The organism is Shewanella holmiensis (assembly GCF_025370255.1).
In the GTDB taxonomy this organism is placed as follows: domain Bacteria; phylum Pseudomonadota; class Gammaproteobacteria; order Enterobacterales; family Shewanellaceae; genus Shewanella; species Shewanella holmiensis.
Window position 1 is genome coordinate 57672 of sequence record NZ_JAMTCD010000007.1, and the last position, 115343, is coordinate 173014.

Below are 115343 nucleotides of genomic sequence, written 5' to 3' on the forward strand. Positions count from 1 at the left end.
TTCCACCGGGTGCCAAATAAGCACATCCAGGCTTTAATACATCACCGTTAACAGCTTCTTTGACACTGATTTTACACAAACTGTCTAAGCGAGCAGCAAAAGCTGGCGTAAATGCCGCAGGCATATGCTGGATCAGCAAGATAGGATGAGGGTAATTATCAGGAAACTGTGTTAATACTTTTTGTAACGCAACCGGACCGCCAGTGGATGTTCCAATTAGCAATAGCTTATAAGATTTGCCGCTAGCTCTAGTGGGTGCTGACGATTGTTGAATTCCCACATTAACTGATGCAGATACATGTCTGTCAGTGCTTTCTGTCAAACTTTTTCTGGACGTTAAAGGTCTCGACAAACTAGAGGGCTGAGCTTGTGAACCAAAATTTGAACTAACTGAAGTCGATGTTCTAGCTGTCGAAGATGGCGTACTTGAACTCATTCTGGAGATAGGACGATAGACTCTTCTTCGTCCTAACGCCTTAATACGTTGTTGCAATAAACTTATTGCTTCATCTTTGTTTGTCGCAATATCTTCAAATCGTTTTGGTAAAAAATCTAAAGCGCCCGCTTCAAGGGCGTCTAATGTAGATTTGGCACCATCATGAGTTAATGATGAAAACATCAAAATAGGGATAGGATTGCTTGCCATAATAGCACGCACAGCACTAATCCCATCCATTACAGGCATTTCGATGTCCATTGTAATAACTTGCGGGTTTAATGTAGCGGCCATTTTGACAGCTTCTTCGCCATTGACGGCAACACCAACAACTTCGAGTTCAGGATCTTGATTAACAATTTCACTGACTCGACGTCGAAAAAAGCTTGAATCGTCAACAACTAATACTTTTATAGCCATTTCATTCCTTAAATAATGGAACTTTAATTCTTATTTTTGGCGTAATGTTTTAATAAACCAGGAACATCTAGAATCAGTGCAATACCACCATCAGAAGTAATGGTCGCTCCCGCCATACCAGGTGTTCCTTGTAGCATACTTCCTAGAGGTTTAATCACCACCTCTTCTTGTCCAATTAACGCATCAACCACAAATCCTATTTGCGTTGTGCCTAACTGCACGATAACGACATGCCCATGCTTTTTATCACCGTGCTTAAACTTGGTTTTATTACGGTGTAACCAATGCTCTAAATAGAATAATGGCACCGCTTTATTACGGACAATGACAGTTAATTGACCATCTACAATATTTGTTTTGGTTAAATCAAGATGGAAAATCTCATTCACACTAGAAAGAGGTAACGCAAACACTTGCTTAGACACATCCACCATCAATGTTGGCATGATCGCTAATGTCAGCGGCACTTTAATCTCTAAGACTGTGCCTTTACCTTTCATTGAATCAATATGAACGGTGCCGTTGAGTTGGGTAATACGGGTTTTAACCACATCCATTCCCACACCACGACCTGAAATGTCAGAGATCTCAACTTTCGTTGAAAAACCAGGAGCAAAAATAAGATTGTAAGCTTCAGTATCTGACATTCTCGCGGCGGCATCTTCGTCAAGCACACCACGTGATATTGCAATTTCTTTCAGTTTTTGCGGATCCATACCCGCGCCATCATCCTCAATTTTAAGCAGGATGTGATCACCTTCTTGGCTCGCTGATAGTGTAATAGTACCGGTTCGGGACTTACCATTTGCTTCACGAGTGATTGGCATTTCGATGCCGTGATCAACCGAGTTGCGCACTAAATGGACTAACGGGTCGGCTAATGCCTCTACTAAATTCTTATCAAGATCGGTTTCTTCACCAATCATGACTAAATCAATTTCTTTATTTAATGTACGCGCTAAATCACGAACAACCCTTGGGAAACGTCCAAAGACTTTCTTAATTGGCTGCATACGGGTTTTCATCACAGCGCCTTGTAGGTCTGCCGTGACTAAGTCTAAGTTAGCTAATGCCTTAGACATTTCCTCATCTTCACGGGTAATACCAAGACTGACTAGGCGATTTCGCACTAATACTAACTCACCAACCATATTCATGATTTGATCAAGTCTTGCCGTATCGACCCGGACAGTCGTCTCACCTTGAGGCACAGAAGATGCCGCTTTGGCAGGCGCTTTATCCTTAGCGATAACCTCAGCCGGCTTCGCGACTGGAGCAGGAGCAGATGCTTTGGGTTGAGGTGGCGCTACCGATTTAGCTTGTGGTGTAGGAACGACCTTTTCGGCAGCTGGCGATTTAACGGTCGCAGCAGGAGTTACTGCCTCAACAGATTTAGTTGGCGCCGTCCCTTTACCATGTAATTCATCAAGTAGCTTTTCAAATTCATCATCTGTGATGTCATCTGAATCAACTAATTGTGCAGGGGAGTCAACAATAGCTGCAGGAGAGAGTTTAACTGCTTCCGCTTCCGCTTTAAATTTACCTGAGCCATGAAGTTCATCAAGTAAAGCTTCAAACTCATCATCGGATATTTCATCGGCACCAATAGCTACGGGTTCCGATGTTACAGGAGCTGGACTTGGTGTTGATGGAGTGGTAGTCGTTGGACTTTTGCCTTGGCCATGAAGTGCATCTAATAAAGCTTCGAATTCTGAATCGTTAATTTCATCAATACTGTTATCGCTAACAACATCTTCAATGTATTCAACTTGATGAGAGACTTCTTCGACAAGTTCTTCAATGATTTCTTCAGCGGGCTCTTCAGCAGCGCCATTTAACTCAGAAGGCAAAGGTGCACCAGAACTTAATAGCTTTAATTTATCAAGCAATGCTGGCTCAACAGGGTCTTGTTGTTCCCCTTGTTGTGTTTGCGCAAACATAGTGTTGATCGCATCAACGGCTTGTAAAATTATATCCATCAATTCAGAATTAACACCGCGCTTGCCCGTTCGGAGCAAATCGAAGGTATTTTCAGCTTCATGACAGACATCTACCATTGGCGTTAAACTTAAAAAACCTGCCCCGCCTTTTACCGTGTGGAAACCTCGGAAAATTGCGTTTAACAAATCACTGTCATCAGGATTATTTTCAAGTGCGACTAACTGCTCTTGTAGAAGCTCTAAAATCTCGCCAGCTTCTATTAAAAAGTCCTGGAGTATCTCTTCATCAACATCAAATGACATTCAATTGACTCCTAATTAGAAACCCAGACTTGATAGCAAATCATCAACTTCATCTTGACCAGCTACCACGTCATCACGCAACTCGGCGTGCATAATTGGGCCCTCTGCCTCTATTTTATTATCTTTTTCAACAGGTTCCGAGTGAGGTTTGTAATCACCAAATACCGTTAACATTGAGACAAGATTATTTTCAACTTCACGAACTAAGTCGATGACTCTACGGATCATTTGTCCGGTTAAGTCTTGGAAATCTTGTGCCATCAGTATTTCATTCAGTAATTGCCGCAAACGGTTTGAATCATGCTCACTGTGTAACATAAATTGTTGAACATCATGGCACAGGGTTTTGAACTCACCCAATTCTATGTCACGACGCATCAATTTATCCCACATAGGAGTAACTGACTGTATGTTGCTAATTATTGTATCGGCCAAAGGTAGACATTCTTCAACTGCATCCATAGTTTTATTTGCAGCTTGTTCTGTCATATCAATAACGTAGTTTAATCGCTCTTTCGCATCTGGAATTTCGGTGTTCGCTAATTCAGATAAACGATTATCTAATTGGAAGTCTTGAAGAGCACTATGAAGTTGGCGGGTTAACTTCCCCACCTCTTCAAATAATTCACGCTGTAATGGTGTAGCTAGCTCTCTAACAACTTCATCAGCTTGGTCTTGCTCCCCCGCTTTAAGCAGTTCGACAAGTTGCTGTGCCTGTTCGAGAGTAATTAATCCCGAGATTGTTGGCTGCATAACTTATCCTTTGCTTAAGCGAGACGTTCGAAGATTTTGTCTAACTTCTCTTTAAGAGTAGCCGCTGTAAATGGTTTTACGACATAACCATTCACACCTGCTTGAGCGGCAGCAATAATCTGCTCACGCTTCGCTTCGGCGGTTACCATTAATACGGGTAAATGTTTTAACGAGTCGTCAGCACGGATAGCCTTAAGCAAGTCAATCCCTTGCATACCAGGCATGTTCCAGTCTGTTACGACGAAATCAAAATCGCCTTTTTGTAACATAGGTAGGGCTGTTGAGCCGTCATCTGCTTCTTGGGTATTATTGAACCCCAAGTCTCGCAACAAGTTCTTGATGATACGTCTCATTGTTGAAAAGTCGTCAACAATAAGAATCTTCATATTCTTGTCCAAGGTTTCCTCCGGTGAGCTGATACTCTAGTGCTCAAATTAATAATTATTGTTGTTGTGTCCAATGCTTGAGCTTGCCTTTTAATCTTAGCATCGCCTGACTTAATATCTGGCTAACCCTAGATTCGCTTACTTCAAGAATTGCACCAATTTCTTTTAAGTTTAACGCTTCGTCATAATACAGCGAAAGTACTAATGCATCTCTTTCTGGTAAGGTTTTAATTGCTTCCACCAGTGCCGACTTAAATTGCGTTTCGGCTAATGCGTCAAAATTTTCATCCGGTGTTTCATCTTCTGTGACAAGCACATCTTGCGAAACACCCAAATCTTCTATGCCTATGATTTTCCCAACAGAAACATCATTTAAAATATGATGGTACTCATTGAGCGACATATCAAGTTTTTCTGCAATTTCTGTGTCACGAGCATCACGCCCGAGTGATTGTTCTAACTCATCAATCACCTGAGCAACACGGCGGTTATTGCGATGAACAGAACGAGGAACCCAGTCCCCACGCCGAATTTCATCAATCATGGCACCGCGAATTCTAATACCTGCAAAGGTTTCAAACTTAGCGCCTTTACTACCATCGAATTTTGATGATGCTTCAAGTAAGCCAATCATACCAGACTGTAACAAGTCATCTAACTGAACAGAAGCAGGTAATCTTGCCAACATGTGGTGTGCAATTCTTTTTACCAGCGGTGCATACTGTTCAACAACGGATGTTTTATTATCGAACTGAGTATACGCAGCGGCTTTATTCACTCACTCTATCCTCTTGTTTTTCTTTACGCTGAACTAAACGTTCAACAAAAAACTCTAAATGACCACCTGGTTGCTGTGGTACAGGCCAACTCATTATTTTATTTGCTAAACCATGGTATGCAATGGCTGCAGGTGACTTAGGATAAGCCTCAACAACTAATTTTTGCTTACGAACTGACTTACGTAGGTTCTCATCAAATGGCACTGTTGCAACAAGTTCTAAGGCAACATCTAAAAATCTATCTGTAACCTTACTCAGTTTAGCAAACAATTCCATTCCTTCACGTAAACTACGCACCATATTCGCCACAATTTTAAAATGGAAAACACCGTGCTCACGGCTTAATATTTTAATCAGCGCGTAAGCATCAGTAATAGACGTTGGCTCATCACACACCACAATCAATACGTCTTGAGATGCCCGTGAGAAACTCAGAACCATATCAGAGATACCAGCTGCTGTATCGACAATTAAAATATCGAATTGAGTACGCATCTCACTGAATGCTCTAATTAATCCAGCATGCTGTGCTTGAGTTAACTCTACCATTGCTTGAGTGCCAGATGTTGCAGGCACAATACCGACCCCTTTGGGACCACGTACAATAATATCGTCTAATTCGGCATCGCCAGATAAAACATGAGATAAGTTTTTCTCGGCACGAATGCCAAGCATCACATCGACATTAGCTAAACCAAGATCCGCATCTAGTACTAAAACACGTTTCCCTTTTTCAGCTAAGGCAACGGCAGTGTTAATTGACACACTGGTTTTCCCTACCCCACCTTTACCACCGGATACGGCAATTACTTTAACTTTTTCGTTATTTGGTTGATTCATCATACGTAAACCACTTGCTTGATCACGGGTCATATTCTTACTCGAATGCATAAGCCATTTCATTAGACCATGCGGTTGTGTCTTGAGACGTTTGTTGTTCGGTTTCGTTCAGTGCGGCCAAAGCTTGCTTAGCCAGCGCTAAGGTATCTGCTACTTTCATGTCCTCAGGAACACGTTGGCCATCAGTCACATAGCTTAATGGTAACTCATTTTGGATAAGAACGCTCAATGCTCCTGCAATTGATACCGATTCATCCAATTTAGTTAATATCGCACCGGCTAAAGGAATACGCTTAAAGTGATTAACCGCATCTTGTAACACTCTACGCTGTCCGGTGGCTGACATCACCAAATAACTGCGAATAGGGATCCTACTGTTTGCTGTCAAATTATCAAGTTGTTGATAAAGACGCATGTCACGTTGTCCCATTCCAGCGGTATCTATCAAAACCAATTTACGATTTCTAAATTGATATAAAATTTGTTCTAGTTCTGCAAGATCATGTGCTTGCTTTACCGGACATCCCATTATTTTGCCATAAGTTGCCAATTGCTCAAAGGCGCCAATGCGATAATGGTCAGTTGTAATCAATGCAACTTGATCTGCGCCGTGATGCGCAGCAAAACGCGCTGCAATTTTAGCCAATGACGTTGTTTTACCAACACCTGTTGGCCCAACGAAAGCAACGACACCGCCACGTTTAACAATATCATCACCCTGATTATCTAATAAATTAGCTAAACTTTGGGGTAATGATCTCACTAATTCAGCGGGGTTATAATGCTGACTAAGCGATGAAAGTCTTGCTGCGACAGGTGCTGAAAATTCAGCTGCAAGCAACTTACTTTCAAGCATAGCACCCACAGGATCTTTACGCTTTTTTTGATCATTCATTAATGAAGAAACTTGATGGGTCAGTAAGTTACGTAATGATGCCATTTCTTCACGTAGCGCCTCTACTTCAGCTGAATTAACTTTATTATTTTTAACTGGTTTATCAAATGCAGCTTGTTGGTATTGAGGCTTCGCAGGCTTTGACTCCGCCGTAGCGCCCTGTAATTGACGAGCCCATTCTGGTAGTTCAGGGTCAATTTGTTTAGAAGGAGCCTGTTGACTCAAACGACTTTGCTGCTTTTCTAATAACGCTTGCAAAGAATCAGCCACTGGTGGAGGGCTTACTTTAGTTTGGGCTTTTATAGCTGGCTTTGTTGCCAGTGAAACTTTATCTTCACGTAAATCCATATAACCAGATGACGGCGCTTTCATGGCGACATTCGCTTTAGGTTCATCGTAATCAACGGCAGCAACAATCTCAATTCCACCGGCTACTTTTTTGTTAGACATAATCACAGCGTCAGAGCCAAGGGTTTCTTTTACTTGCGCTAATGCTGCACGCATATCTTTGGCAAAAAATCGTTTAATTTTCACTACGCACCTCTTTTATCTGACGTTATCACTATTGGCCGACGGCTGAAACAATGCGTATCTGTTTCTCATCTGGGATTTCTTGATATGAAATCACCCGTAAATTTGGAATAGTGTATTTAACAAATCTTGACAGGGTGGAACGTAGCATACCTGATGTCAATAAAATGGCTGGTTGACCGACCATTTCTTGCTTCTGTGAAGCATCTAACAATGACTGCTGCATACGTTCTGCGAGGCCTGGTTCAATATTTGGACCTTCGCCTCCTGTCGCCTGCATAGACTTATGCAACATCTGTTCCAACTCTGGCGCCAAAGTAATGACTGGGATCTCTAATTCTGGACCTGATATTTCTTGGACTATCATGCGTTTTAACGCGATACGGACTGCAGCGGTCAACACTTCGGTATCATTGCTCTTAGTGCCGTACTCTAATAATGTTTGCACAATAGTGCGTAAATCCCTTACTGACACACCTTCATTCAGTAGATTTTGCATAACCTTGACCACATTACCTAATGACATAATGTCTGGGATAAAGCCATCAACTAGTTTAGGTGATTGCTTGGCTAACATATCCATTAGCTGCTGGACTTCTTCGTATCCTAATAGCTTGGCCGCATTATTACTCAAAAGTTGGCTAATATGCGTTGCTACCACTGTTGCGGTGTCAACCACCGTATAGCCTAGCGTTTGTGCATGCTCGCGCTGCTCAGGTGCAATCCAGACGGCTTCCAAACCAAATGCGGGGTCGGTTGTTTCAATACCATCTAATTTGCCGTAAACCTGTCCAGGATTAATGGCGAGCTCGCAGTCGTGTCTCACCTCGGCTTCGCCTACCACGACACCCATCAACTGAATTCGGTATGAATTAGGTGAAAGGTCTAGATTGTCACGAATATGTACCGCTGGCACTAAAAATCCAAGTTCCTGGGATAATTTTTTACGTACACCTTTAATTCTGCTTAACAATTCACCACCTTGACCTTTATCAACCAAGGGGATCAGTCTATAGCCGACTTCTAACCCGATAGTATCAACGTGGCGCACATCATCCCAGCTCAGTTCTTTAGGCTCTTTATCTTTAACATCAACCGGACCTTTCTTCACTAACTCTAATGCCTGTGCTTTCTTATCTTTAATTCGCTTATGCACAAAATAGGCTGCGCCAGCTGTAATTGCAGCAAAACTTAAAAAAGCAACGTGAGGCATACCAGGTACAATACCCATCACAAATAACAAACCGGCTGCGATAGATAATGACTTTGGATTGTCAAACATTTGGCTCATCATCATCTGGCCCATATCACCAGACTCATTTTGACGAGTAACCATTAAGGCCGCTGCAATGGAGAGTAATAAGCCTGGTATTTGTGCCACCAAGCCATCACCAATTGTCAGTAAGGTATAAATTTCAACCGCACTTGAAAAATCAAGCCCATGTTGAACCATACCTATCATAAAGCCGCCTAGTATGTTGATAACTAGAATCATAATACCCGCGACTGCATCACCTTTTACAAACTTTGACGCACCGTCCATCGCCCCATAGAAGTCCGCTTCACGCGTCACTTCCTCTCGGCGAACTCTTGCTTGTTCTTGATTTAAAATACCCGCGTTCAAATCGGCATCAATGGCCATTTGTTTACCTGGCATAGCATCTAACGTGAAACGCGCGCTGACTTCTGATATCCGTCCTGCACCTTTGGTTACTACTGCAAAGTTAATAATAATTAGAATTAAAAACACCACTAAACCAACGGCATAATTGCCACCAATTACCACTGAACCAAACGCTTCAATCACTTTACCTGCAGCGTCTGCGCCATTGTGTCCTTCAAGTAATACCACACGGGTCGAGGCCACGTTTAAGGCTAATCTTAATAAGGTTGCAACAAGTAATACGGTTGGGAATGCAGCAAAATCGAGGGGTCTGTCGGTATAAATCGCCACTAAAAGAACCACTAACGCGAGGGCAATATTAAATGAAAACAAGATGTCCAATAAGAATGGCGGAATAGGTAAAACGACCATTCCGAGAGCAGCCAACACTAATAACGGCGTACCTATGCCCTTAAAAGTGGATAGTCTAATTTGTTTGAATTGCCCTAAAGCTGCTTTTGCATCCATTAACGAAGGCCTTTTACTGATGAGTTTTTGACACGTTCAAACAGTAAAAGCAAGAACTAAGCCAATCCGTATAACATCAGAAAGTATTAGTGTTTTAAATCATCTGGAATAGGTTGTTTTAGCGGCACAGGAGTTGGCCGACGCCCCTTACCTTTTTGATATTGTTTTAATTGAAATACATAGGCTAGCACTTGAGCGACTGCCGTAAATAAGCCCTCTGGTACTTGCTGATCTACTTTAGTTGTGTGATATATCGCTCGCGCTAATGGCGGAGCTGAAACAATGGCAACATCATGTTCACGGGCTATCTCACGAATTTTAAACGCAACATCATCAACACCTTTAGCAATCAAAAATGGCGCAGATGAACGGCTAACATCATATTTCACCGCTACGGCATAATGCTCAGGGTTTACCACAATAACATCTGCATTAGGAACTTCGGCCATCATTCTTCGCTGAGCGATTTCACGCTGCATTTGCCTTACTCGACCTTTGATTTCCGGCTGACCTTCTGAGTCTTTATATTCATCTTTAATTTCTTGTTTGGTCATTTTGAGCTGTTTGTTGTGATTCCAAATTTGAAAAGGCACATCAATCACAACAATTAACAACATAGAAGAACACAATACAATAAACATCCATACCAGCAAATCTAATGCATGGTAGACATTACCGGGAAGATGATCGCTTGAAAGGGTTAAAATATCGTAAAAATAGATATCTAGTAATAAATAAGCTGCCACTGCAACCACAGAAAACTTGGCAATACCTTTGGTTAATTCAACCAAAGCTTGAGTACCAAACATGCGCTTAAAGCCATTCATAGGGTTCATTTTACTGCCTTTAGGCATGAAGGCTTTGACTGAAAAAGACATGCCTCCGAGCACAATATTACCTAAAAATGACACCAAGGCTAATAAGGCAATAAAGCTAAATAATGACCACGCAAGCTCATTACCAACAACTCCCCACACTCGATACATAGAGTTAGTATCAAAGATTTGAGCCCGTTCCATGGTAAAAATTTGTTTCATCATATTGTATAAACTTGTGGCAATCGCCGGTCCTGTTATGGCAAAACCAACCGATGCAGCAAGCAATACAGCAGCAGTGCCTAACTCTTTAGAGCGAGCAACCTGACCTTTTTCACGCGCCTGTTCAAGGCGCTTACTGGTAGGCTGCTCTGTGCGTTCTTGACCACTATCAGCTTCTGACATTTACAGCATCCTTAAAAAGTCACATCACCATCAATTTGACATTGCAGTTGTAAAATATCACACATCAATAATTGCGCAGCCAACCACACCTCATCAAAGTGAGCCATAATTGGCCCCAAAGTTAACCATAGAATCAACAAGCCACTGACCATAGTGACAGGAAAACCAATAGAGAAAATATTTAATTGGGGTGATGCCCGAGTCATTACGCCAAAAGACAAGTTAATTAATAACAAAGCCACGATGGCTGAAATTGACATGGTGAGTGCTGCGCCAAACATATAACCGCCCCACTCAGCCAGACTTCTATAAGTGGATATATTAATGCCTTGGTTTGAAACGGGAATAGTTTCAAAACTGGCCACCATCATACGAAACATCAATAAATGCCCATCCACAGCCAAAAAAATTAATGTTGCAAGTAACAAGAATGTATTACTGACAACTGGCGTCTGTTCACCCGAGCCGGGATCAACCATAGACGCAAAACCTAAACTGGTTTGCATACCAATAATTTGACCAGTTAACACAAACGTTTGCATCATCATCAAACTGACAAAGCCCATGGCAGTGCCTATCAAAATTTGCTGTAAGGTAATAAATACTGAGCTCAGTGCAAATAATTCAACGTTTTCAACAGGAGGAAGCACGGGTACGATTGCAAAAGTAAAAGCGACGGACAGCATTAATCTAACACGTGATGGAGTGGTATTCGCGCCGAAAACCGTCATGGTCATTAACATCGCAGAAATACGAAAAAGCGGCCATAGGTACATGGCAATTGTCTGACTGATTTCATCAAACAAAATGTCCATTAACTTAACCTATCACTACGGGAATAAGATTAACCATTTCCAGAAAGAAATCGACCATTGTTTGTATTAGCCAGTGCCCTAAAAACATCAGCGCAAACAAGGTAACTAATAATCGAGGTAAAAAGCTTAAGGTTTGTTCGTTAATAGAGGTGGCAGCTTGGAACACAGCGACCACTAAACCAATCGCTAAGCCAGGTAAAATGATGGCCGATACAATCAATACAATAATCGACAGCGCTTCTCGAAAAATATCAATTAAGGACTCAGGAGACATATCCCCTCCTATATCCCAAAGCTATTGGCTAAGGTTCCCATAACTAAACTCCAACCATCAACCAATACAAATAGCATTATCTTAAAGGGCAATGACACAATCATTGGCGATAGCATCATCATACCCATTGCCATCAAAATACTCGCTACCACCAAATCTAACACCAAAAATGGCACGAACAACATGAAACCAATTTGAAATGCGGTTTTTAATTCACTGGTAATAAAGGCGGGAATAATGACGCTCATTGGCGCTTGTTCAGGCGATTTAATGTCTTTATAGCCTGATATTTCGATGAAAGTTGTTAAGTCTGTGGTTCTAACCTGAGATAACATAAACGCTTTTATCGGCTCTTTACCCACATCATAGGCTTGATTTAACGTCATCGACTCATTCATGTACGGTTCAACCGCTTCAGCATAAATTTTATCAAACACGGGCGCCATGATAAAAAAAGTCATGAACATACTGATGCCAATCAATACCTGATTCGATGGCGTTTGTTGTAGCCCCAATGCCTGACGAAGAATAGATAACACCACAATAATTCGGGTAAAAGACGTCAACATAATGACCATTGCAGGAATAAAACTCATTGCCGTCATTAACAGCAAAATCTGCATTGTCACTGAGTATTCGGTAGCACCATCGGCACCGGTTGTGACCGTTAATGCAGGTAAAATCCCATCTTGAGCCGCCGCACCTGAAGACCAAATAAAGGCTGCGGCAATAAAGCCCCAGAATAGACCTTGCAACCCTTTACTCATGATGTCTTTCCTTAGCTTGTTGTAAATTCTTCGCAAATGAGTGGTTTGATTCTTCAATCGGTTGAGCTAATTTATCGAGTAGATTTATTTGATGTGGCGTCACGCCTAGGAGGTATTGTTGTTGATTAATTTCAACTACCATCAACTTTTCTTTTTGTCCAACTTGCGTCATTGCAATCGTTTTAATTACTGCATTTTGACTCGGAACAAGATTAAGCCTTTTGACTATGTAGGCGAGTAAAAAGATTAACGCGATAACAACGATTAATCCACCTAACATGTTGGCGAATGTAGACACATAACTTGTGCTATTACTGCCAGACGAAACAACTTGTGAAGCCGTTGTTTCTTCAATAGCGACTGCTGCGTTAGATAAAAGAACCGTAAGATATGACACAATTAATCCTTGAACCAGACACCACTAAATGTTTTAGCAACAATCTGAGGCATAAAACAGTTTAGTGGTTGTCGTTAAATACAGATCAATAAAGCAACAAACTGATCTTATTTGAGTTTCTTAATCCGCTCTGTTTGGCTAATGACATCTGTGAGTCGAATACCAAACTTATCATTGACGACAACCACTTCACCATGGGCAATCAAAGTACCATTGACCATCACATCCAATGGTTCACCTGCGACGCGGTCTAATTCAACTACCGAACCTTGGTTAAGTTGCAACAAATTGCGGATGCTAATAAAACTGCGCCCGACTTCCATTGAAATCGTCACTGGAATATCAAGAATAGAATCTAATTTTGCCGCATCTTCTTTCGAAATAGGCTTAGAATCATCAACTAATTCATCAAGTTCAACTTGCTGAGCCTCTTCAATAGCTTGCTCTGCCATGGCTGCGGCCCAATCATCACCAGTATCTTCAGTACTCATCACTTCACCTTATAAATCTGAAATATCACGCGACTTACCTTTGCGTGTTACCAATTGTAATTCTGACTTAACCGTTTCTGGTCGTGGTATTTTTTCACTAATTTTAAGCGCTAAATTATCGCGAGATTTCCCCAGTTTACAACGGTATGTTGGTAAATCTTCAATGCGCATCATAATGTGTTCAGGCAATTCAATAGGGATAATATCACCCGCTTTAAAATCCATTACATCGCGAAGCTTTAACTCATGTTCAATAATATTAGCGTCAAAGCCGACTTGCACATCCATGATTTCATCTCGTAAAGCCTGAGACCAACGCATATCTGTATCTTGTTTATCACTTTGTACGCCCGCATCCAGCAGCTCACGGATAGGTTCTATCATGGAATAAGGTAAGGTGATGTGAAAATCACCGCCACCACCATCGACCTCAATATGGAAAGAGTTAATCACAACCACTTCCGTAGGACTGACGATGTTAGCCATCGCGGGGTTAACTTCTGAATCCAAATATTCAAACTCGACATCCATTACCGGAGCCCAAGCATCTTTATAATCTTCAAAAATAATTTTTAATAATAACTGAACAATGCGGCGTTCTGTTGGGGTGAATTCTCGACCTTCAATTTTGGCATGGAAACGACCATCACCGCCAAAAAAGTTGTCCACTAGTATAAACACCAATCGAGCTTCCATGGTAATTAGCGCGGTGCCTTTTAATGGACTAAAACGCACCATATTTAAGCTAGTAGGCACGAAAAGTGTGTGTACGTACTCGCCAAACTTTAACATTTGAACGCCATTAATTGACACTTCAGCGGCACGACGCATCATATTGAACATACTGATCCGCAAATGACGCGCAAAACGCTCATTAACAATTTCCAACGTTGGCATACGGCCACGGACGATCCGGTCTTGAGATGAAAAGTCATACGACCTCGCATCATTTCCACCGTCATCTATGTCGTCTTCATCAACATCATCAACTCCATGAAGAAGCGCATCAATTTCGTCTTGGCTTAATAAATCACTCACATCATCACCTTAACTATCCAGTCAGGATTACTGCATTACAAAACCGGTAAACAACACTTTTTCAACCACGGTTTTACCGGTTACGGATTGTAATGTGTTTTGCACACTCAACAGGGCTAATTGCCGCATTTCATCTTTGCCCGCTTGCGTGCTTAATTTCTGCACATCGGCACCACTAAATGTGGTTAATAAAGCATCTTCTATTAATGGGATGTGTTTTTTGACCATTGTTTCATCATCCGTTCCACGAACCATTAACTGTACTTTAATTTCAACTAAACGTGCTCGGTCAACCCCAGGCAAATTGAACAAAAAAGGCCTTGGCATTCCAACATAATTAGCTTCAAGTCCTGAAGTCTTAGACTCCATTTGTTCCGAAGAACCTGCAGCAGAGTCACTGGAATCAGCTGCGACAGTTTGGTCGTCAGAACCGAGAAAAAACCATGCTCCAACACCTATAAGGATTGCGACAACAATGCCAATACCGCCAAAAAGAATTAATTTATTTCCCTTTTTAGGTTCCGCATTTGTTTCATTAAGTTCTAATTCTTCAGCCATTACACTTCCTAACACGCTTGAGCGACATAACAGAGGTTAATTATATTTAGTATTAACCGAATACATAATAATATCTCTATAGGTTACCGACTTAAGCGTAATAATCTATACCTGATTGCAAACTCTCTGAATGATTTTGAAACATTGTATGCTCTAATGCTGAATTTTCATCCAAATCATGTTGTTGGCTTGTGCCTTGAGATGATTCTTGTGATTGGCCATCACGCCCCCCACCACCTTGAGAAACCTGACTATCCGCAAGTTGTAATCCCTCTTGAGCTAACATTTCCCTTAAGCGCGGAATAGCCTGCTCAATTAAATCTCTGGTTTGAGTTTGAGCAACATGGAACTGCACTTGTGTTTGATCACCATGAACCTGAATCTTGACCATTAAATGGCCTAGCTCAGGAGGATCTAAACGTATCTCAGCCTGCTGGATGCCATTGCTCACCATGGTAATTAATTGCTGTTTCATTACGGGAGAAAAACGCTGGATCATCTCCTGCATTTGCACTTGAGACTCGCCATGTTGTTTTAATGCTAATTGAAACTGAGGGACATCACTTTTATGAATGGGAGTAAAGCTACTTTGATTTTGCAAAGCCTTTGTATCAACACTTTCTTCAACGGTAGATAAACCATCAAAGATTAGGGCTTTATCAAGTGTTGCTGAAGTAGCACCTGCAGCTACAGCATTAGGTTTAATAAGCTCAACCGAAAGTTGAGTTTTATTACTGGCATCTAATGAAGGAGTCGCGCCATTGCCCGATAAATCAGTTTCTGTACCTAAAATATTCGCCTTATCGCCACTTGTAGATGCGGCGATGGCTGATTGACTTTGTTTTGCAAACTTGTCAGCCGACTCTTTGCTGACATCTTTTACTGTAGTAAACCCTGTGGTTACCTGAGCAACTTGGATTGCTTTGTCTGCATCAACCAAGTCCACATCAACCAAATCAAGAATAGAATCATCAAGCACAGGAGACTGTAAGTTAAAGTCATCGACTATTTTAGCTAAATCATCATGTGATAACGAAGCGAGCTCTGCTTCTGTTAACGATGCAAACGTCTTAAGCTGTTCCATTTGAGAAGCTGGTAAAGAAGTTAAATAAGCAGCATTTAACTCTTCCGGTAAAGGGGCATGAATTGTTTCGACAAATAATTCATCAGTTATCATTTCACTGCCTGATATAGCCTCTACCGCTTGAGTATCTTCGGCAAATGCCTCATCGAATATAGGTAAAATTGTTGAGTCAAAGACGCTTTCATCTAACATCACCTGGTCTTCATTCGATGCAATATCGTCATGCGGCAAAATTTTTCCGTCTGTTTTTACCTTGTCAAATGACAGCGCCATATCAAGCTGAGCAAAAATGAGAGCAACATCTCCTTCATCAATAGGCTCTGACAAGTCGACTTCAGTACTCATGATGCCTGATAACTCTGATGTTTTTTTAGTATCAGCTAAATCGGCATTTTTAAATGATGATGTTTGGTTAGCTTGATTAAAGACAGAAAGGAATGACTGATTATCAGACACTTGCATTGTATCTTTTACTTGCGAGGACTTATTTGTACCGTTACCCGCTAAAAGGATATTGCTCATCTGTTGCATATTATATGCTCCGCAAACTCAACCTAAAGAATAAATTAATCATCATTTCCATATAAGTTTTTTTAGAATAAAAACACAATAAACTAAAATGAAAAACGTCACTTCACTGACGATTAATTTTAATATAACGAGTATGAAGCAAAATGGATGCCAATTATTTTTTGAGAATTAAACCGTTATTTGTCTCGGCGTTGGCGAATATATTGTTGCATGGCAAATTCATCCGACATTTTTTGTTCGCGTCTGGATTCTGCAATTTGAGCTTTTTGAGCTTTTTGCGTGAGTAACATCTCAATGGCTTTGCGTTTTTGCTGTTTCTCCAACCAATGAGTTTGACGGTATCCTACTTGTTGCTCTGCATCTTGAACTGCAGCCACCTGCTGAATAATGGCGTTATCGACTTGCTTAATAAATTGATGGAATTGATGATATTGATTGGCACTTAGGCTTTGACCTTGTTGTCCTTTCATTTGTTTCATGTAATCAAGGCGGTAATTATTTAAAGCATCTAATTGGCCTTGTCTTTTTTGTTTTTCAAACTGAGCAGATTTAAGCTGCATTGCAGCTTGCTCTTCTGCTTCTGTCGCTAATTTAAGGACGATGATTAACGGATCACTTGCCATGTTTTTTCCTAAAGACCGTTATGCAATGAAAGGATTAATTCTGACATTGGCCCGCTATTTGGCTCATCATAAGGGCACTATTTTCAAAACTAATGGCATCTTTAAAGCCTTGACGTAAAAACGCATTCATCGCAGGCTGTAATCTAATAGCGTTATCTATTCGAGGATCACTACCTTGTGAATAGGCTCCAATGGAAATCAAATCACGATTTTGTTGATATAAAGAATACATTTGTTTTACACGGCGCATTGCTTCTAAATGTTCAGCACTGATAACCATAGGTGCCACACGACTAATAGATTGCTCAATATCGATAGCAGGATAATGGCCTGAATCAGCCAGGCGACGAGATAACACAATATGACCGTCTAAAATGGCGCGTGATGCGTCAGCAATAGGATCCTGTTGATCATCACCTTCAGTTAATACGGTGTAAAATGCGGTAATTGAACCTTGTCCAGGACCACCGTTACCAGCTCGCTCAACTAATCTAGGTAATTTAGCGAATACCGAAGGAGGATAGCCTTTAGTCGCTGGCGGCTCTCCAATCGCCAAGGCGACTTCACGCTGCGCCTGAGCATAACGGGTTAAGCTATCCATCAATAGTAGGACGTTGTAGCCTAAGTCTCGAAAATATTCTGCTATTCGGGTAGATGTTTCACATGCTCTAAGACGCATCAGTGGTGAAGTATCAGCAGGAGCCGCTACAACCACAGAACGTGCACGTCCCTCTTCACCTAAAATCTCTTCAATAAACTCTTTTACCTCGCGACCACGTTCGCCCACTAGACCAACAACAATTACATCGGCATTAGAGCCGCGGGTCATCATTCCTAACAGCACACTTTTACCGACACCAGAACCTGCAAATAACCCCATGCGCTGACCTTTACCCACGGTTAACATCGCATTAATCGCACGAACGCCAACATCTAAAGGTTCGGTTATCGCGCGGCGAGAAAGTGGATTGATATAAGGAGGGTGGCGAGACGCTTGCTCATTGGTTGTTAACGGACCAAGTCCATCTAAGGGTTGACCACTGCCATCTAACACACGGCCTAATAGGCTAAATCCAACACTTAAACCGGATTGCTCACCCAAAGGCTGTACACGGGCTCCAGGTAAGACTCCGCGCAGTTCTTCAACTGGCATCAAATAGAGTAATTTATCATCAAAACCCACCACTTCTGCAATCAATTCACCTACCATGGTTTCTATCGAGCACAAACTACCAACGGGGGCTCTGCATCCTGTAGCTTCTAATGTTAAGCCAACAACACGCACCAATTGACCACTGGCAATGGGCCTAAGTGGCACAACACTTTGGTGATGAACTTTTAGTTTATTCAGTAATTGATGTTGACGGTTTATCATCGACTTCACCTTGATCAACTGCATCCACTGCATTATCGCTATTGAGCATAGAACGCTCGTCCGAGATTGGATTTAGGGGGGCGCTCTTCGTTTGAAGATTTACTTCTGGCTGCAAAGCTGGCATATCACTTTGGGAGTGAGCAACGCTCTCTTCTTTCCCCGAATTCACATCACTATCTTGCTCATCAGTGTTAGGTGTTTTAGTGAGTGCATTGGCTAAGTCATCTACAGTTTTTGAGCGATAAACACTATCATCTTGTTTTGCTAGATTAACTTGATGGCTAAGTTGCAGCGACTGCGCATCCAAATGAGTAAAAATTTGCTCAATCCGTTGTGCTAAGGTTAAATTGACCGTGGAACGCAAGCTTTCAATAAACACGTCACCTTGGGATAAACTCGGATCGCTTTCTAATACCCAATCATTTTGAGTTAATTGAGATTGGCCATATAAGGTTGTCACTAAATTGACATCTTCAGGGTGCAACCTCACTTTTACACGTTGCTCTTTTATAGGTAAAGCATCAACGCCTTGACGAATAGTTGCGGCAATATGCTCTGGGTGCATTTTTAATTCTTGCTGCACAACAGCTTTAGCAAGTGAGAGTGTCATAGCCAGTAATTCGGCTTCTACTTCGGCATCTAACACAGCTAAAGGCTGTTCAAATTGGTTTATTAATTGAGTAAATTGAGCGATTAATTGCTCTGCCTTAATTGTGCCGGCTTCATGCCCTTGTATTTCCCCCTGAGCAAAACCTTCTTCATGTCCCTGGGCTAAACCTTCTAATCGACCTTGTTCTAACCCTTGTTGAAAACCATCTAGCTTACCTTGTTCAAAACCTTCTCGTTCAGCATCGGCTCTGATCTCTTCAATCTGCGCCATTGTGGGCATTTTTACCGCCTGCTCTACCGCAGGTGTTGATGATTGATAGGCGCCAGCTTTTTTACCGTACAAATTTGAAGGCTTATCGGCATTATCAAGCGTCACATCCGGCAATTGCCAATGGCTGAACTCATGTTCATCCTCAACATTTAACACTTTTTTGGATATTTTTGAGTCTGTCATAGTTAAACCAATTTTAAATGCCTATGTAATGATACTTTTACTGCGGTTAAAGGAACTCTTCTCCACCACCGCCGCCAAGCATGATTTCACCACTATCGGATAATCGTCTGGCAATCGATAAAATTTCTTTTTGTGCCACTTCCACTTCACTAATACGAATCGGCCCCATTGCTTCAAGATCGTCACGCAATAATTCAGCTGCACGTTTGGACATGTTACCTAAAATTTTCTCTTTTAAGGCTTCATCGGCACCTTTTAGTGCTTTCATTAATATGTCTTGCTGAACCTCACGTAAAAGCGCTTGAATACCTCGGTCGTCGACATCAATGAGATTTTCGAATACGAACATCATATCCTGGATCTGCTGGGCCATTTCTTCGTCAGACTCACGCATGGTTTCCATAATCTGACTTTCTACCCCTGTATCAAGGTAGTTCATAATGTTGGCTGCAGCTTTTAAGCCACCCATTTTGGCTGCCTGTGCACCGCCCTGACCAGCAAATTGTTTCTCCATGATATCGTTTAATTCTTGTAATGCCGCAGGCTGCACTTCTTCAAGGTTTGCAATTCGCATCATTAAATCAAGTCGGGTATTTTCAGGGAATTGGCTAAAAATCTCTGCGGCTTGATCCGGTTCTAAATAAGATAAAACAATGGTTTGAATTTGTGGATGCTCATTTTGAATAATGGTGGCAACTTGGCGTGCATCCATCCATTTCAATGAGTCAAGACCTTTGGCACCACTGCCCATAATAATTTGTTCAATCAAATTACCCGCTTTATCTTCGCCCAGTGCCGCGGTTAATGCTTTTCGCACAAACTCTTCACTGTTAAAGCCTATTGAGGAAAACTTTTGAATGTCATCTAAAAAAAGCTTGTGCACGCCAATCACTTTCTCTTGACCAAAATCTTGCATTGCCGCCATAGACATACCAACTTTTTGCACTTGTTTAGGTTCAAGGTGCTTTAAAATTGACGCGGCATCGGCTTCGCTCAAACTCAGCAACAGAATAGCCGTTTTTTCAATCCCAGATAAAGACTCAGGATCAAAGGCGCCTTTTTCAGCTTTTTCTACTTTGTCTACTTTTTCATTAGCCATTGTCTTGTAACCAGTTTTTAACTACTTGAGTGGATAATTCAGGTTCATTTGCAACAAGTGCACGAATCGCCTTAATCATATCATCATCTTTATGTAAGTTAGGGATAAGAATTGAACCGTCATCAGCATAACTGTATTCGGCTTCTTTACTGTTGAGCATTCCCAAGGTATCCGCAGCATATTGATCTTCAATCTCTGCGAGCTCATGCCCTAGACGCACATCTTCAGGCATATTAACACCATCAGGATTAATAAGGCGTTTAAGCATTGGACGTACAACCGTTAATATCAGTACCAAGACAACTAAGGCTCCTAGCACTAACTTGATAGCTCGCCAAAACCAAGGTTGTTCCCACATATCAGGTTCAGGTAATTCTTCCATCAACTGATCCATGAAGGGTACGGTAACAACCTCTAATGCATCACCACGTTGGCTACTAAAACCAACCGCGCCTTCTAATAAACGTCGAATGTTTGTCAGTTCTTGTTCCGTACGTGGTACTCGCGTAACAACACCGTCTTCACCTGCGGGGCCTGGTTTAAAATCTAGTGCAACAGAAACACTGACTCTACGCACTTGACCAACCTGCTGACGCGTATGGCTAATGGTTGTGTCATGATCAAAGTTACGAGTGGCTTCGCGATGAGTATCAGAAGATTTCGTGGTTTCAGATGCGCCACCAGCTTCCATCGGTATGTCTGCATCCATTGGAGGTTGATTAGTAAGTGCGCCAGGAATACCGCCTGTACTGCCACCCGAAGAGTTACTTTCAATGGTCATTTCACTTCTTAGTGCAGGTAAATCTGGGTCAAAACGTTTTGATGTTTGTTCTACGGCAGTAAAGTCCATATTCACATCAACTTGCGAGGTATAATTTTCAGGGCCAAGAATAGGCATTAAAATTGAGTCAATTTTTTTACGGTATTCAGCTTCTTTTTGTTGCACTATTTCTAATTCACGGCGCGCACGAGCTGATGCGCCATCTTGACTGCCTGAATTTAATAAACGTCCATTTGAGTCTGTCACTGTTACGCGTGCAGGCTCTAACCCTTGAACTGCGGAACCAACGATATCAACAATAGCATCAATTTCTTCTTGTCCTAAACCGCCTCGACGTAAGCTTACAACCACGGTAGCACTTGGCTTTGATGCATTTCGAGCAAACACATTTTCTTTTGGTAGCGCCAGAATAACTTTAGCGCGGCTAATACTTTTTAACTCTTCAATCGTGCGGGCAAGATTTAATTCTTGGCTATGTTTTAAGCGCGCTTGTTCCATGCGTTGGCTAACGCCAAAGCCGCTGTCTTTACTTAAGTAATCATCATTTTGGGTACTGCTTTCGATACCCGCTCTGCTAAGCAACAATTTCACATCTTGATACTGATCTTCTGGAACCTTAACGACATCAACATTGATTTCGTATTTGATTTTGTTTTTATCTAAAACGTCCAAAACTTGGATCATTTCAGAGGTTTCCATCTTACCCAGTGGACGGTATTCAGGTTCCTGCGCCCACATCATGATAATAACAGCTAGCGCTAAACACACCGCCAACGCCAAGATCATGGTCACCTGACGCATCATATCTGCACCGCCCATATTGCTCAGCAAGCCAGATTTATTCTCTTGCTGAATGCCGCCATCAAGTGCCGCATCTGAACCTACCATTATGTCTGTGCTCACAATATGCCCCTACTATTATTCTTTTTCATCAGCGAACCGGTGTTTGCCACCCGTTAAACCGGCATGCTCATAATTTCTTTATAAGCTTCAACCAGTTTATTTCTCACTTGAACGGTTGCTTCAAATGCCACGCCCGATTTTTCTCGGGCAATGACCGTATCAGACAAGGTCACGGTTGAATCGCCCATGTCTAAACGAGTCGCTAAATTTGATGATGTTTGCTGCAAGCCACTAACATGCCCCACAGCTTGTGAGAGCAGTTGGCCAAAATCAGCACCGCTGGTGTTATTAATTTGCTGAGTTAAATTAGGACGAATGATCGAGTCCATACTCGAAGCATTAGATGGTGTAATCGCGCCACGAAGCGACTGCATTTCTTGAAGTAATGGATTGGCGTTAATCTGCATGCTGTACTCCCATTCGTCGATTATTTGACGATAACTAGATCTGTTAATAGGGATAAAGCAAGTTGAGTGCCAATATGAAGAATAAAGCAAAAAAGCTACCTTTTACGTGTAGCTTTGTTGATAAAACAATAGAGTTGCGGATTAATCGAACAGTTTTGATGCTTATGCAGGTAACTGGATCCCCGCATCACGCATTTTAGCCATTTTGTAGCGAAGTGTTCTGGCACTGATGCCTAATTTTTCTGCGACAAGTTTTCGACTACCATTACATTGATTAAGCGTTTCAAGAATAATGACATGTTCTTGTGCTTGTAATTCACCGCCTAGCCCTTCATTTTCCGTGGTTTTTTCAGTATGTTGAGCATCTAGATGCATACTGACATCAGCAGAATCGATAATGATATCTTGTTCACAAATCTCACCTCCAGCATGTAAAATTAAGGCGCGTTGAATGACATTATCAAGTTCCCGCACATTTCCTGGCCAGCGATGCGCCAGCAACCGACGCGTCGCTACCTCACCTAATGAAGGAACAGGTTTGATATTAAATGCCTTGGCATGTTTCACTAACAGGTGTCTGGCCAAGGGTAAAATATCAGCTGGCCGTTGATTTAGCGCTGGCCAAGTAAGCGGAAACACATTAATACGATAATATAAATCTTCCCTAAATTCACCAGTACTGGCAATGGCTTTTAAGTCTCTGTTCGAAGTAGCTAAGACTCTAACATCAAGTTTTATGGTTTTACGACCACCTAAACGTTCCACTTCTCGCTCTTGCAACACTCGAAGTAACTTAGCTTGCAAACCTAATTCCATTTCCGAAATTTCATCAAGCAATAGTGTCCCACCCTGAGCTTGCTCAAATTTGCCAGGACAAGCTTGGTATGCTCCGGTAAACGCGCCTTTTTCATAACCGAATAAAGTAGCTTCGAGCATGTTTTCAGGAATTGCGGCACAATTAATCGCAATAAACGGTTCATCTTTACGGCTACTATGCTGATGAATATATCGTGCTAGCACTTCTTTACCTGAGCCACTCGGCCCCATGATCATGACTGAAGCATCTGAGTTTGCAACTCGCTGGGCTAATGCCAATAATGCTAAGCTTTTCTCATCAGCCACTACAGGTTGATCGGTATTTTGTTTTTGTGGCAAGTATCTTGATACTTGATTTAATAATACTTCTGGTGCAAAAGGTTTCGCTAAATAATCTACGGCACCTAATTTTATAGCACTCACGGCACTGTCGATGGTTGCATAGGCTGTCATGAGCAATAACGGTAACTTCGGCTGAGCCTGCTGTAAATAATTTAATAAACCTATGCCGCCAATCCCTTCCATTTGCACATCACTGATCACCAAATCAAAATGATTCGCCTTTAGGGCGATTATCGCTTCTTCAGCACTGCCGACATCAACACATTCATAATGGGCTAACAGTAAGGTATCGAGTAATGCTTCACGTAAATCAGCATCATCTTCAACTAACAGCAATTTTGCTTCAGACATGATTAATCTCCTGAGCGTTAGCCTCTGCATCAACCACTTTTGACATAGGAAAACTTAACCTCACCTGGCAACCCATTTGTGGCTTACAGGATAATTGAATTTTACCGCCATGATTGCGTACAACAGACTGCACAACAGCCAACCCTAAACCTGTACCCTGCGCTTTTGTGGTAAAAAACGGCTCTAGTACCTGTTGCTGGGTTTTAGGGTCAAGGCCTTTACCATTATCGATAACATCTAAAATAACCTGTTCATCATCTTCAAATGCACAAATTTTTATTTTTGTCGCACCAGCTTCGAGGCTGTTCATCACTAAATTATTTACCGCTGAACTCAGTGCATCACCATTTGCTATTAGGCTTGCGTCGGTTAAACACTCTTGAAAAATTTCACACGATTTTCGCTGAGCAATCACTTCACAATTAGCCATTACCACATCGATGATTTGCGCGATTGCAACATTATCAGCTTTCGCATCTTGACGACCTTTGGCCATCAGCAGCATATCGTTGACCTGACGTTCAAGCTCATTAAGACGATCAACCAATTTTGTTTGAAAACGCGTTTTCGAAGGTTCTGCAAGTTTAGGGTTACCTAAATTTGAAGCATAAAGTAATGCCGCTGATAACGGTGTGCGAATTTGATGTGCCAGTGTTGCCACCATTTTACCCAGCGCAGATAAACGCTGTAGATGCGATAAATTTTTCTGGAGTAAGCGGGTTTCTGTTAAATCGGTTAGCACAATTAACTGACCAGGTTCAGGAGTCAATGGCGAGATGGCTAACTTAACTCTGCGGCCATTTTTTAATGACACTTCATGCCCATCATCGTCCTGAGGAGAAAATGCCCGGTTTATGATTTCAAACCAGCGTAGCCCTTGTAAAGGTCGACCAAGTAATTCTGCCGCCATTGGATTAGCTAACGTCACGACACCATCGCCATTAATAATCACCACCCCAGAAGGGAGCGCTTGAAGAATATGCGCCATTTGATTTGACATATTCGCGGCCTCTTGCACTTTGGCAAACTGACCGTAAGTCAATTTACTGTCATGTGGAAACTCAGGAGCGCTATTGACTCGCATTGAGGACACAGCAGAAGATTCCAGCGAAAACATGTTTTGCTGAAAATCTGTTTGATTTTGCTGAGTTATGGCGTGTGCGTTTAGCATAACGACTCCGTCAAAAGAATTACATTTAACGGGTTACTGCATTAAGTGTGCCAAAAAAATAAAGCATATCGAGTCGATATGCTTTAGAAAGTATTATAGGCTAGTTTGAAATAGGCGCTGTTAAATTTTTATTCTTTACTCATGCCATATTTACGCATTTTTTCAACCAAGGTAGTACGACGAATGCCCAGCATTTCAGCGGCTCTTGCTACTACATTGTCTTGCAATTCTAACGCTTGCCTGATCATATCAATTTCTAACTCAGCCAATAAATCTTTAAGATTTACCCCCTCAGGAGGAATCTCTGTCGGAAAGCGAGTTTCGGGAATATCAATCGGCTCATCATCATTAAAAATTGATGCCAAAGCATCCCTTTCTAATTGTTCTTCACTAATTTCGACACAATATTCAGGCACATCTATATGGCGATACTTTTGCGGTAAATCATTTACATCAACTAATCCGCCTGGATACAAAATAGTAAGACGCTCAACTAAATTCGATAATTCACGCACATTACCAGACCAAGCGTGTTCTTTAAGCGATTCGATTGCACGCTGCGTAAACCTTACTTTACCTCGGCCTTCGTTAAATACTCTACTGACCAACTCTTGTAACAGTAGAGGTACGTCGTCACGACGCTCACATAATGCCGGCATTTCGATAGGAAAAACATTCAAACGATAGTACAAATCTTCACGAAACTCATTTTCAGAAATCATGGTTTCTAAATCACGATGGGTAGCGGCAACAACACGCACATCGGTTTGAATGGTTTTACTACCACCCACACGCTCAAATACGCGTTCCTGAAGCACACGCAGCAATTTAACTTGCATTTGCAATGGCATATCACCTATTTCATCCAGAAATAGCGTACCGCCTTCGGCTAATTCAAAGCGACCTTTACGGGAAGATATCGCCCCAGTGAAAGAGCCTTTTTCGTGACCAAACAGCTCACTTTCAAGTAACTCTGGCGGAATAGCGCCACAGTTAACAGGTATAAATGGGCCATCACGGCGCTCAGAAATATAATGAATATTGCGCGCAACCACTTCTTTACCCGTACCAGATTGCCCAAGTACCAGCACTGTCGCATCAGAACTTGCTACTTGGCTGATCAAATGGCGAACATTCGCTATTCCTTGGCTTCGGCCAACAAGACTTCTAAATAACTTAGTTTGATTACCACTGGTAGGAACTTGCTCTTTCTTGGCTAGGCCAAAAACCTGGCAAAAATGTAATAGCTCAGTAAGTTGGGGATAATTGAAAGGTTCTTCGATAACACCCAAAATGTTTGATGTCTCGACCTGAGCATTACCTAACAGCAGCAAAGGTTGCCATGGTGCGATAGTTGCGATGTTTTTGATGCTTTCGGTCACCATACCATCAGATACAAGCACAATGGCACGGTATCGAGACTCTTCAATTAATGGTATTAAGGCGTCAACAGAAACAATGTCACATTGTTCACCTAAGAATTCAAAAATGCAGCACAGGCGTGTTACACGCTCAGAAACGGTACCGACAATTAAGATTCGTTGTTCAATTTGCATCATTTAGGGGCCAAAAGCTTGTTTATAGGTACATATTCCGCTGGAGTTATTAAGATTCTAAGGATTAATCAAAGAATTAAATCATCACATTTGTGATGACTCGTTATATAAAGTCAGCCAAATAAATCACTTTATCAATTTCACGATTACAACTTATCAGTATAAAGATATTTGCGAAGAGTAATATTGTATTAACCAACTTCAAGAAGCAAGTAGAACCATGGTCAAATTAATACTCGCGCTAATTTTAGAGTATAATCGCTTATTTTGCATGCAACTATCACATTTTTATCTAAAATTTCTCACCAGCATCATAATCTCAGATTTTTATAACGTTAGCTAGTTTCATGCTCCGTATGAGTGCATTTTGCTATTACAAACAAGAAACAGATAGAAGCGACTTGAAAATACACATTAATATAAAAGCAGAAAGCGCTAATTAGTGTTGACTAATTAGCGCTTTAACATCAAAAACTTAAAGCGGCTAGCTTGCTTCTGAGGTCATGTGATGCTTATCTTGTGGAATGGCATCCCACCCTTCTTTAATCGTTTTCAAAATAGCTGTGACATCATCAACAGCTTGAACATCGTTATTGATATTAGCTTCGGATAGTCTTACCAACATAAAGTCATATAAACGACTTAAGTTGACTGAAATTTCACCACCTTCATCCATATTTAAACTGTTATTTAAACCATTAATCAAACCAATTGACTTTCCAATTAAAATGCCTTTTTTCTCAAGGTCACTATGCTCAATAGCATAACGACATTGAGCCAAGCGCTCAAGCGTGCCTGCAAACATCATCTGAATAATTTTATGCGGAGAAGCCACTGCTATTTCACTCTCAAGTGAAACTTTTCTGTAAGACTTTAAAGATCCTCTCATAATTACCTACCTGTTTGAATCTACATACTCATACATATTAATTTTTTTCTTAGTAGAGCGCCTAAGACTTAACAACTCTTTACGATTATTCATAATTTTTGCAGATATCAAACTAAATCGATTGGTTAATTCAATTTGCTCACTGATTTCATCACGTAAATTAGTATCAAATGGCAAGCTAGCCAAACGATCAACGTAAACTTGACGCTCTATGACTGCTAATTGCAATAAATGAACCAACTCATCCGTATTTTCATTTTCAGCAGGTATTTTCTCTAAATTTGACAATAATTCAGTTATTCTATCGTTAATCAACTTCAGTTCATCGAACAAAATAACATCCTCTATTCAGCGTAAAATGAATTCTAAACTCAAAAATCTTCAAGAACTAATCTAACGATTAGTTCTTAGATACGGCCCCAGGTAAGGAGTTAAGGCGGTCAACGAGACCGGCACTTTGTTGATTTAATTGAGCGACCACAAGATCCATTGCATTAAACTGCTTTAATAACCTTGATTCTAATTGCGCCATTTTAAGGCTAAATGACTCACGCTGAAGCGTCAGCCTTTTGGTTTCTTCAGTATAAGAGTTTTTCCGATTATCAATCACACCGCCAGTTTTAACATAGTTATTGGCCAGTTCATCGAACCTATTCGCCAAACCAGTACTGGGTGTTGAAAACAAACCTTCAATTGATGACATATTATTGGCAATACTTTCATCAAGTTTAGCTTCATCAATATTCAATTTACCGTAGCGGTCAGTCGATAAACCTATATCGTAAAGCGCCACATTACTGCCATCAACCGAGACCCTTTCACTGACCATGTTTCTTAATTGCGACTCAAGAGAACGTATCATCGAGTCCCCTTGTAACGCAGCAGCCGTTTTCTTATCTGCATCATAAGAGGATAATTTTTCAATGGACGTCAGTAGTGAATTATAGGTTTCAACAAAGCTTTTTAAATTTTCTTTTACCGCTTCATTGTCTTGTTCAACCGTAAGAGTCGAAGTTGAATTTAAATCCGCTTTTGTAAGGTCTAATGTGATTCCGGCAATCGCATCTGTGACAGAATTACTTTGAGACGTTAGTTTTTGGCCATCAACTTCGATAATTGAGTTTTTTGCATCAACTAAGGTATTTAAATTGGTACCATTGAACATATCATTCAAACCAGTACCTGCTATGTCGTTTGCAACAACAGAAATTTGATTATCTAAACCTGTTTTAGCTGAACTAAACACAATTTGACTACCAGCATCGCTTTTAACCACGGTAGCAACAACACCAGAGTTATCTGATGCACTATTAACTTTTGCAGCTATAGCATATAAATCATCTGCGGGATCTACTCCAACAGAGAAGTTTTCACCGTTGATCGAAAAATCTAAACTTCCCTCCCCTACAGCGGCTTTAGGATCAGTAACATGTGCCCCTCCCACCTTGTGAGCTTGGGCAAGCTGCTCGACCTTAATTGAGTAAGAGCCTGACTGAGCAAGACTTGATGCTTTGGCTGTAAAGTATGGGCTATCACCCGTTGAAACCTTACGTTGGCTAAGTAACTCGCCTGACTGCAACTTTTTTGCAGCATCTTGGAAATTTGACAGCGCACTTTTTAAGGTTCCGATAGCGGAAACTTTTGCGTTAATTCTATCTTCGGTTCTGTTGAATATCGCTTCTTTTGGGAGTTTCTCAGCATCAACAAGTACCTTAACAATAGTCGAAATATCTAAGCCTGAGCCTATTCCTGTCGCTGTTAATGCCATACAACCTCCAAAGCTTAATTCAACAAAATTACATATTTAATAAGCGTAAACTTTACACTTCAATTTTCATTAAAATTCCAGAGACTTCGCTTAACTTCTCCGCAAGTTGAAGAGCTTCCTCACTTGGAATTTGACGAATAATATCACCAGAGTCAATATCTTGCACTTTAATCACTTGTTTTCCTGACTCTTCATCAACAGAAAACTTCAATCCTTTTTGCATCATAGCAACCATATCCGTTAACTCTTTAGCGACAATATCTAAAGATTCATTTTTATTTTGGTTTGCAGTTGCAGTTTCATCTGACAATTTTACCGCTTGAATTGGTGAAACTCGGTCTAATTCTACTTGGCTAGTATTTATCGCTTTAGTATTTAAAGGAACACTATTTAAATCAGATTTTGTCGTTTCAGCTCTGGCAATAAAACTTGCACTATTGCTTGTTTGAATTTCCATGATCCACCTCAACTTACATCGTTCTTGCAGCCAGTCCATTGTTTAAACAGATATATCTATGAGACAACAAAGGGAGAAACGCAAGCGAATCTCCCTATTAATACTGACAGACTTATCTTATATTATAGTAAAGATAACGCGACTTGCGGTAACTGATTAGCCTGAGCTAACATCGCAGAACCCGTTTGCTGAAGTACCTGGTTCTTTGTCATCGCTGATGTTTCTTTGGCGAAATCGACATCTACAATACGAGATTTAGCATCTGCAACGTTTGCTTGAGTATTGGCACTGTTGCTGATGTTATGGCTTAGACGGTTTTGAATCGCACCTAAGTCCGCACGTTGAGTGTCGATATTCTTAATCGCAGCGTCGATTTTACCTAGCGCAGCGTTACGGCCAGTTGATGTAGCAACTGAAAGTGAACCAACAGATAATGTACCCGCATCAGTTTTCTTCACTTTAATCGTGACATCTTCACCTTCCTGATGTCCAACCTGGAATTTAGAACCCGCAGAGAAAGTACCAGTCATTAGTTTGGTATTACCAAACGCTGTAGTTGAGCCGATAGCGGTAATTTCTAATGCTAATTGATCCATCTCAGCTTTTAACGCACCTAAATCGTCAGTACTGTTTGCACCGTTTTCAGCTTGGATTGCTAAGTCACGCATACGTTGCAGCATGTTAGTTTGTTCTTGCATTGCGCCTTCAGCAATCTGTGCAATTGAAATTGCATCGTTTGCATTTCGCATACCGACCTCTAAACCACGAACCTGAGAGTTTAATCGGTTAGAAATAGCCAGACCTGCCGCATCGTCTTTTGCGCTGTTAATACGCAAACCACTTGACAAACGTTCCATAGAAGTCGCAAGTGCACCAGAAGATGAATTCAAATTTTTCTGTGCTTTTAATGATGTAACATTAGTGTTTACTGTGATAGCCATGATTGCTTCCTCATATTTATTCTGACTTGAGATATGCCTGTTTGCTTTGCTCAAGTCAGACAGGTCTTGCTCGTTACAATATATGTAACGGCAAGTCATTTTTATTCTTTAGTCTTTTTTTGACTTTTTTTTGTTCAAAGTCGATTGAATAAAAAAATTTCTGGGAAAACAATATTTAACAGAATAATAAATTTTTAAAGAATCAGCTGTACAGAAGCTATTTAGAGGCTTTCACAAACAAAATCAGCCTCTATGTAGAGGCTGATTAATATCTATTTATCAAATTATCCTAATAGAGATAATGCAACTTGAGGTAATTGGTTCGCTTGTGCAAGCATTGCTGAACCTGTTTGCTGCAGAACCTGGTTCTTAGTCATAGTTGAGGTTTCTTTTGCAAAATCCACATCTACGATACGGCTTTTCGCATCTGCAACGTTAGCTTGGGTATTAGCACTGTTAGCAATGTTATGTGCTAAACGGTTTTGCACCGCACCTAATGCTGCGCGTTGGGTGTCAATTTTATTAATTGCACTGTCAATTTTACCTAAAGCAGAATTACGACCCGCTGATGTCAATACAGTTAACGCCCCAACCGAAAGTGAACTTGCATTGTTGGTGTTCACTTTAACAGTGACATCCTCGCCCTCTTGATGACCGACTTGGAATAATTTACCGCCAGAGAAGCCACCTGTCATTAATTTGGTGTTACCAAAAGCCGTACTGTTACCAATCGCAGTGATCTCTGTTGCTAGCTGATCCATCTCAGCTTTTAACGCAATTAAATCGTCAGCGCTGTTTGCACCATTTTCAGATTGGATGGTCAAGTCGCGCATACGTTGCAACATGTTGGTTTGCTCTTGCATCGCACCTTCTGCGATTTGTGCAATCGAAATGGCATCATTCGCATTACGCATACCGACTTCTAAACCACGAACTTGAGAATTCAAGCGGTTAGAAATTGCTAAACCAGCAGCATCATCTTTAGCACTGTTAATACGTAAACCACTGGATAAACGTTCCATTGACGTATTCAATGCACCGGTTGACATGTTTAAGTTTTTTTGCGCCTTCATCGAAGTTACGTTTGTGTTTACTGTAATAGCCATAAATATTTCCTCATTCCTAGTTTGCTGCCAAGACTTTGGAGCTTGGCTAAATTTTACAATTTAACGATTTCTATAATGGAGCTTTCTAAATGACAACTACTTATAAGTAATCAAACAATGAAAGCGAGCCTACTCTTCCAAAAACACTTGATACTGCATTAAGTGCTAATTGTTGCTTTTCAAATTCAGTGAACGCAGCTGCCATGTCTAAATCTTCTAACTTAGATAACGCACTATTATTAATAATGAGTTCTTCTTCATGGTTGCTAGTGATATTCTCAAGCGCCTTTAAGTTATTACCTGCAATACCTCTTGCAGTACTGACTTGATTTTGACCACTATCAATACTATTCAATAGTTGTGCCAACTTTGATTTCCCTTGAGGGGTATTTGTCGCTTCAGGTGTTTCAAGCAGTTTTATTGCTTGCTGAAGCGAATCTAAAATACTGACTTCAGATTTAGGCTCTAGAGTAAAACTGTCACCGGCAACAGGTGCGCCAGATAATGTCACTTCTATACCATTGAAACTAACAGGGTTATTAGGGTCAAAATTGGGCACTGTTGTAACATTAGTGCCTGATGAATCAGTGACTTGCAAATCTACACCCGTACCGTTTGCGACGAAGCTAAAAGTGTATGTATCTTCAACGTGAGTAGCAGGGTTTACAATGCTTGCTCCAGTAAGTTTGAAATCCCCCTGCTGTGATGCCAAATAGTTGACGTCATAGTCACCAAGTGGATTTTTGGCCGACATAAACGCCGTATCACCGGCAACATTCGTAGCTACATTACTATTTTGCGATACAATACTTTTCCTTACACCAGAATCACCGCTATAAACAATTGCTCCAGCACTATCAAAAGCAAAAGGAGGTTCGTTAGTCTTAAATCCTGCAAACAAGTAATTACCCGATTCATCTTTGGTATTAGCGATCGACATTAACTCTTCAAGGCTTGCCTTCATTTCATCGGCAACCATTTGCCGCTCAACCGAACTCAAACTGCCGTTTGCCCCTCGTAAGAGTTGCTCACGCATGTTGGTGATCAGCGATTCTGCACTGCCAAGTTTGCTTTCAGCCATTGAAAGATGATTTGTTGCATAGTCAATATTTTTGACAAACTGCCCAACCAAGGCATTTTTTTGCTTTAAATTATCAATAACAATTGCAGCTACAGGATCATCGCCTGCGGTATTTACTTTTTTACCTGAATTTAGTTGATCTAAAATTTTATTGGTTGCAGTTTGCTTTTGTAGAATACTGGTCGTGTTTTGATGAAACATTTGCCCGGTAGAAATACGCATAATTTAATTCTCCTATCGAACAGAACTAATTAAAGTGTCAAATAATTGTTGCGCAGTGGTCATAATTCGTGCGGAGGCTTGATAAGATTGCTGAAAACGCATTAAGTTAGCCGCTTCCTCATCAAGGTTTACACCGGATTCACTTTGCACGCGTTTGTAAGCTTGCTGATAAATGGCATCGGCGGATTCGACACGAACTTCTGCTGCTTTGGTTTTATTACCCACATCAAGTTTGGTATTTTCAAAAACACCCGTTAATGTGGTTGTTCCGCCATTCATTAATTTAGCATCAGCAAGCTCTGCCATGGCTACTGCGTTGCTGTTGTCACCTTCGGCGAACGATAAATCAAAGGTAAAGCTGTCAGAAACACCTGCGGCTGACCTATCATCAATTTCAAAACTGAACCCAAAAGGTGTGTTTATTTGTGGTGGTGTGAATGCGCTTGGCCCTGCGATAGAGGTGCCTGCAGCATCAAAGACTTCAAAGGTATTCGTCGCACTGTCAATTTTTACAGTCAACTCACCACCCGTTGTCGGAAATCCAGCTGCATTGCGATTAATATTATTGACTTTGACATCCATCTCGCCTGAATTTGCTGCGTCGGCAGTGATTTTTGGCGCTGCAGCAGCAATCCCTTTAGGATCGGTCATCACTGTCGTTAATCCTGATGCCGCTCCTGAGGTGGGACGGATTTCAAATTTATCGCCATCAGCCATAGCTCCACTACCTATGTTAATCGTAAAGCCATCGCCGCCGACCAATTCACCTGGTGGATTTAATGTTAATGGAGTAATGTTTCCCGTTTGAGTATCTTTCAATTCATATGTAGCTGGCGCGGTGAATGACAATTCATATCCGCCGCCACTCAATTGACCAACATCGTCAATATTCACGCTTAGCTTTGCAGTGCCGGTATTAGTAGAGTATTCACCCACTCGACCGGATGACATTAATGGGTCGTTAATATCGCGAAAGATGTTTTGACCAATGTTGCCGTTTAAATCAAAACCTTTAGATTGCATATCATTAAACGCATCGGCAATACCCAGTGCTAGCTGACCTAATTCTTGGCTTGCTGGCACTAAGGTATCGGAGCGAAAATCAAATAAAGCCCCTAACTGGCCACCTAATTTAGAAGGATCAATTACAAGTGATTGATTACCTGTGGTAGCGGTAATTCGTGGCTCGTTTGGATATGGGTCGCCGGTGGTCACGCCCACTGACATCGACACTTCACCTGACACCAACATCACCGAACCCCCTAACATGATGGATTTAGCGCCGGTATCTAACGGAATCACATTAACTTGCGAATATTGGCTAAGCTCTTGAATCAACGCATCCTGTTTATCCAGTAACTGACTATCCTGGCCGCCCGTTTTCATTAGCTCTAAGTTAATGTTACCCAGCTCTTTGCTAATTTCATTGATGCGGGTAGTCATTGACTCAATTTGGCTATTAGTCTGTTTCGTTTGATTATCTAAATGCGACTGCATTTGGTTTAGCGTTTTTGCTAAGCTTTGAGCCGAACCGAGAGTACTACTTCGAATGGCCATATCAGTGGGTAAATCAGCTATGCTATTCATGCTGGCAAAAAAATCATTTAACCCTGCAGGCACCATCTTGCCAATTTGAGAATAAAGCTGATCTAACTCACTCATTTTTAAATACGAGGCTTCAGCCGCACTTAAACTGGTTTGTCCGATACGTAACTCACGTGCCGCAAACTCGTTGTACACCCTTTTGACGTCTGAAACATAAGTGCCTGTACCGTAAAAACTATTACCTAAACGTTGTGATTCAGTAGCGGCCTGAGTAGCCACTTGACGGTGATAACCTAAGGTATTTACGTTATTAATGTTATTACTGGTGACACTCAGTTGTGACTGAGATGCTAGTACGCCCTGACGGGCAATGTTTAATAGATCAATAGCCATTATTTAGTCTCCCCTGGTATGACAGACTTAAGCCCTTCTGTGACTGATTGCATAACGCGGATCACCTTTTTGGCATATTGAGGGTCTGTGGCGTAACCCGCTTTTTGTAAAGCATGAATAAATTGACGTGGCTCATTAGCCACTTTACGAGCATCCTGGTATCGATCGTTTTGTGAAATAAACGACACGAAATCAGTAAAACTTTGCTCTAAATCTTCATACATTCTGAAGTCGGCACGTTGCTGAACCGGAATTCCTTTTTCAAACTCAAGCGTGTTAACCGTAGTTTTGTCGCCATCCCAACGTTTATCAGCTTTGATATTGAATAAATTGTTACTCATAGTGCCGTCTGGTTTGCGGATAACTTTTTGTCCCCAACCTGTTTCTAACGCTGATTGCGCAATTAACACTTCAGGTGTGGTACCCAGTTGCTTCGCGGCTTTTTCTGCGTGAGGATAAAGCACTGAAATAAAATGCTGTGGGTCATTAAATTTACTCAACTGCTCACGTTGACGTTTTATGGGTTGTACCACATCACTTGAAACCATTGCCGTCGGCAAGTCCTTGCCGTTAGCCTTGTCTATCGGATTGGCAGGTGCTTTGCCAGCTAAGATTAAATCCATCATCTGTTTAGAAGATGCCGACGTCACTGATAATGCCGCATGGTCAGATAGTGGAATAGCTGATGGATTAACATCTGAATTAGCTGCAAGCAATGTTGGTACAGCTTCTGATCCACTTGGGTTATTAACAAACATCGATGGATTAACCCGATTATCGCTGTTACCACGTAATACCGAAGCTGGAGTCATAGGGCTGTCATCGGGGGAAAGCTGATGCACCATTAACTCTGCCAAACCCAACATGCCTTTGTTGGATAAATCCATCGACATTTGCTGATCACGCATTTGCTCATAGAATGCTGTTGCATCGCTGTTAAATGGACTATCAGATTTAAAGGCTTCGTTAGCATCGCGCATGCTTTTCATCAGCATTTGAATAAAGATACCTTCAAACTGCTTGGCGACTTCTTTAAGCGCGCCCTTCTCGTCTTTCTGGGCCTGAACACGGAGTGAATCCAGTCCTCCTAGATCCAGAAAGTGCGAAGAATTTGACAGCTTTTCCATAGTAATCCCGTTACAGATGTCGGCTTATTAAATTGTCTACCGCATAAAAAGTGACAATTTTTAGATGATGATAAGTTCACCATGCAAAGCGCCTGCCATCTTTAACGCTTCTAGAATAGCTAAGACATCAGAAGGCGCGGCCCCCACTAAATTCACTGCGCGAACCAACTCATCCAGCGTGGTACCAGGGTTAAACATAAACATGCGGCGATCGCTTTGCTCAACATCAATGGTGCTATTGCTGGTCACCACGGTTTGGCCGCCCGCTAACGCATTAGGTTGAGACACTTGCGTAGCTTCAGCAATGGTGACCGTCAATCCACCGTGCGTTACAGCAGCGGGTAATAACTGGACATTTTTACCGACAACAATCGTACCTGTTCGAGAATTAACGATAACCTTAGCGGATTCATCTGCGGGCTCTACTTCTACATTTTCTAGTGTCGCTAAAAACGATACACGCTGCGAAGCATCTCTTGGCGCACTGACTTGAATTGAACTGGCATCTAAAGCACGTGCCATACCTGGCCCGAGTAAATCATTGATGGCATCGGCTGTTCTTTTGGCGGTTGAAAAGTCGGCACGTCGTAAGTTAAAGGTTAAATGATCGCCACTAGCAAAAGGTGACAACACACTTCGCTCAACAATTGCACCACTGGGGATTCGGCCTACCGTTGGAGTATTTTGAATAACTTGAGAGCCATCCAATCCTTCAGCACTAAAACCACTGACAACCAAGCTGCCCTGAGCGATGGCGTAAACATTACCGTCAACCCCTTTCAAAAAGGTTTGCAGTAATGTGCCTCCGCGTAAACTTTTAGCTTCACCGATGCTCGAGACGGTAACGTCAAGAGTTTGACCTGGTTTGATAAATGCTGGCATATCCGCATGAACAGCAACCACAGCTACGTTTTTAACTTTAGGTCTAACAGAGTCAGGTAAATTAATGCCAAAGTTTTTTAGCATGGTTTTAAATGTTTGCTCTGTATATCGGGTTTTTTCACCCGTTCCAGGTAACCCCACTACAATACCGTAGCCCACTAGCTGGTTATTACGCACCCCCTGTACATTGGCAATATCTTTGATTCGCTGTGCATCAACAGGTGTAGCGATAACCATACATGCTGTCAATAACATGGCTAAAATTGGTTTAATGTTCATGTCATACCCCTTAGAAAGGCCACCACTCACCCATAAAGAACGAGCTTAACCAGCCCACTTTTTGAGTGTCGGCAAAAGTGCCTGTACCGCTATATTGAATTCGGGCATTTGCTACACGCGTTGATTCAATGGTGTTGTCGGGCGTAATATCTTGGCTACGAACAATGCCGGTAACACGAATAAATTCGTCACCATTGTTAATCGAAATCCACTTTTCGCCCCGAATAACTAAATTACCGTTACCTAAAACTTGCATCACATTGGCTGAAATACTGCCATCTAAACTGTTAGATTGATCGGCATCCGCTTCACGCTTGGTGTTCATGCTATCGGAGTAACGTAAATCTAACGGCACCCCTTTAATTGTGAGATTGCCACCACCTGCATAAATTGGGTCAACACTTAAATCACTGCCTTTTTTCAATTCATTATTAGCGCTCTTTGTTGCTTGGGTAGACTCTTTAAGTACCACGGTAATAATGTCACCAACTTTATGGGCGCGAATATCTGAATACAAACTGGATGCTTGCGAGTCCATATAAATAGACCCCGTCGCCACAGTTTGAGTGCGTGGCTCATCTGGATAAACCGGCGCATAAAACGGATCATCAGGGATCGGCTTTTTCTGAGTAGAACTACAACCGACCAACAGCAGCATGGCTGCTAACGCTAGGTATTTACTCATCGCCGCCCCCTTATAGGTTTTGATTAACGTAAGACAACATCTGATCTACCGCTGAAATCACTTTTGAGTTCATTTCATAGATCCGCTGACTTTGAATTAAATTCACCAACTCTTCAGTCACATTGACATTAGATGTCTCTAACGCGCCCTGACGAATTGCCCCTAAACCATCTAACGATGCCGTCCCTTGAATAGGTGTGCCACTGGCGCCGGTTTCGGTATATAAATTTTGACCTAAAGGATCTAGCCCTGATGGATTAATGAAATCTGTCATGGTGAGCTGGCCAATGGTTTGACTGTCTGTCGCCCCGGCTAACTTCACTGACACTTCACCTTCAGCTGATACAGTAATACTCATCGCATCTTCTGGGATCGTAATCGGTGGCTGTAATACATAACCTGATCCTGGTGTTACAATCTGTCCGGTATCATCTAGGCTAAATTGACCATTACGGGTATAAGCAGCTGTACCGTCAGGCATTTGAACTTCAAAAAAACCAGGACCTTCAATCATTAAATCTAACGAGTTGTCTGTCGTTAGCATGTTGCCCTGAGTAAACATTTTTTGAGTCGCAACCACTTTAGTACCTGCGCCTAAATTTAAGCCGTTAGGTAATTTGGTATTGTCAGCACTGATCCCACCGGCCTGATTGATAGTTTGATAAAGCAAATCTTCAAACACCGCGCGGCTTTTTTTGTAGCCGATAGTACTGGCATTGGCGACGTTATTAGAGATCACCGCAATATCAGTTTGTTGGGCGTCTAAACCCGTTTTACTAATCCACAGAGCTGGATGCATAATTAAGACTCCTAACCAATTCTTAATAACGACGAAGAAGCTCGATCGGCTTCTTCCGCATTTTTCATCATTTTGACTTGCATTTCGTACTGGCGTTGAATGTCGATCATCGCCACCATTTCATGTACAGGATTAACATTACTGCCCTCAATGGCACCGCTTTCTACTTGAACCATAGGGTCTTTAGGGGCGGGTAATCCTGACATTAAGCGAAACAGACCATCTTCACCGCGCATCATTTGGTCGTTACCCGGATTAACGAACTTTATCCTGGCCACTTCTTCAATCACTTCAGCAGTTGCGCCTTGAGGCCGGACGGAGATAATCCCTTCTGGCGAAATTTGCACTTTATCAATAGGAAGCGGTAACACAATCGGCCCCGCATCGCCCATAATCGGGGTATTGCGACTATTGATAAGCAAACCCGTATTATCAAATTTCAAACTGCCTGCTCGGGTATATGCTTCTGAGCCATCGGCAGCCTGCACCGCAATCCAGCCATCACCTTTTATGGCAATGTCTAAATCACGTCCGGTACTTTTAATTGGACCTGAAGAAAAGTTAGTGCCTGGGCTTTCAATCATCGAAAACACGCGAGTCGGTAAGCCTTCACCAAACGCTTGCATCGCTCTTGCTTGGGTCATGTCAGACTTAAAACCATCAGTGTTGGCATTGGCTAAATTGTTAGCACGAACCGCTAAAGCATTCATGCCTTGTTTAGCGCCGCTCATTGCAACATACATAAATTTGTCCATCTGCCGCTCCGTCAATAATTCTTCAAGTAAAGATATTAACTAGTTAATGCAAACAGAGTGCCAATAATTAAAGTGCGCGTAAGACGTTGATTCTATTTGGTAGGAAGGGTTTGTCGCGAGGAAGATTAAATATACAGTGTCAAAAAAACACCTGTTAGATTTATTCAGGCTTATGAGCCACTATAATAGGCAAGGTGTTGCCGCTAATGGCAACACCTCTCTCTATATTAGCTGTTTAAATAGCCGAAAACTATCTGATCTGTAACACGGTTTGGTTTAAGGTGTTGTTCACTTCAAGCGTTCTAGAATTGGCCTGGAAGTTACGTTGCGCTGAAATCAAATCCACTAACTCAGTGGTTAAATCAACATTCGACTGTTCAAGCGCTGAAGAACGAATACTACCAAAAGTACCACTATTAGCCTCACCCGCTAAAGCAGGGCCAGAATCCAAACTGGCTTTCCAAGATGTATTACCCACTTGAGTTAAGCCTTGCTCATTGGCAAATCGCACTAGGGCTACTCTTGAAAGTGGTACAGTAGACCCGTTACTGTAACTTGCAGTAACCAGTCCATCGGCACCAATACCCACATTTGTTAAACGCCCAACTGTAGTTCCGTCTTGAGTTAACTCAGTTACTTCGAATGGTGATGCATATTGTGTTGGATTATTAAAGTTAACAGTAATTTCTTGAGAACCATCAGCACCGGGACCTAATACATTGGCGCCGCCAACACCCAACACTTCAGTTTTTATTACCGCAGGGTCGCTACCGGTATAAGCGCCTGCATCATTAAATTTAATAACAGCACCAGTCCATCCACCAGTAGTTTGCGCGCTTCGAGTACCATCGACAATACCATCACCTGTGGTATCAACACTATACTGTCCTGCAGCACCATCTAGATTTACCGGTTTACCATCGACTGCGTAGTAAGCAACCCAGTTACTTTCACCGGTATATGACCCTTCTTCAGGTTTAATAAAATAAGTGGTCATAATATGTGATTCACCCAATGAGTCATAGATTGTCACAGAGGTTGAATTATTAAATGTATCGGGATTTGTTGGGTCAAAAGCTGCAGGGTCTAGTGCTGACTCCCCTACATTTAGATTCATTTGTAAACCGACTTTACCTGACATTACTGGACTACCAGCAGTATCAGGGATTTTAATCGGCTGAGTGGTAGTTAAACTCACTGAAGTTGAATTACCATCTTTATCGACAGGAAAACCTTGTAAAAAATTACCTGCCGAATCAACCATATAATTTGCAGAATCTACCTTAAACGCACCAGCACGAGAAAATGACTGATCACGGGTGCCAAGCTCAGATGAGGTGACAAAAAAACCGCCACCACTGATCGCCATATCTAATGAATTACTGGTAAATTGCAAGCTTCCCTGGTGAAATTGTTGTGCGACCTGAGTGGTCGTTGTACCACCACCCACTGCCGTTTTACTGTTTGAGAAGATTGAATTAGCGTAAACATCCGCAAATTCGGCACGTGACTCTTTAAAACCAATGGTATTGACGTTAGCAATATTGTTGGCTGTGGTATTTAAATCTTTTTGAGCGGCTGCGATACCACTTAGTGCGATGTTAAAAGACATATTTCACCTCAAATAATCAGGTTTTCTTAAATGACAAATTCTTGTCACAAGTTAAATTGTTAAGATTCAGATACCGCGAGTACGTCGGTCAACTTAATACCGCCAATCCCACGTAAATTCAAAATAGCGCCAGTTGCGGCAGTACCCAGTGAAACACTAGTCACATGGGCATATGTTGACACAGGTAAGTCTTGTGATTGCCCATCAACTTTACCGCTCGCTTTAATGGAATAACTTCCCTCAGCGACAGGCTCACCATTTTTATCTAATCCATCCCAGGCCACATCCACATTGCCGCCTGCACTGCCATCAATTTCATAGGTTTTAATCAATTGACCAGCTTCATCTTCTATTCGAATCGTAATCTTATCAATTGCTTCTGGTGTACTTACCACACCTTTTATTTCAGAACTGCCTGCGGTAATTGCACCTGTATCAGATGGGATTAACACTTTACGTCCCACTAAACTAGACGCTTGTAATGCTTGGCTAGAACTCATCACACCATTTAAATTCAGAATTTCTTTATTTAAATTAGCAATACCATCTACCGTTGAAAACGAGGCCATTTGTGCAATCATTTGATCATTATCAACCGGCTTAAACGGGTCTTGCATCGAAAGCTGTTGGCTGAGCAGTGCAAAAAAATCTTCCTGCTTAAGCATTTGATCTTTCGCTTCAGGCGTTTCCGGTTTTTCTGGTAAGCGAATACCATCTAGAAAAGGATTACCCGTACTTGTGGTAGTCGAATTTGACTGCACAGTGTTTTTACTTACCGTACCGGTATTCGTTGATGTCGATGCCTGTTGCGGCAAAGACTGACTGCTATAAGGATTAACGAGGCTCACAACTTACCTCCTACAATAGTCATGTTATTTACCCATTCTAAGTGTTTGTTGCAGCATAGATTTAGCGGCATCAGCTACTTGAACATTCATTTGATACGAACGTGACGCTGAAATCATATCGGCCATCTCTTCCATGACATTCACGTTTGGCTTGTAAATAAAGCCATCTCCATCAGCCATTGGATGATCTGGTGCAAATTCTTTCATCAGGGGCTTATCACTTTCAACAATACCACTGACGTTAACGCGATGGGCACCAGATTGCTGGTGATTCGCTTTTGCCATTTCAGCTTCAAAAACGGGATGACGTGCTCGATATGTTTTATCAATGCTACTTGATACAGAGTCAGCGTTGGCGATGTTACTTGCAGTGGTATTAAGCCTGACAGACTGAGCCGTCATACCTGAACCCGCTACATCAAAAATATTAAATAAGCTCATAGTTAATCACCTCGCAATGCTTTACGCATTCCAGAAAACTTACTTTCTAAAAACCCCAATGACATTTGGTATTCAAGAGAGTTTTGCATAAAGGCGGATTGTTCTTGCTGCATATCGACCGTATTTCCATCACCCGTATCAGGCTGATTGGGCACTCGAAACTTTACATGCTGCTGACTGAGTGCAGTTAAATCGAAATGTTTTTCGTTGGAAGAACTCATCGTCAAACCTTTTTGACGAGAACTTGCTGCTTGCATCGCTGAGGCAAAATCGACATCACGCGCTTTATACCCTGGGGTATTTGAATTCGCTATGTTGCTTGATAATACTTCAGCGCGTTGCGCCCTAACACCCAGAGAGTATTGATGTACCCCAAGTGCATTATCAAAATTAATCGCCATAAAATTGCCTCCATCAGCTAACTGATAGATATAAAGCAAAGGTTATGCCAATTATTTATTAATAGAGGGGAAATATAGAGAGGAAAGCATGTATCAACAATAACACATGCTTTTCAATAGATTAACTAGGTTTTCTTTTGATAATAAATGCCAGGATTACAACGAACCATATCAAATTCATCTGTTAACCCAGCAATAGATTCTGACGCTCCAAGAAATAAAATCCCTTTTGGATTTAATGCGGCAGCAAATTGCCGCAAAATTTTCGCCTTTGCCTCAGGGGCAAAATAAATCAGCACATTGCGGCAAAATATAATGTCGTACTTACCAAGAAGCGTATAACTTTCAAGTAAATTATGTGCTCTAAAGTTAACTAAGCGTTTCACATTATCTTTGATTTTCATATTACCGTTAGGTAAAGCATCAAAAAACTGACGCTTACGCTCTTCAGATAACCCACGCGCTAATGCCAAACCATCATATTCTGCATTTTTACAACGCTCCAACATCGACGGAGACAAATCGGTTGCCTGAATGGTGATACCGCCAGGCAGTGCACCAGGTTTACGTTGCTGATACTCTAAAGCCGTCATTGCTAATGAGTACGGCTCTTGACCAGAAGAACACGCAGCAGACCATATACGCAATGAACGACCTAATTTAGAGTATTCAGGCAACAAAGTGTTATGCAGTAAATCAAAAGGATAACGGTCACGAAACCACAAGGTTTCATTAGTGGTCATAGCGTCAATCACCTCAGCACGCAACTGGCGTTCTGTCGGTTTCATTGAATGTTTAACCACTTCTGAGAGTGAAGGTAAATTGTACTTGCCCATTAACGGCGCAAGACGACTCCGCACTAGATATTGTTTGTTCTCACCTAATACGATGCCGCTGTGTTGTTCTAGGAACAACCTAAATTGATTATATTCTGCTTCTGCGAGTGATTTATCTGTCACATTCACATCCTAATATAATGAGTCATTGTTGCCCTATTTCATTAGGGCTTTTACGCATTAACAATACTCATGAACTTGCCATGTTGTCTACTGCGATCAATAGACGATGATTATAAGCTTAAATGTTTGTTAACTGCCGCGGCTAATTCATCTGGATTAAATTTTGCAATAAAGTCATTCGCGCCAACTTTTTGTACCATAGCCTGATTAAACACACCACTTAATGAAGTATGCAGCACGACTTTAATATTTTTCAATTTTGGATCATCTCTGATTTCAGCAGTAAGGGTATATCCATCCATTTCTGGCATTTCAATATCTGAAATAATCAAAGGGATCTCGACAGAAACATCATCCATTTCTTTGGCAATGTTTTTAAGTTTTTCTAACGCTTCACGGCCATCTTTAGCGGTATCAATTTGCAACTGAAGTGACTCAAGTGAACGAATAATCTGCTTACGAGCAACCGCAGAGTCATCAATCACCATAATGTGATAATGCTGTTCTCTATCAATGGTTAATTGCTCATTGACTTCTTCACTTATCGCCGTTTTAACGGGTGATATTTCATCAAGAATTTTTTCAACATCTAAAATCTCAACAAGCTCACCTTCAATTTCCGTTACTGCGGTTAAATATGAATAACGACCTGCGCCCTGTGGAGGAGGCATAATTGCAGCCCAATTCATATTAATAATCCGTTCAACCGAGCTGACTAAAAAGCCCTGCACACTGCGGTTGTATTCAGAAATGATAATGAAGCAATTCTCAGTAGACGTTAATGGTCTACCACCAGTAGCAGCACTTAAATCGATAACAGAAATAGTCGCACCACGAATATGTGCCACACCTTTAACAAACGGGTTCAATTTGGGCAAAGTCGTTAACGGTGGGCACTGAAGTACCTCTTTAACTTTAAAAACGTTAATACCAAAACGTTGACGTCCATTAAGTTTAAACAACAGTAACTCTAATCGGTTTTGACCAACTAATTGAGTTCGTTTGTTGACGGATTCCATGATACTCGACATAACACTGCCTTTTTTTATTAAAATATCCGAATAAATAGATACTAGCCTGTTTTGCTTCAAAACATAAATTGAAACTGGATTTCTTGTCGGAATATGACAATGTAAAATCATCGCCCGCAAGTAAACTGAACCAATTAATGCACTTTGTTATGCCGCTACTTTATATAGGCATATTTTTTGCTTGTTATTACTTGTAAATCATAAATCAAGAATAATCTACTAAAGCAGTCAATCTACTGTCATTACAGCTTAGCAACTTATTCATCATTTCACGTAAAATTAAGTATAGGTGCAATCTAGCAAAACAAGCTAGTATCTCCACTATGAAAGTATATTTTTTGTGTTTTTTCTATTTATTGTTCAATTCATTAGCAGTTTTTGCGAATGAAGATGCTAGCGTACCTTCCTTATCGACCATTAGCCAATTGGCTGAAGAGGTTGTCAGAAAAAAAATTCAATTAGAACCCAATGCTAAGTTACTCATTACGCCACAAAATTTAGAAGGCAGACTGACACCGCCCCGCTGTTTTGCCCCAATAACCGTTGAATTAGCCAGCGATCGCGAAATTGGCAGAAACAATACCGTCAAAATAAGCTGCAACAGTCCAGATTATGATTACCCTTGGCAGATTTACTTATCAGTTCGAGTCGAAATCATGTTTCCAGTTGTGGTGAGTAGTGAAATCATCTCACCAGATACTTTACTCACAGAACAGCAATTACAAATCGAATATATTGACCAGTATAGTCTTCGGGGGCAATTCTATGCGGATATTAATGACGTTTTAGGCAGTAAAACCAAACGAAGAATTAATAAAGGAACGCCCATTTTGAATAGCCACTTATGTTTTGTCTGTAAAGGCGATGCCGTATCAATCTACGCCAACAGCCAGAACTTACAAATAAAGACATTAGGTGAAGCAATGCGTGATGGAAATGTAGGTGAATCAATTAGAGTTAAAAATGTTAACTCAAACAGAGAATTAGAAGCCACAGTGATTGGCGTTGGCGAAGTAGAAGTTAGAATGTAAAATAAGCTAAAGTTTTCCCCCACAGTGCCGATAGCCTGTTTGGAAAACCAAAATTAACGCTGGAGCCTATCATGGCAATTGACATTAACAAACTTAAAACAGCTACGCCTACGCCAGTTACTGCGCGTGATGCAAAATCAACAAACAACGCAGCTAAAGCAGCACCACAGGCAGCAACTGCAAACGTAAAAACAGATTCGGTAAGCATTACGCCGCAAGCACAAGAGTTACAAGGTGCACAGGCTAAAATGGCAAGCTTACCCGAAATAGATCAAAAGAAGGTGGCTGAAATCAAACAAGCCATTTCTGAAGGTCGCTATAAAGTTGACCCTGAAAAACTTGCAGCCAACATTGCAAGCTTTGAAGCTGAACTTAGCGGACTGAAGTTCCAAGAAGAATAGCAGACGTTTGACGGCAGCTGCCTACAAGGACAGTTTTTGCTTTAGTCTATTCTTGAGAACAGTATAGTATGAGAATCAGGCACCTATTGGTGTCATAGACAGGTATTTCCAAAGCAAAATAATCTGAGTATCAGTATGACAGCACTTTCAACCTTACTTTCACATCAGCACGGTATTCTTACGTCGCTTAAGTCTCTAATTTCTGCCGAAAAGCAAGCATTGCAAGCGCAAGATGCAGACAAGTTATTGAAACTTGCCCAAGAGAAACAACAATGCCTGATAGCATTAAAAACAAATGATGAATCTCTGGCTAATCATCCAGAACATTCATTACTGACAACTGATCCAGAATTAGTTGAAAAAGTTTCCGCCGCCAAAGCAATTTTAGCCGTCTGTAAAGATATCAATCAGCAAAATGCCAGTTTAATTGAATTAAATATTGCAACCTTGAATAGGTTCTCCCAGGCTCTACAGGCGAGTCGTAATTCATCCAGCTTAACCTACAATGACAAAGGCAAAACCTCGACTATTTCTACCCTTGGGAATGATTTTAAAGCATAAGTATTGATCATACTCATTAAGGTTTAGTTTTAAAAATTGGATAATATAAGACTCAGGGTAACTGACAAATCATAGTTACCCCGAAAGAATGTCAAGAGTTTAGGATGCTTAGTGCTTAGTGCTTAGTGCTTAGTGCTTAGTGCTTAGTGCTTAGTGCTTAGTAGTACACTTGTTCAAGATCTAAAGTTGAACTAGAAATGATGCGTTCGCATCATTTCTGGTTACTAGATAAGATATTAAAGCCCTAAAAGACTTTGTTTCAAACTGTTCTGAGCGGGAGCATCACCCAACCAAATTTTTATCAAAGCTTGGCGAAATAACTCCCCCTTCACCTCTCCCTGAGGCTGCTCATTCTTGAAACTGGTAACGCCTTCATTCTTGGTTAAGACGAACGAAAACTGATCACCTTGTTTAATTTCAGCATTGAAAAGCCCCATAAACTGGCTGATTTCAGCTTTTATACTCGAAGAGTCGCCATTTGTTGCAGCATCAAATCCTTCGCTGATAGCATCAACCATTTTATCGGAGGTGATCATGCCCGACGTAATATCCAAACGAATCACCGCAACCGATTGCTCAAGCACAGCCGTTAAATTATCCTGGGGGGTTGGTAAATATAAGCTACCAACATATAAATCCATGAAAAACTTACTGCGAACGCCAGCTCCATTTAAAACCAGCTCTTTCGACTGGATCGTTAAAACCTCCTGAACATCAACCCCAGAAACGGTTTTGGCATGGAGTAACGGACTGACCAGTAGAGCAGCGGTTAACGTTAAAACAGATAATACTTTCATGTAATTGATTCTTTTAATAAGGAGCTACGAAGGGAAGATCTAAAACCATCAAATAAATTAACCACGAATGCCTAATTTATACTGGCCATTTTGCTCAAACATCAAAGTTTGTTTGTGATTTGGTGAAATCAATAATGGGCCATCATCAAAAAACAAAAAACATTTCCAATTGCGAACAAATACATCCCAACGGGTTTCAATTACTTGATATTTTTCATAACAAAAATACACTTTGGCATCATCAGGCCATTGAATATGTTCAATAATGGCATCAGGCAATTGATTATCAATTGAATCCCAAGCTGATTGCCAATGCTCTGTTGCACTCCAAGCATCTTGCTTTGCGGGCCAATCACCTTTAGAAAATTGTTCCGCTCGGCTACTTTTATTGCTAATCCATTTGTTCCAGACTTCCATGGCACTCTTATCAGACAAAGGCATGATGAATGCTTTGTCATCTTCGCTGACAGGTAAATCTTTATGGTTAAAAATCCATTTACGTTTATAGGATTCAAAAGGGATATAGGAATGAGACAAAAATAGCGCTCCGGCGAATAGGCAGTAAACAAAAGATTATACAGCTAAATAGCCTTATACATCGATATAAGGCATCAGTAATTAATCAAAAAATTTATTTTTGATTGTGTGCTTGTTTAATTTTATTTAAAAAATCTTGTGCAACATGGTTTTCAGGATCAGCATTTAACGCACTCATAAATGCCGTTTCTGCAGCATCAAGCTGATTAACATCAATCATAAAAATGCCTAGCTTCAACCACGTTGCTACATCTGCGGGATATTTATCTAAGTAATCAAGATAGACGTTTAGCGCTAAGTTAAACTGACCTTGCAACCTCAACACATGAGCATATTGCGGCATATATTGGTCACTGTATCTAATGACTTTTTCTAAGGTTTGACTGGCTAAATCAAGTTCCAATAATACCAATGCTAACTTCAAAACCAGCTTTAACATCAATTCGTCATAAGCGCCTTTATAAGCTTGCAGAAACGTCAACGCTTCACGATGCTGATTCTGTAGTAGAAGTAAATTCGAATAGGCTAAATGATACAAGTAATCAGCATCGCTGTCTGACTCAGCAAGCGACTTTAAATTACGTACCATATATTGCAACCCTTCTAAATGCTTGATTTGCACTAGATGGATTATTTTTTCAAGAATTTTTCTTGGTGCTGACTGATTTTTAACAACATCGATATATACCTGAGGTTTTCGTTCAAATTGGTCTTTATACTCAGCTTTTAACTCTGAAATAATTGATAATTCACGTTCATCAAAATCAGATAGGGCATTAAACTTTAACCAAATAAAGACCCTTCCCGGTTGGGCATCCTCTCGCCATTGCTTCGCAAGTAAATCAATAGAACTATTAACCGCGATCTCTTCTAGTCTCGAATTAATCCTAGTAATGGTGTTGAGTGTTTGTTGATATAAATCAACCGCGATGGTGTTAAAAGCAAAATAATAATTTGATGACATATCAAATAAGTGCTTTTGATCCCAATCTTCAGTTTTCTTGGTGGTTAAAAATTTTGAAAATTCTAAATAACCATAAAATTTTATCAGCTTGGCAAAGTCAGCAAACTGAGTATTGATATGAGATTCTATAGACTCTACTGAGTTTGTTACCCGAGTAATTTCTGGCAACTCTGCATCGACAGAAGAAACAGACTTAAGTAATAGTATCGCTTCAGAGGTTTTATCAGCGATTTCTTTGAAGACTTTATTAGCAGCTATGGTTTGGCTTAATATACCCTCAATATCAGCGGTTAACTTGTCTTGAGAACCAAGCTTAATGGCTTTATTTAACAGCATTTCGGGGGTTAAATTACACTCAGTTAAGGCAATTTCATCATGGTTGCGATAAGGGATATTATTTATTGCTGTGGCATTTTTAGAAAGGTTAACAATTGAAACATGTGGGTGATTTTCAACATCGACAGCCAGTGACTCTGACGCCATTTTTAACTGTACAACGGTTTCAGCCGAGTGACCTGCATAGGTTTTTACCCATTCACCAATAAAACCCAGGTTAGGTCCTAAACTTGTTTCAAGCGAGCCCTTAGCGTGGGTAAAGCCAGTAGGTGAAAAACAAAAATCAGATCCTGTTAGTAATATCTGTTTAAAACCCAGTTTTATTGCTAAATGAACCGATGAGTTGGTTACAGTTGGCCCCATTGTTTGAATATTATTGCGATCGACTTTTTGTGACCAAGGTAACCTTGACCCCATATATAAAGAGTGTCCTTGCCATTGAGAGAGAAGCCTTGAACTTACATGGTAGGAATTAACAAACAAGCTCTTATTCGCTAACTCCAACATGCCTCGGTTAACTTCAAAACTAAAATCTTCAGGGTCAACTGACACAATTATATGCGGTGTAATCCCTGCGGTATAAAGTTTCCCTGCCACTCTAGATGCCGCAAACACAATCAATTTAGATTGATTTTCTTTTATCCAACCAATGGTTTCATCTAATGATGGCCCGCCAGCAACAACAATTGCAGTCATATTTTCAAAAGCACCAATTAACTCAGATGCTTGAGTATGATTTTCACAAATATTTCTTAACTGTTCTCTAAAAAATACTTTTTGTGAGAAGCCGATACTTTCTTGATAAACAGCATCATTAATCAACTTTTCAATATATGTAGCCAATATGGCATATTGAGGTAAATAATCGCCTGATGCAGCTAAAGAGCGATGAATGGCATATTGGCGCTTTGAAAGAAAAACACTGGTTCGATTATCATTTATAATCTCTTCAAATTCAGCTGCACTGCAAACGGAAACTTGGTTTTTCTCTGGAGGAATATCGATATTTAACAAAGCTAACGCTTCATCTATTTCAACAAAAACATATTGTGAACCTTTTGCTAATGGCATTGATAGAACATAATTAGCAAGTAAGCCTGAATCTAATCCGATGATAAAATGCAGTGTGTCTTCTTGTTGAAAATTTTGTTTAAAGTGTTTGTCAAACAAACTCTTAGAATCCAACTTCTCAAACATCGATCGGTTAATACTCGGTAAGTAATACTCATCAAATGCACTGATCGCAAATATGTTTAAGATTTCAGTATCAATCTGCATAATTATCTTTATTCCCTGTAAAATAGTTTACTGGTATGTCTGCCATTATGTAATTTTGACAAAAAACACTGGTATTAAAAAAATTAAAGTCATTCAATTTTTTTAATAAATTTAGCAGGCTGTCCTGCTACAACAGTATTGTCAGGCACATCTTTGGTCACAATGCTTCCTGCGCCAACCACACTATTTCGCCCAACCGTCACCCCAGGTAAAATGATGCAATTAGCCCCCAGCCAAGCGCCATAGGATATTTTTACAGGCTTTATTTTTTCATGGCCTTGAAAATATATCGCCACAGATGGATCTGAATAAGCATGATTTGCCGTATAAATATGCACACCAGATCCCATCAAAACATAATCTTCAATAATAATATTAGGCGTATGAGCACCATGACCTGAAGCGAACAACATAGTGGAGGGGCGAATAATAACCTTTTTACCTATCGTGATATGCTGAGTGCAAATAGCATAACTGCCATATCGCATTTCACTGCCTTCATCGAAGTTAGCGAACTTTTTTTTACAAAGCCAATAACCCAGTCGCCTTGAATGCAGCAAAAAATGCGTCAGTGGTATATCTGGGCCGATACGATAACTGGTTAACCAAAACTTTACTTTATTCAGCATAATTAAAGTGAAAATCCATCATCAATAATCAAATTCTGACCAGTAATGTATTTTGATTGTTCGGAAAGAAGAAACAGAATAGATCCGGTCATATCCGTGGCGTTTAACATCCCTGCGCCCATGGTTAATTGCTTATATTTATCTAAAAATGCATCAGGTTGAGCGTCAAACAAGCCGCCAGGACTAATACTATTCACTCTAAAACGGCTATCGTGTATGTAACTGGCAAAGTATTTATTCAAGTGCACAATTGCAGATTTTATTGCCGCATATTCGACTGGCATAGTCATGTTGGTATCTTCATAAATCTCAAATTTAGGTGCAACTACGCCATAAATTGAAGAAACATTTACTATGGATAACGGGGCATTTTGCCTTAAAAACAACGCGGCACTTTGCTGCATGATTAAAAATGCCGCGCCTAAATGCAGAGAAATATTATCGTTAAAACTGGCTAAGCTAACGTCAAATAGCTTCTTACCATAATCTTTGTTGCGTGGATAACTACAGTTAACCACACCATCGATAGGCTCTATATTTTGGAAAAATGAGACAACTTCAACTTCGTTATTTACATCAAGATGCTCGATTGAAAGTTGGTCATTATCAAGACCAAAATGAGCGAGCAAGGAGTCAGTATTAATATCTGTCGCAATGACTTCAGCCTTGTTTGCTAAAAGTGCTTCTACCACAGTTTTACCCAACAAACCGCCGGCACCTAGAACTAGAAATCGATTATTAGAATGCATTTTTTGCCCTTTCTTTCAAAATGGTTTCAGCCATCATAAAATCATAAATATCATCAATATCAATCGCCCTTTCTTTTGGCACTTCAATACTAGTTACTCTGCCATTAAATAAGCTTTCACTCGATAAAACATATTCTGGTGTGGTGCTATATACCACGGTTGTAATATCAAAAACGGCTGGTACATCTTGTCGTCGGGTAAATTTACCGTGTAGCGGATTGACCATCGAAACCTGCCCAAAAGTATCGACAACAACCATATTAAAAAAGGGACTACGATTTGCGGGCGTCACTGAAATACAAGCATCAAAATCAGCAATTTGGTTTGTTTTTTCAGATGAAATGGCAACTATTGCGGCGGTAATATCGTCATTACTACGTAGTGGACTTGTCGCCGGCAAGCTAACAAAGTAATCGAAGTCACCATATTTTTCTTTTACCCAAAGGCACGCATGCTGCCAAGACAGCCATTCAGCACTGGTGTCACTGGCTAACTCAGCAGGTCTAATAATCACTTCTGCGCCAGCTTGAGTTGCAATCTTTGCAATCTCTTCATCTTCTGTAGAAACAAAAACTCTATCAATCAAAGGAGACAATATCGCACTTTCAATTGAATAATTGATAAGTGGCTTCCCCTGTAATAACTTAATATTTTTTCTTGGTAACCCTTTTGACCCACCACGAGCAAAAATAAACGCAAATGTTTTCATATTCGCCCTCTATAACACGCGCGATCTTTTACCGTATCGATTAATGCAATTGTTTTTGCTGCTTGTAAAACGGTATGGTTATCATGTGATTGATTGTTAATTTGGGTCATAAATGACTTGAGCATATCGACGTACATTAGATTTCTATCCCATGTCGGCTCAGAATAAATCACTTCAATACCGCAATGATTAAAAACAGTGACAGTGTTTTGTACCAAATCCCACTCGACTCGACCATTATGCCCTATCAACTGGCATTTACGCTGCGGCACATGTTGCAGAAAATCCATATGCAGTTGGCATATCGTGCCTGACACTGTTGATAAGGTAATATCAGCAATCTCTTCAACATCTAAATTAAGATCCTTTGAACCTCTTAATATCGCATGTTCAAATTGCAAATCCCCAAGCAACCATTGCAAGTAGTCCAGCTCATGACTCAGTTCTAATAATACGCCACCGCCTAATTCAGCATTAGCAGACACAGTGGTTTGGTAATCTTTATTAGGGCGCCAATCAGGTAAGTACTGCCCTACGTTACAAGTGCAATGATAAATATCACCAATCAAGTTACTTTCTACAATGCGTTTAAGCGTTAATGCCGCTGGCATAAAACGTAAACAATATCCGATAGCAACTGGCGTGTGATTTTGCATTGAAACTGCCAATAAAACATCAGCTTGATCCGTTGTGGCAGCAATCGGCTTTTCAACCAGTACCGGAATATTGGCATTAATTAAAGTGATAGCGTGCTTTGCATGTAACGAAGATGGAGAGGCGATAATCACAAAATCCGGCAGTAACGGAATAATCTCATCTAAATTCAATAAAATCGCTTCTGCATCGTCTATCGGTTGAGCCAGAGCTCGCCCACTAGCAGAAACCGCAAAAATTTTTGCCTCGGGAAATAATTGTTTAACGTTTTTTCGATGGCGCGCCGCAATAGCACCCAAACCAATGACAACAACGGTTTTCATTCACTCATACCTAAAGCGCAAATATCAGCTTGTGCTCGATTAAAATCATCTAACCGTCCTATATCTAACCAATACTCATGCAATGGAAACATAAGCACTTTTCCACCCACTTGGATCTTGTTATCTAGTAGCGTAGGCATATCAATCACTTGGTTTACGCTCACTTGCTTAATAATTTCAGGCGACACCACATAGATACCTGCATTGACAAAAAATCGTTGCGTCGGCTTCTCTTCCATACTCACAACTTCATTACCTTTGCCATTAATCACCCCATAGGGAATTTGGTACTCATACTCCCTCACACACATAGTGGCCTGGGCTTGATTTTCATTGTGAAACTCGAGTAAACGCTGAACATCGACTTTAGTTAACACATCACCATTCATCATAATAAGTGGTAAATCAGGTATATCATTTGGCAATAAACCCAAAGCGCCACCTGTGCCTAAGGGGGAATCTTCATGAATATAGGTAATGTTGACATTCAAGCGACTACCATCCCCAAAGTAATCTTTTATTTGCTCTGGCATAAAATGAGTAGAAATATAAAAATTCACAAAACCGGCTTTGGCAAAATTAAGTATCGTCATTTCTAAAAGCGGTTTATTACCGACTTTTAACATAGGTTTGGGACAATTATCAGTCAGAGGACGTAAACGCGTACCAAAGCCTCCGGCCATAATCAGTACAGGATTATCATAGTAGGATTGGTTCAACGCCTGTTTAAGCGTTTGCAAACCAGCCACTCTGCCATCTTTAATCAATGGTATGGCTAAAATGCTTTTCTGTTCCATTAAACGGATGAGTTTTTGCTTCGGCGTGTCAAATTGAGCAGTAATAGGATTATGGTTCATCACCAAATCCACGGTTTGATCTAAGGTAAGGTTATTTAATAACGCACGTCTTATATCACCATCGGTAACAACACCTTTTAATTGATCATTTTCATCGACCACCAAAGCAACTTGTAGGGCATGAAGGTTAATGATTTCTAAAGCATCACGAATGGACTGCTTAGGTGCTAAAGCAACATCTTTCCAATGCTTTTTCATAACATTTCATTCCTTTTTTATGATTAACGCTCTGTGCCCATAAACAATGGCTTTATCTTCAATATTTTTTATAACTGTAGCGCCAGCGCCAACAATGACATGGTCACCAATATTCACCCCCTGGATCACACAAGCATGTACACCAACATGAACATTATTGAGGGTTTGCACCCCACCACAAAGTGTCGCCCTTGGAGCAATATGGTTATTGGCACCTACAACGCAATCATGCTCAATTATTGCGCCGGTATTTATGATGCTACCTTCACCAATACAGGCTCCCGCTTGAATAATCGCGCCATGCATAACTTGCACACCCCGTGCCAATTTGGAAGAAGGAGACACTATAGCCAATGGTGATATAACGGATGTGAAGCTAAAACCCAATTTAGTAAAGAATGTTGCCACATTTTCCCGATTATTATGTTTTGGCATACTACCAATACCATTAACCAATAACACGTCATCGGGATTAAACTGATTGATATCTTCATCATTACTCAAATGTTGTATCTTTTCAAATACTTGAGTACTGGTGTTTTTATTCGGAGAGATATAAGCAATAACCCGTTCGCCACTTAAATTCAGCGAATCCATTAATACACTTGCATGGCCGCCTGAACCAATCATGATTAATGGCTTATTCATCAATAAGATCCCCAACCAGATAACTCTTTGTTGCAACTTGCCCTGAGGTAAGCTGCCAAAATAAATCAGGTGACATTCCCGTTCCGGGTCTTTTTATTGTCAAATTTCTGACATTAAAAGGTTCGCCTTGTTTAATATCTGTTTGAGCCACAATACTTTTTCGCGCTATCGGAATGTTTTTAACTTCTGAAAGACTCGGCTTTTTAATACCATGACCTAATGCTTGCTCGACATGCCTAATTGACTCGACCATCATTTTTAACTGCAAAGGCTCAATTGAAGCGCGATGATCGGGCCCAGGCAATGAACAATCTAAGGTAAAGTGTTTCTCAATAACGACAGCCTCTTTAGCCACTGCCGCAATCGGAATTGCAATCCCTTTGGTATGATCTGAATAACCTACCGGCAAACCGAAACTGCGTTTTAATGTCTCCATAACATTTAAGTTAACTTCTTCAAATGGTGCTGGATATTCTGTTGTGCAGTGTAAAATGGTCACTTTGCTCGATAAGGCTTTTTGACCTTCATCTGAGCTAAACGCAAGCTCAAAATTTGCCAAAGAAGGCGGCATATCTAATGACGAAACATAGCCAAAGGCAATAACACTCAGCGCGTTTTTCACTTCTTCTAGGGTTGCCATTCCTGTAGACAAAATAATATCTAGGCCAGTACGGGCATGGTCTAATATAAATGGACTATTTGTCAGTTCACCCGAAGGGATCTTTAGCCTTTTAACCTTAATATCGTTCACTAAAAACGCTAAGCTTTCAGAATCAAATGCGGTCGATAAAAATTCAATGTTTTTTAAAGCACAATATTCAAGCAATTGATGATGAGCGTCATAACTTAATTCAAGGCGCGTTAACATTGCTAACTGTGACTCTTTATTACCGGTAGTCTCTATCTGATACTGTGCTTTACCTGCAGCGGCGGTCACTAAGTTTTTCGCTTTAAACGTTTGAAACTTTACAATATCAGCACCAGCATCAACAGCTGCATCGACCAGCTTAAACGCCATTTCAAGTGAGCCATTATGGTTAACACCCGCTTCGGCTATGACTAAGGTTTGCTTCATTTTATTATCTCTTTTAGCAACATAAACGCTTCTGCTGAATCACATCCAGCTTGTACTCCTCTCACATGCCCTAAAGACTTAATCGCCTTTATACTTCGCGGAAATGGAAACTCACCCATTTCAGATGCATACAGCTTCAAAATTGATATTTTCTTTTCCATAAACTCAGAAATATCGACAAATACATTAGGGCTAAACATCGTATTACCTGGCTTTATATTAAAATCAGTTTCAGACAAAGTTTCATAGGCCAGTATTTTTTCGATGAAAGGGTATCTAAAAGATTTCGTTGTCGAAGCAACAACATCAAATACTACTTCATGATCACTATGAACATCATTTCGAAATGGGGTATATACAATTTGAGGTTTTACTTGATTCATTACCGCAGAAAAAGCATCAACCAAATTGCTTTTTGATTCGGTGTCTAATAATGCAGGCGAAAATGCGAATTGATGGACTGATTTAAAACCATATTGCTGAGTAACAGCCAACACTTCCTCTTGGCGCTTTAACATCGCCTCTTCTGAATAACCACAAGCAGAAGACATTTGAGTTACGATTAACCAATGAATTTCATCACCATTTTGTTTATGCTTTAATAAAGTACCACCACAGCCAAGCGATTCATCATCCGCATGAGGAGCAACCACTAACACGCTTTTATTAAACATATAAAGGGTCCTCAGGTTTATTCAGAAGCGATTTAAAATCGATTGATTTAATTAGCTTGTGGGCTTTTTCTGCGGAATGGCCATCACCATAAATATTAGTCACACCCTCCATTTTCAAAGCGAACTCCACTGACGAGATTTCATTTAACCCAGCTTGGATAGCCTCTATTGATGTGTCCACAAACAACACATTATCCGAACAATCTCGCCCTCTTTGGCGTAACCCGACATTTAAACAAGGTATTGGGATACTGGCAGATTCAAGCAAACCCGCCGATGAATTACCCACAATGATATTGCATGCACTAAAAAGATTAAGAAACTCACCTCGAGGTAAATTTCCATAAAGCGTTATTTCAGAGTATTTTGCAGCTAAACCTGACAATGTTGAAACAATTGTAGCATTGCCAGGATCACTATTTGGCGAGCCGATGAAACAATGATAACCATTTTTTATCAACGTCATTAGCATGTTAGTGATAATTTCAGGGGCTTGTATTACTTCATCTTTTATAGGGTGAAAAATAACCAACGCAGCAGGCTTATCGACAATTCTCCCCGCAATGAGATCTTTTACACCCGCTATCGGTACAATATTCTTAAACTTATCAAGTGCAATACTTCCCAAATCAAAAATTCGATTTGAAGGCTCTTTTAACGCTAATAAACGTGCTTTGTGCACAGCTGTACTGACAAAATGTACCGTTGATAACTTACTTACTGCATGACGGATAGGATTGTCGATATAACCATCACTTGCATGGTCTCCACCATAAAAATGCAAGGTAGGAATAGATAAATAACCACCCAGTAATGCCCCAACCATGACATCTTCTCTATCACCGGCATAAATAATTAAATCTGGCGAAAAAGCGGCAACAGCATCGACAGCCGATAACAATAAAATGGATGCGCTTTTAAGTCTAGATTTGGCCGTATCACTATTAATTAAGCTATCAATCTCAAGAAGCACATCAAAACCATCACGGTGAATATCGTTAACCGTATAGCCATGAACGGCCGAATTATGTGTGCCACCAACTAATAATTTCAAGTCAATATCAATGTCATTATGCAGTCGAGAATATAAAGGACTTAATAAATCATAATCAGACCTAATGGAGGTCAACGCTAAAATCTTCATCAAAATATATCCGACATTGACATCTGTACAAAGATATTTGGCGCGGTTGTCATATTAAACGTTCGATATCCAAAACGATAAGGAAACGAGGTACTTACGCCTTCGGGTAAAATATCATCTTCTTGAATAGGTAAAATAATATTGTAGTCTTGTTCTAAGGATAAATCGTGCAAACTGCCTCCAGCACCCAAGTGCATTACATCGGCAACACCATCCAAAGGTTTAACACCTAATCCATTGCTATAATTCCATTGTTGATTAGGTTTATGGGTTCTCCAGTATCTAATATCAGGTTTTTCCATATTTAGCGTTAAAGAGTCCGCTGTTTTCACTCGGGCAAGTTTTTCAGTAGCAAAATCAATTGATGGTTTAGTAATTTGCATCACTCGGTATTCATCCGAAATAACCCACTGTAGTCGCCTGATAAATCCAGGCGTCGAATTTTCATTAGGAAAACCAAACACCATTGCAGGTTGATTAAATGTATTAATTAAGTCATACACACGCTCTGCTAATTCTTGAAAGAGTCCGTGTTTGCGATAATCAACACCCACCATTGTCGTCATGGATAAAAAGCCCAAAACAGATTCGCTTTCAGACTCTAAATTCATCGGGACAACGGCATAATGACCAATCAACTTTTCACCATCAAAAGCCATCGATACTAAAGGTTCACCAAATGGATTATCTAAATATGCCCATTGCCATAACTCTTTTGACAAAGGTTTTTCGAAAGACTCCAAAAACAACTCAGCAATGGCATCATAATAATTGATCAATTCATCTTTATTGGTGACATCAACAATTTTAAAATCATGACTCATCATTTTCTCTACCCTTCTGGTTCAACATTAGTTTCAACGTCATTTGGATTTATCAAATACTATTTATCTAAAATTAAGGCACTACTAGGAATGTTAACAAGGCGCTGTGAAAGCCACTCCGAATAACTCAAGTCACCTCTTAGTGCATTTTTAAACATAGGCAGATGATGCATTAACGTCCAAACAGGACGGGTCATCACTCCGCTATCATTGGTCTCATTGAGTAATGTATTTCTCGACTCAAGGCTTTCGCATATCACCGCATTGAGCCAATAATTCGACTTCGCATAGCAAGGCTCTTCAACAAACTGTATATCAGAACCGGCAAAAAACTCACTGTATTGAGAGGCAAGTAATCGCTTACTTGCTAGAAGGTCATCAATAACTTCCATCTGAGCACATCCCAAAGCGGCATTCAGATTAGGCATTCGATGATTAAACCCAGGTTCATCATGATAAAACTCATAAGCATGAGGTACTTTGGCTGTCGTGGTAATGTGCTTTACTCGTTTACCACTTTGCTGACTAGCGCAAAGCACCACTCCCCCGCCACCAGTAGTAATAATCTTATTGCCATTAAAGCTTATGGCGCCATATTCGCCCATAGTACCAGTGTGTTTATCTTTATAAACCGAACCTAAACTTTCAGCGGCATCCTCAACCATAATCAGCTGCCATTGATGACAAATAACCAGCAACTCATCCATTTCAGCAGGATGACCAAATGTATGCATTGGCATAACTGCTCTTATCCGTTGTCCTGTCTGTTTATGAACACAGCCTTTATCCGTTAAACAGGCATACTGGTTAAGATATTTTTCTAACGCATCAGGACATAAACTTAAGCTAGTCTTTGATACATCGATAAATATAGGCTCTGCACCTAGGTGGTAAATAACATTGCAGGTAGCAACAAACGTTAAAGCTTGAGTGAAAACTAAATCACCGCGTTCAACTCCGGCCATATATAACGCGGTATGTAATGCCGCTGTTCCATTTACAACTGCAACGGCTTTTACAGCACCTGTGTATTGTTCCATTTCAGTTTCAAACTCATCCACATACTTGCCGACGCTTGACACAAAAGTACTGTCAATTGTATCTGCCACATAACGTTTTTCATTGCCGGAAAAAGTAGGTGCATGCAAAGGGATAAACTGATCTGTTTTATAAATATCACGAATAAACTGACAAATATGAGCTGATTTCATCTGTGCACCCTACATTTTGCCATCTAAATACTTACCCGTTTCTTTATGTTCAAACTCAGGCATCATTTTATTAAACAGGGCAACAATTTGGGTTTTAGTCCAGGCTTGTTCAGTTTTCATCGCGCAGATCTCCTGCTCAAACATCTGCAAAAGTGGCTCATCATAATCAACAGGCGGTTTTATCACCCCTAAATTGGTAAAACGTGCCATATCAAGCACATCATTGCAGGTAAAAAACTCTTCAATATCTTTCTCACCTGTGGTGTCACTTTGAGTAAACAAACAAGGCCACTTCCCTTGACTAGGTAATGAGTGAACTAACTCCCTTGCCTCGGTTTCACTTTGGCAGATATGAGGCTCATAACCCAGCTGAACTAAATATTTAACCGCGATATCGGCGAATGACACTAATGGTAGAGCCTGGGTTTGTTTGGGAAAAAAAATGTCGCGATTCTCACCCAAAAGACAAGACATTAAACAAAGCTCACCCGACTCTTGCGGCGTCACAAAATAGCGTTGAACATCATTAGGGGCAACAATAGGTTGTTGCTTTAAAATACGCTGATTGAAACTATGCAGCAGTGATCCATCAGAAAAGGCAACATTGGCAAATCGCGCGGTAGAAATGTTTATTTGATGGCTACGGCGCATTAAAAACATTTCCATAATTCTTTTAGAAGCCCCCATCATATTCACTGGATTAGTGGCTTTATCAGTGGAAACGCAGAAATATTTTTTGACACCGGACCGAATAGACTGCTCAATGGTTTTATCGGTATTAAACACATTCACATCTATCATTCGCATCAAGGTAAAAGGATCTTTTTCACTTCTCACATGCTTTAAGGCTGATAAATTAAGCACATAATCATACTGGCCGTCAGCCTTGATAAACGCATCATACTCAATTGAACCGATATCAAGCGCGAAGCTTTGAAAATCACCCGCGATATAGCCAAAAGTACTTCGAATATCCCTCACCAATTCCGCTAAATTATTTTCACTAATATCAACAACATGCAACTTAGCTGGTTGTCTTTTAAAAATTTCTTTTGTCACCGCCTGGCCAATGGTACCCGCAGCGCCTAAAACCAGAAAACGTGAATTTGCAACCAGAGAACTTAGTTGAGGAGCTAATCTCGACACGTCACTATCTAATAAAGGAAACTCTCTTCCAATTAACGATAAATCAAACAATTGCATGAGTTGAGTTCCTTTTTGAATCAATAGCAGACATGGTTATAAGTATTCACAGCCAAAAAATTATCACATATGAAAATACAGCAATAATTATTCCAAGTAATTATATACATGGACATAAAGCTACTATAAGAGACTAGAAAGCAATTTACTACTTGATTGTAAAGTAAATATAGCGTTTATCACTGAGTATAAACCAGATAACAAATAGGGAGGAAAAAGTCGTAACGAAAAGAAAGCTTAGGCTTGAAAATAAAATTAGAAAGGTCTGTTCAGTATGGAATGGCGCGAGATAGATCATCAACTTGGTATTTGGCTTATCCCAACCAGCAAAATGAAAGTTAAAAAGCCTCATGCTGTGCCAATAACTAAAGAAGCGATGGACATTCTTACTAGGCGCAGCCAAGAAACCGTTAAAGGTGAACGCTTTGTATTCCCGAGTGAGCGCAGTCAATCAGGCCATATTATCGAAAAGGCAGGCAAAGGTAGCTTTTGGCATCGCATTTCAGAACGTGCAGAGCTTCGAGGCACTGAAAAAGGCCTACGCTTTCAAAAAGAGTTGTCACCATTCATGATTTAAGGCGAACCATCGCCAACTGAAGCGTCATGCGAGGCGGTAAAATTCAAACCAGTAGTAAGCTACTAGGCCATTGTAATATCAGCATTACTGGCAGTCCTACTGTGGAGAAAGTGCGCGCCGAGCTTGGGCACTCCACGGCGTACCTGCTGGAGACGAATGTCGAAGAATTGAATGTTATGGTCTCCCCACAGGGACTCGAACCCCGATCGGCCGCTTAGGAGGCGGCTGCTCTATCCTGTTGAGCTATAGGAAGACAAAACAATTATACTGTTTTTTGCCTTGATGAAAAGCGCTTATTTGGGTTTAAAACTGTTTAGATTTAATTGGTTAATAAACAAACGCCACTGTATAAATGGCGACTTGCTTTAACCAACAAATCAACTCAACATTTACTGATAAAACCCTTACAGTGATTACAACTTAATGGCTATATCATGAACCTGGATATTATCTGCAGCATCAATATTTTCAATCATTGCGGTGGCGGTGTCTTCACTGACTTGATCTATGATAATTTCAGCGCGATTTTTAGTCACTAATGCACGCATATTATTGAGACGGTCTGGAATATTCTTTTGCAAAACGACTTGAAATTTGTCTCCTAATTTAACCCCATTTTTTCGGCCTAAATTAATAATAATACGGTCGCCCTGCCTCGCTATAATCTGTCCTAATAATGGACGACAGTTCAACGTGTTATCTAATGAAATAATACTTTGTTGCAGCTGCTGACTAATTGCTGCGCCATAGGATGAAGACCAGAAACGTTGACTGTTAGGTACCACGGTTTCTTGGCGTTCAAACTCCCACGGAGCATTGGTAGTAAAAGACTCACTCCAAACCACTTCACCACTGATCCCGTGAAACAGGGTCAACTCGAAACTAAACTGCCTTAAAGGCGTATCATCCACAAACCCTAGAAAACTAGTGGTGTAAGGCTCTGTAGACATATCAATCACTTTAGTTTTTAAAATATACTGACTATCGGTGATTTCACCTAACCAACTTGGAATACCATAACCTTTAAAGTTAACTAATTCGTTTGTGTCGTCTAAACGTTCATCCGCATGCACTCTTGCAAAACTGGTCACAGACTGACTATTTATCAGCTGACCAAATTGAAAGGTTAGCGCTTTATTGAAACCAAATAGATGACCATGATTAAGCTGACTGCGATCGGCAACTTCGATTTGTGGCAATAAAATGGCAGCCTTTAAAGATTGGGCTTTACATTGGTCAGTTTGGCTCGTGTCATCAACATAGAGTGACAGCATCACGGTTAACGTATCACCGCTGACCATCTCACTTAGCAGTTCAATGTTATTGGCTGCGCCCATACGCTGCATAGAAAAGGTATCTTGCGTTAACGCTCCTTGGCTAATTTGCTGTTGGCTTGAAAAATTAACCCCTGCTCGCAAACTGGCATAGTTTAGTGCTTGATTTATGGCGTCTTCACGAGCTTTATCCATATTACCATTAACGATTTTAGCTGTGCCTGTCACTTCGACTTGCTCCGCAATACCATTAAAGCTGATAAAAACAGGTAATAGCATTAATACTCGTGCCCAGTTAAGCCAAGTTTGTGTGCTATTTTGATTTTTTAATGCATAAAACATATTTCACCCTGCGTCAGATATCTGTCGTCTGCATTGCAAATCCGCCATTTTACGGTGATTGCATCGCTCTATAACTAAGAATCTAGCAATAACTATGCCTAAACGTTAGGTAAGGCGTGAGTCTTTGGTTTCATCACAATCAAGCTATAAAGTTAAAGTCGTCAGATAATCGCTGTAAAGAAAATCGCTTCAATGCCGATAAATAGTTATTAATCGAATTGCATTGCTTTTTAACCTAAAGCGAAGGAATAACTCATGCAGCAAAAGTACCCTATTCTCGCGCTGATGCTAACCACAATTGGTCTTGCTGGATGCAGTAACGCAGTCAATCAATCACATAACTTGGACTATGTTCAAGATGGGCAACGCATTGGCTATCAAGACCAAAATGACATGTACCAGGAAAAACTGGTTTATGATGTTCACGCTTCAGGATTAGCACCAAAAGGCCAGTTGAATGTTTGGGCAGAAAAATTAGTCAATGAACTGGTGTTACAAAATGATGCATTAAGACCTGATCAACCCTTGCTTGTTACTACACCTGTAATGAGTGATGATTTTAATCAAACCAATGAATTAGCCTTGCAATTACAACAAAGTTTACAAGCGGCTTTTCATGCCCATGAATTTAACTTGGTTGATTTGAATGTTGCTAATTCGCTACGTGCAACAGATCACGGTGAACTTATTTTAAGTCGTAATTGGGAGCTACTCCCTACCGATTTACCCGTGTCACATGTGCTAGTTTCAACACTCAGTTTAACTAATGAAGGCGTAAGCTTTAACGGCCGCGTGGTAGATGTAACTAATAATCGAGTGGTTTCAGCGGTGCAATCGTTTGTAGCAGGTAAAAGCTTATCTGGATACGTATTGCCAGCCAATAAAGTACAAACCCGTGGCGGCATTATCTACCGTACAGAAAACACCAAAGAGAGTCGTTTTACCGTTTTAGGAGATGAGCAATGAAAAATATAATGCTATTTATCGCATTAAGCTTATTGATGCTGGGGTGTTCCAGTAATGACAAATACGTGCAATGGGAAACCGAGCCACCGAGTCATTTTCCTAAAATTACTGCAGTAGGCTATGCGCCGTTAGCGACTCAGCCGAGTGATATTCAATCACATAAAATGCTTATGGCGATGCAAGCTTCTAAGGTTGCGGCATATCGTGAATTAGCAGAGCAGGTGTATGGGCAAAAAATTGATGCGGTAAGCAATGTGAGTGAGTGGCTACTGACTAATGATAGTGTTAAGTCATCCGTTAGCGGAATTATTCGCGGAGCTAAAGTCGTTAAAACCTACCCTTCTGGCGACTTTTATGTCACTGAGCTTGAGCTAGATTTCAAACAGGTTTGGCATTTGTATGAACAGCAAAATCGTTCAAAACGGATTAAAGATGTCACTTACTTTTAGATGATGAACCGACAAAAAACGCCGCGAATTATCGCGGCGTTTTAGTTTATGTGAAGTTCAATGAGAGACTTATACCTCATTGGACAATCAAGATTAGAATTTCACTTTAAACGCAAGTGCTGCCGCGGCTTGATCACTGATCTCTTCGCTAAGTTGTGGATTGCTAAGTTCCATGTCGCCATTAAAGTAATAGCCAGCATAAGCATTTAAACTAACACTCTCGCTGATATTCCATCCAGCACGTAAAAAGCTTACCCACTCTTCAATCTTAATGGCCTTGTCGTCATTTTCAATTAAAAAGCTTTCCGTTCGACGAGAGCTGCCAACACCAAAATTCCAATCCTGTGATAACTCGTAAGTTAACTCTAAACCAGCAGGGCCACTAAATCCGGCCTGAAAAGGGTTAGCAAGTACCCACTTGTCAGTAATTTGCCAACGTACCGCAAGATAGGGAACGGTTCGCACCTCAGATATATCATTAAGATAAGCCACACCTATGCCAAGCATATTGCCAGATTCAAAACGGTACATACCTGAAGCAACTACACCGTAACTTTGTGCATTAGATGAGGAAGCGGTATTGGCATAAGCATATTGAAGTTTTGGGGCAAATAAGAAGGTCCAATTATTATCTGGGCGATAAATTAACGATAAACCTGCGCTGTATTGATTTATAGTTGACCAAGGTACATTACTGTTTATTAGTGGGCTTTGTTGATTAACACGCCAGCCGTAATCAAGGTTTTCATAGCCGATATTAGCCCCAATCATCCAGTGCTTATTAAGTGGCATAGCAGCAGAAAGCTTAGTGATCCAAACATCTCTTTTAAGCTCATTACCATTTTCCCCCACATCGGCGGATTGCACTGAAGTGCGAGCAACGTTCAACTCAAAAGGTGAGCGTTTACTCGCCTGTGCATTCATGCTGCTTAAACCAACGGCGACAACAATGATTGGCACAAGCTTAGGTGTAGACAGCAAATTCCGTATTTGAGTTTGTTGATAAAAAGCACTTGTCATTAATTGCATCCTTTCGGCTTAATTGATGTTGGATTATTTATTGGTAGAACAATACGTCACACTATACAAACTAGTTCAAAATTATGAAGCTTTATCAAAAATGACATTTAATTTAACAACATATCACAAACTATACCTTGTGTGCCCTTAAAAACATTAAGGCAGTCTCTTTCAAATAGTCCTGCCTTTTAGGGAGAATATCTGCCGTTGATAAGCCTAACTCTAAACGCATTCGCAGCTCACCAAATAACATTAAGCTCAATCTCACTGCACTGTCGTGTGGGTTTTCGAAATAATACTGACCATGCTGATTAACTTTACCTAAATATCCTTTTACTAAATTCAAAATATGTTTCGGGCCAGCATTATAAAATAATTCAGACACCTCAGGATGAGTGTCGGACTGGGCAACACAGGTTGTAAATACCCTAATCGCCTCTTCTGAAACAATCATTGCACCAAATTGCTGTGCAAAAATAGTCAGTACAACCTCTGGTTGAGAAGCATCCACTAATAGGTTTTCAGTGAGTTGATGCACCACACATTTTGATTCTATTGATGCAACAAAAAGATCGTCTTTAGAGCCAAAATGGGAGTATACCGTTTGCTTAGAAACCCCTGCATGTTTAGCCACCTCATCCATACTGGTATTGGAAAAACCTTGATGGCAAAAAAGCTCAATAGCCGAATGAAGGATCTGCACCCGTTTTTGTTCACTTTTCGATAATGTTGCATCCAAATTTACAGCTAGCACATGGTCTTCTGTCATCTTTAACTCGTAGTGTTTTTACTTATATTCAACATTTAATACTATTTAATCACAAAATAGACTAGACAGTCCAGTTTCATATAATTAGACTAGACAGTCTAGTTTAACATTAGTGTTACATTGCTACGTTACATAGCCGAATAAGCATTTTCTGCTATGGATTAATAAGTTGTTTGCATCACGTATAAATTATTATCCTAATGGGGTACAAAAATGGAATATCAATCGATCGGCCAAGTGCGACTATTAATGGTAGGCCTATGCAGCTTACTGGTAGTTAGCGGTTGTGGATCTGAAGTAAAACAACACTCTGAGTCGGTTAGTTATCAAACCGTAGCAACCACTGCCCTCACGCCGTCGGAATATTATCAACACAAACAAACCTATACTGGCACTATTCGCTCAGCTAATACCACGGGTATTGGTTTCGAATTAGCAGGTAAATTAAATAGTATTCAAGTGGATAGTGGTGACAGTGTCACCCTGGGACAAACCTTAGCATCCTTAGATACTGACCTTTTACAGGCCGAGAAACAACAGCTTGAAGCCAGTTTGCAGCAAACAAAAGCAGACTTAGATTTAGCTGAAAACACATTAAAGCGTACCCTTAGTTTAAAAGATAAAAACTACGTTTCTGAGCAGCAGCTAGACGAAACTAAACAGCAAGTCACAGGTTTAATCGCCAACCGCCAACGACTCAATGCAAGCTTATACGCTACAAACTTAAAACTTGAAAAATCGATATTAATGGCACCTTTCAATGGCAAAATCAGTAAACGTCACCATAACCTAGGTGAAGTGATTGGTTTGGGTAGTCCCGTATTTACCTTAATCGGTGATGATCAGCAGCTTGCTTATATTGGTGTGCCTATTCAAGTGGCATCTAGCTTGAAAAACAATCAACAAGTGCCGATTCGCGTTGGTGATAAAACCCTTAACGGCAGTATTGCCGGAATAAGCGCCGAAGTTGATGCTATCACTCGTACTGTGCAGTTAAGAATTAGCCTGCCCAAAGATGCTGACGTATTAAATGGTGAAATCGCCTATTTTGAATACCAACAGGATATTCCGGTTGCTGGATATTGGGTGCCAATTTCCGCCTTAACCGATGGCGTAAGAGGATTGTGGAATGTTTACGTATTAAATAAGCAAGCTGATTCCAGTGGTGTAAATCACTTCAGTATTGAACGTCGTGACGTTGAAATTATTTATACCAATCAAGATAAAGCCTATATAAAAGGCGCATTGCGCAATGATGACACCATTATCATTGAAGGGTTACATAAACTGGTCGTTGGACAAGTTGTGACACCTGCGACCACCGCTGTTGCGGGGGCCATATGATTAAAGCATTTTTAGAAAACGGCCGTCTAACCAGTTTATTTATCGCCCTGTTAATTGTGGCGGGATTTGGTGCCATTTCCAGTTTACCGCGCACAGAAGATCCGCACATTACCAATCGTTTTGCTTCAGTGATTACCCATTACCCTGGTGCTTCAGCTGAAAGAGTAGAAGCATTAGTCACCGAAGTATTAGAAACACAACTGCGCCGTTTAGAAGAAATAAAGCTTGTTCAATCGACTTCCCGCCCGGGAATATCGGTAATTCAGCTTGAGCTGAAAGACACCATCACTGAAACTGAGCCGGTTTGGTCTAGGGCGCGTGATTTAGTGGCCGATGGTAAGCACTTGCTTCCCGCTCAAGCGCAAAATAGCACTCTAGATGATCAAATTGGCTATGCCAGCACGGCGATTCTGGGGGTAGTATGGGCGGATGATTCGCCGGTAAGAAGTGATATTTTAAACCGTTACGCCAAGGAGTTGCAAAGCCGGATCAGACTATTATCAGGCACTGATTTTGCCAAACTTTATGGCGCGCCAGAAGAGGAAATTCTCGTAGAGCTTGATGGCAATAAAATCAGTCAGCTGAAACTGACCCCTGGGGTAATTGCACAAATTTTAACAAATGCTGATAGTAAGATTTCAGCCGGTGAAATTAACAACCAGCAATTTCGCGCGTTAGTTGAAGTTTCTGGCGAGCTTGATTCGCAAAGTCGTATTCGACGTGTGCCGTTAAAAGTAGATGAATACGGGCAAATTATTCGCCTAGGCGATGTGGCAACCATCAGCCGCCAATCCAAAACGCCGGCAAGCAGCATTGCGCTGATCAACAGTCAGCAAGGTGTACTGATTGGCGCGACCATGCTTAACAGTAATCGCGTTGATGTATGGCAGCGTCAAATAGAGCAAACGATTGACAGCTTTTCACAAAATTTGCCAGCCAATATCAAAGTGCAATGGTTATTTGATCAGCAAGGTTACACCAGTGTTCGACTCGGCGATTTGGTCGTTAATTTGCTGCAAGGCTTTGTGATTATTGTTGCCGTATTAATGCTGACCTTAGGGTTGCGTAATGCATTAATTGTGGCGTTATCATTACCTCTTACTGCCCTATTCACTTTAGCCTGTATGAAATACACAGGTTTACCCATTCATCAAATGTCGGTAACGGGTTTGGTTGTCGCATTAGGCATTATGGTAGATAACGCCATTGTTATTGTTGATGCGATTGCCCAGCGCCGCCAACAAGGTATGAGTAAATTAGAGGCCGTATCTAAAACACTACATCATTTATGGCTCCCGCTTGCCGGCTCAACGATTACAACTATGTTAGCCTTTGCGCCAATAGTATTAATGCCAGGGGCGGCGGGTGAGTTTGTCGGCGGCATTGCTATTTCGGTCATGTTTGCGCTATTGGGCTCTTATATTATTTCCCATACCCTTATTGCAGGGCTTGCAGGTCGTTTTAGTCGAAGCGAGCCAGCTACCGCCTGGTATCAACAAGGCATGGCTTTTCCTAGAATAGGCCGAGCCTTTAAAACCAGTTTAGCGTTTGCACTTAAACGGCCATTATTAACGGCGCTTGTGGTCGGCGTTCTGCCTATGAGTGGTTTTATGGTGGCAGGTAAAATGACCGAGCAATTTTTCCCGCCATCAGACAGGGACATGTTCCAAATCGAAGTGCATCTGGCCTCGCTGGTGAGCATAGAAAATACTCGCCAACAGGTTGCCTTGATAGATAAAAAGCTTCAAAACCTTGCCGAAATCAGCGAAGTCACCTGGGTTGTTGGTGGTAATACGCCATCATTTTATTACAATCTGACTCAACGTGAGCAAGGGGCAACTAACTATGCTCAGGCAATGGTGAAAGTCACTGACTTTAACACCGCAAACAAACTGATCCCCCAGTTACAACAATCACTTGATGTTGAATTTCCTCAAGCACAAATTCTAGTCAGAAAATTGGAACAAGGGCCTCCCTTTAATGCGCCTGTCGAACTGCTTATTTACGGACCGAATCTTGACATGCTAAAAGAAATTGGCGATCAAGTGCGGGCACTATTAATTGCCACGCCTGACGTTATCCATACCAGAGCGACGCTGTCACCAGGCGCGCCTAAACTATGGTTACAAGTCAATGAAGACGCAAGTTTGATGAGTGGCTTAAGCTTGACTGATATTGCCAATCAGGTACAAATGGCCACCACAGGCATCATTGGCGGCAGTATTTTAGAACAAACGGAGTCGTTGCCTATTCGTGTGCGTTTAGGTGATAGCAGCCGCGAGCAAGCAACGCGATTAGCAGAACTTAACTTAGTCTCGCCAACAGGCACTGGGATCCCATTATCGGCATTATCCTATAATGAAGTCTGTGTCAGTCGTGGGGCGATACCCCGTCGTAATGGTGAACGAGTCAACACCATTGAGGCATATATCACCAGTGGCGTATTGCCAGCTCAGGTGCTTGATGATGTGAAATCAAAACTCAATAACATTGCGCTACCCTCTGGATACCATATTGAAGTGGGCGGAGAAAGCGCTAAACGCAATGAAGCCGTTGGTAACCTAATGTCTAACCTCGTTGTAGTTATTACCCTATTACTGGCTACTGTGGTGTTGTCATTCAACTCATTCCGCCTCACTGGCATTATTCTATTCAGCGCGATTCAGTCTGCCGGATTGGGGTTATTAGCCGTATTCGTGTTTGGCTACCCTTTTGGCTTTACAGTTATAATTGGTTTATTAGGTTTGATGGGATTAGCCATTAATGCCGCCATTGTGATCTTGGCTGAACTTGAAGATTTGCCCGAGGCAAGACAAGGTAATATGGCAGTAATTATCAATACCGTTAGCAGTTGCGGCCGCCATATTGGCTCAACCACCATCACCACAATCGGCGGTTTTTTACCCTTGATTATTGCCGGCGGTGGATTTTGGCCTCCCTTTGCAATAGCCATTGCTGGCGGTACCTTATTAACCACTATGCTGTCTTTAGTGTGGGTGCCTGTGATGTATCATTTAATGATGAAACCCAAAAAACAGACACTGCAGCCAGACATGCTGCCCGTTTAGCGTAAAAGTACTGACAAGACAAAAAGAGTGACATGATAAAAAGAGTGATATGGCAACATGTCACTTTTTTTTATTCGAGTAATCCTCCAAAGTCCCCCACCTTGGCTCTGTTAATTAACCGCATTCAATAAATACTTGATCCCCAACGATGCTTAAATGACTTGATTTAGTCGAGCTATTGACGCGTAACCTTCTCTTATTATCAGTATTCAATTCAAGTTTGACGCAAAGCAGGTGAATGTTCGCCGAGTCAATTTTATTTATTCATTTCTCAAACGAATTTGAGGTTAGCTAATGTGATTTGAGTCAAGGCCTTAACTTCAGATTTGCTATAAATTAACCATACAGTAACTATCCGGAAATATTGTCATGAATTATAAAAATTGGCCGATTGCAAAACAGATCAGCTCGCTTGCCTTACTGTCATCCATTGCCATTTTTGTGGCGATGTCTTTATTTTCATATCAATCGGCCTCTCACTCGTTAAATGACAAAGCGGTTCAAGCCATTGGCGCGCAAATGCACAGTAATGCCGAACTGATTGAATTGCAGTACGACAGCATGCTTACCCTCGCCAGAAGAAACGCAGATATTCTTCGGACTTTATATCCAAGCACGTTCTATTTAGGTGGCCGAAACGTAAAAGTGCTCAGTGTCAGCTCACCCTCATTGAAACATGGCAATGAGCAAATTAATGCATCACGCAGTAAAGTGGACAGATTTTCAAAACTCACCGGTGGCGTGGCGACAATTTTTGTGCGCGATCAGGATGACTTTACCCGTATTTCAACGTCATTAAAAAAAGCCGACGGTAAACGCGCCATTGGCACAAACTTGGGCACCTCGCACCCTGGATACAAAAAACTGATTAACGGTGAAGAATATGAAGGTTATGCCAAATTATTCGGCCGTGATTTCATGACAATTTATCGCCCTATTAAAGATGTCAGTGGCAAAGTCATAGGTATTTTATTCGTTGGTTTTGATATCACCCAATCGGTTCAGCAAATCCAACAAACCATGAAAAAAATGACCTTAGAAGAGTCCGGCTCCTATGTCATTATTCGAAATTCAGACAAACAAATCATTGCTCATCCTAAATTAACAGCAGATGCCCCTTTTGATGCAGCCTTACTTGATGGATTAACCATTGAACAAGCTTTAACCGATGAACAAAGCTGGTTTTATACTTCGCTAAATAACGATGATATGTTTTCTTACTCAGTCGCCATTAAAGGCTGGAATTGGACCTTAGTGGGATTTGTGCCGCAACAGGAATTGAATAATGAAAGCGTGACTATGTTGCAGCAAAATCTGCTAATTGCGGTAATTGGTATTGTGCTTATTTTCATATTGTTGAGTACGTTAATCACCCGCGCAGTTAAACCACTACAGTTATTAGAGGCCAAAATAGCCAAACTCGGTGAAGGTGATTTATCCCAAACATTTACCGCTTGCGATCCACACAGTGCAAATGAAGTGGATCAAATCACCATTAGTGTCACTCAAATGGCCACCAATCTGGCTGGGCTGATTAAGTCATTACAACAGTCAGTATTAAGCTTAGAAAGTCATGCCAATTTAAGTCAACAAACTGCAACAGATAATGGTAATGAAGCTAAATCATTACTCAATCAAACAGAACAAATCGCTACCGCAATTGAAGAAATGTCAGCGTCAATTAAAGATGTGGCACAAAACTCTGGCCAAGGCGCGATTCAAGCTCAAGAAATTGATAAAGCCTCAAGCGATGGCCATAACCAATTAACACAAGTGGTCAACGATCTGCAATCACTCAGCGAACAACTCACCCAAACCCAACAAAATATTGAAGGGGTAAGTTATGAGAGTCAGGCCATCAGCCAGGTCACTGAGGTCATTAACGGTATTGCCGAGCAAACTAACCTACTGGCATTAAATGCTGCTATTGAGGCCGCAAGAGCAGGTGAACAAGGAAGAGGCTTTGCTGTTGTTGCCGATGAAGTACGATCTTTAGCACAACGCACCCAACAATCCATTAGCGAGATCAGTGTCACCATCAACAAATTACAACAACAGGTCAAACTGACGGCCACACAAATGAACCATTGCCAACAATTGGGGATTAAGTCTGCCGAGCAAGGCGATGATGCCAATACTCAGCTAAGCCAAATTAATACCAATATTGCTGAAATGGCCATGTTCTCCTCCAGTATAGCCAGTGCGACCAAACAGCAAACCACTGTGGCGGATGAAGTATCGAACAGCTTACATTCTATTGCCTCTTTGGCACAAAACAGTGAGCAAAGAGCCATTAAAGCGGTTGACGATGCCGATGTGTTAACCCAATTAGCCGGTAATATTAAACAGCAAATTGGTGTATTTAAAGTAGACTAATATTGTTCTGGATTAACAGCCGTTGTTCAATTTGAGGTTTAAGCAGCAAATTGACAATCGCTAATTAAATGGCCTGAGGCATCTTGCTTCAGGCCATTTTTTGTTTGCATGACCCCTTTAAGCATTAAGTTCAGCTAATTTATAGACGATGAATTATGCTAGGTGATTGATGCCAAATGATAAGAATAAGTAAAGGTGTTAATCGATAAGGTGAATTGCCCTGCGACTAAAGATCACTGGTTTTTGTTGATAGTGGACGATAAATCTATTTTCAGTGGCGATTAGCAACGCTAGCAGTGATGGCTTTACTAGCAATGGGCTAGTTGTTGACGCAAAACACAACACGGTTATTGGTGCAAATTATCGCCGCTATGGGCTGTTTGATATGCATTGATTATCCATAGCAGTGTTGGAATTCATTAGCGGTTGAATAACCAAGACGCGGTAACATTTATTTAAGCCATAAAAAACCCCGCAAATAAGCGGGGTTTTATTATTTAACTAACAAAACTCGTTAGCTTTCGCTATGTTCTTGGCGGTCCATGTTTTCAGTGTTTTCTAACCATAGCGCATTAATAATGCCGAAAGAACAAGCCAGTAATACACCTAATATCCACGCAAAATACCACATAGATGATGACTCCTATTAATAAAGTGAGGTTTTATTGTCTTCAATAAAACTACGATTCAAACGACCATACATCTTGTAGTAAGTCCAAATCGTATAACTTAATACGGTTGGTACAAAGATAATCGCGGCGAAGGTCATCACTTTTAGGGTCATTTGGCTTGCTGTCGCATCCCACATGGTTAAGCTTACATTCGGCTCAAGCGATGACGGCATAACAAATGGGAACATCGCTGCACCACAAGTTAAAATTACGCCAGCAATGGCTAATGAACTAAATAAGAACGCGAAACCACTGCGGTTAAAGCGGCTAGCAAATATTGCTAACACTGGCATTAATAACCCTAAAACAGGGAATAACATGGTCACCGGATACTTGTCGTAATTAGCTAACCAGGCACCCGCTTCAATCGCAACCGTTTTCGTTGTTGGATTAGATGGGCCCGCTAAATCAAGTGTTGAGGTAATCACATAACCGTCAATGCCATTTGCTAACCACACACCGGCAGCTGCAAATAGTACGACTAACAAACCACCACAAATCTGGGTCATGTTAGCGGCACGAACACGTAACTCACCTTCGGTCTTCATTTGTAACCATGCAGCACCTTGCATCATGATCATGCTGACACACACAAGGCCAGTAAGAAGCCCAAATGGATTCAGTAACCCAAAGAAGCCACCATGGTATTTAGCACGTAAAAACTCATCAAAGTTAAACGGCACGCCTTGTAACAAGTTACCAAACGCTACACCTATGATGAGTGGCGGTACAAAACCACCGATAAACAGTGCCCAATCCCATGACTTACGCCATTTTGGATCTTCAATTTTCGAACGGTAATCAAAGCCTACTGGACGCAAGAATAAGGCGAACAGCACCAGCATCATCGCGACATAAAAGCCAGAAAATGACACGGCATATACCATAGGCCAGGCTGCGAATAACGCACCACCAGCGGTAATTAACCAAACCTGGTTGCCATCCCAATGCGGCGCAATGGTGTTAATCATAATACGGCGCTCAGTGTCATCTTTACCTATGATTGGTAATAACGCACCTACACCCATATCGAAGCCGTCAGTGACGGCAAAGCCGACAAACAACACACCGATTAATGCCCACCAGATAAATCTTAAAACTTCATAATCAAACATAGTCAGGTCCTCTGATTAAGCATCTTGGTTTTCAAAGTGATAACGACCAGTCTTCATGCTGCTAGGGCCAAGACGGGCATACTTGAACATCAAGAACATCTCAATAACCAGTAATACTGAATAGAACAAGGTAATTGAAATGATACTGAACCATAAATCAGACACAGTTAAGCTTGATGCTGACATAAAGGTCGGTAATACTTCTGAAATCGTCCAAGGTTGACGACCATATTCAGCTACAAACCAACCACACTCAATGGCAATCCAAGGTAACGGTAAGCCGTATAGTGCCGCTTTAAGCACCCACTTTTTCTCAGCAATCTGATGACGAGTACTTTGCCAAAACGCTGCAGCAAAGATAAACAGCATCAACACACCCGCGCCAACCATAATACGGAATGACCAGAACATTGGCGCGACATTAGGAATAGAGTCTTTCGCAGCCGCTTTGATTTGCTCTTCTGTCGCATCAACTACGTTTTCAGTATAACGCTTCAGCAATAAGCCATAGCCTAAGTCATGCTTAGTTGCTTCAAAGTTATCACGCAGTTCCTGACTGGTATCGCCAGCACGAAGCTGTGTTAAGAATGAATAAGCAATCATACCGTTACGAATACGCACTTCATGCTCGTCAATCAAATCGATAATACCGGTCACTTGCTCATCTAAAGAGCGCGTGGCAATGATACCCATTGCATACGGAATTCGAATCGCATAATCATTTTTCATGGTTTCTTCATTTGGGAAACCAATGGCAGTAAAGGCAGCTGGAGCCGGCTCAGTGTGCCATTCTGCTTCAATTGCCGCTAATTTCACACGTTGTACTTCACCGACTTTATAGCCAGATTCGTCACCCAGTACGATAACAGACAGAATTGACGCCATACCAAAGCTTGCTGCAATCGCAAAAGAGCGACGAGCAAACGGTAAATCACGGCCTTTTAGAATATAGTATGAACTGATTGCCAGAACGAACATGGCACCCGCTACATAACCCGATGCCACGGTGTGAACAAATTTCACCTGTGCAACAGGGTTGAAAATAACTTCAGCAAAGCTGGTCATTTCCATGCGCATGGTTTCATAGTTAAATACTGAACCTACCGGGTTTTGCATCCAACCATTAGCAACCAAAATCCACAACGCAGACATATTTGAACCCAGCGCAACCAACCAGGTTACCGCTAAATGCTGACGTTTACTGAATCGGTCCCAACCAAAAAAGAACATACCCACTAAGGTTGATTCGAGGAAGAATGCCATTAGGCCTTCAATCGCCAATGGCGCACCAAAAATATCACCTACATAGTGTGAAAAATATGACCAGTTAGTACCAAACTGGAATTCCATTGCCAAACCGGTGGTAACACCTAAGGCAAAGTTAATTCCGAATAATTTACCCCAAAACTTAGTCATGTCTTTATATATCTGCTTATCTGTCATCACATAAAGTGACTCCATGATCGCCAGAATAAAAGCTAGGCCCAAGGTGAGAGGAACAAATAGAAAGTGATACATGGCTGTCAGCGCGAACTGCAAACGCGATAGCTCAACTACCTCTTCGATAATCATTGGCGACTCCTTACTTCAGTACAACCAAATGCAAATTAAACAACATACCTGTTGCCAATATGGGTGTTTACTTATTGCCATCCAACCAACGGGTTTAACACCATTAGTTAACAAGGTGTTAAAGCACGAGGTTACAGCAATAAATGACTCGTGTGATTAAAACATGAAACCTGAACAAAAAAATCGCTCAACATCTCATTTAAAGCAAAAGTGTGATCTCGCTTTATGCAAACTTATTCAAAAATAATTTTAAGTACCAATATCAGCAACTTACATTTCAAATAAATTCAGAATACGCAGATTTTATACCATTGAAAATTGACCCAAATCAATCTAAGTTGCAGCTTTAAGTGGGTTTTGAGCATGTGCGCATAATACCACACTTGAGATATTGACAAGTGCATAATTCATTGGTAGGTAAAATTTCATAAATCTATAACGTTCATTACTAATGTAGATGATTAAGCTGTAACTACACCCAAAGCAACGACACCAAAACATTAACAAATTAAGCAACAGATATACTAACCCAAACAAATTACATTTTTTAAATAAAAACAATAGCATACAAACTTCAACAAACAAAATTAATAGCTTGTTGATTAGAAAAACTAATCTTAAATATCATTTTTACTAGTTTGAAAGTTTTCATTAAGCTCAGTATCATACACACATTAAGAAAACGAGTAGCATTTATGCCAAGGAGCCGTTGACTTAACCCTAAGGTATTTAACGTTCTTTGATGAACCAAACAATTGAGAGATGTTGCTATGACTAAAGTATTTGAAAACGTTGTCAACTTATACAAACGTGCTTTTGTTGAGATGTACACCGCTAAAGAAATGAAGTAAATCACTAACAGTTTATGTTTTGTTAGCGCAAAACAGTCGGCATCGTGATAAACAATACGATGATTGACACAAAAAAGCCCATTCATAATTGAATGGGCTTTTTTACGCCTGTATTTTTTTGCACTGTTTGGTGATGTTTTCTATCAAACACCAAAGCATCATCGCACTCAGTGCGTTTTTACTCGTCTAAGTGGTTTTGTCTTATCCGGTTCAATATATACAAACGCATTTCAGCACCAAACACATTCCAAGGTAGAAGGCTTAATAATGAAAAAGGCGACTTAATCGTCGCCTTTTGATGGGATTAAAAGAGGTTACTAACCAATTTTAACGCGCGCATTACGGAACATGCGCATCCATGGGCTATCTTCACCCCACTCTTCTGGATGCCATGAGTTGGCAACCGTTCTAAATACTCGCTCTGGGTGTGGCATCATAATAGTCACACGACCATCTGTGGTACAAATCCCCGTTAAACCATTTGGTGAACCATTTGGGTTTAATGGATATTGAGTCGCGATTTGACCGTGGCCATCAACGTAACGCAATGCTATCGTGCCTGAAGCTTCAGCTTTTGCTAATGCATCTGCATTGGCAAACTCAGCTAAACCTTCGCCATGAGACACTGCGATAGGCATACGCGAACCCACCATTCCCTCAAAGAACACTGACGGTGTTTGCTGTACTTCAACCAAACTGAAGCGCGCTTCGAAGCGCTCAGAACGGTTACGTACAAAGTGTGGCCAATGCTCGCTACCAGGAATAATTTCTTTCAGGTTTGACAACATTTGACAACCGTTACACACACCTAAGGCAATGCTTGAGTCACGTTCAAAGAAACGACTGAACTCATCACGGGCACGGGCATTAAATAGAATCGACTTAGCCCAACCTTCACCAGCACCCAATACGTCACCATAAGAGAATCCACCACAAGCCACTAAGCCCTGGAACTCTTCTAAGCTGATACGACCTGACAGAATGTCAGACATATGCACGTCACGGCTTTCAAAGCCTGCACGGTCAAATGCTGCAGCCATTTCAATATGAGAGTTAACACCCTGCTCACGTAAAATCGCCATTTTAGGTGCTGCACCTTTTAATATATAAGGGGCGGCAACATCTTCACTTGGGTTAAAGCCCAATTTAACCGTTAAGCCGGGTGCATCAGCTTGTTGCTTAAGCTCAAACTCTTCTTGCGCACATGCTGGGTTATCACGAAGTGACTGCATACGGTAAGTGGTTTCTGACCATAAAGTACGAAGTGCAGTACGGCTGTTCTGATAAATAACACGCTCACCATCAGTAATCTTGATGCTGTCCGCAGAGTGTAAACCACCAATGTTATGACACGTCACGCCTTTAGCTTCAAATTTAGCGGCAATATTTGCGGCATCCGCTTGGCTTACTTGAATAACCGCGCCCAACTCTTCGTTAAATAAACGCTCTAAATCAGTACCGTTTAGCGCTGCAAGATCAATGTTTAAACCACTGTTACCGGCAAAGGCCATCTCAACTAACGTCGTGAACAAACCACCATCACTGCGGTCGTGATAAGCAATAACCGATTGGTCTGCGACTAGCGTTTGCATGACTTCAAAGAAGCCTGCAAGGTTAGCCGTTTTATCTAAAGTTGGGGCAATATCGCCTAACTCGCTATAAACCTGTGCTAAACAAGAGCCACCTAAACGATTTTGACCATTGCTTAAATCCAACATTAATAAGGCTGTATCACCTTTATCAGTGCGCAGTTCAGGGGTAACGGTTTTACGAATATCTTGCACCACACCAAAAGCGGTGATCACTAGAGACATAGGTGAAGTGACGGTTTTCTGCGTGCCGTTATCTTCCCATGCCGTTTTCATTGACATTGAATCTTTGCCAACAGGAATGGTGATACCTAATGCTGGACATAAGTCTTCACCAATTGCTTTAACCGCTTGATAAAGACCGGCATCTTCACCAGGGTGACCCGCTGGCGACATCCAGTTTGCAGACAGTTTAATGCGCTTGAATGAACCTATGTCTGTGCCTGCAATGTTCATGATAGATTCAGCAACCGCCATACGGGCTGAAGCATCAAAATCAAGTAAGGCTAACGGCGTACGCTCACCCATTGACATGGCTTCACCGCAGTAACTGTCGTAACTTGATGCAGTAACCGCACAATCAGCAACGGGAACCTGCCAAGGACCAACTAATTGATCGCGATTCACTAAACCCGTTACAGAACGGTCACCGATGGTGATTAAAAAGGTTTTATCAGCAACAGTAGGTAAAGTCAGAATACGCTTAACCGCATCAGCTAAATCAATCTTAGATTGATCTAACGCTGGCGATACGGCTTTAGCAGATACCACATCGCGGCTCATCTTAGGCGCTTTACCTAATAACACTTCAAGCGGTAAATCAATTGGCTTGTTGTTAAAGTGACTGTCGGCAAGCGTTAGGTGCATTTCTTCAGTCGCTTCACCCACAACGGCAAAAGGTGCACGTTCACGGGCACAAATATCAGCAAATTGTTGTAAGTTCTCTGGCGCGACAGATAACACATAACGCTCTTGTGATTCGTTACACCAGATTTCAAGCGGGCTCATACCTGGCTCATCAGATGGTACGTTGCGTAAATTAAATACGCCACCACGATCACCATCATTAACTAATTCAGGGAACGCATTCGATAATCCACCCGCGCCAACATCGTGAATAAACTGGATTGGGTTTGCATCACCTAACTGCCAACAACGGTCGATCACTTCCTGACAACGACGTTCCATTTCTGGGTTTTCACGTTGTACTGAGGCAAAATCTAAATCTTCACTTGATTGGCCTGATGCCATAGATGATGCTGCACCGCCACCTAAACCAATGTTCATAGCAGGGCCACCAAGCACAATAAGCTTAGCGCCAACGGTAATTTCACCTTTCTGCACATGTTCATCGCGAATGTTACCTAAACCACCGGCAATCATAATTGGCTTGTGATAACCACGCACTTCAACACCATTGTGGCTAGACACCTGTTGCTCATAGGTACGGAAATACCCTGTTAAAGCAGGACGACCAAATTCGTTGTTGAATGCTGCGCCGCCTAATGGGCCTTCAAGCATAATCTCTAACGGTGTGACGATGCGATCAGGCTTACCGTAATTCCCTTCCCATGGCTGAACAAAACCAGGGATCTTCAAGTTGGACACGGTAAAACCCGTTAAACCGGCTTTAGGCTTTGAACCACGACCCGTTGCACCTTCGTCACGAATTTCACCACCAGAACCAGTAGCGGCACCTGGATAAGGGCTAATTGCGGTTGGATGATTATGGGTTTCCACTTTCATCAACACGTGCATCGGCTCAGTGTGATAATTGTATACGCCATCAGGATCAGGGAAGAAACGGCCAGCAACAGGACCTGTCATTACCGCAGCGTTATCTTTGTAGGCTGATAACACGTTATCAGGGGTCACTTCAAAGGTGTTTTTGATCATTTTGAACAATGATTTTGGCTGAACTTCACCATCAATCGTCCAATCTGCATTAAAAATTTTATGGCGACAATGTTCAGAGTTAGCCTGAGCGAACATCATTAATTCGATGTCATTTGGATTACGTTTTAAACGAACAAAGTTCTCAACTAAATAATCAATTTCGTCTTCTGCTAACGCAAGTCCTAACTTAACGTTAGCCACTTCAAGAGCACGGCGACCTTCTGCAAGAATGTTCACACTGTTAAACTTAGCAGGTTCAGTGCGCTTGAAAAGCACTTCAGCACCAGCAAAATCGGTTAACACCACTTCCATCATGCGATCATGCAATAAACCTAATAATTGCTGCTGTTGTGCTGTCGATAACTCAGCTGACTCAACATAATAGGCGATGCCACGTTCTAAACGCTTTACTTTACCTAAGCCGCAATTACGCGCGATATCTGTGGCTTTGGAAGACCAAGGTGAAATGGTACCAGGACGAGGCGTGATAAAAACTAATTGTCCTTGCGGGGCGTGGGACTCAATGGCTGGGCCATAGGTCAAGATTCGTTCAAGCTGAACACGCTCATTATCATCTAGTTGTTCAGTTAAATCTGCTAAATGCATATATTCAGCGTAGATACTTTTCACAGGAAGATCTGCGCTATCGCAGGCCTCCATGAGTTTTTGAACTCTAAATGCAGAAAGTGCAGGGGCTCCGCGAATGATTTCCATCACGTCTATTCACCTTATAAATTATATAGGAGGGTCAGAATTGGCGCTATTATAGGGAATTGCACCGTACAAATCACCTGCCATACAGTTTGAAAACAGTGTTTCCTTTTAGGCAAAATATCGTCGCGAATTACAGTTATTTTCCGGCCAGATATAAAGCGACAATTTAAGATTTTAAAAACTGCTGGAAAAGTTCCCCATCAAAAATACCCAGCCAATATCGACGTTAAAAACAAGACCTGCCAAGATCTTAATATTAAAAAACGTTTACTTTTTAACCGCGACTATGCGATTTCAATAACACCTGTTAAAATAGACACTATAACAAGCCCTACAGCTCTGCTATTTGCTCTTTTCTTACTTAGCTTTATAACAGTAATTCTTTTCGATTCTTAACGTTATTTTAGAAAGTAATTCATTAATAATTATGATAAAAAAATTATTTGTCATTTTGTTTGCGGTTACATTACTCGCTTGCCAGCCAGTTGAAACTCCACAATCAGAAGACGTTATTTCTCCGGTCACAAAACGTACCGAACTTCGAGTTGGTACACTTTATGGACCGCAAATTTATCTTAACTCTGAAGAGTTAGGAGAGTCTGGCTTTGACTTTGAAATGGCCAACAAATTTGCTGATTACCTTGGTTTACCATTACAGATGGTGCCTTTTACTAACCGTAAGCAGCTGTTTCAATCTCTTAAAGAAGGTAAAATTGATATTATTGCCGCTGGTATAGCCAAAACCCCCAGCCGTTCTCAACAATTTAAACTGGGTCCGACCATGTATAAGGTAAACCAGGTATTGGTTTACAAAGAAGGCACACCGGAGCCGAAAGATATCGCATCTTTACCGGGTGAAATTACTGTTGCTTCGCATTCATCATCGGTCCATACCTTAACCCAATTACAGAAAAACCATCCGGATCTCGCCTGGAATCAGGTTAACGAGCAAGATTATGACGATTTGTTTGCTCTAGTTGCCAATGGTGATATCAATTACACCATCTCGGACTCTAACAGCTTATTGATCAATCAGCGTTTTTTACCCGAATTGCGTGCGGGGATGATTTTAGAAGAGAAGCTAGAAGTCGTTTGGCTTTTGCCAGCCGATGAAAGCGATCGTTTAATGAGCAAACTGTTAGCATTTTGGCATAAAGAAAAACGCGCTGGAACCTTAGAACATTTAAATGAAAAGTATTTTGGCCATGTAAAGCGTTTTGATTATGTCGATACTCGTGCCTTTATTCGCGCAATTGATAACGTTTTACCTGAATATAGGTCGATGTTTGAGCAATACGCTGGTGATTTTGATTGGCGTAAACTTGCCGCCACCAGTTATCAGGAGTCACATTGGAATCCATCAGCTCGCTCGCCGACAGGTGTTCGAGGCATGATGATGCTAACACGTCCTACAGCTGAATATGTTGGCGTGAATGATCGACTTGATGCTGAACAAAGTATTCGTGGTGGTGCCATTTACCTTAAAGACATGATTGATCGCTTGCCTGAGTCAATTCCTGACAGCCAGCGTATTTGGTTTGCACTAGCTTCATACAATATTGGAATGGGTCACGTGGAAGATGCGCGAAAATTGACGCAATCTATGGGGATGGATCCCAGTTCATGGCGAGATGTTAAAAAGGTATTGCCTTTACTTCAGCAATCTAAATATTATAAACAAACACGTTATGGTTATGCCCGTGGCAGTGAAGCCGTGCATTATGTTGACAGTATCCGTCGTTACTATGACACGCTTGTTTGGGTTGATAATCAATCTAAACAAATGGAAACATTGACGCCAGAAAATGAGGCAGAAGCCGTAGCAGAAGTGAACAACAATCTAACAAAAAGCACGCTTCCCCCTAAAGGCTAACCCTTAGTTTTTAGCGTACAGTTAAGAATATGGAGTATTTATGAGAAGACGTTTAATGAGCAATATTAGCTCTCGCAGACGCGTGATGTTGAAGCTGCAAAAAAGACGTATTAAAAACAGGCAACACTCTTTCTTTTCTTTTCAAACTACGGATGCTTAGGCATCCGTTTTTTTATCAAATATTTCGAGAAAAACCCCGTGATCCGAGCGAAGCGAAAGTCGCGGGGTAGTTCACCTGTCATTTACCTTAGATAAACGTTACAACTAATGTATCGATATTGGGTTCCAGTATTGACCTGAACCGTGGTTAAGCGATTGATTCATTTAATATACTCTACCACTTCAACCAAAGATTTTGACTGATAACCGTGTCAATTTACCCGCCAAGAGTGAGATTATTGCAAGTCAATCCTACGCAGTTAACCTTGAAAATAGCCGCTGAAGATAGTTATTCATCAGTGTTCAGCTGATTAACTGCCCTTGCCTGTTTTAAGGCTTTTATTTCCTGTCTGCGTCGTTTAAAAAAAGCACTTAATTGCGCGCCGCATTCGTCTGCCAACACTCCAGAGGTTACTTGTAACTGATGGTTAAACTGGGCATGTTGTAATAAATTAATCACACTGCCTGCCGCCCCTGTTTTTAAATCATCAGCACCATACACCACTCGCTTAATACGGCCGTGTACTATGGCGCCGGCACACATGGCGCAAGGTTCTAAAGTGACATATAAGGTGGTATCGAGCATACGGTAATTTTCTAAAACCTGCCCCGCTTGGCGAATGCATTCCATTTCAGCATGGGCGGTGGGATCATGATTTAGGATACTTAAGTTAAAGCCACTTGCGATCATCACATCATCTTTAACCAGTACAGCTCCCACAGGCACCTCGCCTTTAAGTTCTGCTAGCTCTGCCAATTGCATAGCAACGGCCATCCACTTTTGGTCGATTGCTTGCTGTGCTATATCAAGGGGGTCTGTCGTATGTTCGCTTAAAGTCACTTGCCTAACCTAACAAAATCAATAATGATTTATTCTAACAAATAAAAAAGACGCCGAAGCGTCTTTTTTAACAAAGTGTCAGCCAACACTTAATAAGATTATTCCCATTCAATCGTTGCAGGTGGCTTACCCGATATATCGTAAACCACACGAGAAATGCCATCCACTTCATTGATAATACGATTAGACACACGACCTAAGAAATCATAAGGTAAGTGTGCCCAATGCGCGGTCATAAAGTCGATAGTTTCTACTGCGCGAAGTGAAACAACCCAATCATATTTACGACCATCACCCATTACGCCTACTGAGCGTACAGGTAAAAACACCGTAAATGCTTGGCTAACTTTGTTGTACAAATCGGCTTTGTGTAATTCTTCGATGAAGATAGCATCTGCACGGCGCAGTAAATCACAGTATTCTTTCTTCACTTCACCAAGAACACGTACTCCAAGACCTGGGCCTGGGAACGGGTGACGGTAAAGCATGTTGTATGGCAGACCTAATTCTAAACCAATTTTACGTACTTCATCTTTAAATAATTCACGTAAAGGTTCAACTAAACCGAGTTCCATATCATCAGGTAAACCGCCCACATTGTGGTGCGATTTAATTACATGTGCTTTGCCTGTTGCACTACCTGCTGATTCAATCACATCAGGGTAAATAGTGCCTTGTGCTAACCATTTTGCATTGGCACATTTTTTCGATTCTTCATCAAAAATTTCAACAAACACACGGCCAATGATTTTACGCTTAGCTTCAGGATCTGCAACGCCAGCCATCGCATCTAAGAAGCGGTTTTCAGCATCAACATGAATGATATTCAGTCCGAAGTGATCGCCAAACATTTCCATGACTTGCTCAGCTTCGTTTAAACGCAATAAACCGTTATCAACAAATACACAGGTCAACTTGCTGCCAATTGCGCGATGTAACAACATTGCCACGACGGATGAGTCAACACCACCAGATAAGCCAAGAATAACTTCGTCATCACCAATTTGCTTTTTCAAACGCTCAATCGCATCTTCAATAATTGAAGAGGGTTTCCAGTTTGCAGGGCAACCACATATTTCAAGGGCAAAATGCTCAAGCATACGCTTACCTTGACGGGTATGGGTTACTTCAGGGTGAAATTGCACGCCGTAAAATTGTTTGTCTTCATTCGCCATAGCCGCATAAGGACAAGTATCCGTTTTTGCAACTGTCACAAACCCTTCAGGGATAGCAGACACTTTATCACCGTGACTCATCCATACATCAAGTAAGGGTTTGCCATCAGCGCTAACGGCATCTTCAATGCTTTTGAATAAAGCAGAAGTGGTTTGTAATTCAATTTGGGCGTAACCAAATTCACCTTCACCTACACCTTGAATGACTTTACCGCCAAGTTGTTCTGACATGGTTTGCATGCCATAACAAATACCTAAAACAGGTACACCCGCGTTAAACACATATTCAGGAGCGCGTGGAGAATTTTCAGCAGTTACGCTTTCTGGGCCACCGGCTAAAATAATACCATTAGGGGCAAAACCGCGGATTTGTTCTTCGGTGACATCCCATGCCCAAAGTTCACAATAAACGCCAATTTCGCGAATACGGCGGGCAATAAGTTGGGTGTACTGAGAACCAAAATCAAGGATCAGTATCTTATGCTCATGGATATTACTCATGGAGTACCTTCAAATAATAATTAATGCACTAACTTAAACGGGGTGTTTAAGTCATTAAATAAATAAACAAGAGCGGCTTACGCCGCCCTGATTAACATTAAGAACCTGAACGGTAGTTCGGCGCTTCTTTGGTAATAGTCACATCGTGTACGTGTGACTCTCCCATACCTGCTGAGGTAACTTTTACAAATTGTGCTTTTTCATTAAGATCTTTAATGGTTGCACAACCCGTTAAGCCCATACATGAACGTAAGCCGCCCATGTGCTGATGGATAATTTCTTTTAGTTTACCTTTGTATGGCACGCGACCTTCAATACCTTCTGGTACTAATTTGTCAGCAGCATTGTCACTTTGGAAGTAACGATCTGATGAGCCTTGAGATTGGCCCATTGCGCCTAGTGAACCCATACCACGGTATGATTTATAAGCACGGCCTTTATACAGTTCTGTTTCACCAGGTGCTTCATCAGTACCTGCAAACATTGAACCCGCCATAATGCATGATGCACCTGCAGCTAATGCTTTGGCTAAGTCACCAGAAAAACGTACACCGCCATCGGCGATAACTGGAATACCCAAAGCTTTAACGGCTTCAGCGGCATCTGATACCGCAGTAATTTGCGGCACACCTACACCAGTAACAATACGTGTCGTACAAATTGAACCAGGACCGATACCGACTTTAACCGCATTAACACCAGCTTCAACTAACGCTAATGCGCCACTTGCGGTGGCAACGTTACCGCCAACAATTTGTAAATCTGGGTATTTTGCGCGGGTATCACGAATACGTTGTAATACGCCTTCAGAATGGCCATGGGATGAGTCAATCAACAGCACGTCCACACCAGCTTTGACTAACGCGTCAACACGTTCTTCATTACCGGGACCCGCACCAACAGCAGCACCAACACGTAAACGACCTAATTCATCTTTACAGGCATTCGGCTTACGCTCTGCTTTTTCGAAGTCTTTAACTGTGATTAAGCCTTTTAGCTTGAAGTTATCATCAACCACTAACACTTTTTCAATACGGTGTGAGTGCATCAATTTTTGCACTTCGTCTAGCTTAGTCCCTTCAGCAACTGTCACTAAACGATCTTTTGGCGTCATCATATCCGCAACGTTTTTACTCCAGTCAGTCACAAAACGCACATCACGACCTGTGATAATACCCACAAGTTCGTGTGCATCATTAACGACGGGATAACCAGCAAAACCGTTTTTCTCGGTCAACAGACGTAGATCTGTCAGGCTAGTCGATGGGGTAACAGTCACTGGGTCTTGAACAATACCGGCTTCATAGCTTTTAACTTTACGAACTTCTTCGGCTTGTTGCTCAATGCTCATGTTTTTATGAACAAAACCTAAACCACCTTCCTGAGCAATTGCGATGGCAAGACGTGACTCGGTCACAGTATCCATGGCAGCTGACACTAAAGGAATATTAAGTTCGATTTTATTGGTTAAACGCGTTTTGAGAACAGCGGTATTAGGGAGTACGGTCGAGTGGGCAGGAACCAACAACACATCATCAAAGGTTAGTGCATCTTTCAGTAAACGTAGCATGGCAACATCTCCCTATTTAAGTAGGATTTGAGGTGAAATATTGCGGCGGGATTATACCTTGCATATTGGGGTTGGTAAATGGAAAATAGGATTTTATTACCTTTAGATTAAGAAAAGACATGAGTGCCACAAAAGACAATGTTTATACCGTGTCCAAATTAAACGGTGAAGTAAGGCAAATTCTGGAAGGTCAATTGGGTAAAATTTGGCTTAATGCCGAGATATCCAATTTCTCTTCGCCTTCTTCTGGCCATTGGTATCTCACTCTTAAAGATAATTTTTCGCAAATTCGTTGTGCCATGTTTAAAGGCCGCAACCAATCTGTGCGCTTTCGCCCGATAAATGGCCAGCAAGTATTAGTAAAAGGTGCAATTAGCGTTTACGAGCCTCGCGGCGATTATCAATTATTAATTGAGTCTATGTTGCCAGCTGGTGACGGTTTATTAGCCCAAGAATACGAAGCCTTGAAAATGAAGTTAGCGGCGGAAGGATTATTTGCAGCAGAAACCAAACGCCCGTTACCTAATAATATCCAACGTATTGGCGTGATCACCTCCGCGACAGGTGCTGCTCTTCGTGATGTATTGCATGTATTAGCAAGGCGCGATCCATCAATTGAGGTCATCGTTTACCCCACTCAAGTGCAAGGTGGCGCGGCGAGTCAGTTAATTTGCAATGCAATTCAACAAGCTAATCGTCGCCTTGAAGTTGATGTATTACTATTAACCCGAGGTGGTGGCTCTTTAGAAGACCTATGGTGCTTTAATAATGAATTACTTGCCCATGCTATTTATAACAGTGCTATACCCATTGTCAGCGCGGTAGGACACGAAATTGACACCACTATTAGTGATTACGTTGCCGATGTGCGTGCGCCGACGCCCTCTGCTGGCGCTGAATTATTATCAAAAGATAAAGGTAATAAAACCGAAAAGTTAGCTTTGATGCTATCAAGGTTACAGCAAAGCATTCGTCACTATCAGTTACATCAAGCCAGCCAACTGGAAAATGTGCACCATAAATTACAACGCCATGATCCAGCAAGGCGATTACAGCAATTTGAGCAACGCTTTGATGAAATGCAGATGCGTTTAAACAACGCCCTACAACACCGCTTAAATCGATTAGCGATGCAGCAGCAGCAATTACATAGCCGATTACAACAATGCTCACCGGTCAACAGCTTAAAAGTAGAAAGTAATCGACTACAGTTTTTAGCATCACGCTTTGACGATGCCAGTAAAAATTACTTTCGCCAGGCTGATTTACGCTTACAACATGCAGTGCATCAACTGGAAACCGTCAGCCCATTATCAACGTTAACCCGAGGATATTCGATTACTAAGCATAATGACGGCGTATTGACGGATTCAGCACAAGTGAACAAAGGAGACGAGCTAACAACCCAATTAAAACAGGGTGAAGTTAAATCAACCGTGATTTAATACAGCAGTGGTTAAATAAATAGGGTAGTCTTAGAATTGTAAATAACTGTATATTTCTGAAAAAGAGTTATTAGAGAAGGATTTCTATCAATGAGTATCAATGCAACCTTGCTTGGCCAACTGTTTATTGTGTGGCTGGTTATCTCAACAATCATCATTGCCATACTGGCAAAACGTAAAACACAAACTCCGATAATGGTGACGGTTATTGGCTTTATCGCAAGTTTTATTCCCATTCTTAGTATCGGGATGATGATCTTCTTGGCAATTAAAAAAGATAATAAGTTCACCGATAACAACACAGCTACCAGTGCCTAAATTGATTTATTCACGTTGTTTTAGGATGTACTGATAAAACAACGAATTGATATACTAATGATTGTCGCTAGATGTGATTGACAGTTGAACAACAAAAAGCCACCTTGCGGTGGCTTGATTGTTTTTGACTAGCCTATTGGCGTCAACATAATTTCTACACGACGGTTTTGTGCTCTACCCGCAGCGTCGGCATTCGATGCTATCGGCTGGCTTTCGCCCATCCCCGTTGAAGACACACGCCCCCCACTAACCTTCTGGCTTGTGATGTACTGGGCCACTTCGCTGGCGCGTACCTGTGACAAACGTAGGTTATAAGAGTCTGAACCTGAGCTATCAGTATGGCCAATCACATTAAGACGGGTTTTATCATACTCTTTGGCCACCAGCACCACACTATTGAGCACTGATTTAGCCCGTTCACTTAGCACGGTTTGATCAACGTCGAAGGTGACATCATTAGGCATATTCAAAATAATATTGTCGCCATTACGGGTAACACTAACGCCCGTAGATTTTAATTGCTGACGCAGTTTAGACTCTTGCACATCCATGTAATATCCAATACCGCCACCCACTGCTGCGCCCGACGCTGCACCAATTAACGCGCCTTTACCACGATCTTTTTTACTTGATGAGGCTACGCCAATTGCTGCTCCACCAATGGCACCAATAATGGCACCATTTGTGGCTTTGCTGTTTTCCGCTTCGCCAGTATAGGGATTAGGTAACTGACAACCTGATAATAGTATCGCCCCAGAGACGAATAGCACTTTGTATTTATTTTGCATTATTTTAACACTCGCTTATACATTACTTTGCATTACACACTTGTTCGCACCGCCATAACGATGACACTCAAGTGACAACAATAATTGGGGGTGATTGTATCGATAACCCAACCTTTTGGGCTAATCTATTTTCTGCTTCATGCCCCGTCTGCTGAATAAGCCAGCAATCAGAAGGATTAATGCCCCCCATGACAAACTTCCTCCCCCGACGATGACCACTTCTTCTACAATTTCTTGCTCATACACCACATCACGATCATGACTTTCCAATGCTAAAGCATATAAACCATCGGCTTCATCGGCACTTAATGTCGCTACCACTTCAGGGTACCCATATTCATAAAGATCGATAAGCACATCGTAATAATCCGTTTGATAACCTTGGCTCAAAGTGGTTAACACCTCAAAGTCATCATCTTCTGATTGGCCATATATCGTAAATACATCTGTGGTGTAGTAATGTTCCCACGGGCCGCCGTTACGGCTTAGATACATTTCAGCATACACATTTGCAGGCTCATTAAGGGTGTAGCCATAAACATCGGCATCAAATGTCACACTGAAAGTTTGATAAAATCCATCCTCATCGAGATCATCAAACAAGCGACTATAGGCTTGAAAGATGGCAAAGTCACGGTAGCCAATCACACTTTGTTGTGCCTGTTGCACCTGCGTTCTGCCGATATTCCCCTTGGTATCCACGGCCGTTTGTTGCGGGCTAATTGAAGATAAAACGGGTTGGGTCAGCTGACCTTGTTGGTAAGCTGCGATACGGGCATCTCGCTCAAAAAATTGTTTTTTAACAGTAAGCTGCTGTTTAGCATTTGATTTAAGTATTTCTATTTGTTTGTGTTTATCTTCAATGCTAAAGCTGTCTAATTGCCCCTTAGTCATACGACCTTCACTCACGGCTCGCATTGTTTGCACAGGCTCATCGGCAGTGGCTAATGGGGACAGTGTTAATCCCGCAATAACCATGGTGGCTAAAGCCGCTTGCTTTGTTTGATCCAATAATAATTCATAATGCGATTTCATAATCATTCCTTAATGTCTTTACGCTTGAGGACATTAAAAACGATTCAAAATGAATCCAAGCTGAACGTGAATTATCCTGCGACTAAAGATCTCTGGGTTTTCTCGATACTGCATGATAAAAAATTTACATCATTCAGATTGTATTCATTTTAATTACGAGATAATTGGATCTGTTACTTGTTAAGTGTTTATAAAATGAGGTGGATCTTTTACACTGATGGCTGATTTTGCCTAATATTACTCACACAGTTTGTGATAACTACGCGCTGAACATTTGAGTGGAATGGAATAACACATGAATCTGGTTTCATTAAAAAGCGTCATAATATCGGCATCACTGATTTGCATCAGTTTGCCCAGCATGGCACAGATCTCACCTGTGGCGGCAAGCATTGCCGTATTGCATCTACCAGGCCCACAAAAAACGAAGCAGCAAAATCTGGTCATCAAAAGTGCTCAACAAGCCTCAAGCCGTGCCCAAAGCCAATACGGCGGTAAAGTGTTGCGGGTACAATCCAGCCAAGTAAATGGTAATCCTGGTTATCGGGTAAAATTATTAAGTAATGATGGTGTGGTTTTTTACGCCAGCGTCAATGCGGTAACCGGTGCAGTATCGAGGAACTAACCATGCGAATACTGATTGTTGAAGATGACTTAAGTTTACAAGCTAACCTTGCTCAACACTTACAGCAAGCCCACTACAGTGTTGATGTCGCATCCGATGGCGAGGACGGACTTTTTCAAGCGCAAGAAACCTTATTTGATGCCGCAATCATTGATGTTGGCTTACCTAAAATAGATGGCATTAGTTTAATTGAACAACTGCGCCAACAGGGCATCAGCTATCCGATTTTAATTTTAACCGCCCGTGATGGTTGGCAAGATAAAGTCAAAGGCTTAGATGCTGGCGCCGATGATTATTTAACTAAACCTTTTCAAGTTGAAGAGTTATCTGCTCGTTTAAATGCCTTGATACGCCGTTCAGCGGGTCAAGCTAGCCCAGTAATCAATAACGGACCTTTGCAGTTAAATACTCGCACCCTTGCGGTAAGTTTGCATCAGCAACCTATCACCTTGAGCAGCTCAGAATTTAAATTATTCGAATATTTGATGATGCACCAAAATGCGGTGATCTCTAAATCCACATTAATTGAGCACATTTACGATCAAGATTTTGACCTTGACTCAAATGTGATTGAAGTGTTTATTCGTCGATTACGTAAAAAACTCGACCCAGACAATCAATATCAATTAATTGAAACTTTGCGCGGTCAAGGTTATCGCCTCCGGTCTCTTGAAGACAACGCAGAATGACATCAAGCAAACAATGGCATCATTCATTAAAAACCCGATTTGTGGTCAGCGGCTTGTTACTGATTATGGTGCTATTGCCTGCAATTGGTTTTACGGTTAATAAAGCCTTTGAACGACAAATTGCCCTGTCGATAGAAAACCAACTTAACGCCTACATGTACAGTGTTTTGGCGGTGGCCGAAGTCGATAACGGTGATATCAACATGCCGCCACATCTGGTCGAAAATCAATTTAACGTAATCGGTTCTGGCTTATACGCTTTGATCAGTGATCAACACAATAAAACCGTATGGTCATCTGGCTCTTTTTTTGGCCTAAACACACCAACACTGCGCCAGCCTTTAGTGGGGCAAAGCCAATTTTATCGGGTTAAAATCGATAAGATTAAGCATGTAGTGTTTAGTTTTACTGTCAGTTTTTCCCATCAAAAACAACTTATTCCGTTGACGCTCCATATCATTAAAGATGAATCTGATTACCAAACGCAAGCCGATGAATTTAATCATACCCTGTGGGTGTGGATCGGCATTTTGATGTTGGTGTTAATTATTATTCAGGTAGTGTGGTTAGCCTGGACGTTAAAACCATTGCGCCAGTTTAGCCATGAAATAACCTTAGTGGAACAGGGAAAACTTGCCGAATTAAGCCAGTCATACCCCAATGAATTATCTATTTTAGCCAAACAGCTTAATACCTTATTGCATACAGAAAAACAGCAACGAAACCGATATCGTAATGCGCTTTCAGATTTAGCCCATAGCTTAAAAACCCCCTTGGCAGTGATCAAATCACAGCCACAATTAACCCAAGATAGCCATGAGCAACTGGATCATATTAATCACATCATTGGCTATCAACTGAAAAAAGCCCAAAGCGTCGCGGGTAATGCCTGGCATTTGGGTATCAATGTTGACGAGACCGCGGCTAAACTGATCCGCACCCTGACGAAAATTTATCATAGCAGCCATAAAGATATTGATTATCAGCAAACGCTTTATCAAGATCAGGCCGCAATATTTAAAGGTGACAGCGCTGACTTAAGTGAAATGATGGGTAATTTGCTTGATAACGCCTGTAAAGCCGCCAAACATCAGGTGTTGTTAACCTTAGAAACAACGGCAAGTGAATTAATAATTAGCGTAGAAGATGATGGTCCAGGCTTAACAGCCGCACAACAAGCCTTAATATTTGAACGCGGTGCAAGGGCTGATACCTACCAACAAGGCCATGGTATCGGCCTAGCGATTGTCAGTGATTTGGTCAACAGCTACCAAGGGAAGTTAATCGTAAGTGATTCTGCACAACTAAAAGGGGCAAAATTTAGCCTAATATTCGCAAGGTAACTTTTCACTTTCAGCTTATGTTCATTTTCAGTTTTGTATTATCAGCCTAACTTAGCAAAAGTGTTGGAGATGATATGAAACAAACTCACTTTTTACCGTCATTACGATTACGCACATGTGCTGTGATGTTTGTTGCTAGCATAGCGCTTTCACCATCCCATGTTTATGCGCAAACCACATCGGCACAACAGCAGATTACTCAATCCGTAGAACAACTATCAGAAGCTGAACTGGCACAAACGCTTGCGCCGATTGCTTTATACCCTGACAGTTTGTTAACTCATATTCTCATTGCATCAACCTACCCTTTAGAGCTTGTGCAAGCTAATCGTTGGGTAAAAAAGCAAGCCAATGTTGATGTTGAAACCAGAATGCAACTTGCAGAACAGCAATCATGGGATCCGAGTGTGATTGCCTTAACGGCTTTTCCCACAGTATTAGAAAAGCTCAATGATGATTTAGATTGGACTCAAAACCTAGGTGATGCCTTTTTGCAAGATGAGGAAAGTGTATTGGCGATGGTGCAAACTCTGCGTCGACAAGCAGATGAAGCCAACAGCTTTGATGACATGGATAATATGAAAGTCACTAAAGTTGAAAAGCAAATCATTATTGAACCCGCTAAACCTGAAGTCATTTATGTACCTTATTACGATACCCGCGTGGTTTATGGTAATTGGTATTGGCGCGCTTATCCGCCAGTGTATTGGTATACTCGTCCGGTTTACGCTTATCACCGCCCTATATACTGGGGACCAAGTGTTTATATTAACTTTAACTATTTCTTTGGTTCAGTGCATTGGTCACACCGCAGAGTAGTGGTGATAAATCATCACCATAGTCATTATTACAAACCTTCACGTAAGATTGCTTACAGCAGTGGTGCCAAGCGTTGGAAACATCAACCATCTCATCGCCATGGTGTTGCGTATCGAAGCAGCGCGGTCAGTAAACGTTATGATTCGCCGCCGCGTTATCAGCATCATCAACAGGCAAAAAATGTGCGCAGAGATCTGCATCAGCAGCCGCGCCTAAACAACAGTCAAGCTATCCATAAAATGGATAAGTCGGCACAACATCGAGTGAGCCAATCTTTACAAAATGGTGCTAAGCCACGCCAATATGATGGAAATAAATCGCTCAACAAAGACAATCGATTCAATCAGCCATCACGCGATAAAATGGCGAATAATGATCGCATCAAAGAGTTCAGCAGCCATAAACTGGATAGGCAAGACCGTGTTAAAGATCAATTAAAAGATCAATTAAAAGATCATAAATCGCCTGCACAAAATAAAAACTATGATCGGACAACACAAATTCAAAAAAACCAAGTAATGACTCCGCGCCAGCAGCCAAAGGGGGCCGTTGAAAGGTCGAGGCAAAGTACTAGCCATATTGCTAAAACGCAACCGAGTCTCAATAAACCCACTTATGCTCAGCCAAGTCATCAAGCTAAGGTATCACCAAGGCAAGATAGTTACAGGCAGGTAAATAATACGCGGCAATCAGCCGTTAGAACACCGCCAACTAGGTCATCTAACCACCAAAGCAATGTGACTAAATCAAGAGGGATTGAAAGATAATAGCTAACCATGGTTCTGGAAAAGTAAAACCATAAAAGATTAACGAGCTAGTGTAATAAATAGCTCGTTAACCGATAGCCATATCACAAACAGAATGACTGCAACCTCAAATCGGCTTAAGAGATAAATAAATGGAGTTTTAATAGCCAAAATTCAAGTATTTATCCTTAAACTTGAGCTTTGCGCTGGTAACTGGGCGAATTAATACGCCAATAGCTGGCCTCTTGTAAGTAACTTCAACGCAGTTAACGCAGCAAAGAACAGGTTGATATGCATTTATTATCCCGTTCTGAGGTTACTGTAACACTTCAGGCTCAACTAACACGCTCATATCGGCATTAGATAACCACACCTGGCCTTCATTAATATTGACCTGTATTGCCATATTACGTCCAACAAAACCAGCTAGCTGTTCAACGGCTTGTTCAGGAATATTGACCACTTTAAGGTTTTTAAAACGGCTTAATATAGACTGGTTTTGCTGCCACCAAATTGGCACACTGCGGCCACCATAGGTATATAAAACCACCTGTTTGGCTCTGCCACTGGCTTTACGAAGCCATTTTTCATCAGCTTGACCAAACTCGACCCATAAATCGACGACCCCAGACAAATCAACATCCCACAACTCTGCCTCATCATCAACACATAAGCCTTTGCTGAACTGCAATGTTTCACTGGCATTTAATGCAAATGCTAATAAGCGCACCATCATTCGGGTATCTGTTTCAGATGGGTGCTGCGCAATCGTTAGCGGATGCTCGGCATAATAGTGCCTATCCATGTCGGCAATCTGTAAGTTAACTTTATAAACAGTAGATTTAGGGGCCATATTGAGTCCACAAAAGAAAAAAACCGAGTAAACTCGGTTATTAAAGATAGCGGTATCATAAAGGAAACTAGCTTAAATTGCGCCAGGTCTTAAATGTTTTGCCATTGGAAAATGCGCTTTAAGCTGAGTTATTTTTTCAGCGGGTGCAACCAGTAGCATTCTATCGCCAAGTTCAAACTGCTTTGAAATGGCACTTAATGCCGGCAATGACTCACGCGAAGCATCACGCCTTAATAATTCATTCGTTTGCTCATCAAGTGCATTTTCACTGAACACCACATCCAATTTTTGCAATAAAGGCATCACGGCAATAGGTAATAAGCCTGCAGGGGTATTTTCATCGAGTAATAAAATTTCTCCCCGGCTGGCATAGCTATCAAAAGCTTGCTGGTAATGTGACTCAGTTGCAGCGTCAAATCGGTCTTGGTTTAAATTAAAAAACCGTTCCCAAAACAAACGCCTATCTTTGCCATTAGTCAGTTTTAACTGCACCTCTTCACGTTTAGTCGCCACGTAATCAAACAAGGGGGCTAACGAGTTCGGCAGCAAAGTCTCAAGGCGTGAGCGAATCGTGCGGGCAAATACAGGTGCTGCACCAGCAGTACTGATGGCCACCACTAAACGGCCTCTATCAACGATTGATGGTGTGATGAAACGACAAAATTTGGGGTTATCGACCACATTAACCCAAATACCATTTTGCGTCGCGATAACCGCTAAATCAGTGTTTAGCGTTTCATTAGCGGTTGCTAAATAAATCAGGTCATAACATGTCATATCTGTAACAGATACTTCTCGTCGTGAGAGCTTGATTCTGCCTTTTTTTGCATAAGCTTCAACATCTGCTGCCACTTGCGGCGCAATAACGTGAATATTGGCATCCGTGCGAGCTAACAAATCAAGTTTTCGACTTGCAACTTCACCCGCGCCAACGATGAGCACAAAAAGGTCTGTTGTATCTACAAATAACGGAAAATATTGCACTTAATCTTGCACCACTGGAAATTGATGTTGAACCCAGGCTTTAAAACCACCCACTAACGACCCGACATGGGTATATCCCATCAGCTGAATATTATGCGCTGCTAGCGATGAGCGATGACCGCCACCACAATAGAGTAATAAGGGTGTCGCCTTATCAGGAAAACGTGTTTCAATGTCACGTTCAATAATACCTTTACCTAAATGCTTTGCATTCGGTAGATGGCCTTGGAGCCATTCATGATCTTCACGGACGTCAATTAACACCCAGCTATCGTCGGCTTGAAATTGCTCAATACTGATATGGGTAACATTGTCTTTAATTGAATCAACTAGTTGCGAAAATGCGCAAGTTGGTTGCATAGCAACTCCTTAAGAATACGAATATATTTGGTATAACGATTACATTTTAATTGTGCGATTCGCTTCGTGGCGAACTGCATTGCCAGCATAATTCAAAACTACCTTCATTTTGTTCATGGCATTGAACACATTGCCATTGAGGTTGCTCGACATTTAAACTGGCCAAAAGTGTTTGTGCGGCGGTTAATTGTTCCGCTTCAATCCACAGTTCAACGGTCTGCATATCAACGGGTAACTCACCCACGCCACCCATTAACGCTTCACCTCTTAAATCAACACCAATTCCGCTGGTTTCTAACAGACCTTTCCAAGTGTGGGCTTGAAGTAAATTGCCACCTGTTAGCAAAACTTTGCGTTGTTCCATTATGATTATCCTAGCGTGTTATTTGGAGTAAAATACCGCTTAAGCCTGCAGCACTTTAGCAAAATTTTTATTCATCCTACTGCTAAAGTTATTTGCTGTCGAGTTGATAACTGTGCCATGGTTAACAAATAGACAACAACAGCAATTACCGTTAAAGATAATATCCATTACAGTAAATCTGCTTAAAACTTCGAGGCTAAACCATGAGTGACAATAACATTTACAAAGGCCGCTTTCAGATCACCTCTTGGGATGAAAACACTTACGCCACAATGCCTGGAGGTAGTAAGCAAACCCATGCCAAGATAACCCAGCAATATGATGGTGCGGTGACAGGCGATGCCAATGTAAATTACCTGATGACATACCTAAGTGATGATCACGCATTGTTTGTTGGCTTTGAAGTGATCAACATTACCATTGGGCAATTAAATGGCACACTTACCTTACAACACAATGGTGAATATCAAAACCATATTGCCTCAAGTAATTTTACTGTTGTAGTGGATTCTGGAACCGGTGATTTTAAGGGCTCGACAGGCCAAGGCTGCTTTAAAACGGCTGATAATGGTCAAGCTAATTACGCGCTATCATTGTCTATAGCTACAACCTAAAAATTCATCCGTTGCAGACCATTAAGTTGTGCTGTAAGCGTTTAATTATGTGAAATTATTAGCAGTTAACGCCCTACCCCAAAAGGTGTTAATTGACTATTGTTAAACAGTTACCCCTTACACTTCCGGACGACGAGGTTATTGAATGACGCAACCGCAAACCGATGAACAAAAGCACCCTCCATCATCGCCGGTTGTGGCCGATATTCGTCAAGATGACCTGATTGTAAAGTTACTCGGGCGACTCCCTTCATCATTAGCCCAAACATACACTGATGAGCAACTTCATGGCATTAAAAGTGCCCTAGGTCCTAACACATGGGGCGGCCATTTTATCGATAACAGAGGTACATTTAAGTTTCCCTTTATAAAATGGCGATTTTATTATGTGTTCCTGTTAGGTAAAAACAAACGTGCTTATACTCGCACAGAAAAGAAAATGTCAGTGGCCATGTTAATGCTCAGCATCACAGCGCTAATTTTGGCGGGGATGTTGTTCGGGTTGTTATCACTGTATATCTTAAAGTCAGCATTAGGTATCGACCTATTCCCAGACGCGTCATTAGGAATATGGGATCAAGTGAAAGACTGGTTTGGCTAAAACAAAGGTGTTTAACCTCTTCATCCAAGTTAGGTTATTTAACAAATAAAAACGCCACTTTAGCAGGCTAAAGTGGCGTTTTCTTCGAAAAAGATGACCAATTAAGGCATCATTGGTGGCTGATCTGCCCCTTCTTTTTCAATCTCAACCGGCAACATATGCTCGCGGTTAATGCCCAATTTAATGGCAAGATAACTTGCAACATAGATAGATGAGTAAGTACCCACAAAAATACCACACAGTAACGCGGTTGCGAAACCGTGGATCATTGTGCCACCTTTCAAGAATAACGCGATAACCACAATTAACGTGGTACCCGTAGTGATCACAGTACGGCTCATGGTTTGCGTAATCGACTGGTTAACGATTTCTTCAGGGGTGCCTTTACGCATCTTAAGGAAATTCTCACGAATACGGTCATATACCACAATAGTATCGTTAAGTGAGTAACCGACAACGGTCAACAAACCTGCAAGAACTGTAAGATCAAACTCAAGTTGCAGAATTGAAAACACCCCAAGCGTTACAATCACGTCATGGGCCAACGCCGCAACAGAGCCCGCTGCTAGACGCCATTCAAAACGGAAAGACACATAAATCAAAATACAGATTAATGCGACAATTACCGCTAAACCGCCTTGTTCTGCAAGCTGTTTACCCACTTGAGGGCCCACAAACTCGACACGCTTTTGGATGGCATTTTGATCCATTGAATTAACAACGTTCATAATACCCATCGCTTGCAGGTCACTTTTAATGTTTTCACGTACAGGCAAACGGAATAGCACGTCAGTACTTGAACCAAAGTTCTGCACTAACGCACCTTCTGTTTCAACTGAGGTTAACTTACCGCGTAACTCATTCAAGTCTACAGGGCTAGAAAACTCAACTTCAACAACCGTACCACCGGTAAAGTCTAGTCCCCAGTTAATGCCTTTAGTTCCTAAAGAAACAAACGAGGCAATAACCAAGATAACCGAAAGAATACTGATCGGTGCAGCATGACGCAGGAAGTTAACGGTGTTTTTTACTGAAAATAACTGAAACATGTTCAACCTCTTCCTTAAATAGACAACGTTTTAAGACGTTTACCGCCCCAAAGCGCATTCACGATTGAACGAGTACCCACAATAGCCGTAAACATCGATGTCGCAATACCAATCATTAAGGTCACTGCGAAACCTTTCACCGCCCCCGTACCCACAGCAAACAAGATTAATGCTGTCATAAAGGTGGTAATGTTAGCATCTGCAATGGTTGAAAACGCATTCGCATAGCCTTCATGAATCGCTTGTTGAACACTGCGTCCAGCCAGTAACTCTTCACGAATACGCTCATAAATAAGCACGTTACCGTCAACCGCCATACCGACAGTTAATACCATGCCCGCAATACCTGGCAGGGTTAATACTGCCCCTGGGATCATCGACATCACGCCCACAACCATCACTAGGTTTGCTAGCAATGCTAAGTTAGCAATAAAGCCAAATGCACGGTAATAAACAAGCATGAAGACTAAAACGATGGCTAAACCAAAGATCATAGCTTGCATACCGTTTTCGATGTTTTCTTTACCTAAGCTAGGACCAATAGTACGTTCTTCTACAATTGTTACGGGTGCAATCAAAGCACCCGCACGTAACAGTAAAGCTAAGCTTTGCGCTTCTTTATGCTCAAGACCTGTAATTACAAAGTTACGACCTAATCGTGCTTGAATCGTGGCAACTGAAATGACTTCTTCAATCTTAGTCATTTTTACTGTGCCATCAGGGTTACGTAAACCGCTATCTTTATATTCAATAAACAAAGTCGCCATTGGGTTACCAATGTTGTCTTTGGTGACATTAGAGAAAATTGAGCCACCTTTCGCATCGAGGTTAATGGCAACCTGTGGACGACTGTATTCGTCAAAAGTAGGCTGTGCGCCAGTAATATGATCACCGGTTAACATGACTTCTTTACGTAATACCGCGATACCGCCGCCGCGACGTTGATAGACTTCAGATGCAGCAGATACTCTGCCACTCGCAGCCGCTTCAGGATCAGCTTTATCATCCACCATACGGAATTCAATTGAAGCCGTTGCGCCTAAAATTTCTTTTGCACGAGCAGTATCTTGCACACCAGGAAGTTCAACAATAATGCGCTCAGCACCTTGACGTTGAACAACCGGTTCCGCCACACCTAACTCGTTTACACGGTTACGAATGGTGGTGATGTTTTGTTGTAATGCTTCTTCTTTTACTTGCTTAATATAAGCTTCGCTCATATCAGCTAATAACAGGAAGTTGCCATCACGACTGCCATCAGAAAAGACCATGTCATTACTTTTGGTTTTCAGGAACCGTTCCGCTACGCCAACCGTTTCAGCATCGCGAAATTTAATTTCGATGCCTTTAGCTGTTTTGCGAATACCTGCGTAACGAATTTTCTCGTCACGCAGTTGGCTACGAAAATCAGCAATTTTTGCTTCTTCCATTTTGCGTAGGGCTTCGCCCATATCCACTTCCATTAAGAAGTGAACACCACCACGTAAGTCAAGACCCAGTTTCATAGGTGAACCACCTAGAGACTCAAGCCACTCTGGTGTCGCTGGCGCTAAGTTCAACGCCACCGTGTAGTTATTACCTAGCACATCAGCAATGGCTTCTTTGGCCAATAACTGTTGGTCTGGGTTATTCACACGCACCAACAATTGACCATTTTCAAGCTCAGAGCGCTTTACCGCTATGCCTTTGCTTTCCAGTACGTCTGTTACTGTTGATTGTGTGGACACAGTGACTTCAGCACCGCGGGTTGCCACAACTTGAACGGCATGGTCTTCACCAAAAAGGTTCGGAGTAGCATAAAAAGCACCAATGGCGATAATAATTATCACCATCAGGTTTTTCCACATAGGGTATTTATTTAACACTCTGACGCCCTCTTGGCTTATAGCGACGCAATAGAACCTTTAGGTAATACTGCCGCAATATAATCCTTTTTAATGGTGATTTGATTGTTGTCATTAATGGCTAATAACACGTAATCATTCTCGTCGCTGATTTTGGTGACTTTACCCAAAATACCGCCACTTGTAAGTACTTCATCACCTTTCGAAATTGAAGACATCAGGTTTTTATGTTCTTTAACACGCTTAGATTGCGGACGGAAAATCATGAAATAAAAGATTAAGCCGAACATGACTAGCATGAACACTAATTCCATTGTACCGCCACCTTGTGGAGCGCCCGCTGCGTTTGCATATGCATTTGAAATAAACATAGTTCTCTCTTCTTATAAATAAACAATTAAATGAACAATAATAAGTCTAAACAAACTGTAATTAATCTTTTAACTCAGGTACTTCTGGAACTTCACGTCCCAAACTGGTGTAGAAGTCCTTCACAAAGGCGTCTAATGTACCTGTCTGAATCGCACCACGCAAACCTTCCATCAACATTTGATAGTAACGCAGGTTATGAATGGTGTTTAAACGCGCACCTAAAATTTCATTACAACGATCTAAGTGATATAAATAGGCACGTGAATAGTTTTTACAGGTGTAACAATCACACTTGGCGTCCAGTGTTGATGTATCATCACGGTGACGCGCATTACGAATTTTAATCACACCTTCGCTGGTAAATAAATGACCATTACGGGCATTTCGCGTTGGCATTACGCAGTCAAACATGTCCACACCACGGCGAACACCTTCAACTAAATCTTCAGGTTTACCGACACCCATTAAATAGCGAGGCTTATCTTCAGGTAACTGCGGACAAACGTGCTCTAAAATGCGGTGCATGTCTTCTTTTGGCTCACCAACAGCCAGGCCACCAACGGCATAACCGTCAAACCCAATATTGGTTAATCCTGCAATTGACTCATCACGTAAATCTTCGTATACACCGCCTTGAATAATACCAAAGAGTGAATTTGGATTTTCCAAACGGTCAAACTCATCACGTGAACGTTTAGCCCAACGTAAAGACATTTGCATCGACTTACGCGCTTCATCATGTGTCGCAGGATAAGGCGTACATTCGTCAAAAATCATCACCACATCACTGCCGAGCGAATCTTGAATTTGCATCGACTTTTCAGGGTCTAAGAAAATCTTCTCACCATTAATCGGTGAACGGAAATGCACACCTTCTTCAGTGATTTTACGAATATCACCTAGGCTGAATACTTGGAATCCACCTGAATCCGTTAAAATTGGACGTTGCCAATTCATAAAGTCATGGAGATCACCATGCTTACGCATGATTTCTTCACCAGGACGTAACCATAAATGGAAAGTGTTACCTAAAAGAATATCTGCACCGGTTGCGCGCACTTCTTCAGGTGTCATCCCTTTCACAGTACCGTAAGTCCCAACAGGCATAAACGCCGGGGTTTCTACAGTTCCGCGTTCAAACACTAAACGACCACGACGAGCACGGCCGTCAGTTGTATCTAATTCAAATTTCATAAATCACCTTGCCAGATAAACAGTCTGACTCGTTGTTGTTTCAATAGTAATGAGGGCAAATATGACCAGTTCAAGTGTTGAACTGTCACATTGCCAAAAAAATGCGTTAAAAAAGCCCACATATCAGTGGGCGCTTATTTTAAATCATATTTTGCTTTTAGGGGGCTTTTTTCGTCACAAACATCGCATCGCCATAGCTAAAAAAGCGATATTTTTGCGCAATCGCGTGATGATAGGCTTGCATGACCTCATCATAACCAGCAAAAGCACTCAATAACATGATTAATGTTGACTCAGGAAGATGAAAGTTAGTTACCATGGCATCGACAACTTTGAACGTAAAACCTGGATAGATGAAGATGTCGGTATCACCACAAAACTCAGTTAATGGATTGTCACCACAAGCTTTGGCGGCACTTTCTAACGAACGAACAGAAGTGGTACCAACCGCAATCACACGATTACCGGCGGCTTTGGTTTGGGCTATTAAATCAACGACCTCTTTTGGCACATCAGCCCACTCAGAATGCATTTTATGCTCAAGCACATTATCAACGCGCACGGGTTGAAAAGTCCCCGCACCTACGTGCAACGTCACAAACGCAATATTGACACCTTTATCTTTCAAAGCCGCCAACATAGCATCATCAAAATGTAACCCTGCTGTTGGCGCAGCAACTGCCCCCGGCTTTTGGTTATAAACGGTTTGATAACGTTCTTTATCAGCATCTTCATCAGGGCGGTCAATGTAAGGCGGCAGTGGCATATGGCCGATTTGCTCTAACACTTCCAAAATAGTGAGTTCTGATAATAACTCAAGCTCGAAAAGGGTATCGTGGCGAGCCACCATTTTCATTTGATATCCGCAACCTGAATCAGAATCTAAGTCTATTAAGCTATCAACTTTCGGCGATTTTGAGCTTCGTACGTGAGCGAGAATCCGCTTATCATCAAGCATGCGCTCAACTAAAATTTCTAACTTTCCACCTGTTGATTTTTGACCAAATAAACGTGCTGGGATCACTCGGGTATTATTAAATACCATCAAGTCACCGGGATTGATCATTTGCAATAAATCAGTGAATTTTTTGTCTGCTAAGGCGCCAGTTTGGCCATCAAGAGTAAGTAAACGCGATGCATTGCGTTGCGCCGTTGGGTAACGGGCAATCAATTCATCTGGAAGCTCAAACGAAAAGTCGGTGACGCGCATAATAAGATCTCAACAAGTCTAAAAAACGGCCGCTAGTCTATGGTGACCTTGAGTGAAGATCAAGTTTAGACGATCATTTAATTAGCTTAACATTGCATGAGTTATTACTTGTAGCGCTATCTATCCGGCTCGTTTGACTCAGAAATCGTGCTGTCAACGGCATTGATTGCAGCGGATTCTATTTCTTTACCGGCATTTTTAAAATCGTCCATGGTAAAGCTGTGCGATTGATAGCGTAAATCGACCGTGACTTTGTTGCGGGTAGGCGCAGGCGTGCGACCTATTATTTTATTCAGCCAGTTTTTCATCTTCCATGATCCTAAAAACAAACGTTACTCAAGAGATAATTCGGTAGTTAATGATAATTCGGTAGTTAATAATGCTTATGTCATTGTTGTGAGGCTTATTTGTGCAGCATTTTGCTTGTCTGTGATACAGTTAGCAAACGTAATGATTGCTTTACTGACAAATACCCTTTTATTTTTAGTTGTTATCATACTGTAAAATCATTAAAAAAGAAGCATAAACTCATGAACTTTCTTGCACATTTACACCTTGCTGATATCAGTGGCACTCACTTAACGGCCAATCTAGCTGGTGATTTTGCCAAAGGTAGCATAATTGACCACCCTAAACATTTGCAGCAGGGCATTTGGTTGCATAGACAGATAGATGTGGTCACCGACAGTCATGAGATTATTATTGATTTATTAAAGCAATTTCCCAAAACGTCTCGAAGAGTTGCACCCATTTTAATTGATTTAGCTTTTGATCATTACCTGGCTTATTACTGGGAAGAATATCATCACCAATCTTTGGCCGATTTTACTCAAAAAGCCTATCAATGCATGCAAACCACTCAGCAGTTACCGGAAAAACTGCAGCATATCATCCCCAATATTGTGCAACAGGATTGGCTAAGCAGTTATCAATCTAAGCAAGGATTAAATCAAGCGATTACTGGCATAAGTAAGCGTTTGTCGAAACCCGAATTATTCAACAGTGCAATAAAAGATGTAGACAAGCTCTATATTGATATCGAAATCGCTTTTCGCACTTTTTATCCGCAACTTATGGCATATAGCCGCATTTATAGCAGAAAAACACCGGCAGAATATTTAAAGTAAACATAAGCGAAATACACATGAATAATAATCTCCCCCTTGGCCAACGCGTTAAAAGTCGCGCTTTTTGGATAAAGCAAATTCGCGATCTGTGCATTTTGTTAGCTGTTCTTTTTGCAATTGCCAGTTACTTACAACGCGATATGATAAATGGCCAGGCACCACCACTTTCGGCCATCACAGTTCAGCAACAGCCATTTATGCTTGCTAGCTCGACCAAGCCTACCTTGGTTTATTTTTGGGGAACATGGTGCCCCGCCTGCAAAGTGACCTCACCAATGATTAACAACCTTGCATCCTCTAATGACTATCAGGTTATTGCTATTGCAGTGGCATCAGGTAGTGATGAAGATATTATTCAATACATGCACAAAAATGACTTGCAGTTTACCGTGATTAACGAGGCGAATATGACGTTAGCCCCACAACAACAAAGCCTTTCACAACAATGGGGAGCGAATGCTTTTCCCGCTATCTATATTATCGATAATCAACAACAAATTCGCTTTGTGACATCAGGTATTACTACCCAGTGGGGGCTTAAAATACGGTTGTGGTTAAGCACTTTTTGATGATCATTTGACGACAAGTTTGCTAAACTCCCCCTCATCATCCGTGTTAATTTCTTCTGAGTGAACCAATGCATATTTTTAGTTATCAACCGCCTAGCATTCCTTGGTTAGATATTCGACATGTAGACAAAGACATCATCGTTATTAATAAGCCGTCGGGATTATTATCGAACCCAGGACGAGCGCCAGAGACCCATGACTGCGCGATTAGTCGCGTGATTGAGCGTTATTCCGATGCCATTTTAGTGCACCGATTAGATTGTGACACGTCAGGCATTTTAATTTTTGCCCGCAACAAAAAAGCCGAATCACTTTTGAAAACCCAATTTCAAAACCGTGAAGCGAAAAAGGTGTATATAGCCGAGGTTGCAGGCCATGTATCACCACTTTCAGGACAAATTGATTTAGCCTTAGGCCCCATAGCTGATAACCCACCTTTTCAGCAAGTAAGCGCACAGGGTAAAGTTGCGATAACCGATTATCAGGTGCTTAAGCATCGTGATAACAGTACTTTAATCGAACTCTGCCCTCACACAGGTAGAACGCATCAATTACGGGTTCACATGCTGGCTTTAGGCCACCCCATTCTAGGTGATACTTTTTATGCCGATACGGCAGCGATTAACGCAAGCCCTAGATTAAAACTGCACGCTAAATCCTTGTCTATTACTCACCCTTACAAACTGACTCAATTGACCTTTGTTAGCCCAGAGCACTTCTAATTCACGTTCAAGTTTACCTACCATTCCAGAGCCCCTATTCAATTTAAATGGGATCATCAGCCATAAAAAATGCCGACATTTCAAAGTGTCGGCATATCATTACTCAATGCGAAGATTAACGGGATTGGCGCAAATTAATTCATCGCGCCATCCGCAAAATCATTTACACAGATTTAGCTTTATTCTCAGCGGCTTCACATGCGGCAGCCGTAAAGACCACATCAGTAGAACTGTTTAATGCGGTTTCAGCAGAATCTTGAATAACCCCAATGATGAAGCCCACAGCAACCACTTGCATGGCAACATCATTCGAAATACCAAATAAACTACAGGCCAATGGGATTAGTAGTAATGATCCACCCGCCACACCCGAAGCTCCGCAAGCCGATACAGCAGCAACCACACTTAATAAAATCGCCGTCATAAAATCAACCTGAATCCCTAAAGTATGTGCCGCTGCCAAGGTTAATACCGTGATAGTAATCGCCGCGCCACCCATGTTAACTGTTGCCCCTAAAGGGATCGACACTGAATAGGTGTCTTTATGCAGTTTTAACTCTTCACATAAAGCCATGTTAACTGGGATGTTAGCAGCACTTGAACGGGTAAAAAATGCCGTCACGCCGCTTTCACGTAGGCACTTAAACACTAATGGATAAGGATTACGCTTAATTTTGATGTAAACAATCAATGGATTTACCACAAGTGCAATAAATAACATTGCGCCAACTAACACCAATAATAACTGGGCATAACCGGCTAATGCAGCAAAGCCAGTTGTGGCAAAAGTGGCCGCGACCAAACCAAATATACCAATAGGCGCAAGGCGAATAACAAAGCGTACAATACTGGATACCGCATCGCTTAAATCAGCTAGCATTTGCTTAGTTGAATCACTTGCATGGTGCATAGCAACACCTAAACCCACACCCCAAGCCAAAATACCGATGTAATTGCCGGTCATAAGTGCATTTACAGGATTATCGACCACTTTAAACAATAAGGTATTCAGTACCTCACCAATGCCCTGTGGTGGATTTGAACCTTCAATCCCCGTTGCGAGTAATAATGTGGTCGGGAACATAAAACTGAATACAACCGCGGTAATGGCCGCTGCGAGTGTGCCGAGTAAATACAACACAATAATAGGACGCATATTGGTGTGACTATCTTTCTTCTGATTCGCGATAGAAGATGCCACAAGGATAAAAACTAAAATAGGCGCAATAGCTTTTAACGCACCGACAAATAAATCACCTAAAAAAGCAACTTGCCCAGCCGCCGACGTTGAAACCGATGCGAGGATCACCCCTAAAATGATCCCGCCGATAATTTGTAGCACTAGGCTACCGTTCACAATACGCGCAAACAGCGATGTGTTTTGATTCATGACTTAACCTTCAAATTTATTTTATTATTTTTATCTGTTATTCAGATATAGAGGTTGTATATCAGGATGCTATGGGCAAAGTCTAGCAAAGGCGGTTAATTAAACTGAAAATTACTCAAAATTCGCAACCTGACCACATTTATTAAACATGCTCAGGTGCAACGGCAGCATAATTAGCCGATTTGGCAGTTAAGTGAGAGGGGCGGTGAGATATCGATGGATTAAATCTTAGCGGCATAATTGATAACAGATTAAACTGGAGTATTAAGCGTTTAATGAAAACCGATAATGCCTACCAAACCACCTAGAACAGGTAAAGAAATAGCTTCAACTGACAGTACTTACCCTCTTCTATAGAATGGCTGGAGTTAGGTTTAATCAACGCTCATTCACGCATGAACGCATTCACGGCAATGCGACTATAAATACAAACAAGCCAAAGTACCCAGTGGTTTGACTCAGCATTACTGCAATGCCAACAGCTTACTTGGATAAAAATTGTGCGCCCCGAAGCATAGCTTCAATCAGTTCTTTGGCATCAAACTTGGTTAGAGCTTCATTCGCGCCAACCTGCTTGGCCTGGCTTAAGCTAATCTCACTTGAAAGCGAGGTATGCAAAATAATATACGCCTTAGCGATTTCAGGATTATCTTTTACTTCAAATGACAACTCATAACCGTCTAACCCTGGCATTTCAATATCGCTGACCAACAGGTCAACAGGCTTACGCTCTTTTGCCGCCTCCACCATCATCATTAAAGCTTCATGGCCATTAGAGGTCACTTCATAAGAAATATTGATTGAATCAAGCGCATCGGATAACTGCTTGCGGGCCACTTTAGAGTCATCGACAATTAAAATTCGCAGCGGTTTGAGTTTTTCGCGTTGTACGTCGGTCAAAATAGCGCGGTTAACGGTAGGATCATTGGGAAAAATCTTAGATAAAAGCAACTCAACGTCGAGTAACTGTACCAAGCGGCCATCAAAACGGGTAACGCCGGTTAAGTAAGCATTTTTACCTAAACTACTTGATGGTGGTTCAATATCACGCCAATTACATTCAATGATTTTATCAATGGCGCGTACCACAAAACCAATAACCATCCGCTGACAATCTGTGATGATGATAAAACAATTTTTCAACTCACTTTGTTCAATCGGCCGAAAACCAATGGCAGCCGCCATATCGATAACCGGAATAGTGCCACCTCGAACGGTCGCCGCCCCCATAATACTAGGATGAGAATTAGGGATTTTAGTCAATTCGGTAAAAGGGACTAATTCACGTATTTTAAGCGTGCCCAAAGCGAATAGCTGCGAGTGATTCAAGTGGAATAACAACAACCCTTGTGATTGACTAGCTTTACTCTGCTTTGACGCCATTAACGTTCCTCTATCGATAAAAATGAGTTCAAATTATTGCGACTTAATTAGTCACATTCCTATCATAACCCTAGGGTCTGTTGATCTTTGCTGGTGGAATTTTGTTCGAGATAAAAACGAATTAAGCGCGGCGAGTGAATTGTAGCCTAGCAATCTAAGCAAAACTCACTCAACAAAGCGTAATTCGTTTTTAGCCGAATCCTTCGGACAGCGTTTGTTGGCCATTTTTACTGCGTTATCGGCTTATTATGTAGAATAACTACACGGCAAAGCCTCTGCCTTGTATAAATGGTCAACAATTCGCTGCAAAAACAACCTTGAAAGATCAACAGACCCTAAACACATCAACGAAACGGTATTGTAATACCGTCAAACATTTTAGGGTATAAACTGACTATAGCATCAACATCAAATAATGATGGCGTTATTCATTAAAAAATCCTGAAAAAACATCATCAAAGTTGTGATTCAATAGGCAAAAGCGATAGGGATTTTGCCGAAAATCGTTGCCACCAGCTTGTTTCAGGCTCTTGTTGATAATAGGTTTGATTTTGAATATCCAACCATTGTAATTGTTCATCTTTATATTCAAGCAAATACGCCCATTTTGAGATGCTGTTATCAATGCTTTCAACAATTAATTGCGTTAATTCAGGGTTTTCAATAATCACCCCCATTTCAGTATTTAACCAGGCTGAACGTGGATCAAAGTTAAAGGAGCCGACAAATAAATGCTGCTTATCAATCGCAATCATTTTGGCATGCAAGCTGCTGCGCGAGCTTCCCGCTAGAGTCGACTTTTTCGCTTTGGTTTTATCATTAGCGGGATGGGCTTTCATTTCATATATGGTTACCCCGCCTTTGACTAAACGTTCTCGATAATGAATATAACCAGCATGTACCGCCAGCACGTCGGTGGCGGCAAGTGAGTTAGTAATAATGGTGACTTTCTTGCCTTGTTTTACCGCCGCTATCAAGGCATCAGCGCCTTTCTCGGTTGGCACAAAATAAGGCGACAACATGACCATTTCGTCATTGGTTTTTTGAAAGAATAGATTTAAATCATCCAGTAAAATAGGCTCATCGAGTTGATTTAGCTTATTCGGCATATCATAAATCAGCTCAGCATCAGACCAAAACCAGTTCAATTGATGGTTAAGCATTTGATATAAAAACTGCGACTGGGCTAAACGCAGCAGATATGGATGATCGAGCACCGATTGATGATAATCCCTAAAATACTGCTGAATTTCATCGGCTGCAGGTTGGTTAGATGTTCTTACAAACAGTTGTTCAATAGGCCTAACTTGAGATGAGTTCCAGTACAGGTCAAATTGCTCAGACACCTGCTCAACAACCTTACCCACCATCAATACATCAAAATCACCAAACTCAACGTTGTGGTTTGCCGAGTAATATTCATCGCCTATGTTTCTGCCACCCACCACGCTCACTAAATTATCAATAGTGAGCGATTTATTATGCATTCTATGGTTTAAGCGCGAAAAGTTATTTAAAAACGCTATATTACGAAAAGTTCGATCATCGGCTGGATTGAAAATACGAATACTAATATTAGGGTGAGCGGCAAGGTTTAATATGCCTAAGTCACGCCCTTTGGTGGTCATGTCATCCACTAATAACCTTACCCTTACGCCACGCTCTGCGGCGTTATAAAGGTGTAAGGTTAATAGCTTGCCTGTTTCGTCATCATGATAAAGATAATATTGCAAATCGATAGACACGCTGGCGCTATCAATCATCAATAATCGCGACGTAAAAGCATCTAAGCCATCATGTAAAGGATAAATGCCATTATGCGTTTCCAGTTCAGGAAGTTGCTGCAAATACTGAGCTAAAGGTGTGTTATCAGGTTTGGCGAGTTGATATTCAAGCGGCGCGGTGGGGTAAACATAATGGGTTGAACATCCGCTGACAAATAATGCCAATAAAAAAATAGATGCGTAATAAGAAAATAGCGGCCTTAACATCCTGTAGCGAAACATGTTTTGCTCCTTTAAACAAAAATGAGCTAATTGACTAAGTTAATCCCTTGGCCAAATAGCTCATTCAATCGAGGCTGTATGCTGTTTTAATTCGACGGGCTTTGTAATGTGTAAAGCACATCATAGACAAACTGATCCCAGCCCTCAGCATCAAATGCTAAACCACTGGCATTACGAACTTGGCTGACCGCGTGCACTGGAGCCGCACCGTTTTCCATTAAATAATAAGCCATCATTAGCTCAGTACGATTGATACCTGAACGGCAATGTAACAATACTGCTTTATTTTGCGCTTCGGCTTGGCGAATAAACTCAAGTACCTTGGGCATGATTTCAGCGCAAATGTGCACATCTTCAGGCTTGGGCGGAATATTATCCGGCAAGTTAAATATTTGATGTTCGATGCCCAAATCAGCCATCTGTTGTGTATCACACATAGCGCCATCATTCAGTGATGCTATCGCACCAAAACCTGCGGCTTTTAACTCTGCTAAATCCCATGCATCTTTATTGGGACCACTGCGTCCTGCAAGTTGCCCATCAATTAACCAAAAAACTTGTTTCATATACCTACTACTTAATCTGGTTTTGTTGACCATACTTCGACGTTTACAGCGGGAAGTTTTTTACGCTTCTTTTTACCTGTACCGGCGGGTTTGGCCATTGGTTTAACGATTTGCGCACTTAATGGCATTTCTTCATCTGCCTCAAAGCCTGCAACTTGCTCACGCTCAAGGCGGATCTTATTCTTTTTCTCAATCACTGAGAAATGATGATAATCATCATGACATACCAAACTAATTGCCAGGCCAACTTCACCGGCTCGGCCACTTCGACCAATTCGATGCATATAATCAGCTGGACTTCTTGGTAAATCAAAATTAATCACCACGGGTAATTTATCAATATCAATACCCCGTGACGCAATATCGGTGGCAATTAATACATCAATTTCAGATGATTTGAAAGCCTCTAATACACGATTTCTTGCACCTTGGGCTTTATCACCATGAAACACCTCAGCATTAATGCCTCTTTTAGCTAATTTTTGCGCTAAATGTTCACAGGTATTTTTAGCATTGACGAAAATGAGTGCTTGTCGCCAGTGATTCTCATTAATTAAATGAGCCAATAATGCAGTTTTACTTTCACGATTTACGGTAAAAACGCGTTGTACCAGGGTGCTCGCTTCAGCACTTTGCATTTGAATTTCAAGAGGATTTGTTAATAACGATGAGGCTAAAGCTTGCACATCTTCCGGAAAAGTCGCTGAAAACAACAAGGTTTGCTTTTTCTTTGGCATTAACTCAAGCACTTGATTTAACTCTTCGGTAAAACCAAGACTTAACATGCGGTCAGCTTCATCTAACACTAAATGCGTCACTTTGTTTAACTTAAGTGCATTTGACGACAATAAATCTAACAATCGACCCGGTGTAGCAACAACCACATCCGCACCACCACGTAATGCCAACATTTGGGTATTAATCGACACACCACCAAATACAGCTACCGTTTTAATCAAGCCATTTAAGTGGCTAGAGTAAGACTGAAAACTATCAGCAACCTGCTTGGCCAATTCACGAGTTGGCACTAACACTAAACAACTGACATTATTTTGCTTAGAAGCACCGCGCTGGGTGTTCACACTTAAATGTTGAATAATGGGTAACGCAAACGCTGCCGTTTTACCAGAACCGGTATTCGCCCCCGCTAGCACGTCTTTACCTTGTAATAAGGCCGGAATAGTGGCTGCCTGCACAGGTGTGGCCGTGGTGTAGTTCAGCTCAGTGAGTCGTGCAAGTAAAGGTGCAGACAAACCAAAATCAGTAAAAGTAGCCGCTTGGGTCATGAATCAATTCAGTCAATTAAGATAAACGCTGATTTTACCTTAATTTAGCCAAAGAGGCTAGAAACACGGGGCGAGACACCAGTGTTATCACAGCTAAAAGTGACGCACTGTAGCGATTTAAACATCGCAAGGAAGAAGGATGAACACTTAAATCGAAAACCGACTTCAAACTCTGAACACACCATCAATGGGCTCTCGATGCCAACATGCTTGCGCCAGTTTATGAATA

At 41.3% G+C, this 115343-nt stretch carries 108 protein-coding genes and 1 tRNA gene (1 of these 109 only partly in view); 21 read left to right on the forward strand and 88 right to left on the reverse strand.

Features of this window, described 5'->3' with window-relative positions; all coding sequences use genetic code 11:
* From NE535_RS07335 to NE535_RS07555, 45 genes are all read right to left on the reverse strand, one after another.
* Nucleotides 1-856: the 5' portion of a protein-glutamate methylesterase/protein-glutamine glutaminase gene (locus NE535_RS07335; RefSeq protein WP_261298004.1), read on the reverse strand. It extends 341 nt beyond the left edge of the window; 856 of the gene's 1197 nt are visible here — the first part of the coding sequence; it begins with the start codon at nt 854-856; its stop codon lies beyond the left edge, outside the window.
* A 23-nt stretch (nt 857-879) separates the two neighbouring features.
* Entirely contained in the window at nt 880-3099 is a 2220-nt protein-coding gene (locus NE535_RS07340) for a chemotaxis protein CheA (protein WP_261298005.1), read from the reverse strand.
* A gap of 15 nt (nt 3100-3114) precedes the next feature.
* Nucleotides 3115-3852: a protein phosphatase CheZ gene (locus NE535_RS07345; RefSeq protein WP_261298006.1), complete on the reverse strand. Its 738-nt coding sequence runs from the start codon at nt 3850-3852 to the stop codon at nt 3115-3117.
* A 14-nt stretch (nt 3853-3866) separates the two neighbouring features.
* Nucleotides 3867-4250, reverse strand: a complete 384-nt coding sequence (gene cheY, locus NE535_RS07350) for a chemotaxis response regulator CheY (RefSeq protein WP_007649667.1) — start codon at nt 4248-4250, stop codon at nt 3867-3869.
* Between the two features lie 43 nt (nt 4251-4293).
* Nucleotides 4294-5016, reverse strand: coding sequence for an RNA polymerase sigma factor FliA (locus NE535_RS07355; protein WP_261298007.1), 723 nt, complete (start codon nt 5014-5016; stop codon nt 4294-4296).
* Nucleotides 5009-5890 carry a MinD/ParA family protein gene (locus tag NE535_RS07360; protein ID WP_229778273.1) on the reverse strand — a complete coding sequence of 294 codons (882 nt, stop codon included), beginning with the start codon at nt 5888-5890 and terminating at the stop codon, nt 5009-5011. Before NE535_RS07360 ends, NE535_RS07355 begins: the two co-directional genes overlap by 8 nt.
* A 4-nt stretch (nt 5891-5894) precedes the next feature.
* Nucleotides 5895-7286: a flagellar biosynthesis GTPase FlhF gene (gene flhF / locus NE535_RS07365; protein ID WP_261298008.1), complete on the reverse strand. Its 1392-nt coding sequence runs from the start codon at nt 7284-7286 to the stop codon at nt 5895-5897.
* A gap of 28 nt (nt 7287-7314) precedes the next feature.
* Nucleotides 7315-9414, reverse strand: coding sequence for a flagellar biosynthesis protein FlhA (gene flhA / locus NE535_RS07370; RefSeq protein WP_261298009.1), 2100 nt, complete (start codon nt 9412-9414; stop codon nt 7315-7317).
* A gap of 86 nt (nt 9415-9500) precedes the next feature.
* Entirely contained in the window at nt 9501-10634 is a 1134-nt protein-coding gene (gene flhB, locus NE535_RS07375) for a flagellar biosynthesis protein FlhB (RefSeq protein ID WP_261298010.1), read from the reverse strand.
* A gap of 11 nt (nt 10635-10645) precedes the next feature.
* A complete protein-coding gene (fliR, locus tag NE535_RS07380; RefSeq protein WP_261298011.1) occupies nt 10646-11449 on the reverse strand; it encodes a flagellar biosynthetic protein FliR in 804 nt (267 codons plus the stop codon).
* Between the two features lie 4 nt (nt 11450-11453).
* Nucleotides 11454-11723: a flagellar biosynthesis protein FliQ gene (gene fliQ / locus NE535_RS07385; protein ID WP_261298012.1), complete on the reverse strand. Its 270-nt coding sequence runs from the start codon at nt 11721-11723 to the stop codon at nt 11454-11456.
* 8 nt (nt 11724-11731) lie between these two features.
* The gene (gene fliP / locus NE535_RS07390; protein ID WP_261298013.1) at nt 11732-12490 is read right to left on the reverse strand and encodes a flagellar type III secretion system pore protein FliP; all 759 of its coding nucleotides are present in this window, start codon (nt 12488-12490) and stop codon (nt 11732-11734) included.
* The gene (gene fliO / locus NE535_RS07395; RefSeq protein ID WP_261298014.1) at nt 12483-12887 is read right to left on the reverse strand and encodes a flagellar biosynthetic protein FliO; all 405 of its coding nucleotides are present in this window, start codon (nt 12885-12887) and stop codon (nt 12483-12485) included. The genes fliP and fliO overlap by 8 nt, the downstream gene beginning before the upstream one ends.
* A gap of 107 nt (nt 12888-12994) precedes the next feature.
* Nucleotides 12995-13378, reverse strand: coding sequence for a flagellar motor switch protein FliN (gene fliN / locus NE535_RS07400; protein ID WP_188841123.1), 384 nt, complete (start codon nt 13376-13378; stop codon nt 12995-12997).
* 9 nt (nt 13379-13387) lie between these two features.
* On the reverse strand, nt 13388-14416 hold the full coding sequence (fliM, locus tag NE535_RS07405; RefSeq protein ID WP_261298015.1) for a flagellar motor switch protein FliM: 1029 nt from the start codon (nt 14414-14416) through the stop codon (nt 13388-13390).
* A gap of 27 nt (nt 14417-14443) precedes the next feature.
* Entirely contained in the window at nt 14444-14974 is a 531-nt protein-coding gene (gene fliL, locus NE535_RS07410) for a flagellar basal body-associated protein FliL (protein ID WP_261298016.1), read from the reverse strand.
* Nucleotides 14975-15065: 91 nt separating this feature from the next.
* On the reverse strand, nt 15066-16589 hold the full coding sequence (locus NE535_RS07415; RefSeq protein WP_261298017.1) for a flagellar hook-length control protein FliK: 1524 nt from the start codon (nt 16587-16589) through the stop codon (nt 15066-15068).
* 176 nt (nt 16590-16765) lie between these two features.
* Nucleotides 16766-17212, reverse strand: coding sequence for a flagellar export protein FliJ (gene fliJ, locus NE535_RS07420; protein ID WP_261298018.1), 447 nt, complete (start codon nt 17210-17212; stop codon nt 16766-16768).
* 34 nt (nt 17213-17246) lie between these two features.
* Nucleotides 17247-18587, reverse strand: a complete 1341-nt coding sequence (gene fliI, locus NE535_RS07425; RefSeq protein WP_261298019.1) for a flagellar protein export ATPase FliI — start codon at nt 18585-18587, stop codon at nt 17247-17249.
* Nucleotides 18556-19650 (reverse strand): flagellar assembly protein FliH, encoded by a 1095-nt coding sequence (gene fliH / locus NE535_RS07430; protein WP_261298020.1) that lies wholly within the window; start codon nt 19648-19650, stop codon nt 18556-18558. The genes fliI and fliH overlap by 32 nt, the downstream gene beginning before the upstream one ends.
* A 46-nt stretch (nt 19651-19696) precedes the next feature.
* The gene (gene fliG, locus NE535_RS07435; protein WP_261298021.1) at nt 19697-20749 is read right to left on the reverse strand and encodes a flagellar motor switch protein FliG; all 1053 of its coding nucleotides are present in this window, start codon (nt 20747-20749) and stop codon (nt 19697-19699) included.
* Nucleotides 20742-22421: a flagellar basal-body MS-ring/collar protein FliF gene (gene fliF, locus NE535_RS07440; protein ID WP_261298119.1), complete on the reverse strand. Its 1680-nt coding sequence runs from the start codon at nt 22419-22421 to the stop codon at nt 20742-20744. Before fliF ends, fliG begins: the two co-directional genes overlap by 8 nt.
* 65 nt (nt 22422-22486) lie before the next feature.
* Nucleotides 22487-22840: a flagellar hook-basal body complex protein FliE gene (fliE, locus tag NE535_RS07445; RefSeq protein WP_261298022.1), complete on the reverse strand. Its 354-nt coding sequence runs from the start codon at nt 22838-22840 to the stop codon at nt 22487-22489.
* Nucleotides 22841-23002: 162 nt separating this feature from the next.
* Nucleotides 23003-24349 carry a sigma-54-dependent transcriptional regulator gene (locus tag NE535_RS07450; protein WP_261298023.1) on the reverse strand — a complete coding sequence of 449 codons (1347 nt, stop codon included), beginning with the start codon at nt 24347-24349 and terminating at the stop codon, nt 23003-23005.
* Nucleotides 24342-25442, reverse strand: a complete 1101-nt coding sequence (locus NE535_RS07455) for a sensor histidine kinase (protein WP_425347449.1) — start codon at nt 25440-25442, stop codon at nt 24342-24344. The genes NE535_RS07450 and NE535_RS07455 overlap by 8 nt, the downstream gene beginning before the upstream one ends.
* Nucleotides 25443-25648: 206 nt before the next feature.
* Complete coding sequence (locus tag NE535_RS07460) at nt 25649-27079, reverse strand: sigma-54 dependent transcriptional regulator (protein WP_261298024.1); 1431 nt, start codon at nt 27077-27079, stop codon at nt 25649-25651.
* Between the two features lie 481 nt (nt 27080-27560).
* The gene (fliS, locus tag NE535_RS07465) at nt 27561-27965 is read right to left on the reverse strand and encodes a flagellar export chaperone FliS (RefSeq protein WP_261298025.1); all 405 of its coding nucleotides are present in this window, start codon (nt 27963-27965) and stop codon (nt 27561-27563) included.
* Nucleotides 27966-27971: 6 nt separating this feature from the next.
* Entirely contained in the window at nt 27972-28298 is a 327-nt protein-coding gene (locus NE535_RS07470) for a hypothetical protein (RefSeq protein WP_261298026.1), read from the reverse strand.
* 67 nt (nt 28299-28365) lie between these two features.
* Complete coding sequence (gene fliD / locus NE535_RS07475; RefSeq protein ID WP_261298027.1) at nt 28366-29733, reverse strand: flagellar filament capping protein FliD; 1368 nt, start codon at nt 29731-29733, stop codon at nt 28366-28368.
* A gap of 52 nt (nt 29734-29785) precedes the next feature.
* Nucleotides 29786-30190, reverse strand: coding sequence for a flagellar protein FlaG (locus tag NE535_RS07480; RefSeq protein WP_261298028.1), 405 nt, complete (start codon nt 30188-30190; stop codon nt 29786-29788).
* Nucleotides 30191-30312: 122 nt separating this feature from the next.
* Nucleotides 30313-31131, reverse strand: coding sequence for a flagellin N-terminal helical domain-containing protein (locus tag NE535_RS07485; protein ID WP_261298029.1), 819 nt, complete (start codon nt 31129-31131; stop codon nt 30313-30315).
* A gap of 284 nt (nt 31132-31415) precedes the next feature.
* Nucleotides 31416-32237 carry a flagellin N-terminal helical domain-containing protein gene (locus NE535_RS07490; protein ID WP_188841106.1) on the reverse strand — a complete coding sequence of 274 codons (822 nt, stop codon included), beginning with the start codon at nt 32235-32237 and terminating at the stop codon, nt 31416-31418.
* 100 nt (nt 32238-32337) lie between these two features.
* A complete protein-coding gene (gene flgL, locus NE535_RS07495) occupies nt 32338-33540 on the reverse strand; it encodes a flagellar hook-associated protein FlgL (RefSeq protein ID WP_261298030.1) in 1203 nt (400 codons plus the stop codon).
* A 12-nt stretch (nt 33541-33552) separates the two neighbouring features.
* Nucleotides 33553-35478 (reverse strand): flagellar hook-associated protein FlgK, encoded by a 1926-nt coding sequence (gene flgK / locus NE535_RS07500; RefSeq protein ID WP_261298031.1) that lies wholly within the window; start codon nt 35476-35478, stop codon nt 33553-33555.
* A complete protein-coding gene (gene flgJ, locus NE535_RS07505; protein WP_261298032.1) occupies nt 35478-36605 on the reverse strand; it encodes a flagellar assembly peptidoglycan hydrolase FlgJ in 1128 nt (375 codons plus the stop codon). The genes flgK and flgJ overlap by 1 nt, the downstream gene beginning before the upstream one ends.
* Nucleotides 36606-36665: 60 nt before the next feature.
* On the reverse strand, nt 36666-37766 hold the full coding sequence (locus tag NE535_RS07510) for a flagellar basal body P-ring protein FlgI (RefSeq protein ID WP_261298033.1): 1101 nt from the start codon (nt 37764-37766) through the stop codon (nt 36666-36668).
* Between the two features lie 10 nt (nt 37767-37776).
* Complete coding sequence (flgH, locus tag NE535_RS07515; protein ID WP_261298034.1) at nt 37777-38451, reverse strand: flagellar basal body L-ring protein FlgH; 675 nt, start codon at nt 38449-38451, stop codon at nt 37777-37779.
* 10 nt (nt 38452-38461) lie between these two features.
* A complete protein-coding gene (gene flgG, locus NE535_RS07520) occupies nt 38462-39250 on the reverse strand; it encodes a flagellar basal-body rod protein FlgG (RefSeq protein WP_261298035.1) in 789 nt (262 codons plus the stop codon).
* A gap of 11 nt (nt 39251-39261) precedes the next feature.
* The gene (flgF, locus tag NE535_RS07525; protein ID WP_261298036.1) at nt 39262-40005 is read right to left on the reverse strand and encodes a flagellar basal-body rod protein FlgF; all 744 of its coding nucleotides are present in this window, start codon (nt 40003-40005) and stop codon (nt 39262-39264) included.
* 250 nt (nt 40006-40255) lie between these two features.
* Complete coding sequence (flgE, locus tag NE535_RS07530; RefSeq protein ID WP_261298037.1) at nt 40256-41617, reverse strand: flagellar hook protein FlgE; 1362 nt, start codon at nt 41615-41617, stop codon at nt 40256-40258.
* A gap of 59 nt (nt 41618-41676) precedes the next feature.
* Nucleotides 41677-42465, reverse strand: a complete 789-nt coding sequence (flgD, locus tag NE535_RS07535; RefSeq protein WP_371931098.1) for a flagellar hook assembly protein FlgD — start codon at nt 42463-42465, stop codon at nt 41677-41679.
* Between the two features lie 24 nt (nt 42466-42489).
* Nucleotides 42490-42906: a flagellar basal body rod protein FlgC gene (gene flgC / locus NE535_RS07540; protein ID WP_261298038.1), complete on the reverse strand. Its 417-nt coding sequence runs from the start codon at nt 42904-42906 to the stop codon at nt 42490-42492.
* Between the two features lie 2 nt (nt 42907-42908).
* Complete coding sequence (gene flgB / locus NE535_RS07545) at nt 42909-43307, reverse strand: flagellar basal body rod protein FlgB (RefSeq protein WP_261298039.1); 399 nt, start codon at nt 43305-43307, stop codon at nt 42909-42911.
* Nucleotides 43308-43432: 125 nt separating this feature from the next.
* Nucleotides 43433-44272, reverse strand: a complete 840-nt coding sequence (locus NE535_RS07550) for a CheR family methyltransferase (RefSeq protein ID WP_261298040.1) — start codon at nt 44270-44272, stop codon at nt 43433-43435.
* 104 nt (nt 44273-44376) lie between these two features.
* Nucleotides 44377-45297 (reverse strand): chemotaxis protein CheV, encoded by a 921-nt coding sequence (locus NE535_RS07555; protein WP_261298041.1) that lies wholly within the window; start codon nt 45295-45297, stop codon nt 44377-44379.
* A gap of 323 nt (nt 45298-45620) precedes the next feature.
* On the opposite strand from NE535_RS07555, the gene flgA reads away from it, so the two are divergent.
* From flgA to NE535_RS07570, 3 genes are all read left to right on the forward strand, one after another.
* Nucleotides 45621-46328 carry a flagellar basal body P-ring formation chaperone FlgA gene (gene flgA / locus NE535_RS07560; RefSeq protein ID WP_261298042.1) on the forward strand — a complete coding sequence of 236 codons (708 nt, stop codon included), beginning with the start codon at nt 45621-45623 and terminating at the stop codon, nt 46326-46328.
* Between the two features lie 71 nt (nt 46329-46399).
* On the forward strand, nt 46400-46729 hold the full coding sequence (gene flgM, locus NE535_RS07565; protein WP_261298043.1) for a flagellar biosynthesis anti-sigma factor FlgM: 330 nt from the start codon (nt 46400-46402) through the stop codon (nt 46727-46729).
* Nucleotides 46730-46864: 135 nt separating this feature from the next.
* On the forward strand, nt 46865-47290 hold the full coding sequence (locus tag NE535_RS07570) for a flagella synthesis protein FlgN (RefSeq protein ID WP_261298044.1): 426 nt from the start codon (nt 46865-46867) through the stop codon (nt 47288-47290).
* A 236-nt stretch (nt 47291-47526) separates the two neighbouring features.
* Here NE535_RS07570 and NE535_RS07575 read toward each other — a convergent pair whose 3' ends face one another.
* The 15 genes from NE535_RS07575 to NE535_RS07645 all read right to left on the reverse strand — a co-directional run bounded on the left by NE535_RS07575 (nt 47527) and on the right by NE535_RS07645 (nt 62100).
* Nucleotides 47527-48087, reverse strand: coding sequence for a chalcone isomerase family protein (locus tag NE535_RS07575; RefSeq protein WP_261298045.1), 561 nt, complete (start codon nt 48085-48087; stop codon nt 47527-47529).
* A 57-nt stretch (nt 48088-48144) separates the two neighbouring features.
* Nucleotides 48145-48624, reverse strand: a complete 480-nt coding sequence (locus tag NE535_RS07580; RefSeq protein WP_261298046.1) for a DUF2947 domain-containing protein — start codon at nt 48622-48624, stop codon at nt 48145-48147.
* Between the two features lie 94 nt (nt 48625-48718).
* Nucleotides 48719-51202 (reverse strand): motility associated factor glycosyltransferase family protein, encoded by a 2484-nt coding sequence (locus NE535_RS07585; protein WP_261298047.1) that lies wholly within the window; start codon nt 51200-51202, stop codon nt 48719-48721.
* Nucleotides 51203-51291: 89 nt separating this feature from the next.
* The gene (locus NE535_RS18670) at nt 51292-51831 is read right to left on the reverse strand and encodes an acyltransferase (protein ID WP_188841086.1); all 540 of its coding nucleotides are present in this window, start codon (nt 51829-51831) and stop codon (nt 51292-51294) included.
* A gap of 2 nt (nt 51832-51833) precedes the next feature.
* On the reverse strand, nt 51834-52580 hold the full coding sequence (locus NE535_RS07595) for an oxidoreductase (RefSeq protein ID WP_261298048.1): 747 nt from the start codon (nt 52578-52580) through the stop codon (nt 51834-51836).
* On the reverse strand, nt 52570-53289 hold the full coding sequence (locus NE535_RS07600) for an acylneuraminate cytidylyltransferase family protein (RefSeq protein WP_261298049.1): 720 nt from the start codon (nt 53287-53289) through the stop codon (nt 52570-52572). Before NE535_RS07600 ends, NE535_RS07595 begins: the two co-directional genes overlap by 11 nt.
* Nucleotides 53286-54266, reverse strand: coding sequence for a Gfo/Idh/MocA family protein (locus NE535_RS07605; RefSeq protein WP_261298050.1), 981 nt, complete (start codon nt 54264-54266; stop codon nt 53286-53288). Before NE535_RS07605 ends, NE535_RS07600 begins: the two co-directional genes overlap by 4 nt.
* On the reverse strand, nt 54263-55321 hold the full coding sequence (locus NE535_RS07610; protein WP_261298051.1) for a nucleotidyltransferase family protein: 1059 nt from the start codon (nt 55319-55321) through the stop codon (nt 54263-54265). Before NE535_RS07610 ends, NE535_RS07605 begins: the two co-directional genes overlap by 4 nt.
* Before the next feature lie 6 nt (nt 55322-55327).
* Nucleotides 55328-55969: an acetyltransferase gene (locus tag NE535_RS07615; protein WP_261298052.1), complete on the reverse strand. Its 642-nt coding sequence runs from the start codon at nt 55967-55969 to the stop codon at nt 55328-55330.
* Nucleotides 55962-57044, reverse strand: a complete 1083-nt coding sequence (neuB, locus tag NE535_RS07620; protein ID WP_261298053.1) for an N-acetylneuraminate synthase — start codon at nt 57042-57044, stop codon at nt 55962-55964. The genes NE535_RS07615 and neuB overlap by 8 nt, the downstream gene beginning before the upstream one ends.
* Nucleotides 57041-57718 carry a PIG-L deacetylase family protein gene (locus NE535_RS07625; RefSeq protein ID WP_261298054.1) on the reverse strand — a complete coding sequence of 226 codons (678 nt, stop codon included), beginning with the start codon at nt 57716-57718 and terminating at the stop codon, nt 57041-57043. The genes neuB and NE535_RS07625 overlap by 4 nt, the downstream gene beginning before the upstream one ends.
* On the reverse strand, nt 57711-58862 hold the full coding sequence (gene neuC / locus NE535_RS07630; protein WP_261298122.1) for a UDP-N-acetylglucosamine 2-epimerase: 1152 nt from the start codon (nt 58860-58862) through the stop codon (nt 57711-57713). Before neuC ends, NE535_RS07625 begins: the two co-directional genes overlap by 8 nt.
* A complete protein-coding gene (locus tag NE535_RS07635; RefSeq protein WP_261298055.1) occupies nt 58862-59689 on the reverse strand; it encodes a GNAT family N-acetyltransferase in 828 nt (275 codons plus the stop codon). Before NE535_RS07635 ends, neuC begins: the two co-directional genes overlap by 1 nt.
* A 56-nt stretch (nt 59690-59745) precedes the next feature.
* Nucleotides 59746-60897: a LegC family aminotransferase gene (locus NE535_RS07640; RefSeq protein ID WP_261298056.1), complete on the reverse strand. Its 1152-nt coding sequence runs from the start codon at nt 60895-60897 to the stop codon at nt 59746-59748.
* Nucleotides 60898-60906: 9 nt separating this feature from the next.
* Nucleotides 60907-62100, reverse strand: a complete 1194-nt coding sequence (locus NE535_RS07645; RefSeq protein WP_261298057.1) for a UDP-N-acetylglucosamine 4,6-dehydratase — start codon at nt 62098-62100, stop codon at nt 60907-60909.
* A 274-nt stretch (nt 62101-62374) separates the two neighbouring features.
* Here NE535_RS07645 and NE535_RS07650 point away from each other — a divergent pair, with 274 nt between their 5' ends.
* Nucleotides 62375-62677, forward strand: a complete 303-nt coding sequence (locus NE535_RS07650) for a hypothetical protein (protein ID WP_261298058.1) — start codon at nt 62375-62377, stop codon at nt 62675-62677.
* A 177-nt stretch (nt 62678-62854) separates the two neighbouring features.
* Here NE535_RS07650 and NE535_RS07655 read toward each other — a convergent pair.
* Both NE535_RS07655 and NE535_RS07660 read right to left on the reverse strand, forming a co-directional pair.
* Nucleotides 62855-62930: transfer RNA gene (locus tag NE535_RS07655), tRNA-Arg, on the reverse strand.
* A 160-nt stretch (nt 62931-63090) separates the two neighbouring features.
* Complete coding sequence (locus NE535_RS07660; protein ID WP_261298059.1) at nt 63091-64293, reverse strand: flagellar assembly protein FlgT; 1203 nt, start codon at nt 64291-64293, stop codon at nt 63091-63093.
* Between the two features lie 255 nt (nt 64294-64548).
* Here NE535_RS07660 and NE535_RS07665 point away from each other — a divergent pair, with 255 nt between their 5' ends.
* A complete protein-coding gene (locus tag NE535_RS07665) occupies nt 64549-65259 on the forward strand; it encodes a FlgO family outer membrane protein (RefSeq protein ID WP_261298060.1) in 711 nt (236 codons plus the stop codon).
* A complete protein-coding gene (locus tag NE535_RS07670; RefSeq protein WP_261298061.1) occupies nt 65256-65708 on the forward strand; it encodes an LPP20 family lipoprotein in 453 nt (150 codons plus the stop codon). The genes NE535_RS07665 and NE535_RS07670 overlap by 4 nt, the downstream gene beginning before the upstream one ends.
* 93 nt (nt 65709-65801) lie before the next feature.
* On the opposite strand, the gene NE535_RS07675 is transcribed toward NE535_RS07670, so the two are convergent.
* Complete coding sequence (locus tag NE535_RS07675; protein ID WP_261298062.1) at nt 65802-66728, reverse strand: DUF6268 family outer membrane beta-barrel protein; 927 nt, start codon at nt 66726-66728, stop codon at nt 65802-65804.
* Nucleotides 66729-66858: 130 nt separating this feature from the next.
* Nucleotides 66859-67497, reverse strand: a complete 639-nt coding sequence (locus tag NE535_RS07680) for a TetR/AcrR family transcriptional regulator (protein ID WP_261298063.1) — start codon at nt 67495-67497, stop codon at nt 66859-66861.
* 213 nt (nt 67498-67710) lie between these two features.
* Between NE535_RS07680 and NE535_RS07685 the strand changes: the two genes are divergently transcribed.
* From NE535_RS07685 to NE535_RS07695, 3 genes are all read left to right on the forward strand, one after another.
* Nucleotides 67711-68841 carry an efflux RND transporter periplasmic adaptor subunit gene (locus tag NE535_RS07685; protein WP_261298064.1) on the forward strand — a complete coding sequence of 377 codons (1131 nt, stop codon included), beginning with the start codon at nt 67711-67713 and terminating at the stop codon, nt 68839-68841.
* Complete coding sequence (locus NE535_RS07690; RefSeq protein WP_261298065.1) at nt 68838-71909, forward strand: efflux RND transporter permease subunit; 3072 nt, start codon at nt 68838-68840, stop codon at nt 71907-71909. Before NE535_RS07685 ends, NE535_RS07690 begins: the two co-directional genes overlap by 4 nt.
* Nucleotides 71910-72278: 369 nt before the next feature.
* The gene (locus NE535_RS07695) at nt 72279-74285 is read left to right on the forward strand and encodes a methyl-accepting chemotaxis protein (protein WP_261298066.1); all 2007 of its coding nucleotides are present in this window, start codon (nt 72279-72281) and stop codon (nt 74283-74285) included.
* Nucleotides 74286-74799: 514 nt separating this feature from the next.
* Here NE535_RS07695 and cydX read toward each other — a convergent pair.
* From cydX to purL, 4 genes are all read right to left on the reverse strand, one after another.
* The gene (gene cydX / locus NE535_RS07700) at nt 74800-74916 is read right to left on the reverse strand and encodes a cytochrome bd-I oxidase subunit CydX (RefSeq protein WP_261298067.1); all 117 of its coding nucleotides are present in this window, start codon (nt 74914-74916) and stop codon (nt 74800-74802) included.
* Nucleotides 74917-74931: 15 nt separating this feature from the next.
* Nucleotides 74932-76071, reverse strand: a complete 1140-nt coding sequence (gene cydB / locus NE535_RS07705) for a cytochrome d ubiquinol oxidase subunit II (RefSeq protein WP_261298068.1) — start codon at nt 76069-76071, stop codon at nt 74932-74934.
* Between the two features lie 15 nt (nt 76072-76086).
* Nucleotides 76087-77643: a cytochrome ubiquinol oxidase subunit I gene (locus tag NE535_RS07710; RefSeq protein ID WP_261298069.1), complete on the reverse strand. Its 1557-nt coding sequence runs from the start codon at nt 77641-77643 to the stop codon at nt 76087-76089.
* Nucleotides 77644-78811: 1168 nt separating this feature from the next.
* Nucleotides 78812-82693, reverse strand: coding sequence for a phosphoribosylformylglycinamidine synthase (purL, locus tag NE535_RS07715; RefSeq protein WP_261298123.1), 3882 nt, complete (start codon nt 82691-82693; stop codon nt 78812-78814).
* A 427-nt stretch (nt 82694-83120) separates the two neighbouring features.
* Here purL and mltF point away from each other — a divergent pair, with 427 nt between their 5' ends.
* Nucleotides 83121-84566, forward strand: a complete 1446-nt coding sequence (gene mltF, locus NE535_RS07720) for a membrane-bound lytic murein transglycosylase MltF (protein ID WP_261298070.1) — start codon at nt 83121-83123, stop codon at nt 84564-84566.
* 448 nt (nt 84567-85014) lie between these two features.
* On the opposite strand, the gene tadA is transcribed toward mltF, so the two are convergent.
* The 3 genes from tadA to guaB form a co-directional block, all read right to left on the reverse strand.
* Nucleotides 85015-85566: a tRNA adenosine(34) deaminase TadA gene (gene tadA, locus NE535_RS07725; protein WP_261298071.1), complete on the reverse strand. Its 552-nt coding sequence runs from the start codon at nt 85564-85566 to the stop codon at nt 85015-85017.
* A 98-nt stretch (nt 85567-85664) separates the two neighbouring features.
* A complete protein-coding gene (gene guaA, locus NE535_RS07730; protein WP_261298072.1) occupies nt 85665-87242 on the reverse strand; it encodes a glutamine-hydrolyzing GMP synthase in 1578 nt (525 codons plus the stop codon).
* 97 nt (nt 87243-87339) lie between these two features.
* Nucleotides 87340-88812 (reverse strand): IMP dehydrogenase, encoded by a 1473-nt coding sequence (gene guaB, locus NE535_RS07735; RefSeq protein WP_261298073.1) that lies wholly within the window; start codon nt 88810-88812, stop codon nt 87340-87342.
* Nucleotides 88813-88931: 119 nt separating this feature from the next.
* On the opposite strand from guaB, the gene xseA reads away from it, so the two are divergent.
* Nucleotides 88932-90257: an exodeoxyribonuclease VII large subunit gene (gene xseA / locus NE535_RS07740; protein WP_261298074.1), complete on the forward strand. Its 1326-nt coding sequence runs from the start codon at nt 88932-88934 to the stop codon at nt 90255-90257.
* 90 nt (nt 90258-90347) lie between these two features.
* Nucleotides 90348-90575 carry a hypothetical protein gene (locus NE535_RS07745; protein ID WP_261298075.1) on the forward strand — a complete coding sequence of 76 codons (228 nt, stop codon included), beginning with the start codon at nt 90348-90350 and terminating at the stop codon, nt 90573-90575.
* A 128-nt stretch (nt 90576-90703) separates the two neighbouring features.
* On the opposite strand, the gene NE535_RS07750 is transcribed toward NE535_RS07745, so the two are convergent.
* A complete protein-coding gene (locus NE535_RS07750) occupies nt 90704-91363 on the reverse strand; it encodes a YiaD family glycine zipper/OmpA-like lipoprotein (protein ID WP_261298076.1) in 660 nt (219 codons plus the stop codon).
* Between the two features lie 120 nt (nt 91364-91483).
* A complete protein-coding gene (locus NE535_RS07755; protein ID WP_261298077.1) occupies nt 91484-92398 on the reverse strand; it encodes a choice-of-anchor H family protein in 915 nt (304 codons plus the stop codon).
* Nucleotides 92399-92693: 295 nt separating this feature from the next.
* On the opposite strand from NE535_RS07755, the gene NE535_RS07760 reads away from it, so the two are divergent.
* From NE535_RS07760 to NE535_RS07775, 4 genes are all read left to right on the forward strand, one after another.
* The gene (locus NE535_RS07760) at nt 92694-93023 is read left to right on the forward strand and encodes a PepSY domain-containing protein (protein ID WP_425347447.1); all 330 of its coding nucleotides are present in this window, start codon (nt 92694-92696) and stop codon (nt 93021-93023) included.
* Nucleotides 93024-93025: 2 nt separating this feature from the next.
* Nucleotides 93026-93712 carry a response regulator transcription factor gene (locus NE535_RS07765; RefSeq protein ID WP_261298078.1) on the forward strand — a complete coding sequence of 229 codons (687 nt, stop codon included), beginning with the start codon at nt 93026-93028 and terminating at the stop codon, nt 93710-93712.
* Complete coding sequence (locus tag NE535_RS07770; protein ID WP_261298079.1) at nt 93709-95055, forward strand: ATP-binding protein; 1347 nt, start codon at nt 93709-93711, stop codon at nt 95053-95055. Before NE535_RS07765 ends, NE535_RS07770 begins: the two co-directional genes overlap by 4 nt.
* Before the next feature lie 74 nt (nt 95056-95129).
* Nucleotides 95130-96641 carry a DUF3300 domain-containing protein gene (locus NE535_RS07775; protein ID WP_261298080.1) on the forward strand — a complete coding sequence of 504 codons (1512 nt, stop codon included), beginning with the start codon at nt 95130-95132 and terminating at the stop codon, nt 96639-96641.
* A gap of 295 nt (nt 96642-96936) precedes the next feature.
* Here the strand turns inward: NE535_RS07775 and NE535_RS07780 are convergent, their stop codons facing one another.
* The 4 genes from NE535_RS07780 to NE535_RS07795 form a co-directional block, all read right to left on the reverse strand.
* Entirely contained in the window at nt 96937-97473 is a 537-nt protein-coding gene (locus NE535_RS07780) for a YaeQ family protein (protein ID WP_261298081.1), read from the reverse strand.
* A gap of 72 nt (nt 97474-97545) precedes the next feature.
* Complete coding sequence (locus NE535_RS07785) at nt 97546-98457, reverse strand: precorrin-2 dehydrogenase/sirohydrochlorin ferrochelatase family protein (RefSeq protein ID WP_261298082.1); 912 nt, start codon at nt 98455-98457, stop codon at nt 97546-97548.
* Nucleotides 98458-98817, reverse strand: a complete 360-nt coding sequence (locus tag NE535_RS07790; protein ID WP_261298083.1) for a rhodanese-like domain-containing protein — start codon at nt 98815-98817, stop codon at nt 98458-98460.
* 46 nt (nt 98818-98863) lie between these two features.
* Nucleotides 98864-99181, reverse strand: a complete 318-nt coding sequence (locus NE535_RS07795) for a putative signal transducing protein (protein ID WP_261298084.1) — start codon at nt 99179-99181, stop codon at nt 98864-98866.
* Nucleotides 99182-99384: 203 nt separating this feature from the next.
* Here NE535_RS07795 and NE535_RS07800 point away from each other — a divergent pair, with 203 nt between their 5' ends.
* Together NE535_RS07800 and NE535_RS07805 are read left to right on the forward strand one after the other, a co-directional pair.
* Complete coding sequence (locus tag NE535_RS07800; RefSeq protein ID WP_261298085.1) at nt 99385-99795, forward strand: DUF3224 domain-containing protein; 411 nt, start codon at nt 99385-99387, stop codon at nt 99793-99795.
* A 145-nt stretch (nt 99796-99940) separates the two neighbouring features.
* Nucleotides 99941-100396, forward strand: coding sequence for a hypothetical protein (locus NE535_RS07805; protein WP_261298086.1), 456 nt, complete (start codon nt 99941-99943; stop codon nt 100394-100396).
* Nucleotides 100397-100497: 101 nt separating this feature from the next.
* Here the strand turns inward: NE535_RS07805 and secF are convergent, their stop codons facing one another.
* From secF to NE535_RS07835, 6 genes are all read right to left on the reverse strand, one after another.
* Nucleotides 100498-101445: a protein translocase subunit SecF gene (secF, locus tag NE535_RS07810; RefSeq protein WP_261298087.1), complete on the reverse strand. Its 948-nt coding sequence runs from the start codon at nt 101443-101445 to the stop codon at nt 100498-100500.
* A gap of 14 nt (nt 101446-101459) precedes the next feature.
* A complete protein-coding gene (gene secD, locus NE535_RS07815) occupies nt 101460-103310 on the reverse strand; it encodes a protein translocase subunit SecD (RefSeq protein ID WP_261298088.1) in 1851 nt (616 codons plus the stop codon).
* 17 nt (nt 103311-103327) lie between these two features.
* A complete protein-coding gene (yajC, locus tag NE535_RS07820) occupies nt 103328-103660 on the reverse strand; it encodes a preprotein translocase subunit YajC (protein WP_188841037.1) in 333 nt (110 codons plus the stop codon).
* 61 nt (nt 103661-103721) lie between these two features.
* Nucleotides 103722-104855 (reverse strand): tRNA guanosine(34) transglycosylase Tgt, encoded by a 1134-nt coding sequence (gene tgt, locus NE535_RS07825; RefSeq protein WP_261298089.1) that lies wholly within the window; start codon nt 104853-104855, stop codon nt 103722-103724.
* 157 nt (nt 104856-105012) lie between these two features.
* Nucleotides 105013-106065 carry a tRNA preQ1(34) S-adenosylmethionine ribosyltransferase-isomerase QueA gene (queA, locus tag NE535_RS07830; protein WP_261298090.1) on the reverse strand — a complete coding sequence of 351 codons (1053 nt, stop codon included), beginning with the start codon at nt 106063-106065 and terminating at the stop codon, nt 105013-105015.
* A 116-nt stretch (nt 106066-106181) separates the two neighbouring features.
* The gene (locus NE535_RS07835; RefSeq protein ID WP_261298091.1) at nt 106182-106373 is read right to left on the reverse strand and encodes a hypothetical protein; all 192 of its coding nucleotides are present in this window, start codon (nt 106371-106373) and stop codon (nt 106182-106184) included.
* Nucleotides 106374-106595: 222 nt separating this feature from the next.
* Between NE535_RS07835 and NE535_RS07840 the strand changes: the two genes are divergently transcribed.
* From NE535_RS07840 to NE535_RS07850, 3 genes are all read left to right on the forward strand, one after another.
* A complete protein-coding gene (locus tag NE535_RS07840; protein WP_261298092.1) occupies nt 106596-107192 on the forward strand; it encodes an acyl carrier protein phosphodiesterase in 597 nt (198 codons plus the stop codon).
* Between the two features lie 17 nt (nt 107193-107209).
* Nucleotides 107210-107761, forward strand: a complete 552-nt coding sequence (locus NE535_RS07845) for a protein disulfide oxidoreductase (protein ID WP_261298093.1) — start codon at nt 107210-107212, stop codon at nt 107759-107761.
* A 68-nt stretch (nt 107762-107829) separates the two neighbouring features.
* Complete coding sequence (locus NE535_RS07850; RefSeq protein ID WP_261298094.1) at nt 107830-108483, forward strand: pseudouridine synthase; 654 nt, start codon at nt 107830-107832, stop codon at nt 108481-108483.
* A gap of 163 nt (nt 108484-108646) precedes the next feature.
* On the opposite strand, the gene sstT is transcribed toward NE535_RS07850, so the two are convergent.
* The 5 genes from sstT to NE535_RS07880 all read right to left on the reverse strand — a co-directional run bounded on the left by sstT (nt 108647) and on the right by NE535_RS07880 (nt 115114).
* Nucleotides 108647-109873, reverse strand: a complete 1227-nt coding sequence (gene sstT / locus NE535_RS07855) for a serine/threonine transporter SstT (RefSeq protein ID WP_261298095.1) — start codon at nt 109871-109873, stop codon at nt 108647-108649.
* Between the two features lie 483 nt (nt 109874-110356).
* Nucleotides 110357-111256, reverse strand: a complete 900-nt coding sequence (locus tag NE535_RS07860; RefSeq protein WP_261298096.1) for a chemotaxis protein — start codon at nt 111254-111256, stop codon at nt 110357-110359.
* A gap of 455 nt (nt 111257-111711) precedes the next feature.
* Nucleotides 111712-113262, reverse strand: a complete 1551-nt coding sequence (locus NE535_RS07870; protein WP_261298097.1) for a phospholipase D family protein — start codon at nt 113260-113262, stop codon at nt 111712-111714.
* A gap of 86 nt (nt 113263-113348) precedes the next feature.
* Nucleotides 113349-113828 carry a dual specificity protein phosphatase family protein gene (locus NE535_RS07875; protein WP_261298098.1) on the reverse strand — a complete coding sequence of 160 codons (480 nt, stop codon included), beginning with the start codon at nt 113826-113828 and terminating at the stop codon, nt 113349-113351.
* Nucleotides 113829-113839: 11 nt separating this feature from the next.
* On the reverse strand, nt 113840-115114 hold the full coding sequence (locus NE535_RS07880; RefSeq protein ID WP_261298099.1) for a DEAD/DEAH box helicase: 1275 nt from the start codon (nt 115112-115114) through the stop codon (nt 113840-113842).
* Nucleotides 115115-115343 lie beyond the last annotated feature (229 nt).

Excerpts from the sequence above, each read along its gene's own strand:
- sstT (WP_261298095.1), bottom strand. The coding sequence starts at position 109,873 with ATGAATCAAAACACATCGCTGTTTGCGCGTATTGTGAACGGTAGCCTA.
- flgB (WP_261298039.1), bottom strand. The coding sequence starts at position 43,307 with ATGGCGATTAATTTTGATAATGCACTTGGGGTACATCAATACTCTCTG.
- flgM (WP_261298043.1), top strand. The coding sequence starts at position 46,400 with ATGGCAATTGACATTAACAAACTTAAAACAGCTACGCCTACGCCAGTT.
- fliH (WP_261298020.1), bottom strand. The coding sequence starts at position 19,650 with ATGACAGACTCAAAAATATCCAAAAAAGTGTTAAATGTTGAGGATGAA.
- NE535_RS07360 (WP_229778273.1), bottom strand. The coding sequence starts at position 5,890 with ATGACCCGTGATCAAGCAAGTGGTTTACGTATGATGAATCAACCAAAT.
- NE535_RS07685 (WP_261298064.1), top strand. The coding sequence starts at position 67,711 with ATGGAATATCAATCGATCGGCCAAGTGCGACTATTAATGGTAGGCCTA.
- NE535_RS07680 (WP_261298063.1), bottom strand. The coding sequence starts at position 67,497 with ATGACAGAAGACCATGTGCTAGCTGTAAATTTGGATGCAACATTATCG.
- NE535_RS07675 (WP_261298062.1), bottom strand. The coding sequence starts at position 66,728 with ATGACAAGTGCTTTTTATCAACAAACTCAAATACGGAATTTGCTGTCT.
- NE535_RS07645 (WP_261298057.1), bottom strand. The coding sequence starts at position 62,100 with ATGCAATTGTTTGATTTATCGTTAATTGGAAGAGAGTTTCCTTTATTA.
- fliN (WP_188841123.1), bottom strand. The coding sequence starts at position 13,378 with ATGAGTACTGAAGATACTGGTGATGATTGGGCCGCAGCCATGGCAGAG.
- NE535_RS07635 (WP_261298055.1), bottom strand. The coding sequence starts at position 59,689 with ATGATGAGTCATGATTTTAAAATTGTTGATGTCACCAATAAAGATGAA.
- NE535_RS07650 (WP_261298058.1), top strand. The coding sequence starts at position 62,375 with ATGGAATGGCGCGAGATAGATCATCAACTTGGTATTTGGCTTATCCCA.
- NE535_RS07670 (WP_261298061.1), top strand. The coding sequence starts at position 65,256 with ATGAAAAATATAATGCTATTTATCGCATTAAGCTTATTGATGCTGGGG.
- NE535_RS07610 (WP_261298051.1), bottom strand. The coding sequence starts at position 55,321 with ATGAAAAAGCATTGGAAAGATGTTGCTTTAGCACCTAAGCAGTCCATT.
- NE535_RS07860 (WP_261298096.1), bottom strand. The coding sequence starts at position 111,256 with ATGGCGTCAAAGCAGAGTAAAGCTAGTCAATCACAAGGGTTGTTGTTA.
- fliI (WP_261298019.1), bottom strand. The coding sequence starts at position 18,587 with ATGATAAACCGTCAACATCAATTACTGAATAAACTAAAAGTTCATCAC.
- NE535_RS07415 (WP_261298017.1), bottom strand. The coding sequence starts at position 16,589 with ATGCAACAGATGAGCAATATCCTTTTAGCGGGTAACGGTACAAATAAG.
- NE535_RS07760 (WP_425347447.1), top strand. The coding sequence starts at position 92,694 with ATGAATCTGGTTTCATTAAAAAGCGTCATAATATCGGCATCACTGATT.
- flgE (WP_261298037.1), bottom strand. The coding sequence starts at position 41,617 with ATGTCTTTTAACATCGCACTAAGTGGTATCGCAGCCGCTCAAAAAGAT.
- neuB (WP_261298053.1), bottom strand. The coding sequence starts at position 57,044 with ATGAAGCAAACCTTAGTCATAGCCGAAGCGGGTGTTAACCATAATGGC.
- guaA (WP_261298072.1), bottom strand. The coding sequence starts at position 87,242 with ATGAGTAATATCCATGAGCATAAGATACTGATCCTTGATTTTGGTTCT.
- NE535_RS07585 (WP_261298047.1), bottom strand. The coding sequence starts at position 51,202 with ATGCAGATTGATACTGAAATCTTAAACATATTTGCGATCAGTGCATTT.
- NE535_RS07875 (WP_261298098.1), bottom strand. The coding sequence starts at position 113,828 with ATGAAACAAGTTTTTTGGTTAATTGATGGGCAACTTGCAGGACGCAGT.
- NE535_RS07850 (WP_261298094.1), top strand. The coding sequence starts at position 107,830 with ATGCATATTTTTAGTTATCAACCGCCTAGCATTCCTTGGTTAGATATT.
- flgK (WP_261298031.1), bottom strand. The coding sequence starts at position 35,478 with ATGGCTATTGATCTATTAAACATTGCCCGTCAGGGCGTACTAGCATCT.
- NE535_RS07835 (WP_261298091.1), bottom strand. The coding sequence starts at position 106,373 with ATGAAAAACTGGCTGAATAAAATAATAGGTCGCACGCCTGCGCCTACC.
- NE535_RS07660 (WP_261298059.1), bottom strand. The coding sequence starts at position 64,293 with ATGTTTTATGCATTAAAAAATCAAAATAGCACACAAACTTGGCTTAAC.
- NE535_RS07845 (WP_261298093.1), top strand. The coding sequence starts at position 107,210 with ATGAATAATAATCTCCCCCTTGGCCAACGCGTTAAAAGTCGCGCTTTT.
- fliD (WP_261298027.1), bottom strand. The coding sequence starts at position 29,733 with ATGGCATTAACAGCGACAGGAATAGGCTCAGGCTTAGATATTTCGACT.
- cydX (WP_261298067.1), bottom strand. The coding sequence starts at position 74,916 with ATGTGGTATTTTGCGTGGATATTAGGTGTATTACTGGCTTGTTCTTTC.
- NE535_RS07780 (WP_261298081.1), bottom strand. The coding sequence starts at position 97,473 with ATGGCCCCTAAATCTACTGTTTATAAAGTTAACTTACAGATTGCCGAC.
- NE535_RS07745 (WP_261298075.1), top strand. The coding sequence starts at position 90,348 with ATGAGTATCAATGCAACCTTGCTTGGCCAACTGTTTATTGTGTGGCTG.
- NE535_RS07750 (WP_261298076.1), bottom strand. The coding sequence starts at position 91,363 with ATGCAAAATAAATACAAAGTGCTATTCGTCTCTGGGGCGATACTATTA.
- guaB (WP_261298073.1), bottom strand. The coding sequence starts at position 88,812 with ATGCTACGTTTACTGAAAGATGCACTAACCTTTGATGATGTGTTGTTG.
- fliE (WP_261298022.1), bottom strand. The coding sequence starts at position 22,840 with ATGCAGATTAACGCCAATCCATTACTTCAAGAAATGCAGTCGCTTCGT.
- flgG (WP_261298035.1), bottom strand. The coding sequence starts at position 39,250 with ATGCATCCAGCTCTGTGGATTAGTAAAACGGGTTTAGACGCCCAACAA.
- NE535_RS07880 (WP_261298099.1), bottom strand. The coding sequence starts at position 115,114 with ATGACCCAAGCGGCTACTTTTACTGATTTTGGTTTGTCTGCACCTTTA.
- NE535_RS07805 (WP_261298086.1), top strand. The coding sequence starts at position 99,941 with ATGACGCAACCGCAAACCGATGAACAAAAGCACCCTCCATCATCGCCG.
- NE535_RS07770 (WP_261298079.1), top strand. The coding sequence starts at position 93,709 with ATGACATCAAGCAAACAATGGCATCATTCATTAAAAACCCGATTTGTG.
- fliP (WP_261298013.1), bottom strand. The coding sequence starts at position 12,490 with ATGAGTAAAGGGTTGCAAGGTCTATTCTGGGGCTTTATTGCCGCAGCC.
- NE535_RS07595 (WP_261298048.1), bottom strand. The coding sequence starts at position 52,580 with ATGCATTCTAATAATCGATTTCTAGTTCTAGGTGCCGGCGGTTTGTTG.
- fliL (WP_261298016.1), bottom strand. The coding sequence starts at position 14,974 with ATGGCTGAAGAATTAGAACTTAATGAAACAAATGCGGAACCTAAAAAG.
- NE535_RS07490 (WP_188841106.1), bottom strand. The coding sequence starts at position 32,237 with ATGGCTATTACAGTAAACACAAACGTAACTTCGATGAAGGCGCAAAAA.
- flgJ (WP_261298032.1), bottom strand. The coding sequence starts at position 36,605 with ATGGAAAAGCTGTCAAATTCTTCGCACTTTCTGGATCTAGGAGGACTG.
- NE535_RS07570 (WP_261298044.1), top strand. The coding sequence starts at position 46,865 with ATGACAGCACTTTCAACCTTACTTTCACATCAGCACGGTATTCTTACG.
- flgF (WP_261298036.1), bottom strand. The coding sequence starts at position 40,005 with ATGGACAAATTTATGTATGTTGCAATGAGCGGCGCTAAACAAGGCATG.
- NE535_RS07710 (WP_261298069.1), bottom strand. The coding sequence starts at position 77,643 with ATGATTATCGAAGAGGTAGTTGAGCTATCGCGTTTGCAGTTCGCGCTG.
- secF (WP_261298087.1), bottom strand. The coding sequence starts at position 101,445 with ATGTTTCAGTTATTTTCAGTAAAAAACACCGTTAACTTCCTGCGTCAT.
- fliQ (WP_261298012.1), bottom strand. The coding sequence starts at position 11,723 with ATGTCTCCTGAGTCCTTAATTGATATTTTTCGAGAAGCGCTGTCGATT.
- NE535_RS07765 (WP_261298078.1), top strand. The coding sequence starts at position 93,026 with ATGCGAATACTGATTGTTGAAGATGACTTAAGTTTACAAGCTAACCTT.
- yajC (WP_188841037.1), bottom strand. The coding sequence starts at position 103,660 with ATGTTTATTTCAAATGCATATGCAAACGCAGCGGGCGCTCCACAAGGT.
- NE535_RS18670 (WP_188841086.1), bottom strand. The coding sequence starts at position 51,831 with ATGCTGAATAAAGTAAAGTTTTGGTTAACCAGTTATCGTATCGGCCCA.
- NE535_RS07695 (WP_261298066.1), top strand. The coding sequence starts at position 72,279 with ATGAATTATAAAAATTGGCCGATTGCAAAACAGATCAGCTCGCTTGCC.
- NE535_RS07775 (WP_261298080.1), top strand. The coding sequence starts at position 95,130 with ATGAAACAAACTCACTTTTTACCGTCATTACGATTACGCACATGTGCT.
- cydB (WP_261298068.1), bottom strand. The coding sequence starts at position 76,071 with ATGTTTGATTATGAAGTTTTAAGATTTATCTGGTGGGCATTAATCGGT.
- NE535_RS07600 (WP_261298049.1), bottom strand. The coding sequence starts at position 53,289 with ATGAAAACATTTGCGTTTATTTTTGCTCGTGGTGGGTCAAAAGGGTTA.
- flhB (WP_261298010.1), bottom strand. The coding sequence starts at position 10,634 with ATGTCAGAAGCTGATAGTGGTCAAGAACGCACAGAGCAGCCTACCAGT.
- NE535_RS07605 (WP_261298050.1), bottom strand. The coding sequence starts at position 54,266 with ATGAAAACCGTTGTTGTCATTGGTTTGGGTGCTATTGCGGCGCGCCAT.
- flgL (WP_261298030.1), bottom strand. The coding sequence starts at position 33,540 with ATGCGTATTTCTACCGGGCAAATGTTTCATCAAAACACGACCAGTATT.
- purL (WP_261298123.1), bottom strand. The coding sequence starts at position 82,693 with ATGGAAATCATTCGCGGAGCCCCTGCACTTTCTGCATTTAGAGTTCAA.
- NE535_RS07340 (WP_261298005.1), bottom strand. The coding sequence starts at position 3,099 with ATGTCATTTGATGTTGATGAAGAGATACTCCAGGACTTTTTAATAGAA.
- NE535_RS07690 (WP_261298065.1), top strand. The coding sequence starts at position 68,838 with ATGATTAAAGCATTTTTAGAAAACGGCCGTCTAACCAGTTTATTTATC.
- NE535_RS07555 (WP_261298041.1), bottom strand. The coding sequence starts at position 45,297 with ATGTCGAGTATCATGGAATCCGTCAACAAACGAACTCAATTAGTTGGT.
- NE535_RS07640 (WP_261298056.1), bottom strand. The coding sequence starts at position 60,897 with ATGAAATCAGCTCATATTTGTCAGTTTATTCGTGATATTTATAAAACA.
- NE535_RS07485 (WP_261298029.1), bottom strand. The coding sequence starts at position 31,131 with ATGGCTATCACAGTAAACACTAATGTTACATCATTAAAAGCACAGAAA.
- NE535_RS07840 (WP_261298092.1), top strand. The coding sequence starts at position 106,596 with ATGAACTTTCTTGCACATTTACACCTTGCTGATATCAGTGGCACTCAC.
- NE535_RS07575 (WP_261298045.1), bottom strand. The coding sequence starts at position 48,087 with ATGAAAGTATTATCTGTTTTAACGTTAACCGCTGCTCTACTGGTCAGT.
- NE535_RS07460 (WP_261298024.1), bottom strand. The coding sequence starts at position 27,079 with ATGATGCAAATTGAACAACGAATCTTAATTGTCGGTACCGTTTCTGAG.
- flhA (WP_261298009.1), bottom strand. The coding sequence starts at position 9,414 with ATGGATGCAAAAGCAGCTTTAGGGCAATTCAAACAAATTAGACTATCC.
- fliJ (WP_261298018.1), bottom strand. The coding sequence starts at position 17,212 with ATGGCAAGTGATCCGTTAATCATCGTCCTTAAATTAGCGACAGAAGCA.
- neuC (WP_261298122.1), bottom strand. The coding sequence starts at position 58,862 with ATGAAGATTTTAGCGTTGACCTCCATTAGGTCTGATTATGATTTATTA.
- NE535_RS07625 (WP_261298054.1), bottom strand. The coding sequence starts at position 57,718 with ATGTTTAATAAAAGCGTGTTAGTGGTTGCTCCTCATGCGGATGATGAA.
- NE535_RS07795 (WP_261298084.1), bottom strand. The coding sequence starts at position 99,181 with ATGGAACAACGCAAAGTTTTGCTAACAGGTGGCAATTTACTTCAAGCC.
- tgt (WP_261298089.1), bottom strand. The coding sequence starts at position 104,855 with ATGAAATTTGAATTAGATACAACTGACGGCCGTGCTCGTCGTGGTCGT.
- NE535_RS07510 (WP_261298033.1), bottom strand. The coding sequence starts at position 37,766 with ATGAACATTAAACCAATTTTAGCCATGTTATTGACAGCATGTATGGTT.
- flgC (WP_261298038.1), bottom strand. The coding sequence starts at position 42,906 with ATGAGCTTATTTAATATTTTTGATGTAGCGGGTTCAGGTATGACGGCT.
- NE535_RS07800 (WP_261298085.1), top strand. The coding sequence starts at position 99,385 with ATGAGTGACAATAACATTTACAAAGGCCGCTTTCAGATCACCTCTTGG.
- flgA (WP_261298042.1), top strand. The coding sequence starts at position 45,621 with ATGAAAGTATATTTTTTGTGTTTTTTCTATTTATTGTTCAATTCATTA.
- xseA (WP_261298074.1), top strand. The coding sequence starts at position 88,932 with ATGAGTGCCACAAAAGACAATGTTTATACCGTGTCCAAATTAAACGGT.
- fliG (WP_261298021.1), bottom strand. The coding sequence starts at position 20,749 with ATGGCTAATGAAAAAGTAGACAAAGTAGAAAAAGCTGAAAAAGGCGCC.
- flgH (WP_261298034.1), bottom strand. The coding sequence starts at position 38,451 with ATGAGTAAATACCTAGCGTTAGCAGCCATGCTGCTGTTGGTCGGTTGT.
- NE535_RS07450 (WP_261298023.1), bottom strand. The coding sequence starts at position 24,349 with ATGTCTGAAGCAAAATTGCTGTTAGTTGAAGATGATGCTGATTTACGT.
- fliR (WP_261298011.1), bottom strand. The coding sequence starts at position 11,449 with ATGGACATTTTGTTTGATGAAATCAGTCAGACAATTGCCATGTACCTA.
- fliS (WP_261298025.1), bottom strand. The coding sequence starts at position 27,965 with ATGAGAGGATCTTTAAAGTCTTACAGAAAAGTTTCACTTGAGAGTGAA.
- queA (WP_261298090.1), bottom strand. The coding sequence starts at position 106,065 with ATGCGCGTCACCGACTTTTCGTTTGAGCTTCCAGATGAATTGATTGCC.
- NE535_RS07480 (WP_261298028.1), bottom strand. The coding sequence starts at position 30,190 with ATGGAAATTCAAACAAGCAATAGTGCAAGTTTTATTGCCAGAGCTGAA.
- NE535_RS07665 (WP_261298060.1), top strand. The coding sequence starts at position 64,549 with ATGCAGCAAAAGTACCCTATTCTCGCGCTGATGCTAACCACAATTGGT.
- NE535_RS07345 (WP_261298006.1), bottom strand. The coding sequence starts at position 3,852 with ATGCAGCCAACAATCTCGGGATTAATTACTCTCGAACAGGCACAGCAA.
- mltF (WP_261298070.1), top strand. The coding sequence starts at position 83,121 with ATGATAAAAAAATTATTTGTCATTTTGTTTGCGGTTACATTACTCGCT.
- NE535_RS07790 (WP_261298083.1), bottom strand. The coding sequence starts at position 98,817 with ATGCAACCAACTTGCGCATTTTCGCAACTAGTTGATTCAATTAAAGAC.
- NE535_RS07755 (WP_261298077.1), bottom strand. The coding sequence starts at position 92,398 with ATGAAATCGCATTATGAATTATTATTGGATCAAACAAAGCAAGCGGCT.
- NE535_RS07870 (WP_261298097.1), bottom strand. The coding sequence starts at position 113,262 with ATGTTTCGCTACAGGATGTTAAGGCCGCTATTTTCTTATTACGCATCT.
- NE535_RS07615 (WP_261298052.1), bottom strand. The coding sequence starts at position 55,969 with ATGAATAAGCCATTAATCATGATTGGTTCAGGCGGCCATGCAAGTGTA.